Origin of the sequence: Rheinheimera sp. SA_1 (genome assembly GCF_001669775.1) — a bacterium.
Taxonomy (GTDB): Bacteria; Pseudomonadota; Gammaproteobacteria; order Enterobacterales; family Alteromonadaceae; genus Pararheinheimera.
The window spans coordinates 403,700-519,042 of sequence record NZ_LXWK01000016.1 but is presented as its reverse complement, the minus strand read 5'-3'; the positions used below and the strand labels follow the sequence as shown (position 1 = coordinate 519,042).

Below are 115,343 nucleotides of genomic sequence, written 5' to 3'. Positions count from 1 at the left end.
TAATCACGGCCGGATAATCATGACCATCACCATTAAACAAAATTATCGCATCGCCTGACTGCATCCGCAGTACGCGGCCAACATGATTGGCAGGCTCGTCAGCGAGTGACATGGATTGCTGTGGCGCGAGAGCGCCAGGTTGATAAATTCTCGGGATCCGCATCAACAAGTTTTCCGAAAAATAAAAGCGCTATGGTAGCAGGCGTTCCCGGACAAAGGTATAACATAAGGCATACAAATAAGCAGGTTGGTTCAGGAGTCTGGATGAGTACGGTATTGGATGTACGAGGTCTTACTAAAAAATACGCTGAGCTGGTGGCTGTCAATGGCATTAGTTTTAGTGTGAAACAGGGCAGCTGTTTTGGCTTGCTGGGTCCGAATGGCGCTGGTAAAACCACCACCATTGAAATGCTGGAAGGGCTGGTGCAACCGGATTCGGGCGAGATTTTTTACCACGGCAAACCAGCCAGCCGCAGCGATTTTCAGCAACTTGGGGTGCAATTTCAGCAAACGGCGTTGCAGGATTATTTAACCGTGCATGAAACGCTAAAGCTGTTTGCGGCGTTTTACCCAAAACCTGCGGACCTGGCCGAGCTGATCCAGCTTTGTGATCTGACTGAAATTTTGGACCGCGATCACCGTAAATTATCCGGCGGCCAGCGTCAGCGATTGTTGCTGGCACTAGCGTTGGTGAACGAGCCACAAATCATTTTCCTGGACGAGCCCACCACCGGTCTCGACCCGCATGCGCGACGTAATTTCTGGGCACTGATTGAACAGGTCAAAGCGCAAGGCCGCACCGTGATCCTCACCACTCATTATATGGATGAAGCCGAACAGCTCTGTGATCAAATTCTGATCATGGATAAAGGCAACATTATTGCGCTCGATTCGCCGGAAGCCTTACTGGCACAACATTTTAGCGGCGCGTTATTACGGCTACCGGATCAGGGGCAAGATCCAGAATTGCCGGATGATGCAAGCTGGAGCAGAGCCGGCGGTTATTTGCAGATTAACAGCCGTGATATTGAACAAACCATCCGCTTGTTGCAGGCACAGCAATTTTCGCTGGAAGGTTTGTTTATTAAATCGGCCAACCTGGATGATTTGTTTTTAAAACTGACCGGTCACAGCCTGTCGGCTTAAGGAAATAAGCAAATGAATTTAAAACGTTTTTTAGCGGTTTTTAAGGCGCGCAATTTAGAGTTCTGGCGCGATAAATCCTCCTTGGCCTGGAATTTTATTTTCCCGGTGTTGCTGGTGGCCGGTTTTGCGGTGGTGTTTGGCAACGGCAATAAAGCCGAGTTTAAAATAGGGGTGCTGCAAGAGGCTGCAACCATTGATATAACAACACATGCGTTTTTGCAAACCCGGTATCTGGAATTTGTGCCTTATGCGCAAAGCGAAACTGCGCTAAAAAAACTGCAACATCATCAGCTGGATTTACTGGTTGATTTAGCGGCGAAACAATATTGGTTGAATGACAGTTCGGCCAAAGGTTATCTGGCCGAAAAGTTGTTTTTGCAATTAGAACCAGATGCGGTGAAAGCTATCGTCACTGGCCGGCAAATCCGTTATGTCGATTGGGCACTGCCGGGCATTCTCGGAATGAACATGATGTTTTCGTGTTTGTTCGGCGTTGGCTATGTTTTGGTGCGTTATCGGAAAAACTCGGTGCTAAAACGGCTGCAAGCCACGCCTTTAACCGCACTGGAATTTATCAGCGCCCAGGTGTTGTCCCGTCTTGGCATTGTGCTGTTTATCGCTGGCAGTATTTATCTTGGCTGCGACTTATTATTTGATTTTGTAATGCTCGGCAGTTACTTCGATTTATTGCTGGTGACCATTCTTGGCGCCATGGCAATGATTTCGCTGGGGTTATTAATTGCTAGCCGTTCACGTTCAGAAGAGCTGACCGGTGGCTTACTGAATATGGCGAGCTGGCCGATGATGATTTTATCCGGTGTCTGGTTTAGCCTCGAAGGTGCACCCAAAGCGGTGCAATGGTTTGCCGATATTTTGCCATTGACCCATTTAGTCGCGGCAGCACGGGCCATAATGACCGATGGCGCCACGTTGTCGCAGCTGACTTATCCGCTGTCGGTGATGGTAGGAATGATTGTGGTGTTTTTGTCAGTGGCGGCGATGTTATTCCGTTGGCAGGGTGATGGACGATAGCCACTTGTTAGAAATGAAAAAGGCGCCGGTTTGGCGCCTTAGTCATTGCAGCGAACTGATTACGGCAGGGCTGGGAAGGTATAGCTTGAACCAATACCCAGTGGTAAACCCAATGACCAGTATAGCAGCAGGAAACAGGTCCAGACCACAATAAAGGACACTGAAAATGGCAACATCAGCGCAATCAAACTACCAATGCCGGTCGATTTCACATACTTCTGGCAGAACACTACAATCAGCGGAAAGTACGGCATCAAAGGGGTGATGATATTGGTGGATGAGTCACCAACCCGATAAGCTGCCTGAGTGAAATCAGGGGAAACACCCAGTTCCATCAGCATTGGCACCATCACAGCACCAATCAACGCCCATTTGGCTGAGGCCGAACCAACCAATAAATTGACCGAAGCAGTTAAAAAGATAATGCCAATCAGCGTGACGCCCATTGGCAACGCCATCTCTTTTAAGGCACCGGCGCCTTTAATCGCAAACAATGCGCCTAAATTTGATTGGCCAAAGGCATAAATAAACTGCGCGCAGAAAAACGCCATCACGATGTAATAACCCATGCCACTCATCGCTTTACTCATGCCTTGCACCACATCACGATGCGTTTTTACGGTACCTGCCGCATAGCCATAGACCACACCAGGGATTAAAAACAGGATAAAAATCAGCCCAACAATAGACTGCATCAAATTGGCGGTGCTGTGGGTCAGACTACCGTCGGTACCGCGCCAGGCCGACGTTTCCGGGTAGGCGGTTGCCACCAACGCCGCAACGCTGATCAGAATCGACAGCATGGCAAACCGTAAACCACGGCGTTCTTCAGGTTTAAGCGCGTCCATGGTCGGTAATGTTGCCGGATCGCCATCGACCTGAGTTTGCTTTAAGCGCGGCTCAATTACTTTGTCGGTTAAAAACCAGCCGACCAGAATAATCACGATGGCTGATGCCGAAGTAAAATAGAAGTTATTCAGCGGGTTAATCAACATTTCAGCGGCTGCAGGGTGCGAAGATAAACGGGCCGAAGCCTGAGTTAATCCGGCCAGCATTGGATCCAGACTGCTTGGAATAAACAAAGAGCAGGAAAAACCACCCGAAACACCAGCAAACGCCGCAGCGATACCGGCCAGTGGATGACGGCCAGCAGCATAGAAAATAACAGCACCCAGCGGGATCACCAGCACATAACCGGCATCAACCGCGACATGGCTTAAAATACCAACCGCAATCAATACAGGTGTCAGCAGAATTTTTGGTGTCACCGCTAAAATTGAACGTAAACCGGCATTGATAAAGCCGGTGTATTCGGCAACACCAAGGCCCAGCATGGCCACCAGCACCACACCCAGCGGTGGGAAAGTAACAAAAGTACTGACCATTTTCGCCATAAAGGCGGTAAACGAGCTGCCATCGAGTAAATTGACAATTTGAATGGGTTGGCCGGAACGTGGATCAATTTCGGTAAAAACCATGTCGGATAATGCCCAGGAAATAACCCAAACGGCGACCATAAACAGTGCGAATAATACCGCTGGATCAGGCAGTTTATTACCGACCCGTTCTATGGCGTTCAGGCTGCGATTGAGCCAGCCTTGTTTAACAGGCACGCCTGAGGTTGGAGTTGCTGCAGTCATATTTTTTCCTTGTTAGCGTTGCTGCATTGGAGGTATTGGAAGCTAGTTATAAAAACATCTGCTGTGGATAGCAATAAAAAACTACTAATTGTAAATGGATTGTATTTATCAACAGCCAAGAAAAAGGAGAGCCGAAGCTCTCCATCATTCAGTGCGAAATGACTTACAAACCAGCGTCAGCGCGCAGAATGTCGGCTTTGTTGGTTTGTTCCCAAGGGAACTCATTGCGGCCGAAGTGACCATAAGCAGCAGTTGCGCGGTAAATTGGGCGTTCCAGATCCAGCATTTCAATCAGGCCGTATGGGCGCAGGTCAAAATGACGGCGGATTAAAGCGATTAATTGATCTTCAGTCAGTTTGCTGGTGCCAAAAGTTTCAACGCTGATAGAAGTAGGCTCGGCCACGCCAATAGCGTAAGACACCTGAATTTCACAGCGCGCAGCCAGGCCCGCAGCAACGATGTTTTTCGCGACATAACGAGCGGCGTAAGCGGCTGAACGGTCAACTTTTGATGGGTCTTTACCAGAGAAAGCACCACCACCGTGCCGCGCCATACCGCCGTAACTATCGACGATTATTTTGCGGCCAGTCAGACCACAGTCGCCCATTGGACCACCGATCACAAAACGACCGGTCGGGTTAATAAAGAACTTCGTATTGTTAGTTAACCATTCGGCTGGCAGCACTGGCTTAATGATGTGTTCCATCACGGCTTCGCGCAGGTCGGGCGTTGAAATGGTATCGCAGTGCTGGGTTGATAACACCACGGCATCAATACCAACTGGCTTACCATCAACATAAATAAAAGATAATTGCGATTTAGCGTCCGGGCGTAACCACGGCAGGGTGCCGTCTTTGCGGACTTTTGCTTGTTGTTGTACCAGACGGTGTGAATAGGTAATTGGGGCTGGCATTAATACGTCAGTTTCATTGCTGGCGTAACCAAACATTAATCCCTGATCGCCGGCGCCTTGGTCGCGTGGATCTTTTTTATCAACACCTTGATTAATATCAGGGGATTGTTTACCGATGGCGCTTAATACGGCACATGAATTGGCATCAAAACCCATATCAGAATGGACATAACCAATTTCACGGATGGTAGCGCGGGTTAATTCTTCAATGTCGACCCAGGCAGAAGTGGTGATTTCACCGCCGACCAGCACCATACCGGTTTTTACGAAAGTTTCGCAGGCGACACGGGCTTTTGGATCTTGTTCCAAAATTGCATCCAATACCGCATCAGAGATTTGGTCAGCGATTTTATCCGGATGTCCTTCAGAAACAGATTCAGAGGTAAAAATGTGTTGGGCCATGTAACGAGTTCCACAAGTTGGTTGTTGATGCGCCAGGCGCTGGAATTTTGGGCTGTGTATTCTATTGAAAGCGTTTTGCCTTGGCTAGTTTTTTCTGCCGCCCGGACGTCTTTCATTCCATCACTATACGCGCTATCGGCAAGTTAGATCAAAAATTTGACATTATTAAACTAAGGAAAGGTTTCTTTTTTAGCAGAAAAAACGCGTCTGCTAAAAAAAGGTGAGTCGCTTTTGAATATTATAATTTGCCATTGTGCCAACGCTCTGGGAAAATGCCCGCGAACTTATGCCACCATGTAAAAAATTCAGACGCGTCAATGAGCCGTTAGAGCTGCACCGCGTTTACTTCCCAAAATCATTGAAGATGCGGGTAGGCGGCAACTGAATGAAGCCCCAGGAGCATAGCTGTCTATGTGACTGGGGTGAGTGAAGGCGGCCAACAACCCCGCATTTTCAAGGATGAAGGGACAACATAATCTTTGGATAAAGATCTGACAGTAGCAGGAGTGATAATGCCATCTCGTAAACAACTCGCCAACGCCGTCCGTGCCCTGAGCATGGATGCAGTACAAAAAGCCAAATCAGGTCACCCTGGTGCACCAATGGGCATGGCGGACATCGCCGAAGTACTGTGGCGGGATTATCTGCAGCACAACCCGCAAGACCCGTCCTGGCCAAATCGTGACCGGTTTATTCTCTCCAATGGCCATGGCTCGATGCTGCTGTACTCCTTGTTGCATTTAACAGGTTACGACTTATCCATCGACGATTTAAAACAATTCCGTCAATTGCATTCAAGAACGCCAGGCCACCCTGAGTATGGTTATGCACCAGGTGTTGAAACCACCACTGGCCCGTTAGGTCAGGGCATTACTAATGCTGTGGGTATGGCGATTGCTGAAAAAGCCTTAGCTGCGCAATTTAACCGTCCTGGTCACGCTATCGTCGATCACCACACTTATACCTTTTTAGGCGATGGTTGCCTGATGGAAGGTATTTCCCACGAAGCTTGTTCTCTGGCCGGTACTTTGGGTCTTGGCAAACTAATCGCATTCTGGGATGACAACGGTATTTCGATTGACGGTCATGTCGAAGGCTGGTTTACCGACAATACGCCGATGCGTTTTGAAGCGTACGGCTGGCATGTGGTGGCTAATGTTGATGGTCATGACGCTCAAGCGGTGCGTGCGGCCATTGACGAAGCACGTTCTGTAACCGACAAGCCAACGTTGATTTGCTGTAAAACTATTATTGGTTATGGCTCACCGAACAAATCCGGCAGCCACGACTGCCATGGCGCGCCTTTGGGTGACGCTGAAATTGCTGCTAGCCGCGAATTTTTGCAATGGGAATCAGCTCCTTTTGAAATCCCGGCTGATATCTATCAGGAATGGGATGGCAAAACCAAAGGCACTGCCGCGCAACAAGCCTGGCAACAACAATTTGCTGCTTATGCTGCTGCATACCCGGAACTGGCTGCTGAATTAGCCCGTCGGGTTGCGGGTGACTTACCTGCTGACTGGCGTGAAAAATCTGATGCTTATGTAGCTCAGTTACAAGCAACACCAGCCACCATTGCCAGCCGCAAAGCATCGCAAAATGCCTTAAACGCTTTTGGTCCATTGTTACCAGAGTTTTTAGGCGGTTCTGCTGACCTGGCAGGTTCCAACCTTACGATTTGGTCTGGCAGTAAAGGCGTCAGCAATGAAGATGCTGCCGGCAATTACCTGTATTATGGCGTGCGTGAATTTGGCATGTCGGCCATTATGAATGGTATCGCCTTGCACGGTGGTTTTATTCCTTACGGCGCCACTTTCCTGATGTTTATGGAATACGCCCGTAATGCGGTGCGGATGGCTGCACTAATGAAACAACGGGTTATTTTTGTTTATACCCACGATTCAATTGGACTGGGCGAAGATGGCCCAACGCACCAGCCAGTGGAACAACTTGCATCCCTGCGGGTAACGCCAAATCTGATGAACTGGCGTCCTTGCGACCAGGTGGAATCGGCAGTGTCATGGCAAGCCGCTATTGAACGCACTGACGGCCCAACCACGTTAATCTTCACCCGGCAGAACCTGGTACAACAACCGAGAACAGCTGAGCAAGTTGCGAACATCCGTCGTGGTGGTTATGTGCTGGTGGATTGCGCTGGTACGCCAGAACTGATTTTTATCGCCACCGGTTCAGAAGTAGAACTTGCAGTGCAGGCTGCGGCGCAACTGACAGCTAAAGGTAAAAAAGTTCGGGTTGTGTCAATACCTTCAACGGATGTATTTGAAGCACAAGATGCGGCCTATCGCGAAGCGGTATTACCAGCGGCTGTCACTAAACGTGTTGCGGTAGAAGCCGGTATTGTTGATTGCTGGTATAAGTATGTTGGTCTGACAGGCAAAATTATCGGCATGACCAGCTTTGGCGAATCGGCACCTGCCGAGCAGTTGTTTGAATACTTCGGTATTACCACCGCCAAAGTGTTGGCAGCGGCCGAAGAATTGCTTGGCTAACAGCTGGATAAGAAAAGGGGCTTAGTGCCCCTTTTGCTTAGCTGCCTACACAACCAATTGCTTGAAACATGGATAACATAAAACCCGTATGACCATTCGAGTTGCTATAAACGGTTTTGGCCGGATCGGCCGCAATATTTTGCGGGCTATATTTGAAAATCAATTACAACAGCAGATCCAGGTGGTGGCGATTAACGAACTGGCCGACGCAGCAGGTATTGCGCATCTTTTAAAGTACGACAGCTCGCACGGCCGTTTTGGATTTGATGTGCAACTGGACGGCGAACAGCTGACGGTCTCCGGTCAACCGATCGTCTTATTTCACCAGGAGAATGCCGCTACTTTGCCCTGGCAACAGCTGCAGGTCGACATTGTGATGGAGTGTACCGGCGTCTACAGTTCACGTGCCGATGCCATGTTACATCTGCAAGCCGGCGCAAAAAAAGTACTTTTTTCGCACCCGGCGGGGCAGGATATTGATGCGACCGTTATTTACGGTATTAACCACCAACAACTGACGCCAACGATGCGGGTCGTTTCGGCCGGTTCCTGTACCACCAACTGCATCATTCCGGTGCTGAGTGTGCTCGACCAAAACTTTGGTGTTGAAAGCGGCACCATCACCACCATTCACGCATCGATGAATGATCAGCAGGTGATAGACGCATATCATCCGGATTTACGCCGCACCCGCGCCGCCAGTCATTCGATTATTCCGGTCGATACCAAACTTGCACTCGGCATTGAGCGGATCATGCCGCATCTGGCTGGACGGTTTGAAGCTATTGCAGTGCGGGTGCCGACTTTAAATGTGACGGCGATGGATTTAAGTGTCACCTTGCATCAGGACGTCACGGTCGCAGATATTAATGCGGCGCTGAAACAGGCAGGTCAGCAATTACTGCCACAAATTCTCGATTACACTGAAGAGCCTTTAGTGTCGGTCGACTTTAACCATGATCCACATTCCTGCATTGTGGACGGCTCACAGACACGCGTTAGTCATAAAAGACTGGTAAAATGTCTGGTTTGGTGTGACAACGAATGGGGTTTCGCCAATCGGATGATCGATACCGCCCGCGCCATGATGCAATCAGATTCATCTACATTCTCAGAAGGAGCTTGTCATGTCGGTAATTAAAATGGCTGATCTGGATTTGGCCGGAAAACGGGTACTCATCCGTGAAGATTTAAATGTGCCGGTAAAAAACGGCAAAGTCACTTCAGATGCACGGTTACGCGCAGCGTTACCAACCATCGAACTTGCGCTCGCCAAAGGCGCTAAAGTGATGGTGTGTTCACATTTAGGCCGGCCGGAAGAGGGCGTTTATGCTGAAGAGTTTTCAATGCAACCGGTCGTCGCTTATTTGCAAACTGCATTAAAAGCACCGGTGCGCCTGGCCAAAGAATACCTTGCGGGTATTGAAGTGGCGCAGGGTGAAGTGGTGGTGTTTGAGAACGTACGTTTTAACAAAGGTGAAGGTAAAAACGACGAAGCCTTATCCCGACAGTTGGCCGCACTTTGTGATGTGTTCGTGATGGATGCTTTTGGTACCGCGCATCGCGCTCAGGCCACCACCCATGGTGTTGCGAAATTTGCACCAGTTGCCTGTGCAGGCCCATTGCTGGCAGCTGAGTTAGAAGCTTTGGCAGCAGCACTGAAAAATCCAAAACGGCCGTTGGTAGCTATTGTTGGTGGTTCAAAAGTTTCCACTAAACTAACAGTACTCGAATCATTGTCTTCAATCGTCGACCAGTTGGTCGTCGGTGGCGGTATTGCTAATACTTTTATCGCCGCAACCGGTCATGGTGTAGGTAAATCCTTGTGTGAAGTGGATTTAATTCCTGAAGCACAGCGCTTAATCGCCGCCGCCAAGGCTAACGGTGGCAACATTCCGGTACCAACTGATGTGGTCACAGGTAAAGCCTTTAGCGAAGATACAGTGGCAGAATTAAAACAAGTCGCTGATATTTCCACTGATGATATGGTTTTTGATATTGGACCAGCCAGCACTGCTGAATTGGTTAGTATTCTGAAAAATGCCGGTACTATTGTCTGGAATGGTCCGGTTGGTGTATTTGAATTTGAGCAGTTTGCCGCAGGTACCAAAGCAATTGCCGAGGCAATCGCCCAAAGTAACGCGTTTTCTATTGCCGGTGGTGGTGATACTTTAGCTGCCATTGATAAATACGGCGTTGCTGATCAGATTTCTTATATTTCTACCGGTGGTGGCGCTTTCCTTGAATTTCTGGAAGGTAAGACTTTACCAGCAGTTGAAATTCTGGAACAACGTGCGCTGGGCAACTGAATCGCTTTTTAACATTGTTTATTGTAGGTGTGTGCACCGACCATAATGACCAGAACAACTGGCAATATTGTTGAATAACAGCAAGGCGCTGCGCGCACTTTAAAATCTGAGACCCTACAGAAAAGAGAGAAACTTATGGCTTTAATTTCGTTACGTCAGATGCTGGACCATGCAGCCGAATTTGGTTATGCCGTTCCGGCATTTAACGTCAACAACTTAGAACAAATGCGTGCCATTATGTTGGCTGCTGACGCAACTGACAGTCCAGTCATCGTTCAGGCTTCAGCTGGCGCCCGTAAATATGCCGGTGCACCGTTTTTACGTCACTTAATTCTGGCGGCAGTGGAAGAGTTTCCACATATTCCGGTGGTGATGCATCAGGATCACGGAACCTCTCCAGCCATATGTCTGCAAGCCATTCAGTTAGGTTTTTCATCAGTCATGATGGATGGCTCACTGGGAACTGACGGCAAAACGCCAATGGACTACAACTATAACGTTCAGGTCACCCGCCAGGTTGTTGAAATGGCGCATGCTGGTGGTGTTTCGGTTGAAGGCGAATTAGGGTGTCTGGGTAGCCTGGAAACCGGTACTGCCGGTGAAGAAGATGGTGTTGGCGCTGAAGGTGTGCTGAGTCACGACCAGATGCTGACGGATCCGGAAGAGGCTGCACAATTTGTGAAAGCGACCCAGGTTGATGCATTAGCGATTGCTGTTGGTACTTCGCATGGCGCATACAAGTTCAGCCGTCCGCCAACAGGCGATATTCTGGCGATTGACCGGATTAAAGCCATTCACGCACGCATTCCGGACACTCATTTAGTGATGCATGGCTCAAGTTCAGTGCCACAAGACTGGCTACAAATTATTAATGAACATGGCGGCGCTATTTCGGAAACTTATGGCGTGCCGGTGGAACAAATACAAGAAGGGATCAAACATGGCGTGCGTAAAATCAATATCGATACCGATTTGCGTTTAGCTTCAACCGGTGCTATTCGCCGTTTTATGGCACAGCATCCGGCTGAATTTGATCCTCGCAAGTATTTACAGGCATCTGTCGTTGCAATGATGGATATTTGTAAAGATCGTTACCAGGCGTTTGGCGCTGCTGGTCAGGGATCAAAAATAAAAGCCATTTCGTTAGAAAAAATGGTGAAGCTTTATGAGTCGGGAAAACTAACGCCGAACATTAAATAAGCGAAAAAATGAATGGTGCATTAAAATTTAAAAACTAAAATTTTAATGCAGCCAAAAGGGCAAATTTGCAAGCAAAAAATTGTAGCAAAACAACTGCTGCAGGGGGTCTCCGTTATATTGACAACCTGCAGATTTGCTGCAATGATGCGGACGGTTTACCCTCTAACCAGGTCATATTTTTTTACAAATTTGGCCTTCACTATACAGGTTACGTTAATCAGCAATTATTGGTTGGGAACTATGTCTAACAATAACATCCGTAAAAGCCTGATCGCATCAGCATTCGTTGGTGCCTTCACTTTGGTAAGTGGAGTTGCGTCAGCAACTACGTTGGCAGATCTGCAAAAAGCATCGGCTCAAACAACCCGTGCTTCAGTTCAGTCACAAGAAAAAATCAACAACATCTATGATCAGTCACAAGAATTGCTGGCTGAATACCGTACTCTGGTCGAACAGACCGAAAACCTGAAAGTGTATAACGATCACGTTGCACGTCTGGTTGCTGACCAAAATGCTGGTTTAGCTTCGCTGGACAAGCAGATCGGTACAATTGAAGGAACCAAACAAGGTATCGTGCCATTAATGTACAAAATGGTTGATACTCTGGAAGCCTTCATCAAGGCAGATATGCCAATCGACGTCACCAAACGTCTGGAACGTGTAGAACGTTTACGCGGCTATTTAGCCAGCGCATCTGTGAACACTTCTGAACAGTACCGCACGGTGATCGAAGCTTACCAAATTGAAAAAGATCTGGGCACAGCAATCACAACTTACACTGATAAGTTAAATGTTGGCGGCCAGGAAATCACTGTGAACTACGTTTACGTAGGTCGTATTGCGCTGTTAGCTCAGTCACTGGACGAGAAACAAGCCTGGATGTTCAGCCGTGCATCAGGCCAGTGGGAAGCTCTGGGTCAAGAGTACCTGGAATCAACCAAGTTAGCGATTCGTGTTGCGGGTAAACAAGCTGCCCCTGAATTGTTGAAACTTCCAGTGTTAGCAGCGGAGTAAGAATAAATGAAGAAAGTGTTTAAAGGTTTAGTGATCGCAGCTGCTGTAACCCTGTCTGCCGGTGTGTGCTTAACTGCCGCTGCTGACACAGCAAAACTGGATCAACTGTTAGAGCAAGTTAAAAAAGACCGCATTTCTGAAGGCAAAATCGACCAGGCCCGTGAACAAGAGTTCCTGTCTGATCGTGCTGACAAGCAAGCTTTACTGAACAAAGCAAAAGCTGCTTTCAGTGCAGAAGAATCGCGTGGTCGTTCTTTAACTCAACAATTTGCTGACAACGAAGGCAAACTGGCAGCGAAAGAACAAGAACTGCAAACTGCTCAAGGTACATTAGGTGAAATGTTCGGTATCGTTCGTGGTTCTGCCACAGAAACTATCGGTGCAATCGCCACTTCAAACATCAGTGCTCAGTACAAAGGCCGTGAAGACCTGCTGAAGAAACTGTCAACTGCAAAAGAGTTACCAACAATTTCTGAACTTGAAGAGCTGTGGATCGCCCTGCAAACAGAAATGACTGAATCAGCTAAAGTGTCTAAATTTGAAGGCACAGTGGTTGGTTTAGACGGTACTTCATCAACTGGCAGCGTTACTCGTATTGGTGCATTCAACCTGATTTCTGACAACGGTTACCTGGTTTACAATGCGGACACCCGTGAAATGCAACCTCTGGCAAAACAGCCTGAAGGTCACATTCTGGATGACGCAGCAGCATTCAAATCAGCTTCTGCCGGTGAACTGAAAGCAGTGTACGTTGACCCGACTGGTGGTGCGATTCTGCGTTTGAAAACTCAGGAAGCTACATTAGAAGAGCAGTTCCACTCAGGTGGTACACCAGGTTATGTAATCACAGTATTACTGATTATTGGTTTATTAATCAGCGCCGTGCGTTATGTTGCTCTGACTGCAGCTCAATCAAAAATCAATGCTCAGCTGAAAAACCTGTCTAACCCAAGCACGAACAATGCACTGGGCCGGATCCTGAAAGTTTACCACGACAACAAGTCTGTTGACGTTGAAAACCTGGAACTGAAACTGGACGAAGCTATCATGCGTGAAACTCCGGATATCGAAAAAGGTATCGGCATTCTGAAACTGATCGCAGCGGTAGGTCCTCTGCTGGGTCTGTTAGGTACAGTAATCGGTATGATCGGTGCTTTCCAGATGATTACTCTGCACGGTACTGGCGACCCGAAAATCATGGCTGGCCAGATTTCAATGGCGTTGGTAACAACTGTTCAAGGTCTGTTATGTGCTCTGCCATTACTGTTTATCCATTCAATGTTACAAACGAAGTCAAACTCAATTCTGCACATCCTGGATGAGCAAAGCGCTGGTATCATCGCTGCTCATGCGGAGAAGGAGAAAGCATAATGCATAGCCTGATAGAGCTTTGGGAATCTGTCAGGGATTTTATCGCTACCGGCGGCGATGTACTTTATATTGTCGCCTTTGTGCTCTTCATGATGTGGGTTCTGATCATTGAGCGCTTATGGTTTATCTCCCGTGAGTATCCGGTATTGCGTAATCGTATTATCGCAGACTGGCACGCACGGGCCGATACAACCTCCTGGTATGCGCATAAAATTCGTGATGCGTGGGTGTCTGAGGCATCTACCAAATTGAATGAGCGGATTTTAGTTATCAAGACGTTAGTGGCCGTGTGTCCGATGATTGGTCTGTTAGGTACTGTAACAGGCATGATCGCGGTGTTCGAAATCATGGCATTACAAGGCACTGGTAACCCAAGACTGATGGCGGCTGGTATTTCAATGGCAACAATCCCGACGATGGCCGGTATGGTTGCATGTTTATCAGGCGTATTTGTAACGTCCAAACTGGAAGATAAGGTAAAGTCAGCAGTGCATGAATTAGCTGACAACATGCCTCATCATTGATAGAGAGTAATTTATGGCACGTAAAATTAGACGTGGGGAAGAAGAAGCAGCAATTGACTTAACGCCAATGCTTGACGTTGTTTTCATCATGCTGATCTTCTTTATCGTTACGACCTCGTTCGTGAAAGAAGCTGGTATTGACGTAAACAAACCAAAAGCAGCGAAAGCACAGACTAAACCTTCAGCAACTATTTTCGTGGCAATCCGCGCAAATGGCGAAATTTGGTTAGATAAACGTGCTGTTGACCCTGAGCGTGTGGGCGCAACAATCGAAAAGCTGTTAGCTGAATCTCCAACTGACACAGTTATCGTACAAGCGGATAAAGAAGCGAAGCACGGTGTCGTAGTTCAGGTGATGGATCAGATTAAAATTGCTGGTTCAGATCTGAAGATTTCGATCGCGGCGGAGACTAAGTAATTATGGTTAGGTTATTACTATCACTCATCGTCGGTGCGGTAATAACGTTTTTCCTGTACGTGTTGATGGCATTCCTGGTAGGTGGGGATGATACGTTCACCAACGCGAAGAAGGAACAAATCGTTATTGAATTAAACTCGCCTCCGCCTGAGTCAAAAGCTCAGACCCGGACACGGGTTCCGCCACCGCCACCACCGCCGCCTCCGGAGCCTCCGAAGCAGCAAGTGGTGTCTGAAAGCAACAACAACGACGCTAGTGCGATTGGTTTTAATGTGCCAACGATCGATTTGGGTGGTGCAAGTGCTGGTCTTGGTGATCCTTCAGGCGCTTTAATGCGTGATGGTGACGCAACACCAATCGTGCGGATTGAACCTAAGTATCCGGTTCAGGCGGCACGTGATGGTATCAACGGTTGGGTACAATTACGGTTTTCTATCATGGAAGACGGTAGTGTCGACGAAGTTGAAGTGATCAATGCTGAACCAAAACGCGTATTCGACCGTGAAGCAATCCGTGCGCTAAAGCGCTGGAAATATTCACCGAAGATTGAAAATGGCAAAGCTTTGAAGCAAACAGGCCAAAAAGTTCAGCTTGACTTCAATCTTGATGCAGCCGGAGGTTAACTATGAAGTTGAATAAATTAACATCAGCTCTTGTAGTATTTGCCACCATTGGTGTGATGGCGTTACCAGTCAGTACTGCTTATGCAGCGCCTGACGCCGCTAAAATTGCTGAACGCAAAGCAAGAAAATCGCAAGCGGTTGGTGAGAAGGTTGGTAAAGCAATCGTTAAAGCCTATGAACTGTATGGTCAAGAAAAAATTAGTGAAGCAATAGCGGCTTTGGCTGGTGTTGAACCGACAGCCCCGTTTGACAAAGCTTATTTATATAGCTTTCTGGGCCGACTCTACATCGAAAGAGATGCAGTAAAAGCCCGGCAATACCTGATGGATGCTGTAAAGCTGGATGTTCTTAGTTTTACTGATCAAGCGGGTTTGCTTCGTAATATTGCTGACTTAAGTCTTCAGGACAAAAAGTTTCAACAAGCGCTTGATTATTATACAAAATGGATGGATTTCACCGGTGAAACTCATTCAGATGTATATATTCGGATGGCAAACTGCTATTACGAAATGAAGCAATTCAATAAAGTGATTTCTCCGGCAGACCTGGCTATTGCAGGTTACAAAACGCCGAAGAAAGAAGCTTATATGATGAAACTTGGTGCTTATTATGAGCTCAAGAATTTCAAAAAAGCTGTTGAAGTACTGGAATCTGCGGTTGTTATCTTCCCTGAAGATAAAAGCTTATGGGTTCAGTTAGGTCAGTTCTATAGTATAAATGAACGGTACGGTGAGGCGCTGGCTGCATTTGAGCTTGCTTATAAGCAAGGTTTTATGAAGACAGATAACGAAATTAAAATGTTGGCTAATATGTACAACAATAATAACGTTCCTTACCGTGCAGCAGCTTTGCTTGAGAAGCATATGAAAGCTGGTGTGCTGAAAAAAGATCGCAGCACACTGTCGAGTATCGCAGGTTCTTACAACTCAGCACGTGAATTTGACAAAGCAGCAGTTTACTACGGTGAACTTGCCAAGCTTGAAAACGATGGGGAAGCCTATCGTCGTCAAGGCACTGCATTGCTGATGGCCGGCAAAGAATCTGCCGCCGTCCCAGCACTGCAAAAAGCGCTGGAAGTTGGTGTCAAAGACAAAGGCCGGGTACACATTGCACTGATGGAAGCTTATTTCTATCAAGCTAAGCTTAAAGATGCATATCGCCATAACCAGTTAGCTCGCGACAACGGCCAAGCCAAAGCCGCAAGCAGCTGGACAGGCTATATCAGAGAACGTGCTGAGAAAAAAGGCATTTCCCTGTAAGTCATCGCTTGTAAAAAACCCGCTTCGGCGGGTTTTTTTATACCCACTACTTTGTGCCTATCACGAAACAACTGGCAACTTGAATGCGGAAGCAGGCGGCGAGTTATTGCGTCATAAATGGTATGCAAAAGGCTATGTGGTGAATTGTTGGGCAGATTGTGGGGCAGTGCTGGGTGTAGAGTATTTCGCTAGTTTTTGTTTACACTATTGAGGATCGGTAAAAGTAGAGAGGCAGAAAAGGCAAACGTCGACCCAGAGTTTATACCAGTCTTCCTTGAAGTAGCGCAGCGCTCGCTAGGGTGCAATACTCGTTCGCATGCCGCTGCTCTACCGTCGCCATTGCGTATTTGGGGATTTATCGAGGGGCTGATAGCAGCTGGTGTTGTTGCAAAAAGCACAAAAACACCAGCGTCTGCTGGAGTAGAACCAATACTTAAGCTAATTGATCCGGTGAAACCTGGTTCTGATTGTCAGAATCAGGGGCCCGCAAATCGAGCATTTTATACTTGTCGATCAGTGCATACAGCGTTGGTCGGGTCACACCAAGCACATCCGCTGTTTTCGACAAATTGCCGTTTGACAGGTTATAAGCATGTCTTATTGCCTGTGTTTCCGCTTGCTCCCGGACTTTTCGTAAAGTAAGGAGCGGCGAACTGGCATTGTGATCGACGATTAAACCCAAATCTTCGGCACTGATAAATTTGTTATCCGCCATGATGACAGCAGATTTCAATTTGTTCTGTAGTTCACGGATGTTGCCGGGCCAACGATGGCCGAGCATGGCATTGATAGCGTCTTCGGTAAACCCTTGAATATTGGTATTAAATTCTTGATTGAATTTTTGCAACAGCGATTTGGCAATCACCACAATATCCTGACCGCGGTTGCGAAGTGGTGGAATATTTAAAGTGATTTCGCTGACACGATAAAACAAATCCTCACGGAATGATTGCTCTGCCACCATCTCCGCCAGATTGCGGTGAGTTGCACAGACCACCCGGACATCAACTTCAATTTCGTTACGACCGCCAACCCGTTCAATGACCCGTTCTTGCAGAAAACGCAGCATTTTTGCCTGCAATGCCAATGGCATATCGCCAATTTCATCAAGCATCAGCGTACCACCGTTGGCGGTTTCAATCTTTCCTAAAGTGGTTTTATGGGCGCCGGTAAAAGCACCTTTTTCATAACCGAATAATTCACTTTCCAGTAAATTATCCGGGATCGATGCGCAGTTGATGGCGACAAAAGGTTTGGTTGCTCTTGGGCTTTGTTTGTGGATAGAGCGGGCGAATACTTCTTTACCGGTCCCACTTTCGCCAAGCAATAACGTGGTAATTTCAGTCGGAGCGATTTTCTCCACCATGCGGCAGGCTTTCAGAATGGACTCGCTGTTTCCGATGATATCCTGGCTTTTGTAGTTCGCCGATTTCAGTACCCGGTTTTCCGCTTCCAGTTCGCTGAGTTTAAAAGCCCTGGCGACAATCACATTCAGCACGTCAACATCAATCGGTTTCTGGTAATAGTCATATGCGCCAAGTGCCACGGCTTGCAGTGCATGCTCTGTGTCGGTGCTGCCAGTAATGACGATGACTTTAGTGTCAGGGTTGTGCTGCAGAATTTCGGTCAGACATGCCATACCTTCAGAGGCATTGGTCGGATCTGGCGGTAAACCAAGGTCTAGCGTCACGACAGCAGGTTCATACCGGCGCACTTGCTGTAAGGCTGAATTACGGTCTTCTGCGAAAACGACTTCGTAATCCGTTAAACTCCATTTTAACTGTTTCTGGATGCCCAAATCGTCGTCTATTGCGAGTAAAGTTTTCATATCACGTTCCGTGTAAAGGTTTCTATTAGTGTAAAGGAAGCTGAATAGTAAAGGTAGATCCAATATTCACTTCACTGAATACCGAAAGTTGTCCCTGATTTTGTTGAATAAAATTTTGGGCATCATAGGCGCCAATACCCATACCAGCGTTACCTTTGGTGGTATCAAATGGTTTAAACAAACGTTCTTTAATAAATTCCGCGCTCATGCCACAGCCGGTATCAATAATTTTCAGGATCATGCTGTCATTCTGCACATCTAGTTCTACCGTTACTGACCCATCAGCTGCTGTCGCTTGTTGCGCATTATCAATCAGATGGAACAGGATATTGCACAGCCGCTCATGGTCGATATACAGTTCGCAGTCCTGAATAATCTGCAGTTTCGGCAACGGCTCATGCTCGGCACAACGTTCAGTAATTAACTGTTGTAACAACCGCGCCATCACCACAGTTTTTTTATGCTCGATACCACTTTGTTTTTGGGTCAGCTGCGACAACATATTTTGCAGCCTGCTTTGCATAGCTTCGATGGTTTCAAAAGCATCGTCGACAAATTCCGGGTTATGGCGATGACGTTTGGCATTTTTTAGCAACATATCGATTTGTGCTTTCACATTTTTTAAATCGTGAACGACAAAGGCGGACATTCGACTAAATGCCATAAATTGGGCGTTTTCAGACAGTTCTTTACTGGCTTCACTCATAAACAGATAACTGGAAATTTGTTCTGATACCGCATTCAGATAATCACGCAATTCCCAGTTCAGTTTTAAATGCTCGGTCGCCAATGGTTTTAACAGGCAACAGCCCCATAATTGGTTGTTTTGATAGAAGGGCACTAATAATGCAAAAGTTTCGGTCATCCCGTTCAGCTCGTGATGAATTGCTTTGACGTCGTGGTCATTCAGGTCACTGAAATCCAGCAACCAATTTTTATTGCCGAATTTTTGCTGATAAATGGCGGCAATTTGTAAATCGGCAGCGCTCAGTTGATAGTTCGGTGTCGTCGCCAGTACTTCCGGCTCAGCTGCTGCCGGGAGTTTAACTAAAGCTCCATCACTATAACCAATTGCTTTGCACCAGGCTGTCAGGCACACCGCAGGTGCATTGTGGTTGGCAATTTCGACTTTTTTCAGCTCTCGGGTTAATTCAACCCATTTTTCCCGATAATCAAAAGTATTGGCAAAAAAGTGCTTTTCAATGAAGACTTTATACTTACGGCGAATAGCATCAGAAAATACCAGCGTACAAAACAATGCGGTGCCTACCACTACAAACACCACTTGCAGTAGCGTGGTCCAATTGCCGCCGATGTAGCTCAGGTAATAACCGACAATCGCTAATAAACACAAATATACGCCGGCTGCGAGCACCAAGGAACTTTGCAACACGATATCGCGGGAGACATAAACATTGATGCCCCAGGATTTAATCCGTTTTACTGCAACCACTAAAAACGGCAACATCATCACATGCACAAAACCACGTGCCTGCCAGGTTTGTTGATTGACTTTACCTAACAAGGCAGCTTCGGCCAAGAGATAAAAATCTAATAGTAAACATATGCTTAAGGCAATAATCATTGGCTTGAACTGCCATTTTTGACTGCCGGACTGCCGATAAATTGCTTCAATCAACGCCAACATCACCACCGTCAGCAGCAAAGTTCCCATTAGCCTTGCGCCGAGATCGGCGTATATCCAGCCACCAAACACCAGCCAACTGACAAATATCAGGCAAACAATTCTGATTTTTGCGGTGGAAAAAAGTTGGCTGATTGTTACGTCGGTACGATTAAGTGCCGCCAGCAAAAAAAGCGCCAGTAGCATTTTGTGCGTGCTTTCAATCAGGAACGAACTGAGTTCGACAAAAGGCAGTTCGTTACCGCGAAAATTATCAAAAGCCCACAACACACTGAGGATGGTGTAGGTGCTTAATAAATGTTTGTGCGCAGTTTGGGTTTTTACGGTCAGCTGCAAAGTCCAAAACAATGCGTAGCCCAAAGCTGCAAGGGCAAAACCAAAATGACCAGGCTGGAAGTTTTCAAACATGGGTAAGTCAGACCTTAAGGTTGAGCAAGTAGTTGATGCAGATGTACGACCGGAATGGCATAAGCAATACCACTAGGGTCGCTGAGCACCGCTTCACGACTGCCTTTGACCAGTACCATATTAATGACCGCCACCACGACGCCATCTTCCTGACGATACAAAGCGCTGCCGCTATTGCCAGGATAGGCAGTGCCGTCCAGCTGATACACCATAAAAGGTTGCTGAAGTTGCCGCAGTGTTTTTGGATTCAGCGTCTTAGAGTTGTCTTGTGGAATAGCAATAGGCGTAACAGCGCTTAATGTCGACTGATGTGTTGCCGGATACAGCCCCAACACGCCGGTGATCGGATACCCGGTAAATGCCAATGCGGTTCCTTCAGGCGTGTACTCACTGTCGGCGAGTTTCAGCGCCGGCAAAGTTGCAGTAATTTTTAGCACTGCTAAGTCGTGGATCGGGTCATTTTTTCTGGAAAGAATAGGGTGCACAACCGGAACCTGTCCATGTCCGGATAACACAACGTAACGTTCGTTTTTGCTTTCGTCGGGTAATTTTGAAACCACATGATGGTTGGTAACGATTTGATTGCCCGGGGCGACTACAAAACCACTGCCTATGAGTTTTAACCTGGGCGAACCGGTTGGGTTATACAAAGCGATGGCAACAACTGCTGGCTTTATTTGGGGAATGAGTTGCGGCAGATTATTGGCCGTTGCAGCAACGCTGAAAATTCCGAGGCACGTTATCCAAAACAGTTTCATTGCACACTTCATCCTTGTATCAGGTAAACGAGGTTTTAGTGTAAACCAGTCGGTGGCTTGGGCGAAACTGAATTAGCATCTTTAGCAAATTGGTACATACTGAAAGTTATTATGCAACCAGGTTGCATTCCCGGAGTGGTTATGACGGCTGTGCCAGAACAAAAACCTCAGAAAATTCAGGAAATTGTGCCAATTTTTTCCGGCGGCGGCACCAGATTACCCTGCTATGTGGGTATTTTGATGGCGCTGGAGGATTTGGAATTATCCTATGCGCATGTTGTCGGCGTCTCTGGCGGCAGTATAGTCGCGGCGATGCTGGCTGCCGGAAAGTCGATAGAAGAAATGCAAAAATTGGCCTTACATACTGATTTTAAACAGTTTAAAGGGTTTTCATTACTCAATCTGATCCGAACCGGTGGTTTGTCCAGTGGGGATACGTTTGAGAACTGGATGGATAAAGAACTGGATGGAGTGTTGTTTCGTGATTTGAAACTCGATTTGCACGTGTTAGCCACCGATATCAATGGCGGTGGGCCGGTTATTTTTAATAAAGAACGGACGCCGGATATGAAAGTGTCGCAGGCTGTACGTTTTTCGATGTCGATCCCATTGCTGTTCTCGTTTAAAACTTTTGAAAATCACGTGATGGCTGATGGTGTCATTCTGGCAGAAGATGCATTACACCAAGATTGGTCGGGACGGGCGGTGCCGGTGGTGTGTTTCCGGTTGAAAAGCGATAACGAAGATCGGCCCATTTTAAAGCACCGTTATTTTCCTCTGGTGTCGTATATCCTGATGCTGATCCAAACTTTTATGACCGCAATGTCCCGGGAATATGTCCATGCGCAATACTGGCACAATACGGTACTTATCAACACCGGCTCGGTTTCTTCGGTCGATTTTGCGTTACCTATTGAGAAAAAACTGATTTTGTTACGCCAGGGATACGACACTGCGATGACGGTTATTCCGCAAAAATTAAACTGGTTAAAGCATGATTTAGTGATCCATCAACGTGAGAAACAGTTTGAATTGCTTTAAGTTAGCGCATGTCTCTATACTGGAAATGAATATTGCTATAAGTTTGAGATGGCTTTGTCAGAAATGTGCCGGTGACTGAGTCCATTACAAAGGCTTAGAATAAAATTTAATCAAAACAAAAGTTTGTAGTACTAGCCAGGGGCGGTTGACCTTTCAGGTTCTGAAAAATGAATGGTACTTTTGCGGTAGGTTTGTTCGGTCCTGCCAGCAAAGCATTTCACCTCGATACACGAAATTATTGACGATGCAGGTAGAAGACAAGTGAGCGAGACTGGAACACCAGCCCGGCCCGGAGCATAGTTGTCTTATGTGACTGGTTTGGACTGACGCTCAGGTGAGCAAACGAAGTCGACCTCTGCAGCTTCAAGGATGACGGGTATAAATTGATCAGGTCGGTTATGAAACATTTAAACAAATTGCAGAAAATTCCAGTGATTGGTGGCTTGGTCCGAAAAGTAATTGGCATGCTGGCCAGTAATAACGCGAATAATATTTCGAAGCACTTTTCGCAGTTCTTGCAACCGCATATTGCCAATACTGAAGAATTAAAAGAGCAGGTGTTCCGACTACGTCACAAAGTCTATTGTGAAGAACTGAAATTCGAAGAAGAAAAGCCCAACCAGCTGGAACTCGACGATTTTGATGCTCATTCAATTCACTGTTATGTCAAACATATGACCAGTGGCAATATGGCGGGCACTGTACGACTCATTACGTCTACCTGTAACGAAGAACAATTACCAATCGAAAAATACTGTTTGCATTCTATTACTGACCATGAGTTTTCCCCACAAGCATTTCCAAGAGAGAAAATCTGTGAGATTTCCAGACTCGCGGTGCTGGAGCATTTCCGTCGCCGGGAACAAGATAAGTTTAAAGGCGCTGCAACCGGTGCTATTAACGTTGATACTTATTCGGGCACTGAGCTGCGTTGTTTTCCATATATAGCACTTTGTCTCTATTTTTCAGCAGCTTCGACCGCATTTCATGCCAAAAAAGAACACGCTTTTGTGATGATGGAGCCGCGGCTTGCCAGAAGTCTGGCCTTTGTCGGGATTAAGTTTCATCAAATTGGACCGGTGATTGATTATCATGGTCGTCGCGCACCTTTTTACATTAACAAACCAATGTTGTTTGACGGTCTGTCGCCAGGTTTTAAAAAATTACTATTTGAAATTGAAAAATCGTTGGCCAACACAGTGCAGTCTGGCTCAAACGGAACACCTCCTTCCGGTGCTGGTTTTCAACCTTTAGAATCCGGAATTCTGACCCGGTAACGATTTGCTGCAAACAACAATGGTGTTTGCTGCTGATTTGCAAGGACTTCGCATGGCTCAAACAGATAATTTTGCCGCTGCTTTACAGCAGTGGCAACACCTGCTCGGTGCTGAGCAGGTGATTACACACAATGAGCAAACCCGCTTAGCTGCTACAGCAACCTTCCTGACGACTTCACAAGTACTGGCCATTTTACGACCGAATAAATCGGAACTCGCCGCCTGTCTTCAGATCGCCACTGACTTTGGTATCGCGGTTTATCCGGTTAGTTCGGGTAAAAACTGGGGCTATGGCTCCCGTGTTCCGAGCTGCCGGCAAGCTGTTTTGATTGATTTGATCCGGTTAAAGCAAATCAGCGACTATCAACCACAACAGCATGTGATCCGGGTCGAAGCCGGTGTAACCCAGCAGGAACTGGCGGAATATCTGCAGCGTGCCGGTGGTACCGACTGGATGGATTGCACCGGTTCCCATCCGGATTGCAGTATCGTTGGCAACACCGTTGAGCGTGGATTTGGGCATACACCGTATGGCGAACACGCAAATTTTATTGCCGGACTTGAAGTGATGCTGGCCGATGGCAGCATCATTCAAACCGGTTTCCATCGCTTTGACAATGCCCGGGCAGCTGGTTTGTATAAGTGGGGATTAGGGCCGGGTCTGGATCAGCTGTTTCTGCAATCCAATCTCGGCATCGTGTTAAGCATGACCTTGTGGCTGATGCCAAAGCCCGAAAAATTTATCGCATTTTATTTGTCAGCTAAAACCGACGCAGCATTGGAAGCGATTGTTTCCGCACTCACGCCCTTAAAACAGCAAGGTATTATTACCAGTCTGCCGCACATTGCTAATGAATTCAGAGTGCTGGGTGGGATGCAGCAATATCCGTGGCAACGAGCCCAAGAATTAAAACAGACCGGTTTTCCTCTGCCTGCAGCGTTGAAGGCAGAATTGCAGCAAAAATGGCAGGTCGGCAATTGGAATGTTTCTGGCGCTTTATATGGCACCAGAGAGCAAGTTGCCAATGCCAAACGCCAGGTACGGCGGGCTTTATCGAAGGTGCCGGCAGCCAGGCTAAATTTTATCAGCGACGAGCTTTTGTGTTTTATTGAACGGTACCAGAAGTTAATTGCGTGGATCACCCGGATGGATATTCCGGGCATGCTCAAAGTGTTGCGGCCTGTTCATAATATGATGAAAGGTTTGCCCAGCAGCCAGTTTTTAAGCAGCGCTTATTGGCGCAAGCAGCATAAAGCTTCTGCTGATTTTGATTTAGATCGCGACGGCGTCGGATTGATCTGGTGTGCTTTTGTCGGACCTGCAACAGCCGCAACGGCACGAGAACTGATGAATATCATCAGTGAGGTACTGACGCGGCATGGTTTTGAGCCAGGAGTCACTTTTACTCTGTTAAATGAGCGTTGTCTTGATGCGGTGATTAGCTTGTTGTTTGATCGGCAAGCGATTGCACTAGACGGTCAAAGCTGGGATGACAAAGCGCTGGCGTGTCGGCAAGAGCTGTATCAGCAGATGTTCCGGTACGGTTTTTATCCGTATCGGGTTGATGTCGATATGATGAAACTTCTCAATACTACCGGCGATGCATCATACCTGGAGTTATTGCAACGCTTAAAAAGCTGCCTTGATCCGGCAAGTATTCTGGCGCCTGGACGATATATCGCTGAATCTATGCAAGAACTGTCAGAATAATTTACGAAGCAAAAAATAGGAACATGTAATTTTATGTAATGCGTTGATTTTAATGGAGAAATAAAGTTGGCATGCCACGTGCATTATTCTGTTAGTCCTAACGCAGCCGTACGAAAGTCAGGCGCAGTTTAAATTAAATGGTGGTAGTAAAATGAAGTTAAAATCAATTGTTACAGCTGGCGCACTGACGTTAGCTACTTTAGTAAGCACTCAAGCCTCTGCAGTTTTGATGTCTGTAGATTTCGCAACTGAAAGCGGTTGGTTAGCTGACGGTCTGAACTCAGGTACACGTATCAACTCAACTGCTACAAATCTGGATTGTGCCGCTGGTGCTACCAACGCAGCAAATGGTTGTGGTTTGACCTTTAGCAGCGCAGTTGGCGCAATCGCTGGTGCATACAGTACTGTAAACTGGGGTTCATCTTCAGCGAAAAGCGGTTTAGATATCCTTTCAAAAAGCGGTACCTTAGTTACTAACGGTGACTGGGTACAAACTGGCCTGGTGACTCACCGTAATCAGACTATCCCAGCAGGCAGCGCTTCTCTGGCTTCTTTAGAGTTAGCTACGTTGTTCGCAATCGTGAATCCAGCACTGTTCGTAATTCCAGCTAAAGTTGGTATTCAGTTCAAAGAAACACCAAACAACACTGACCCTACTAAATGCCCAACACCACAGTTATCAGCTGTTGGTTGTGATGACACTTTCTCTGTGAATCTGCAACTGCCAGCAATCAAGTTTAAAGATTTAGAAGGTCAAATGTACCAAATCAGCTTCAAGCTGAACCCATTAAGCGGCGTGACTTCAATCACTAACCCAGATGGTACAGTAACTCTGGTTACTGCTGAATCTTCAAACAACCAAATCGAATTCTTAGCTCGTCTGGAAACTATTCCAGAACCAGCAACAGTAGGCATCCTTGGTTTATCTTTAGTGATGTTGTCGCTGCGCCGCAATAAAAAAGCTGCAGTTTAAACAGCACTGATGTAAAAAAAGACCCGGATTATTCCGGGTTTTTTTTGCTTTAATATCCTGATTTTAATATAAATTCTGATTTGTGATACTCGTGTAGAGACGTTTCTTTACACACCGCTTCATGCCTTGATCCGGCACCTTAATCCAGAAATTAGCACCTTCGGCAGCCAGTTGAAATAAGTCATGTCCCGGTTTTCATTGTGTTTGCAAGCAATTTTCGTAGAAACACACCCCGTCAGCAACGTCAAATTTATTTACACCCACCTTTTAGTTCCCCAAGTAAGTTGATGAAAATATAGGCAAATTAAGTTTGGCCTATATTATGCTTTATTAAATTAAGACATTAACGCAGTACTCCTATGTCGCGGTTGAACAACTTATGGATCTAATGGAGAACGTTATGAAAACACTATTAAAAAGTACAATTGTTGCTTGTGCATTAATACTCCCGCAAATCGCGCAAGCTGCTTTAGTAACAGACTGGGAGTATGAAGTTTTTTCAGAATGGACTGGTGCATCTTTTGATGCAGGTGTCGGTACTCAGATTCAGGATGCAACTGAAATCAGCTGGGGCGGTACTGCCGCTTACACCAACCAAGCCGCTGGTATCGGTACTGCTCGTAGTGCGTTAATTCTGACTGACAGTTTTTCTTCAGGTACTGATTTGGTGACAGGCAGTATTATTCCTGCTTTAACTAACATCATCACGCACTGGAACAACACCTTGCAAGGGTCTTTTAGTACGCTGGTTGGTGCGCAGTTAAAAACCACGCTGAAACTGAAACCATTTTTACCGGTCGAAGCAGATGACTTTTTTCCGCCAAAAGTATTAAATTTCACTATTAACTTCACCGAAACGCCAAATGACAATGATTGTGGTTTTGACAGTATGTCTGCTTGTGATGACATTTTCGTAATTTCAATTGGTAATCTGTCTGATTCGTTTGATTACGATGGTTACACCTACACCACCAATATCGTTGAAACAACCTTGTCACTGACTGCACTGTCAGATGAGGCTTGTGCTGCTGCTGATAATGCTCCAGGCTGTCTGGGTTTTCAGACTAAAGAAAAAGAAGCAACTTCAGCTCAATTCGGTTTGTTAATTGACGCTAAATTAATTCCTGAAGTTCCGGAGCCAGCAGGTCTGGCAGTGTTTGGTCTGAGTCTGATGGGTTTTGTGATGTATGGCCGTCGTCGCTTAGCACGTAAATAATGTCGATTTGAATGTAAACATTTGAATTGATAATTAAAAAAAAAAGCCAGATGCAAAGTCTGGCTTTTTCTATTCTGGCACTCAGCTCGGTTATCGCGAAGTTTCTATTCGGTCCGACGCTATCTGCAAAGATATCGAGGATTAAAGCCCAATTAAAAAAATCAGGCCTCAATTGAGGCCTGATAAAATTCATTTACTAGGTAACACCATTCACTGAAGAACGAATTACAAAAGAGCCTTTAATGCATTCAATTTTTCTTCGCTTGGTTTGTCGGTCGGTTTTACCTTATCGAGCATCGTTTTAGCGGTGTTTTTATCACCGGTTTTGAGTAATGCATCGATGTAGTTGAGCTGTACCGCGACATTGTCCGGTCTGATCCGTAACGACTTTTCAAACTGCTCCAGGGCTTTTGCCTGTTGGCCGGTGGCTAACAACACCGTGGCGTAGGTGTCCAGGACATCCGGGTTTTCCGGTGCCAGTTTGATGGCTTTTTCGATATGCGGTAATGCCTCAGAGGTTTTTTGTTGTTCCAGTAAGCTCCAGGCCAGGTTATTCAGGGCCGCTACATTCTCCGGCTGCGTATCCAGCACCTTGGCAAAAGCGCTGGTCGACTTTTGCTTGTCAGTGCCAAGCAGCAGATTGCCGTAGTAGATTTGCAGGGCTGAATCATTTGGCTTGTAGTTAAAGTGTTGTTCTATAAATGTTTTTGCTTTTTGTTCTGACACCGTTTTGGCGTAGATGTCGGCAATCATCAGTGCAGTCACGCTGGCCTGATTTTGCTGATAACTGCCAGTTAACGCTACTAAAGCTTGTTCCGGTTGTTTATCAGCCAACAATAATCGACCTTTCATAAACAAGGCGTCGGCTTTGGCGGCTTCTTCGGCCGATAATTTTTCAAGCTCTTTCAGTGCTTCTTTATACTGACCCAGTTCGCCCAGCAATTGCACTCGGGTGCCATACAGCACTTTGTTGTCCGGTGCTTTGGCCAGTTCGTCGCTGGTCAGCTTCAGCGCTTTGTCCAGCTGTTTGTCCAGAATAAGCATGCGTAAATAGGTATACAGCGAGTTTTGATCCGCTGAATTTTGCCCAAACCATTTTGCTGCTGATTCTACGGCCGCCTTGCTGTCTTTTAACACAGCGCGCTGATGTTCAATAAACAGTGCCCAATGGAACGAATGACGTTCTGTTTCTACCTTGCCGGTGGCATTTAGCAAATCCAGACCTTGTTGATGTTTACCTTGATCCGCCAACATCCGTGCATATAACAAAGCTGCCTGGTAATCGGTTGGTTTGTCTTTGTTCAGAGCTTCAGCTTTGGTGAGGGCAGCTGTCGCATTATCGTTTCTGGTCAGTGCGTATAGTTGTTCAAGTGCCGGCAGATAAGTTGGGTGTTTTTCCAATAAACCGGACAAGATTTTAATCGCATCGTCTACTTTGTTGGCGGCTTGCGCCAAAGTTGCCTGCAATAGCTGGCTGAACGGATGTGATGCATCCATTTTCAGTGCAGCATCAACATGTTGTTGTGCCAACAGGTTATTACCTTGCAGGAAGGCAATATAGGCCTGCATATTCAGACTGGAATGTTTCAGCTTGTCGTCATTTTCCCAGCTCTTCGCCAATTCCAATGCTTTGTCGTACTGGCGTTGTTGTAAATAAGCCGTCACTAACACCATCTGGGTCTGTTCCACCTGCGGAGCTAGTTTTGCGGCTTCTTCCAGAGCTGCCAGACCTTGTTGTTCCATACCCGGAATACTGAGTTTCAGACTCCCTAACGTCATCAGATCATCGGCGGTGGCTTTACCGCTTTTTTCATATTTATCAACTAATTCTTGCGCTGCACTGTCAGAGCGCTGTTTCACCAGCTGAAAGGCTGTCGCTGAGACTAATTGTAAATCGGTGGCTGCATTCTCATCGCTGAGCAGTTGTTGCTGTGCGGCTGCGGTGTCACCGAATTTCAGTTTTAAGGCCACATATAGCTTTTGCGCGGGCGGGTAAGTGCCAAGCTGACTGTGTACGGCTTGCAGGTGGTTTAATGCTTGTTGCTCCAAACCCAGTTGGGTTGAAGAAATCGCGGCCAGAACCCGGCTGCTGACGGAGTTTAAGCCGTTATCAATCGCTATTTCGCTGGTTTCTTTGGCTTTTTGGAAATCTTTGCGTTCAAATTCAACCACCGCCTTCAGATAGTTAGCGAGTGGTTGTTTAGGGAATATTTTTAATAACTTAACGATTTCTTTATCGGCTTCATCGTTTTTATTGGTGGCAATATAACTTTGCGCCAGAATCAACCGCGCCAGGTGCGCACCAGGGTTAACTTTTAAATAGGCATTAAAACTTTCAATCGAAGCATCGTATTGCTTCAGCACATTTTGCAGTTTTGCTCTGAGTAATAATGCATCGTTATAAATGGCATGTGGCGCACTGATGCTGCTCAGCGCTTGCAGTGCAGCTTCATGTTGACCTGACATCACCTGCGTTTGAGCTTCAACCATGGCTTTAATTGCCGGATCGGCAGAATTAGCAAGATCGGCAAAAATTGCTTTGGCACCATCGGTATCCGAAGCTTCAATTAACGATAAGGCGTGATACAACTTCAGGGTTTCCTGGACGTCAGCCGGTAATTCCGGATGTGCCGTCAGGTAAGATCCAACTTTTTGATGTTGGCCTTGCAGGAAATAACTTTGGGTCAAGGGAATGGCGATGGTCTTACTGTCGAGTTTAAATTCAGCGGCCCGTTCCAGTTCTTTTGCGGCTGAAGCAGCATCACCGGCTTTTAAGTAAATCATCCCGAGTTCAAAGCGTAACCGGCCATCTTCCGGTTGCTGCTGAATGGCAGACTTTAATTCGATAATCGCCGCCGGAATTTCATTATTGGCGGCAAACTTCAGCGCATCCTGCAGATGCTGCTCGCTGTCTTTTTTACCACAACCCTGCAGCAGCAATGCTGCTGTGATACAGGTAACAAGGAGTGTTTTTTTCATGATTCTGTTCCATCGATTTACGAAAATAAAAGAAGACTTCAGGCCAACGTTCTGCGTTAGCAGGTAGCGTGATGTTTGTTCTGTACAAATTGGCATAAGCTGCCAAAGGTTGCAAAAATTTCTGCACTTAACTCGTCGTCGTCAAACTGAAAACCATAATGATCTTCCAGCATCGTCAAAATGGTCATAATACTAGCCGAATCGAATTCCGGCAGCGCGCCAAGTAACGGCGAAGAGGGTGTAAATTGGGTGTCAAGTGCGAGGGCAGTTTGCAGGATCTGCTGCACCAGCGATTGAATTGTTTTTGGTTGGTCCATTACCCGGAACTCCAATAGACATTTGGTGTTAACACATTGTACTCTACCACATTATTAACTTAAGCAAAGCCCCGAACCTGGCCGGTGCCAGCGCATTATCTGCGGGATTTGTGTCAAGTATGGATGAGTGGGTCAATTGCCGGTAAATTTTATCAGTCAGTTCAGCGAACATGCGGCGGCTCGCTGGCCGGAGCGCACCGCATTAATTGCTGGCAGTCAGCAGTTAACCTTTGCGGCGTTACACCAACAAGTGTTGGCATGTAGTCTGTTGTTAAGTCAGCGCGGGTTAAAAGCCGGTGAGCGGGTGGTGCTGGCATCACCGAAACAGTTGGAACTGGTGGTGATGATCCTGGCGGTTGCACGATTAGGCGCGGTGGTGGTACCGGTGCATGCGCAGTTAAAGCCAACCCAGTTGGCGCATGTGCTGCAGGATTGTCAGGCTTCGATGCTGATGACCAATCAACACCGACTGGCGCAACTGACCGCGCTTCAGCTGCCACTGCCAGATGTTCAGCTACTGATGACGGAGCAGTTGCCGCAGGCCATTAACGATCTGCTGGTCGTATTATCCGGAGCTAATCCTGGCCAACTGCCTGCTGTCGATTTAACCATTGCCACACCTGCCATTCCGGCATTAGTCGCCAGCGATGTGGCCGCCATTATGTATACCTCGGGCAGTACCGGTTTACCCAAAGGGGTGGTGCTGTCACAGCAGAACTTGATGCTCGGCACCTTAAGCGTGTGTCAGTACCTACAGTTAACGAATGACGATGTATTGCTGGCGCTGCTGCCTTTTAGTTTTGATTATGGTTTTAATCAACTGCTGACTGCACTTTATTGTGGTGCCAGCCTGGTGTTACTGGAATACCTGCTGCCGCAGGATGTAGTCAAAGCGGTGGTGCAACATCAGGTGACTGGTTTAGCAGCGGTACCGCCATTATGGTCGGCCCTTGCCAGAGCAAACTGGGGGGAGCAAGGCGGGTCCTCGCTGCGGTTTATTACCAATTCCGGTGGTTCGATGCCGCAACCGCTACTGACGACTTTGCAGCAGATTTTCCCTTATGCCAAACCCTATCTGATGTATGGGCTGACCGAAGCTTTTCGGTCCAGTTATTTAGACCCTTCAATGCTGCGTGCAAAACCCGGTTCAATTGGCAAAGCCATTCCTTTTGCCGATTTATTGGTGTTGCGACCCGATGGCAGCGAGTGCGCCGTGGATGAACCGGGCGAATTAGTACATCGCGGGCCACTGGTTAGTTTGGGGTACTGGAACGACCAAAAACGTACCAATGAACGGTTCCGGCCTGATCCGGTGCAGCCGGCAGCCGTCATCAACAAAGCGCTTGCAGTCTGGTCGGGTGATGAAGTACGCCGCGATGCCGATGGTTATTTGTATTATCTGGGGCGACTGGACGAAATGCTCAAATGTTCCGGCTTTCGCATTAGCCCAGCTGAAGTTGAGCAACTGGTGTACCAATGTGCACCACAGCTTTATGATGTCGCGGCGATTGGCGTGCCATTTGGTGATGCCGACAGTGCAGTGTTATTGCTGTATTGTTGTGATGCACCGGTTGATGAAAAAGCACTGCTGGCGTTGTTACGCCAGCAATTGCCACATTATATGTGTCCCAAAGCGCTGCTTAAGCTGGCAGAGCTGCCCAAAACCGCCAATGGAAAATTAGATCGTAAATCTTTGCGTCTGACTTATAAGGATTTTTTTAATGAAAACGCCTGAGCCGGCAGATAGCCAGTTCGCACCATCCATACCAGATCCGCTATCGCCGTTGTTCGCAACACAGCCACAGCTCGCAGTGCCATTAAGCTATTTACGGACAGTGGATGGCGTGCTGCAAATCGGTGGTAAGTCGATGCAACAAATTGCTGATTTGCTTAGCCAACAGCGTTTTTATGCCTATGACCGCCAAGCAATATCCATGAAAATTCACCAGTTACGCAGCAAAATGCCTGCGCAATTAAAGTTGCATTATGCCATTAAAGCCAACCCATATTTGCCGGTGGTGCAGCACGTTGGCACGCTGGTGGATGGTTTTGATGTAGCCTCGCAAGGTGAGTTATTACTGGCGCTGCAAACAGGCATGCAGGCGTTGCAGATTAGTTTTGCCGGGCCTGGTAAAACTGACACAGAGCTGCTTGCGGCAATGACTGCCGGTTGTTGTGTGCATGTTGAATCGGCGGGGGAACTGCAACGGCTTTGTGGTATTGCAACTCAGTCCGGACAAACCGCCACTATTGCACTACGGGTGAATCCGGAATTTGAACTAAAAGCCGCCGGTATGAAAATGGCCGGTGGGGCTAAGGCATTTGGCATTGATCAGCAACAGGTATTTGAGCTGTTACCAAAGCTGGCTGCTATGCCGGTCAAGTTGGTTGGTTTTCATTTGTACTGCGGTTCACAAAACCTGCAGGCGGAAGCCATTTTGCAGACGCAGCAGCAAATTATTCATTTATTGCAGCAATTGTTGCCGCTTTGCCCGGCATCGCTGCAATTTGTCAATTTGGGTGGTGGTTTAGGCGTACCATATTACACCAGCGATCGAGCGGTGGATTTGGAACTACTGGCCGCAGGCTGGACACAGCTGTTTGAGCAGTTGCCTGCAGACTTACAACATCTTGAATTTATATTGGAATTGGGTCGTTATCTGGTCGCAGAAGCCGGGGTCTATGCTTGCAAAGTGGTGGATATCAAACAATCACATGCTCAGACATTTGTGGTGTGTAATGGTGGCATGCATCATCACCTGGCGAATTCAGGTAATTTTGGTCAGGTGATCCGGCGTAATTATCCGGTGGCGTTCGCCGACAAACTGGATCAGCCTTTAGTTGCGCCGGTGCAGGTGGCCGGACCGCTCTGCACGCCGTTGGATGTGTTAGCCGATAAAATCCAGCTACCGCAAGCTGCGGTCGGCGACTGGTTTGTGGTGTTTCAATCCGGTGCCTATGGCGCCACGGCCAGCCCGCAAGCGTTTTTGGGGCATGGCGCAGTAGCGGAAATTTTGCTGTAAAGCGCATCAACCGCTGCAGCACAGTGAATCGGTAAAACAAACAATCAGCACAAAAGGTCAATCGGTAGTACGGCTGATTTTCTGACACTGCAATCTTAGCCAACTTCTGTGTCAACTTTGACAGGATAATTATCATGCGCAAGTATCTTTTTTGGTCCGGTGTGATCGCGAACCTGTTGTTAATATTTGGGTTTTTATTATGGGCGCGCAGTATTTATTGGTTGGGTTTACCACTGCCGTTGTATAGCCAAAAAGTGGCAAATGATATTCGAGTCAATTATCCGAGCGTGGCCTTTGTGACGCCAATTCTGCATTTTTTTGCCGGTTTTGAGCACAAAAACTTCCTGTACCGGCCACTGGATCCGAAAAAATGGCATGGCGCTGGTGCTCATCCAGAGTATCAGCCGCTTGCAGGTGCCAATATTGTCACAGTCACAAATATTAGCGAACTTAAAAAAGCCCTGCGTGAAGCTTTACCTGGTCAACAAATTGATGTGCTGCCGGGACGTTATGAATTTGACCGCACCATGGAGATCCGCCAAAGCGGGACCGAAAATAGCCCCATCCGATTAACCGGCCGCAGCCTGCATCAGGTCGAGTTTTCGATGAAAGGCGAAGGGCTGTTAATTTTGCAACCTTACTGGCAGATTGAAAACATTAGTTTTATCGGTGACTGCGATATTCATGACCGCTGTCAGCATGCGTTGCATGTAGTCGGACGCGCCAGCAATATCGTAATTCAAAACAATGTGTTCCGGGATTTTAACTCTGCGTTAAAAGTTAACGGTAACAAAGGGCATTATCCGGACTTCGGACTGGTCAACAACAATACCTTTTATAACACTGTGCCACGGATCACCAAAGGCCCGGCAACACCGGTTGATATCGTTGCAGTGAATGACTGGCGGGTTAGTGGTAATTTTATTTTTGATATTCAAAAGTCAGCCGGTGATGAAGTCAGTTATGCCGGATTTATTAAAGGTAACGCACATCGTGGCGTGTTTGAACGCAATTTAGTGATGTGTGAAGCCAATCTTAAAGGGCTGGGTCATACCAGTCTGGGGTTGTCTTTTGGCGGTGGCGGCACTGGCAAGCAATATAGCCGGGATGAAATCAGCCGGGAAAGCACCAAAGGCGTGATGCGCAATAACATCATAATGCACTGCCCGAATGATGTTGGTATTTACCTCAACGAGGCGCACGATACCTTGCTGGAGAACAACATCGTTTATAACACTGTGGGCGTCGATGTGCGTTATGAAGACAGTACCGCGGTACTTCGCAATAATATCATCAGCGGTCGGGTGATTAACCGGGCCGGTGGTTCACATCAGTTGCAACAAAATCTGATCCAGAGCCGTAGCTTTTTCACTGGACGGGATCATTTAAAAGATTTGTTTAAATCGGCTGATCTGGGAGATTTCAGTTATCTGGAGCCTTTGGAATTAGCACCCGACCCAAACCATGCCGGCGATGGTGTGCTGACTGATTATTGCGGCAAACTGGTGCAGGCGCCGTATATTGGCGCTTTTGCCGATCCACAGTTTTGTGTACAGGCCGTCGACTAATGCAGCCTGGGTTCAGCTTGGAAATTTTTGCCTGAGCCAATCCAACAGCAAATGTTGTAATTGCAGCAAATGTTTTGCATCGCTGCAAGTGTGGTTCGCGCCTGAAATGGATTCGGTTGTGGTATGAGCATCAATCTTCTGACGTTGCCGTTTCGGCAAATCAGCCAGTAACGACGCACATTCCTGTGCGGTCAGGTCATTGTCACTGAGGGCCAGTAACACCGGTTTTTGATACTGACTCCAATTGTGGATGAGCGCTGGTAAAAACTGTTCTGTGGTCAGTTGCGATGTGTCAGCCTTCGCTTGCTGTGCGTTACTTTTTCGGTGGTCAGTGATGCGCGCTTGCCGCCAGAACTGGAAAAACTGCTGCAGACTATGCAGGGGCTTGCTGTGGCCACGCAGCAATTTCAGCCAAAACTCGCTTGAGCATAAACGTTGCCAGTAATAAAACCGTACCATAGTTCTGGCATGGTTGTGCGCAGCCCGGCACCATGGGTTTAGTAATATCAGACCAGCGGCTTGAGACAACACCTGCTGATTGAGCAAGATGGCGCTGGCACCATCACAAAGACCAAACAATACCCACTGTTTAATCTGCGGTTGTGCTTGTTGCGCTGTCGCCACCACTTCCGATAGCCACTTCGCATGCTGAATAAAATCTGTGGGTTGCCCCTCTGCATCGCCATAACCCGGAAAATCAAAACGCAGGCTGCTTATTTGTTGCTGCAGTAAAAAGCTCGCAAGCTGTTGTTGCATGCGGTGGCTGCCCGGGCGGGTTTGTGCACCACCACTGACCATTAAAATGGCGACCTCACTTGACCCGGCAACATATATTCCAAGGCTATGCAGACCGCTCAGTTGGATTGGCAGCACCTGCGGTTTTGGTTGTGGCAGGTTAGTCATTCAAACCACCCATTAAAAAGCTCAAACTGTGTTCGATTAAAGCCGCGGCAGGCAGCGGTTCCTGCTGCAGCCAGAATGCAGGTAACGCTAATAACTGTTGACTGCTGGTGGCTGGATCTGCCGCTAGTTGTTGCCAGACTTTCGCGACCGGAAGTGGCAATTGCGGCAAGGTTGAGAGTTCCAGCCAACACAGACTGCGGTGCTGCAATTGACTTAGATCCGGCTTGAGGGCACTGATCTGGCGATAAAAATTCGGTGTGATGCAATAACCGGCAATTTCGACCGTTAAGTCATTGTCCAACAGCTGTGAGGCAGAAGGCGCTTTATCGGCCAGCAGTAAATTACTGGCTTGATGTTGCCGGAACAGCTGTTGTAAAAATTTCTGACTATCAAGTTGCGGCTGCCAAAACAATAGTTTTCCTGGCTGCAGCTGCTGCAATAACGCCGGCCACATCGCCAGCAATTGTAATGCGCCAAACCGACAAGCCAGCAGATGCACCGGCTGTTGCAGTTTGGCGCGGGCGAGCCACTGACATAAATCTTGTTGCCACAGGTTGAGGTCAATATCGGTGAAGTCGCCCTGGCTATCACCGGTACCATAAAAGTCCGGCAAATAGCAGCTCCAGCCGTTGGCCGCAAGTTGTTGGCACAGTTCACTAAACAAGCGTCTGCTACGATTCGCTTCTTCGGCGAACGGCGGTAAAATCAGTAAGGTCTGGCCGGACGGTGCTGCGCTTTGCCAACGGGTCATTAACCACCAACCCAGTTGTCCTTGTTGATATTCGGCGTTAATCATTTTGCTGCTCAGGTGATTGGCGGCGCAAATATTTTTGCTGAAGTAGTTGTAGCCGTTGTTGCCACTGGCGTAGCTGCCAGCGGCATTGTTGCTGCAGATAATGCAGCCGCCCGCTGCCACTTTGGCAATTAAACAAGTTCAGCTGCAGCAGCGGCAAACATCGATCCATCCACTGCGCTTTGTAGTCATCGTTACCGGTTAAAAAATCGATGTTGGTGACGCCATCCTGCGTCATCACCTCGTCAATCATCGCCGCCATCAGTACAGTGCCAGGGGAGAGTGAATCAAACGCCTGATCCTGCGACAGTTTTACGATCGCAGCTTGTTGTTGTTGCACCAACCAGAACTGAAACGCCACCGGCGCGTCATTGATCAACAACAGCCCCAGCCGTAATTGGCCGTGCTGACTACTGAATGCCAGCAACCAGTTAATAAAATCCGGGCTCGGCTCTGGTTGTTTCCAGCTGCGCTGATAAATGTGCCAATAGGCGGCCAGTAAGTCAGGGGTAAGCTGGCGGTGAATTTGAATGGTAGCACCTTGCTGCAGCAGTTTTTTCTTCTTGCGCCGAATGGTGTTCACCAGCTGCGACTGGCGTTGTTGCCAATAGTCGGTATTGTTTTTTGCTGCTGCTTGCCAGTTGTGACCAAAAGGTGAGACCAAGGTTTTCACGGTGGCCGGGCACTGCTGCTGAATCTGTGTTGCTGTGGCCTGTGAAAGCGGTTGTAACCGCAGTAGCCGCCACTGTGGCCAGATCTCTGATAGGGCCGCTTGTAGCAGTGGCCATAGATTACGCTGCTGCTGCGCAACGTTGGACGCAGCATTGGGCGCAACATCGATGGATAGCGGAGCAAATTCCGGACTGTAATAATTGCTGAGCGCCAGCAAGGTGCGGTTATCGTCGCTTGTGCGAAGCGGCAGCATTACCAGCAGTTGCTGATCTTGATAAATCCGCAACAGCAAATAACGGCTGCCTTGGTTAATGCCGTTTTGTTGTTCAAACTGTTTGAGCTGAGAAAACCAGGGGAGTTGTTGCAACCAGGGCCAGCCGGTTGCTGTAGCCGGTTCGAGACGCTCGAGCTCCAAAACGTTTGGCCAGTCGCCTACGCAGCGGTATCTGATGCCAGCAAGGCTAAAAACGACAACTGGCGGATCACTGCGCGCCGGGATTTCAGCGTGTAGTGTCATGGCCCCGCAACCACTGATCAACTTTTTTAAGTGGTAAATCAATCCGAGCGCAGCCGATTTGATCTGGCTTCACGTTCAGTTCAATCATCTTGGGGCCATCGACCGCGATGGCCACATCAACGCCAGCGACATTTACATGGGGGAATGCTTGCAACGCTCTGCCGGCCAATGCCAGACATTCCGGCCAAAAGGGCAGTTGTATCCCACTGATCTGGCCGCCGGTATCGGGGTGACAGCTTGATTGCAGTAATGGGTTTTTCGCATTCGCAGCATACTGCAAAATACCGCTGGTGATATCAACCGGGCAAATCATACCGCCGCTGCTGGTGTTATCGACCAGGCTGCCTTTGCGGCCGACGCGCAAAAAGGCGCCACCAATTTTCACTTCACCGCGTGCTTGGTACAGCCAAATGCGCAGAGTGTTCACCGAATGCGGGTTAATGTCGGACAACACCGGATGTTGTTGTAAATAATGCTCAACGATATAACCATCCGGATTTTGTGCCGCGAGCTGCCACCAATCACTGATTTCGGTGATTGCTTTGCTAAATGGGTGCGTGAACAGCAGCCGGTCATGAAATTCGATGTTAAAAGCCGCAAAACCGGCCCCGCCGTAGCCTTCAACTGGTTTTAAACAGATGCGATGGCCGACAAGCTGTTGGCAAAGCAGAATAAAATCTTCGAGGGTACATAGTGGTTGTCCGGACTTCTGTACACCAGCACGACAGTGTAAAAACCCGATAAATTCAGGTGTCGGCACTGCCAACAACTGTAAAACGGCTTTCTCCACCACTTTATGCTGCGAGGTCTTTTGATAAGGCCGACTGTTCCAGCGGTCAATGAAGTTGTTATATTCCTTTTTATTGGTATGTAACCACTTGTCTTTAAATGGAATTTCCGGACGCCACCAACGTGCTTGCAAATAATAGCCAGGGCCAATATTGCGGATAAAAAACAACAGCATCATTTCCAGCAATTGTCTCCATCTTGGTAAGGATGGAAACCGTTGCGAATTTTCTTGTAGAAATTTCCAGGCATTTTTTACGTCAGTTAATACTTGCATAAGACATCCGGTTCAAGTCGCTGACACCTTGCACTAAGGTGTTTAAAAACAGCAAGTTTTGGCTGTGGGGCTGCGAAGAAACAGCCTGTGGCAAGATTAAAGAGTTTTCAGCATGCTGTAAAGAATTGCGCTAATTGCGGATTCAACCCGAACTAAAGCCAGATGTGGCATACTAAGGCACTACAGCAGTAAATTCTGTTTTGCTAATTGAAGGGGTTGCAACATGATTCGGGGAATTTTTATAGCCATGTTGGGCTTATTCAGTCTAAGTGGTTGCGGCGGTGGTGAAACCACAGCCGAAACACCAACACCACCAACACCAGTTAGCGTAAAAACCGTACAGCTGGCCATCAACGGATCCGGTGCAGTTCAAAGTTCCAGCGGTCAAACCTGTCGCGTAAACTGCACCATCGAAACTCAAAGTACCAGTTTGCAATTAGAACCCAAAGCAGATGACGGCGCACAATTTGCCGGCTGGTTAAACGATTGCAATGGCACCGCCGCCTGTACTCTTAACCTCAGTACGGTAAATAAAGCCAGCGCAACTGCAGTATTTCAACCACTACCCGTTAACTTCAAAGTCATGGTTATGGGGGCTGGTCAAGTCCAGGTCAGCGGCCAGCCGTCACCCTGCCGCGATCAGTGCACTTATCAAATTCCGTTTGGAACTACGCTGACGTTTACTGCCAGCCCGCTAAATGGTGCTACTTTTGGCAGTTGGAGCAGCCTCTGTGGCAATGCGCAGGGCCAAACCTGTATCGCCACCGTTAATCAACCCCAGACGTTAACAGTCACTTTTGACCCACCTGTCGCGCAGCAAGCAGTCACGCTGAATGTTATAGGGCTCGGCCAAATTACCTCAACAGCATTAAGCACCCCATGTACCGGCAGTTGCAGCGTGAATGTGACCGCTGGCACAGTGTTGGCATTTAATGCCGTACCGGATGCAGCGCAGCAGTTTGTTGGCTGGAGTGATCCTTGTCAGGCTCTGCCTGCATGTTCGCTGACAGTCACGGCGCCTGTCACACTGACCGCGCGTTTTGCGCCGTTAGCGACATCACAGGTGGATGACAGTAACTTTGTTACCGTAACCAATCCACAAAGCACGGTGCTCCTGAATTACCCGTTGCAGTTTGCTAGGCCTTTTGTCGCAGGCGAAATTGCTCAGTTTCCACAGTTGATGCTCAACGGTCAGCCGCTACCGACTCAGGCGGATGTAAAACAACGTCACCCGGATGGCTCAGTGCGACACGCTATCATCAGTGCTGTGGTTCCTGCCATTGCAGCCGGGGCGTCGCTGAAACTTAATTTTGTCAATCAGACCACAGGCCGGCAGCAAGGCGCGCCAGACAAAACCGCCATGCTAGCGGCAAATTATAACTTTGACGCAACTATTGAAGCCAAGTTTGCCGATCTGCCGCTACATACCGTTTCGGCCAGAGCTATGCTGCAGCAGGATAAATTCAGTTACTGGACGCAAGGCGAAATCGCCACCACCATTTTGCTAGTTGATCATAGCGTCGATCGCAGCTTCGATTTTGGCGCCGATCCACACCGTTCAGTGCGGCCGGCGTTTTACGCCACCTTCTGGCCAGCATTGAATAAAGTGCAGGTGCGATATGTCGGTGAAATCACCAATTCATTGGCACTACAGGATCAACTGTACGATTTAAAGCTCAAGGGCGGTCAGCAAAATCCGGCAGTGCTTTATCAGCAAGCGGCATTACCCCATCAGGCAATGACCCGCTGGACCCGTCAGTTCTGGCTGGGCGAACAGCTGCCAGTTGTATCGTTAAATCATCAGTTGGCCTATTTGAGTAAAACGCGGCTGATCCCCAATTTTGATAGTAGCCGCGAAATCAGCGATGCCACCATTCAAACCCAATATCAAAGCTGGCAAAGTAAAGACAGCACTCTTTATGAAGCTGGCTTGTGGGCAAAACCAATGGCGAATGCCGGCGGGCGGCCTGATCTTGGTTTATACCCGGCCTGGACAGTTCGCTGGTTCTATTCCGGAGACTGGCGTTTGGCTGAAATTGCGTTACGCCAGGCTGAATTGAGCGGTTCCTGGCCGTTTCATGTGCGCGAAGGCGATGCCAGCCGTACTTTTGACGAAGCAAAAACAGTCAGTGGTTTAGGTAAAATTCTGTCGATTAATCAAGGTGGTCGACCTACAGGCTGGATCCCAAGACTGAACTGGCATGAAACTGCCGCCAATGACAAAATTCATCCGATTGTGCCGTTGGTCAATTCTGGCTGGCGGCCAGATGTAGCGCATCATCCAGATCTGGCATCTGGTCAATATTTACTGACTGGTGATTATTACTTCCTGGAACAAAGCTTGTTTTCAGCGGCTTACACCACGATGGATAATAACGCCGCTGCAAAAAGTTCAACTTTAGGCCGTGGACCAACCGGTAGTGAAGGTGCGTTATATTCTGGCGAAACCAGAGGTCAGGGTTGGGCGCTACGTACCAGAGTTCACACTGCTTCCATTACACCTGATGTGATGCCGGAACAGCAGTATTTTGTCACCCTGACCAACAAAGCGTTAGCGATTTGGGAGGGCATGTACAACGTTACCAATACGCCGAATAAAGACAATGCACTGTGGACTTTCGGCCGTAACACTATAGCGCCAAAAGAGTTTGTTTATTCTGCTGGCGCAGCTTCACCACTAGGCCAGTGGGTGCATGGCGACAAATTTGCTACCAGCTATGTCAGTGAATATTACGATATGACCAAAACTGCCAATGGCGCCTCGCCATGGATGACTCACATTGTGGTGTTGGCACTGGGTCGCGCTGAAGAGTTAGGTTTTGCCGCTGGTCCAATGAAACGTTTTGTGGGGCGGGTGCTGGCTGGACCTGCGCTGGAAACCGGTTTTGCCCTGGAATTACTGTCTGCTTACCGGCAACCAAGTATCACCCAGCCGAATGGTGGCTGGTATCAAAGTTGGCTGGCGGTACAGGATGGATATTTGCCTGCCTACCGGTTAGAGACATTTAATCGTTATCAATTAGGTGGTTATATCGACGCAGAATTTGGTTACGATGTGATGGTGTGGGGCACTGCTTCTTATGTCACCGATCTGCCTGGCGGTGAAATAGTCTGGCAGTTTTATCATAACCGCTTAAAAGACCGGATCAGTTTTAATAACAACCCAAAATGGGCGATTTTACCGCGGCGTGATTAATACCGATTACCGCACAAACTGACCAGAACGGATAATGCAGTAGAAAAAAAGGACCTGATGTTGGCGCGAAATGATGTGGTAAATGAGCTGGCCGTGGCAAAAAAAAACGTGGTCGACCAAGGCATGGTCGTGCATTGGTCTGATCAACACAGCTGTTTATGTAGCAAAGATTTGTCCATTTATCGTTTTGACTATCAAAGCAAGCAGCTCAAGCTTTTATGCCGGCTACCGGCCAAAGACCAAAGCCTGAAAGGCAAACTAAAGGACAGGCTTGCCCGCAGCACTTTGGTACAGCTGTTACGACCAACGGCTGGTATCGGCCATCTGCTGCAACTCGGCAATGGTGATATTCTGGTGGTGTTTGATCGGATTTATCTATGCCAAAACCTGCCGCAAGGCTATCAGGTGAAGGTGCTGCCGCCGGCAGAGTTTGGGCGTTTTGCCACACCGTTACGTGGTGGTTTGGCCGTACATGAGCACAGTCAGCAGGTTTATTTCGGTGAATATTTGAACGGGCATAGCCGGGACATTCGGATTATCCGGGTTGACCCGCAGGCTGGCACGACTACCTGCTGCTGGCAGTTTAGCCGCGCCGACATTAAGCACGTGCATGCCATTCATTACGATCGATATCGGAACCGGCTTTGGGTGCTGACCGGTGACACCGACGAAGAGTCCGCCTTTTATTATTCCGACGATGAATTTCAAACATTACATAAATTTGCCGGCGGCAGTCAGCAATGGCGGGCTATTGCGCTGCTGATTTATCCGGATGCTATTGAATGGGGCATGGACGCGGGGCAGGATGCTGCTGCCGATTGTATTAACAAAATTTATCGTTATCATTTTGCAACTGCTGCAGTCACTGAACAGGCCGTTGTCGGAAATCCAGTTTATGCAGCAGTGGCGTTGGCAGATGGTGCTGCGGTGATGGCGACCACCTTTGAACCTAAACGGTTGCAGGCGACGCTCCCTTGTGCTGAATTATGGTATCGGTCTGATGGTGGGCCTTGGCAAAGTATTGCAAAATTCGATTACGTAAAACGTCAGCGCAGTGGTGTCAGTTTGTATGGCATGGTGTATTTACCCAGAGGTGAATTACCGCCGAATCAAATCATGGCGACACCGGTGAATAGCCAGACCGACGATTATTGCGCCATATTGTTGCAAGGTGCGTTTCCAACCAGCTAAAGCCGTGGAAGCGCAATATTCGTGAGTACTTATTCGTGAGTACTTATTCGTGAGTACTACGATGACACCAGCTGCTGATCAAGCAAACGCAGCTGATTGAGCAGTGTGGTAAGTTCTGCCGGTTGCAACCCTTGCCACGGAAGTTCCAGTAACCCGGAAGTCATGCTGCCATCAAAGCTTTGGCTGCTATTGCCATAGGCGGTTTTGGTTTTGATGCCGAGTTTCAAACAGGTTTTGGCAAGTTTGGCCGGTGCGACCTTGGGTGATCGTACAATCAGTCTGGTCAGATAGCGGCCAGCCTGTAACTGTGGAAACTGCAACTGCTCTAAACCGGCCAGAGCATCTGCGGCAATTGTGGCTTGTTGTTGTAAGTGTTTGACACGACTTGGTAAAGTTTCAAACTGTTTCAGTGCAACCGCAGCATCCGGTGCTGCTATGGCATAACCATCGGCATAAGGTGTCGTTGAATTCCGGCTCAACTTTTTGCGCAGCAGCCGGGTCAGTCGCTGCACGTAATAGTCGATGGTACTGGCGATACCATCCTGCTGATAACTGGCCCAAAAATGCCACAATGGCCAAAGCCGGCTCCAGCCTGACGTTGGTTTTAACGGCACGTCGATGTCAATTTCGGCTGGAAACAACAGCACACCGCCTGAGCCTTGCACGCCACTGACAATGGTTTTCGCCTGAGCGAAACTAATCACTCCAAAATCACCAAAAGTTCCCAGTAATTTGCCGTTAGTTTCGATGCCGGCGACTTGTGCTGCATCGTCAATTAACAGCACCTGATGATTGCGGCACATGGTTTCGATGTCAGAAATAGCTGCAGCGACCCCGTACATATGTGGCAGGATCACCGCCAGTGGCTGACGCTCAAGCAAAGCCGACAGGGCCAGCGGACACATATTCAGCTCGTGATTGACGGCAACTGCCATCCCGGTAAAACCGGCCTCTTGAATGGCTTGCGGTACGCTGGTACAGATATACTCAGGGTAAAGTACCAGCTGGCGGGTGGGTTGCCGGTTCGCAGCATAACGCAAGGCGATACGAATACCGGCGCGGGCTGAATTGAGCAACAGCACCCGGCGCTGATATTGTTGTTCCAGCTGTTGTTGCAGTTGCGGCAATGCCTGTTGGCTAAACAAACCTTTGAAAAAGGCTGCAAGTTCGCCGTTGGACCATAGCGCTACTCTAAATTGGATCATGACAACTTTCTTTTCAGACGGCGCCACAGCGACATCAATCCTGGTGTTGGATCAGACCAACGCCAGACTGCCGCGACCCGTTGATAATCCAGGAAAAGCACATTGGAGCCACCATTGGCGAGTGCATTGGCATCGGCGATTTCATCATACCAGACGACTTTTTTGGAAAAAGTGTTTTGGGGGGCAGCCGCATGTACCAAGGGCTTGCCTGCCAGGCTATCCACCATCGCTGCCAGCACATTATTACCGGCCAAAGTGGCTATTTCATGTTGATAGTCCGTACGACCGACCGTTGGCTCAATCATATAAAAACCACCACGATGAGCATCGTATTTAAATTCCATGCCCATTTGGCCAATGTAACCAATGGCCTGACAAAATTTCACTGTTTTTTCAGTGAGTTCAGCGGCAGCTTCCGGCGCCGCGGTACAACTGGCGGTGCCTCCAACCTGCAACGGCCAGGAGCGTATTTTGCGACCGGTAAAGCTGCTGACCAGCTTGCCCTGTGCATCGAAATACGCCAGGCAGAAATATATGTCGCTGTCGGCGCCTTCCAGCCATTCCTGCACAATCATCTGCGGCATCACCGCGGCAATTGCAGGATACAGACTGGCGACTTCAGCCGCAGAGCCCACTTTATAGGCTTTTTTAAACCGTCGGCCATAAGCTTCATTTTGCTCTAACGGTTTGAAGACACAGGGATAATTGAGGTCTTCAATCAAAGCTAAATCGCCTAACTTCGTCAAAATCCGTCCCTGCGGAATTGCCGCTCCGACCTGATTCGCCAGTTGCTGAAAACCGGATTTTGACTGTAATGCCAGCAACATTGCCGGATCACAAAATACAAAATGATAAAAAGGTGCCAGACGCTCGCGGGCGGCGCTCACCTGAACCACGGTCTTTTCTTCGGTCAGTAGCAGCACCGGTTTGCCGCCGGAAACACGGGAAGCCAACTGCATTAATTCATCAACTACAGTGGGAGCTTTGGTGTCGGTTGAACGATGCTTCTGTCCCCAGCGACTGTGCCAGGCCGGGGCTTGTTCGCTGTCACAGAGCAAATGTAGATCACAATGGGGTAGTGAACGTAACACGCCTAACGCATTGGCACTACCGCCAACCACTACGACCGGAATTTTTGTGATCATGATTGTTGCTCCTTCAACCGGTTAAAAGGCCAGCGCTGTAATTTGTGTTTCGAAACGCCAAGCTCCTGCAATACTTCATAACAATCCCGCAGACCACTTTGACGGATATACACCAAAAACAGCAGATAACCCATTAAGCCGACAAAGGTTTTGCCCAGCAACAGCCATAACAGGTGGTCAAAGCCAAAATGTACCGAGGCATAGTGGAAACTCAGCACCAGCACTGCCATCCAGATACAGGCTTCAACCGGCGTTTGCAGTGCTTTCAGATAACGGCGCATTGAGAAATCGAGGTGAATTCTCGCGGCGTAAAACAAGTAAATGGACGATAAAGGGTAAGAAATGACCAAGCCAATAGCGACACCTACCAGACCACCATACACAGCGCCGAAATACACGCTGATCGGAATCACGACCGCACATAAAGAGGTATATCGCGCGGTGATATTGGCTTTGCCAATGGAGATAAACGCTTGGGTGATTAATGGATCTACGGATTTAAACAAGCCGAGAATACATAAAATCTGCAGTGGGAAAATCGCTTCCAGCCAATTTGGACCTAATAACACCGGCACCAGCTCGGAAGCCGTTAATGCCATGCCGGCCATCACCGGAAAGCCAATCAGCGCAATACCTGAAGTTAGTCGGCGCAAAGCGTTATCGAGCCGGGTTAAATCTTGCTGCATTTTTGAAAACAACGGCGAGGCAATCTGAATCACCATACTGGTAATGTGTGACGTTGGTAATGCTGCCAAAGTCGCTGCCATTGAATAGACCCCTAATTGTTGCGGGTTCAGCACTTTACCGATGATCAGGGTTTTAGCATTGTTGTAGAAATACCAGGTCAGGCGCGAGTAGGTGACAGTTGCACCGAATTTCATCAGATCGGTGGCGGCACCAATGTTGCCAAAGCGACTTGGCCGCCAGTTGCTGAAATACAAAATACAGATAGTTTTAAACAGCTGTGACGCCACAAAACCCCAGGCCAGCGCCCACACCTGATAGCCAAACCAGGCCAGTACCAGGGTAATAGCGCATTGCAGCAAGATCATCACAAATTCGATGCCGGCATAAATTTTAAAGCGCATTTCGCGGGCGATCAGTGCGTCAGGTACGGTGGCGATAGCACCAATAATAAAGGTCAACGCGATAAACCGCAGCACGTCAGTCAGCACTTCATGTTCGTAATAACTGGCGATGGCCGGACTGGCGAAATACAGGGCCAGATACAAGGCCGAGCTAATCAGCAGTGCCAAAGTAAAACAGCCATTTAACTGGGTTTGGTTAATATCAAGTCGCTGTTTGATGGCGCTGCCTAAACCAATTTCATTAAAAAAGCCGATAAAGCCGACAATCACCATCACGATGGCCATCAGGCCATAGTCTTCCGGCGTCAGCAACCTGGCGAGTAGCAGTGTATTGACAAAAGAAATCAGTTTTCCGGCGCCTTTTCCGACGCCGAGGTACATCAGACCTTGTAGTGTTTTGTTTTTAAGTTGGTCCACAATAATTCCAGATTATACCCGTCATCCTTGAAGATTCGGGGGTGTTGCCTTCGTTCATTCGCTGAAGCGTCAGTCCGACCCAGTCACATAGAACAGCTATGCTCCGGGCCGGGCTGGCGCTCCAGTCTCACTCTCTCGTCGCCTACCCGAATCTTCAATGATTTTGGGTATATTCTAAGAGCAGGCTTTGCATCAGCGAGGCTAATTGCACGGTGCGGGCACGACGGCTATAGCTGTTGGCGGTTGCTGTATCCAGTGGCTCCCTAAAGTGCCCGGCTAATAATGCACTGATGGCAGTCGCCAGTTCAGCGTCTTGCCAGACTCGCCAGCAATTAGGCAAGGTGCGACAGACATTGGCGGTCGCGCTGCCATCCGGACAAATTGCCAATAACGGTTTTTGGCTCTGAATGTAATCGTATAGTTTACCGGGAATTTGATACTTAAAAATCTCGTCCTGGATCAGCATATTGGCCGAACATTGTTGCATTTCGGCAACCGCCTGTTCAAAAGCAATGGCCGGCGCGAATTCGACTAAATCGGCAATATCGTGAGCCGCCAGCTCTTTGGCGTAGCGCTCCGGTTTAGCACTGCCACGAAAACGCAGCACAAAGTTTTGCTGATGTATCAAATGCTGTTGCTTCAGTTGCTGCAACACGCGAAAAATGCCGTTGATATCGCGGCCATTGCCGTACAAGGCACCACTATATAACAAGGTGATTTTATCCGGTACCGCAGCGGTAGCGACGGGCAGGGGAACAAAGCCATTTTCAATGACGCAGAATTTGTCGCTGGCTTGTTCCGGATAAATGCTGCGATATAACTGTGCAGCTTCATTGCTGGTGGTGCAGACCTTGCTGGCGCTTTGCACGATTTTGCGCTCAAGATAACGATTCACGGTATTAAAATGCTGATAAGCCGGATTGTAGTGGCATTGAATTGGATCCCGAAAGTCGGCAATCCACGGCAAGTTGTTGGTTTTAGATAGTTTTCGGCCAATCAGATGTGCGGTTAATACCGGATAGGTTGACCAGATACAGCCAATATCAAACTGCTGGATCAACTGCTGTCCTAATTTGGTCGCATGCAAGTACCAGGGCCAATAACGATCCGGTAACGCCAACCAGTCCGGTGAACGGCCGGCTATCGAAAACAGTCGGCTGGCATCATAAGCCTTGGCGCGGTATATCCGGCCAGCTAAAGCGGTTGGGATTTGCAGTTCGTGATCAAAACGCTGATAAATATCGCTGCTGGCGGTCAGCACTATTGGGTTCCAGCCTAGTTCCAGCAAATATTCAGCAAAACGATAAGGGCGTTGGACACCGGCACTCCGAGCCGGCGGCATTTCCAGAGCGATTAACAGCACATTTCGATTACCGGAAAATGGCGCAGGCGAAATGTTTGTCGGCTCCGGTTGCAACATGTCGTGCTGAGGTACTGCATCGGGGTGAAAGTCGCGCTGCATCAGCCGTTCACCCGCAATACCTGCCGTACAAGGGTCATAAAACCACAAAGTTCAGCTTCCAGTTCCAGAATATGTACGTCTTCGCCATCCAGAATGCGTGGAATTTGCAGTACGTCCATGCCATGAGCAAACAGTCCGGTTTTGGTGGTCGTGGCCGTTTTTACCTGATATTGCGCTAACCAAGGCAAATGTTTGGCATCGTATTCACCGCTTGGGTAGCAAAAATGGCTCAGCTTTGCCGGATCCTGAAATTGTGCCAACCACTGCCGGTTGTCTTCCAGTTCCCGACCAAATAATTCTGGCTGTAACGGGCTGCAATGGCGATGGGTATGCAGTTGTAAATCCACATGATGTTGTTGCAGAGCGCGCAATTCCTCAATATTGAGTAACCGAAACAGTTGTTGCCCGTTGTTTTGCAACTGTACACCAAGCTGATCAGCCAGTTGCTGCAGGATCTGGGCGCGGTCAGCGGGCTCTTCCAGTTGGTCGATCAGTGCACAAACCTGTTTCACCAATTCGGCAGACGGCAAACTGGCAATTGACCAGCTTGTTTCAACCGACAGTTGTGGGATAGTCAATTGCAAGGTGGTGCTATTGGTTTTCCACAACAGATACGACAGCGCGACATTGAGCACCGGAATTTGTTTGTCGGCATAATAACTGGTGACATACAGCATCAGCGGAAAATGGTGGTGCGCCAGTTCCGGTTGCACCAGCTCAAAAGTACCTGACCAGCCATCATCCATGGTTAAAACCACTTGCAATGGCTGCGGATTGGCTAATGCCTGTTGTAGTGAAACTACCTGATAGGGGCTATTCGCCAGATAATTCAGCCGCTCGCCAAAGGTCTGTTTGGTCATAAACAATTTTGGCCGGAACAAATGTTCATCGTTAAAAGAAAATCCGTGGTAACAAAGTACCCGCACCCGGTCGCGGAACCACCAGCGGCATAACGCAAAGATGCCAAGCACCCTCGCGACAGATAATAAACTTAACTTAATTTGTTTAGGCATGATCGTATCAGTTCCATCATAAAAGCTTTGGTGTTGAGCCAGGCCAGTTTGCGATCACCGGGATAATTCAAATCGGAATAAATGCCAGGGTGTAGAAAATACAGGAAAAAACCGAGCAGGCTTTTCAGCTTGGCCGGCGTCGCAACTTGTGGATCGCGTAGTTTTGACAACATATAACCAAAATCGGCCGGTAAGGCATGCCGGGCGCGAATAATCCGGGTTAGCCGAATTGCTTGTGCCGGTTTGGTTTTATTAAAAAAGTAATCAAGATGAATGGCCGGAAAATGCAAACCAGCCAGGATATCCAGATTCAGCGCTGCCCAGTATCTGGAATTGAGCTCGATAAAATCGAAGCTCTGAGTCGCCGCATCCCATTTGTATTCGACCATGGCCGGACCATTCCAACCCAGTGCACGCATTCGCAGCACGGCGTCGTCATACATCGGCTGATGCCACCAGCTTTGGCGCAGCGCCGTTAAGCCACCGGTATGTGGGTTTTCATGACTGGCAACCGCCATTGATTCGGCCAGAATATGGCCATCCTGCATCACCAGATTCACCGTTGCTTTTACGCCATGACTGCAATCCTGCAGCAGAACTTTGTCAAAATCGGCCAGTGCGGCGACGACTTTTTGCCGCGCAGCATCCCAATCGCGGGCTTTTGCCACCAAGGCTGTATCACCTTGTTTACTGTAAAATCCGTCCCCTTTGACAAAAAATGGCGCTGTCCAGTTGCTGGTATCCAGTTCGTCGAGTTGGGCAGCTTCGGTGATAATGGCGGTTTGTGAGATATGCTGCTTTAGGCGCTCATCTGCGCTTTTCATAAATAAATCAAAAACATAAACTTTTGATAAACAGCCGTACACCAGTTGTTCGTCCTGAGGAATCGGCATCAGCGGCGCAAATTCGGCAAAATGATGTTTAATTGCCAGCAAAAAACCTTCACTTGGGATAATGGCCGCAATTTGATAGGTGCGGATAGTTGCGCGAAGCCATGGCAAATAATCCGCACTATCATAAGCCGGACATTGGTGACCCTTGGTGGCAAAAGATGATAGGCAGCCCAAAGCATCGGCTTTGACCGATGCAGCGTGTACCTGATAACCGTGTTGGCCCAACGAGCGCACGACCGCTATCGCGCCCATTGAATCAGCTTGAGGCACCAGTACCGCTTGCTTCCATGCTGTAGCAGACATATTCATCATCAACACTCACTTAGTGCCGGTTCAGCTGACATGCTGACGAACCCGGCTTTTGAAAAATTTAAAATGGTAGCGCTCGGCTAAGGTATTAATCGCCAGGCGCAAACAAAATTTACCCGGACTACGATCCCAGGGGGTAAAACGTTTTAACTTATACACACAATCGGTTTCCGGTTGCGCCACGCCCCATTCGGTAGAAAAAGCGGCTTTAAACCCCAAATCACGAACGATAGCCACATGATCGTCAGTAAAATCCTGTTGGTATTTACCATTGGGGTAGGCAAAAAACTCAATCGGGCTGTCGATGATTTGTTCCAGTAACAGTTTGCTGTCCGATATTTCCTGCTGCGCTGTTGCCAATGTTTCCAACGCCAGAATAGGGTGGTGCACGGTATGGGCGCCAATGGTCATGCCGTTTTGATGCATGATGCTGACTTGCTCGCGGGTTAAAAACTGATGCAGATGCGCCGGACAATTACACTGCGCCAGAATGTCGTTAATCATCAACTGGCGTTGTTGCAGGGTTTGATATTTGGTGAGTTCAGTAATGGCAGCAATACTGGCACGACGCTGGGCAGTGGTGCCTATCAAAAAGGTGCTTTGTTGCAATTGCAGCCGCATCAGATCTTGTGGCGCATGACAGATGGCATAGGAAATCTGATTCTCCCACAAATAACCTTGCTCGAGGCCGGCGGTGCTGATGAAAAAAGTGGCAGTCAGCTGATGTTTTTTCAAAAGTGGGTACACATAAGCAAAACAATCATAAAAACCATCATCAATGGTAATCACGACCGCATTGCGCGGCAGTTGCTTCGCTTGCGCCAGCGCAAAGGCCTCTGGCAGCGGCAGTACTTTAAAATGCCGTTTTAACCAAATCAGCTGCTGCTCAAATAATTCTGGCGTTAAGGCCTGCTCTGACGACAAATCAGCGTTAGGCATCACCCGGTGGTAATTCAGTACCGAGAAGCTTTTAGTGCCGGCAAACAAATTCAGCACCTTAATTCCGAGATTAAGTAACGGGGTAAAAATCATCCTGAGCCTTCCCTTGCAAACTGCGAGTTCGCGTTTGATGCCAGCGCTTGTTGGGCTGTCACCTCGCGTTTAATTATATTACTCATTACATGGCTGATTGCGAATAACGCAAATAACAAATCAAAATAGGCCAGACTGACCGCGGCACCGGCAACCACATAAGCCACCAGTGAAACCCGGATCATGGAGCTGAGTTTTACCATCGATGGGCTGACCGGGTTTGTTTTTAGCATCTTGGCGGTTTGTTTCGCCTGACTGAAAGCGAGGTAAATAATCAGTAAAAATAAGAACAAACCCATAAAACCATGATCACCAAGCACTTGGAAGTAAATACTGTGGGCGGCTTTGGCGCCATCAAAATAGACGGTTGAGGTATCAAATAACCAATTTAGATTGTGCTGTGGATCGTATTGAAACCAAATAGCATTCATCTGACCGGCTTTAAATCCGCCGCCGGTTATATTGTCCATCGCCATCAAAATGGCTTGTTTCCATGCCATGATCCGACCCAAAAATGACATATCCTGGTCGGCGTTTTCGATGGTCGACATCCGCTCGTGCCAGCTGGCCGGCATATATTCCAGACCCACATAAGCAATCAGCGGCACCACCAGCAGGTAGATTAATTTGTGTTTACTATGGAACCAGAAATATCCGGCAACGATGGTGATACCGATAAAACCGCCACGGGAGCCTGAACCCAGTACACAAACTACCGCCATGATCAGAACCAAAATTAATCCGGCTTTCAGTACTTTATGCCGGGTGACACTGAGCAAATAAACCACCAGTGGGATCATCACGATAATACCGACCGCTAAGTCGTTGCGATCTCCCAGCACATGGCTTGGCATACCGGCAAGAACGTGGCCACCGCCGGAACTGATGTATTTCAGGCCTTCGACGACCGAATAGAAACCAAGTGAAAACACCACCGCCCAAATCATGGTGTTGATATGCGTTTCAGTGCGCAAAATGGCAACTGCAAAAAAGTACAATAAGCAGATTTTGAAGAACTCGACCCATTCAGTCCAGACTACTTCCGGAATTGAAATGGTAAACAGGCTGGTAAAAAAGGTCCAGACTAAAAAACAAACCACCGCCCAGCTCAGGCTATCCCACTGATTTTTCTGCTTTTCTTTCATTACCAAATAGGAAATGATCGCAGCGCCAACAATAATCAGATTATAACGAATACCACTGGCGAAACCGTAGACCCAAGCCTTTGGAAAAAACAATGCCACCCACAGCCACATCGAAATACCGATAAATGGCTTTTTAAAGCAAAAATACAAAATCATCGGAAAAATCAGCAGAAAAAACACATCACGCATCGCGCTTCTCCTGCTCGTCTGCTTTTGCGCGCTCCGCATCATCCTGTTTGGCGGCGAAATGGCAAAGTGCCACCACGGCGATTAAATCCAGAGCAAACAAAATACTTTCCATCAGCGGGTCACCTTGCTGATCACATAACGATATTTACCGGAAGCTTCGGCCGCGATCTCGTCGCGAAGCTCGAACTGGATTTGTACTTGCTGGCCAAGGCGGGCCTTTAAACCCTGTTCAATGGTTGCCAACAACGGCGTGCTGTCGACGCCTTGATCCAGCACCAGCTGCACCGAGGTTAACAATAGTGATTCCTGCACAATTTTAAAATTGCTGATACCAGCAAGCTCCCGGATCACATAAATCAGCGCCAAACCATGCATCATGGTGCCATCGGCGGCAATTACAAAATCGGTGCTGCGACCTTCAATCTGCTCAAGTACTGGTAATCCACGGCCACAAGGACAGGGCTGGCCTGACTTGGTTGCGATATCACCGGTGCGATAACGGATAAACGGGAAATCGCTGGTTGCAAGATGGGTGACGACGATTTCGCCGCTTTGCCCGTCAGGTACACAATTGCCATCGTTATCGATGATTTCAACAATAATATCTTCTGCCGAAATATGCATATTGCCAGATGGGCATTGATGCGCAATAAAGCCGGCATCGCGGCCGCCATAACCGTTGGCCACCGGCGCGTTAAATACCTGTTCAATCAGCTCACGCTGGTAGGGATATAACCGCTCTGAAGTCACGAACACCACTTTGAGGCCAAGCTTGGTTAGGTCGATCTGATGTTGTTGCGCCGTTTTTGCAATCAGATGAAACACCGATGGATAACCAAATAACATCGCTGGCTTGGTGGTTTGAATTTGCTCGATAAATTTAAGTAAGGTCGTTTCAGTCAGGTCAAAAGCCGGAATGAGGGTCGAGCGGAACAACCGGTCGCGCCAGATTTTGATTTTATCTTGTTTATTCAGTTCAATCGGCGAGCCCCAGGCGACAATTTCTTTGTCACCAATATCAACACCCCACCAACGGGTAGCACGCCATTTTTCTGCGACGTCGTGGCTGATCCGCTCATTACCCAGTAAAAAGGTCAGCGGTGTACCACTGGAACCGCCTGTGGTAAAGGGGCGGACGATGCCAGCATGGGCATGCTTTAATTCGGCAAAATGACCACGAATAGCGGTTTTGTCTAAAAACGGCAGTTTGGCTAAATCGGCGGTGGTTTGAATGTCCGAAGCCGACAACCGCAGTTCGTGCATCAATCGCTGATAGTAGGGCACGTTCTGGCAAACATCACGGATAAACCCTTGCAACCTTAATTGCTGCGCCTGCAGAATTTGCGCCTGGCTCAACCACTGCGATTGTTCCAGCTGCTGTTTAATCTGCACAGTGCGGTGTTTTTTCAACAGCTCATGCAGCGGAAATAAACAACCGGCAACAAAACTAGTGTAAAGACGATCGAGCATCGGCTTAAGCATTGCTTTTCCCTCCTGGCAGCAGTTGCAAATACTGTTGTTGCAGCAGCGCCCAGACCCGTGGCCAACTAAACCGGGCGACATTGGCAAGCCCAGCCTGTGAGAGTTCGCTGGCAAATTCCGGCTGTTGTAACAGTTTCAGCATTTGCGCGGCCATTTGCTCCGGTTGCTGTGGCTCGACCAACAACGCATCAATACCATCGGTTACCAACTGCGGTATACCACCACTGTTGGTTGATACAATTGGCACTGCGCTCGCCATCGCTTCGATCAGTGAATTTGGGGTATTGTCGACCAGACTGCCGTTCAGCATCACATCCGCACTCTGATACAAAGCGGCCATTTGTGGCGGGGTTAACCGACCGCAAAATTCGACCTGATTTAAATTGAGCTCAAACACCAGGTTTTGCAGCGCGGAAAGTTCCGGTCCGGTGCCTGCGATAGTCAGGCGGGCTTGTGGCACTTGTTGCTGCACTTGGGCAAAAGCACGGATCACGGTCGCCACGTCATAAATCTGTTCCAGATTTCGCGTCACAATAAAATGCGGTGCATCCGGACGCAGCTGTTTATTCACTTGTGGCACAAATAAGCTGGTATCCAGCACATTTGGTACTATGACTGCTTCCATACCATAACGATTAAACACTTGTTGTAAGAAGGTGGAAGGCACCACAATCACTGCACATTTACGTAGTGCCCAGCTGACTTTAGTCCAGGATTTGGCAAAAAAACTGTCGGCGTAGCCACCCCGGTAATTCAGCACGACCGGGATATTGCGCTGCCGGGCAATCAGAATTGCCGGTACCGCGAATAAATGCCAGGACCAGCCGGAGTTCGCCATAATATGCAGCAGCTGCATTTCCGGTGTCAGTTCACGGCGTAGGGTTGCAAAGTAACTCAGCAGTCGAAAGACCGCGCGCAGCACCGGAATACCACCAACCCAGTCCGGTTGATAAGGCGCATTGGTCTGAATAATGCGTACGGTAATACCTTCGCTTTGCAGCAATTCTGCCAGTTTTTCTGTTTGATTGGCCATACCACCGGCTGGCGGCGGTAAGGGGCCGGCAATACAGAGTTGGCGCAACATCAGCGGTTTCCTGCCAATAACTGGTTATAAAGTGGTAAATAATGACTGACACTGACCCGCCAGTTGCGCACCTGCTCGACAAAATTGCGGCCCTGCACAATCACTTGTGGCCACTCTGCGCTTTGCTGCGTCAAGCGGATAATGGTATCGCTGAACGCCTGGACGTTATCAGCCGGAAACAAAAAGCCATTTTCACCATCACGAATCAGTTCTTTATGGCCACCGACGTCAGACGCCAATACCAGCTTGCCTTGCGCCATAGCTTCAAGTGGTTTTAGTGGTGTGACTAAGTCTGTTAAGCGCATCGATTTACGTGGGTAAATCAGTAGGTCAACCAGACTGTAATAGCGGTCAACAGCACCATGCGGCACCCGGCCAGTGAAAATCACATAATCGGACAGACCAAGCTCTTTGGTGAGGTGTTCTAAATGCTGTTGCTGTGGGCCACCGCCCACCAGCAACAACCGCACATTCGGCTGCGCAGCAATCACCGCCGGTAAGGCTCGGATCGCCAAATCTAAACCTTCGTAGGCGTAAAAAGAGCCCAGAAAACCTAGCACTAAACAATCTTGTAAGCCTAATAACTGTTCAAGTTCGCGGTCGCGACCAGCCGAGATTTGGAATTGTTCGATATTGACCGCGTTTGGGATCACGGTGAATTTGTCGGCGGCAAAACCACGACCGACTAAATCCAGCCGCAAGCCTTCACAAATGGTGGTTACGGCCGAAGCACGTTTTACCACATAGTTTTCCATTTGCCGGGTTAGTTGATAGCGTAAATCACCTTCTTTACAGGTACCGTGATCGACCGCCGCATCTTCCCAGAAGGCTCGGATTTCATAGACCACTGGCAAGCCACAAATTTTGGCAGCGCGAAGGGCGGCCAATCCATTTAATGCCGGGGAGTGTGCATGCAATACATCGGGTTTTTCAATGGCGACCGCTTGCAAAATGCGTTCGGTGAGCGGCTGAATAAGAGCCAGCTGGTTTAAGCCCGGAACTTTGGTCATCCAACCTTGTGGCTGGGCCGAGCGATAAAACTTGAGGCCGTCAACCAGCTCTTCGCCTGCATCAGCGTTGCCATGTTTTGGACTGGTGACATGGCAGGTTTCAATGCCCAGTGCACGTTGTTGCTGCAAAATCGCTCTGCTGCGAAAAGTGTATCCGCTGTGCAGTGGAATTGAATGATCAAGAATATGTAAAACCTTCACTAAGCCTGTCCTTTAAGCCGCCTGGCTTAGAAAATTTTCAAACATTAACAAAGTCCAGAGTGCGGTACTGTGGTCGCTCTGGCCAGACTGATGCTCTTTCAGCCAGCGTGCGATGGTTTGCATATTAAACAAGCCACTTTTTTGCATCAGCTCGCTTTGCAACCGGGTATTGACCTGCTGCTTTAACTCGCCACGGAACCATTCAGCCAACGGTACGCGGAAACCCATTTTCGGCCGGTATAAAATATCGCTTGGCAGGTAAGGTTCCATTGCTTTTTTCAGCACGTATTTACCTTCACCGGCGCGAAGTTTTTGCGAAGTTGGCACCTTGGCACACCATTCGACAAATTTATGGTCCAAAAACGGCACCCGCACTTCCAGGCTGTTGGCCATACTGGCGCGGTCGACTTTGGTTAAGATATCGCCGACCAGGTAAGTTTTCAAATCAATATATTGCAACAAGGCTAATGGCTCATCACCATCAAATTCTGCTTCGTATCGGCGAAACAGTTCCAGGCTGTTGTAACCGCCTAGCTGTAGTTTAAAATCATCCGAAAACAGCGCATCCCGCTGATGTTGTTTCAGCAAAGAAATGCCATGCAGGTAGCCTTCAACTAAATCCATCGCCAGCGATTGAAAAGTAGTTTTAGCCCGCAGCACCCGAGGCGCCCAGTCCAGTTTTGGATAAAGCTTGCCAAGCGGCTTAAACACTGTTTGGCGTAACCAGGCCGGAACACGGTCACGGACTTGCTGTTCGGCCATCAGCAATTTATAACGACGATAACCACCCAACAGCTCGTCGGCGCCATCGCCCGACATACAAACCGTTACTTTGCTCCGCGCCAGTTCACAAACCCGGTAGGTGGCGAGCGCTGAACTGTCGGCATAAGGCTCATCATAAAAATGTGCCAGTTTTGGGATCAGCTCATAGTCGTCAGCTTTAACGATGCGGCTATCGTGCTGCGTGTGATAACGATCCGCCACTTGCTGGGCATAGGCCGTTTCATCATAAGCTGCGACATCAAAGCCAATGGAACAGGTTTTTACCGGTTGATCAGACATGCCGGCAATCAAGGCCACCACGGCGCTCGAATCAACACCGCCCGACAAAAACGAACCCAGCGGCACTTCGGTCACCAAATGGCTGGCGATGGCGCTATTGAGCTCACTCACTAACTGCTGCTGAAATTGCTCATCGGTAAGTGTTAACTGCTGTTTAAAGCTCAGGCGCCAGTAGGTGGCAAGTTGCAATGCCGGTGACTTCACAGAAAGCACCAGTGTTTGTGCCGGCGGTAATTTGGCCACCGAATGGAAAATGGTATCCGGCTCAGCGATGTAACCCAGTGTAAAATATTGCTCAATCGCTTTGGGCGACATGGTTTTATCCAAACCTGGCAATAGTTTTAAGCTTTTAAGTTCAGAGGCAAAATAAAAGGTGTCGCCGATGGTGGTATAAAACAGCGGTTTGATACCAAGCCGATCCCGCGCCAGAAACAGTCGTTGCTCCTGTGCGTCCCACAGCGCATAAGCGAACATGCCTTGCAGTCGTTCGACACAAGCGTCACCCCATTGCATATGACCGCGTAAAATAACTTCGGTATCGCAACGGGTGTGAAAATGATGGCCAAGCGCTTGTAGTTCTTCGCGCAGGGCAGGGAAATTGTAGATTTCACCATTAAAAATCAATACAAAGCGGCCGGACTCGTCTTTCATCGGCTGTTGGCCGGCGGCTAAATCGATGATCGATAACCGGCGATGACCTAAGCCGATTCGCTCATCAATAAACTGATCACCTTCGTCCGGGCCACGGTGGAACTGCGCCTGATTCATCGCCGCCAGTAATTGCTGATCCACCGGTTGACCTGCTGTTAACCGGAACATGCCGACTATTCCACACATACTTGTTCCCTAAAAGTTGTTTCTTAAAAGCAGAGTTGCGTTCTACAGGCGAACTGCCCGATACAGACTTAAATATTGTGCCACCATCGCAGGTTCGCTGAATTTTTCACAGACCCGCAGCCGGCAAAGCTGACCTTGGCTGGCGGCAAGTTCAGGTTGTTCCAGATAGAGCTGCATGGCATTGGCGAGTGCAGCCGGTGATTTGGCTGCGACCAAAGTGCCATGATTGGCCTGAATCAGCTCCGGGATACCGCCAACCGCTGTGGCCACAATCGGCAAGCTACAAGCCATGGCTTCAAGAATCGTCATCGGGATGCCTTCGGACAGGGATGACATCACAAAAACCTGACTTTGTTGCATCAAAGCGGCAATATCCTGACGTTCGCCCAGAAATTCGATGTGCTCGCCAATGCCTGAATCCATCGCTTGCTGCTGCAATGTCTGACGAAGTGGTCCATCGCCAACCAACAACAACCGGCACGGCAAGGTCGATTGCTGCCGTAATAACACAAATGCGGCTATTAATGTTGCCTGATCTTTAATCGGGGCTAATCTCGCCACATGAATAAAGTTAAAGCCAGCACTTTTTGCAGCAGTCGGATTAAAATTGTCGGTATTGATGCCGTTGTAAATCAGCTGCACTTTGCTTTTTGGTAAACGAACTTGCTGCAATAACCACTGGTTTAAATCGTCACTGACGGCAATATAACGCTGCACAAAAGGGCTGATGAGCCGCCGCAACCACTGATATTTTTTGTTGTTACCTTTTGGATCAGATACATCGCGGCCATGTTCAGCGTGAAAATGGCCACGCACTCCGGCCAACCAGCTGACAGGGTGGTACTCAAGTGTTGCGAGGTTATAACTGTGCAAAATCGCTGGGCGTAAATCGCGTAATAATCGCCATAATTTCAGATGCACAGATAAATCAGCACCAGGTTTTTTCCCCAGGCAATACACCGGCACATCAGCTGGCAGCTGATTGGCAAAACTGGTGGCGTGAGTCAGGCTGACAACTGCATGCCGAAACCCCTGATTGGCCATGCCGCGAATGCAGTTGAGCATCACCCGCTCCAGGCCACCGGTGTCCAGGCAGTAAATTAAATGCACCACCAAGGGTGGTTGTTTTGCTGCAGTTGAACTCACGACGATGGGCTACTTTGCGGTTGCATCTGTAATACCAACTGTTCGAGCTTGGCTAAATCCAGCTGTTCAATGCTGACCGGAACCGAAATCGCCCGCACGCCGGATACCGATGAGTCGCCTTGCAACAGGCTGAATACCTGATACAACTTGGCCCATTTGGTATCAACCGTTTGCCGTTGACCAATCTGATACCAGAACAAAATACTGCGATACTGACCGAGGTGATTTTTCAGCTCGATTAAGCGATACGGTTTTTGTGCAAAGTGAATGTCGCGCTGTTTCAGCACCGTCCATTGTTTCGAGGAATACAGCCAGTTGGCCCAGGTAATCATTTCACCTTGTTGCTGTTTATGGCCGTAATCGGCGCTAAACACTTGCCACTTCTCGGCGTTCTCGCCCTGGTTTCGGGTTAGCCCATCGCGAAAGCTGACCTGCCAATCTGATTTATCCAATGCGGTAAAACCTGCAGGTAATACCGCAGCAGCCGGCGTTGCCGGTGCTATGGTCAGTTGAACTTGTTGGCTCAGGATAAAGGTCAGTGCGAGCAAACCAAAAAAACCGGCCAACGGCAGTAAATTCATCGGTGTAGCTGTGGTATCCGCATTCTCTGGTTTTGCAGCTGGCTCGGCATCGGCAAACCGACCGCCCAGCCAAAACATCACAAACATCACCACGCCAAAAAACAACCAGCCGTAAATATAGTGATCAGCGCCAAAACCGTATTCCATATTGGATACTTCCGCTATCCAAATCAGGAAGAAAGCCCGAAAGCCATTGGCCAGAACAGAAAATGCCAATAATGACAGCATAAATAACAGGTGTTTGTACCATTTCCGGTAAGTCAGATAACAAAACAAGGTTCCTATTGCTACGGACGCGATTAAAAACCGCAGGCCAGAACAGGCAACCGCAACTTCAAACTGGCCAATGGGCGTTGCCAGATACAAACCTTCGCGAAAGACCGGCACACCGGCCCATTGCAACATCGCTACACTTAAACTGGCAGTAATGTCTTGTAGCGGCGGGTTTAGCGCTTCGCCAAAAGGCACCATAAAAATCAGGTAAAACAGCGGAAACAGCAGTTGTTTTGACAAGGCAAAACCGAGCAAGGTGGCGAGGCCAAGCTGCAGCAGGATCACGGCACTAAAGTGAGATAACGCATTGGTATCTGAGGCGAAACCAACCAGCCATACCAGCAGCACCGGCAACATCAGCAGCAATGGCCAGGCATTGGGTTTCGGGTTAAAGTCGATGCGTTGACGCTGGTCGTAACATAACCACAACGCAATCAATGGGATCAGATAACAGTGCATGTAGGTGTCGGAGCCGCGCCATACCTGTTCCATATTTTGCAGCGTTGGCCAGAACACCACAGCCCAGCCCGCAACCAGCAACAGCAACCATGCGCTAAATTTAATCTGCTGCTGTTGCATCAGTTCCTCCGCATCCACTGTTTCAGTGGTTCCAGCGTGGCTGCCCAGGTAAAGTTTTCGATAATCCACTGCCGGGCGCCGATAGTTGCAACCGGTTCTGCCAGCACGTCCAGGCAATGTCCGGTAAATTCGGCGGCGGCGTCTGTTTGGCATAACCAAGCAGATTGTGGGGCATTAATGCCTTCCATTGCCATCGCCGTTGCGACCACAACTTTATTCATTGCCATTGCTTCCAGCACTTTATTCTGGATGCCACGCGCGATCCGCAGCGGAGCGACTACGAGCAGCGCATGTTGAATATAGGGGCGAACGTCTTCAACCCGGCCTGTCACTACAATACCAGCTAGTTTCGCTAACTCTTTCACTTCTGCCGATGGATTGCCGCCAACAATCATAAAATGCAGCTGCGGGTGTTGTTGCAAAATACCTGGCCAGACTTGCTCGGCAAACCAGCGCACGGCGTCAACATTGGCCCAATAATCCATGGCGCCGGTAAACACAATATAAGGCTTATCCAGTTCAAATTCGGCAGCCGCAGCAGGTAATGCCGGATCAAAAAACTGCACATCAACGCCATTCAATAGCGGCTGAATTTTTGGTGTCAGCGCTGCTGGCATTAAGGTGCGGAACAATGCGGCTTCATCGGGCGACACGAACAAGCTATGGTCAAATCGCTCACAATACTGTTGTTCCACTTTTTGCAGCAGCTGATGTTCGCGTTGATAAACCCAGCGCATCAGTCCACCATGATTGTCAGCATATTGCCGCCATTTGTCGGAATCAACATCAACAAAATCAATCACCCGGTGTAGCTTGCTGTACTGTGGTTTATCGACAAACTGTGCCATTGATGAGGAGAACACGACCACAGTTTCAATCTGGTAGTTTTCCAGTGTGTGGTCAACCCAACGTTGCAATTGCACATCGGAATAATAGGGAATAGTGATCGGCTGCCCGGTCAGAAAGGCGGTTAAGCCTTTCAGTTTGGCGCGCCATTTTTTTTGTGGCCGGCATTTATATTCAACACACCACTGTGCCAGTTTATCGACATATTGATAATCAAAATCGTCATCGACAAAACAACCTAGATGCACTTCATACTGCTCAGACAATGCCTTGAGCAGGTTAAATGAGCGGATTTTATCGCCTTTATTCGGCGGATAAGGGATGCGGTGGCACAGATACAAAATTTTTGACTTTGCCATAATTTAACCCAGAAAGTGCGCTAGTTTCGGACCCAGCCAACGACTGATAGCTAGTGGAAGCTTCTGCCACATTTTTATAAATAGCTGATACTTAGGGTTATTCGGGCTCAAGTTAGACAGTTGTTCAGCTTTGATCAACTTAAATTGGTAATGCAACAGCTGGTTTTGCATGCCCCAATGTTTCTTATAGCTGTAGGCGCCGGAATCCAGTTTACTGCGGCCAAAATCAAAGAAATGACATTCTTTATTGGCTTTGGCGTGGCACATCAGCTGATAGTACATGAAGTCGTTACTTTTCAGCTCACGCGCAATCGGCTTGCCGCCGCCGTAATAGGGCAGTACCTGACCTTGATAATAAAAATTAAACACTGACGAAACCGCAGTACCTTGCTGACGAATGGTCAGAATTTCGGTGTCAGCCGGGAAGGCTTGTTGCAGCGCATCAATCAGTTTTTTCGAAAACACCGGCGTGCCGAGATTACGTAAACTCTCGGAGTAAATCTGATAAAAATCGGCGTTATCGGTTTCGATGTGGGTGGTTAAATCGCTTTGCTGCGCGCGGCGGATCAAAGCGCGTTGATTTTTTTTGATCGCAGCAAGAATTGCGGCGTCGTCAGCGGCGAGTTCACAGCCAAAAGTTGCATGCTGGCTGCGGGTGATCCAGTCGTTGTCCTGCGCGTCTTTATAGCGCAGTTCGACATGATCAACACCGAGCTCAGTGCCGATTTCAATGGCTTTTTGCTCCAATGCCCGCCGCACGGCTGGTTCGCCTAAAGCACCACCGTAAACACAAAAGGGGGTTGAAACCAGCGCATTGCCGAATAAACGGCTGTTAACCCAAGCCAGCGGTAAAACACCGACGATCTGCTGATTTTCAGTGGCATACAAATAATAAGTTGGGTGATTCAGGGCTTTATTCAGCACTCGCTGCCAGCCCGCCAAATGGAAAAATGAACCATCGGCTTGCGCACGGACGAACTGATCCCAGGCCTGTTGTTGCGGATCATCCAAGGCTAAGGTTGCAATTTGATACATCTAAATCCCTTAGTTGTGTTTGCTTTTTATACCCTTCATCCTTGAAGATTCGTCGGTGTTGGCTGCTTTCTCTCACCCTAATCGCATAGTTCACTATGCTCATAGGGATTCGCTCAATTGCCGCCTACCCGAATCTGCAATGATTTTGGTTAATTTATAAGTTTTTTAGTGTCTGCTGATACACCTGGCCGAGACTACCCCAATTAAACTGGGTCAAAAGCCGGTCCAGTTTGTGCTCCATTTTGTCCAGATTAACATAGTGCCGGAATTTAGATTTCTGACCGGCACCTTCGACACGAGGCTGCTCCGGATCTACTTCCCAAGGATGGAAGTAAAACATGTAGGGCATGCGGTCTTCGCTCAGAAATTTACTGATTAACTTACTGCTAAGCCAATAAGGCATCAACCGGAAGTAACCGCCACCGGCGATCGGTAACTGGCGGCCTAACATGGTCAAGGTTGGCATTGGGATTTCCCAGATACCTTCCGGACGCATATAAGGTTGTTGCGGCCAGTCCGGTACACCGTATAAATCGTGTTTAATCGGGTAGGTGCTGGAACTGTAAACATGACCAATGTCTTTGAGAATTTCAAAGGCCCATTCACTTTGTTTATTAATCGAAAAACTCGGTGCACGATAGCCAATCACGGCTTCGCCGGTCAGTTGTTCCAGGATGTCTTTGGCTTTTACCACATCATCCCTAAACTCGGCCTGAGTTTGCTGATGAACCCGGGTGTGTGAAAAACCATGGCTAGCCACTTCATGACCGCGGCGCTGCACTTCTTTCACCAGATCAGGAAAACGTTCGGCAACCCAACCCAGAAAGAAAAATGTGGCTTTGGCATTGTTACGGTCAAACTGGTCTAATAATACCCGGGTATTCCGATCAACCCTTGGTGTCATATGCTGCCAGTCGGCCGGCGTAATTTGTTGCTCAAAAGCTGCGACGTGGAAGTAATCTTCAACGTCAACTGTTAGAGCATTAAGTTTGTTTATCGACAACGTCATCTGAATTAGCGGCCTTTACCAAACAAAACAATTTCAACGGTTCTGATCAGAATGACCAAATCCAGCAGGAGAGTGCGGTGTTTGATGTAATACAGATCAAACTTCAACTTTTCCTGCGCATCTTCAGTGGTAGAGCCATAAGGGTATTTCAGCTGTGCCCAACCAGTTAAACCTGGTTTCACGTTATGACGCTGATTGTAATATGGAATTTCTTTAACCAACTTCTCAACAAACTCTGGACGTTCTGGTCTTGGGCCGACAAAACCCATGTCACCCATAATGATGTTGAACAGCTGTGGTAATTCGTCGATGCGGTACTTACGGATGAAGCCGCCAATTTTGGTTACACGATCATCATTAACCGATGCCCATTTCGCACCGTTTTTCTCGGCATCAGGGCGCATGCTGCGAAACTTCAGGATCGGGAAGGGTTTACCATCAATGCCAATCCGGATTTGCTTGTAAAAGACCGATGTGCCGGTACGACGACCATCATCTAAATAAATGGCGAGCGCGGTGATCAGCATCAAAGGCCACAACAGGCAAAGTACCACAATTGCTAATAGAGCATTCAGACGGTGGTCAAGACTGGTTTTGAAACGATGATTCATTTCAAATCCGTTGGAATAAATAACCCAGCTTGGGTAAATCAGGTTCACCGCAATCTGGCCGGTTTCCTGTTCAATAAAGTCGAGAATTTCGATAACATCGACACCACGCGTTTTACATTTAAACAAATGCTCAACCGGCAGCATATTTCGACGCTCATCACAAGCGATGACCAGCTGTTCAATATCATTCTCAACAGCGTATTCATACAAATCAGTTTTGTAATCAAAATGTATTGTTTTTGATTCTGGGATGTGACCAAGCTGATCGCCATCAATAAAAACAAAACCATGAACTTCAAAGTTTCTTTTGTCTACATTCCGACGCATCCGACGTTCAATAATAGAAGCGCGTTCACCAGAACCTAAAATTAAAACTTTACGCCGACTGATTTTAGTGACGTCGTGGTAGTGAAATAACATCCGGAACGCCGTCAGAGTTAGCATCGACAAAAACGCTGCAATTAAGCTGTAGCTAAGACCGAGATGCAAAGAGGGGACAATGCTGAAAATGACCAGTTCTAATAAAATACCGGACAATAACAAGGTGATAACAACCCGTTTCAGCACACCGCCGGTGTCTTCTCGCAATTTTTGGTCGTATAGACCAACGGATAATGCGCATAACATAACGCAACCAGTAAACAGCACAGCATTAATCGCGGCCATTTCCTGATCAACAGGTTGGTATAAAGAATAAAGATAGGAAGCTGCAAAACTCGAGACGAGCAGTAATAACGTCTCCCCGAGTAAGAACAACTTGTCAGCCAGTGTATTTTTTCCGAATCGAACAGCCTTATTCATTGATACTTCTTCCTGGAAATGCAACAACTATTTCAGTTTTCAACTTTGCCTACTTGACTAAGTTATTGTCGTGGAGAAGTATACGCTTGAGAAAATAAAACTGAAATTAATTTTTTATGTCTGTCGCCCAATAACGGTAAAATTCGGTTATATTACAAACGCATCAGCAATAAGGACGCAAGATATGAATGCAAAGTCAGGCCAATTTACAATTCTCGCCATCGCCGCAGCACTTACTCTGCAAGCGTGTAGCACCAGTCAGTTGCCACCAGCAACAGTTCAAAACTCTTTAACAACAGCAGTTACCGATTATAAGTACTTGATCGGTCCGAATGATACTGTGACTATTTTTGTCTGGCGTAACCCGGAATTATCAGGCTCATTTATCGTACGTCCGGATGGTCAAATTACGACATCTTTGGTTGAAGACATTCCGGTAGCTGGTAAAACACCAACACAGTTAGCCCGCGAAATGGAAAAAATCCTGGCGAAGTTTATTCGTGATCCGGTAGTGACTGTTTCAGTCAACGGTTTTGTAGGTCCATTCAGCGAACAGGTTCGGGTGATTGGCGCTGCGTCAAAACCTCAGGCCTATCCGTACCGTCAATATATGACTTTGCTTGATCTGATGATCGCTTCCGGCGGTTTGACAGAATTTGCCAGTGGCAACAGCGCGAAGTTAGTCCGCACAAAAAATGGAAAACAAGTGAGTTATGAAATCAAATTGGATGATTTGATTCGTGAAGGTGATATTTCCGCCAATGTCGATATGTTGCCCGGTGATATCGTAATTATTCCGGAAGCCTGGTTCTGATTGTTGTAGTGTCTGGAGTGGTTCGATGAAGGAATTAAACCTTGCGATTGAGATGTTGCTCATCTATCTACAGGGAGTATGGTTAAGACGCAGATATATTGTTATCACCGCTTGGCTGGTATGTCCAATTGGCTGGATTTTGGTATTTAATATGCCACCGACTTTTGAAGCTAACGCCAAAATTTACGTGGAAACAAGGTCTGTGCTTGACCCGGTGTTACAAGGTTTAACAATTCGGGACAATCCGGAGCGGGAAATTCAGTTGATGGCCAGGACCTTATTGAGCCGGCCTAATTTAGAGAAAATCGCACGGGCAACTGATCTGGATATTTCAGCATCTGACAGCCAGTCATATGAAAATCTCATCAACTCATTGCAAAACAGCATCAAACTCAGCGCTGCTGGCCGTGAAAATATTTATGTTATTTCTTACGCGAATTCATCGCCTCAACTTGCCAAACGGCTGGTGCAGGAAACACTTAATATTTTTGTGGAAAGCCGTGTTGGTAACGCCGTTGCCGATAAGCGTAAAGCGTCTGAATTCATTGATAGTCAAATTACCGAATATGAAACACGGTTAGCAGAAGCGGAAACGCGGCTTTCTGAATTTAAAAAGTCACAAATTGCCATGGGACCAATGTCAGACCAAGGTTTTTATAGCCGGATCGAGTCTGAAAAAGCCCGCTTGGAAGAAGCTCAGTTGCGCCAACGAGAACTGGAAGGGCAGCTTGAGTCGGCTCGCCGTCAGTTACAAGGCGAAGCTTCCGGTTTCAGTGACAGCACATCGGGTGCAAATTCTGGCTTCACAACTCAGTATGACGATCGGATTAAAACCTTGCAGACCCAATTGGATGGCTTACTTATTCGGTATACCGATGTCCATCCGGATGTCATTGAAGTGGGGCGTTTGATTGAGTCGCTGAAAAAGATGCGTGCTGAAGAAATTTCGAACCTGGAAAAAGCCATTGCCGGAGCGCCGCAAAGCAGCGCTGGTTTTAGTCAAAATCAGGTGTATCAGGAATTAAAACTGAATGTTTCCCGCCTGGAAAACGAAATAGCTTCGGTGAATGTGCGGGTACGCAATTATGGTCAAAAACTGGAAGAGCTGGAACGTCAGCGCAATATTGTACCTGATATCGAAGCAAAATTTGCTGGCTTAAACCGGGACTACGAAATTACCAAAAGTAAATATGAAGAATTGTTGAGTCGCCGTGAACAGATGGATTTATCCAGCCGCGCGGATGAATCACAACAAGACGTGCAATTTAAGATCATCGAACCACCGCATGTGCCGATTAAACCTTCAGGTCCGCCACGACTGGCGTTTTACACTTTGGTGTTGTTCGGTGGTATTGCAGCTGGTTTGTTTATGGCATTTGCCCGTAGCCAAATTTCGCCGGTGGTCACCAGTGCATTACAGTTAAAAACCATTGCCGATTTCCCGGTGTTTGGTTTGGTCTCTCATACCCAAAAAGATGCAATGCTGAAACAGAACAAAAAGCATTTACTGTACTTTCTCATTCTGAGTGCAATGCTGATGTTATGTTATTGTGCCTTGGTGGCAAATGAAATGGTGTTCGGATTGACCGCCAAGCAATTATTAGGGCGTCTGTTATGAGTACTATCGAAAAGGCCTTAGACAAACTGGGTGCCGCAGCTACTGCATCACCCGCTGCAGAGCCGGTGATTGAAAAGGCGATGTCGGCAGCCGATGAAGCCATCAATGCGCCGGCGGTGCAGGTCACTACGGCTGCAGCGCAAGCTACCGCAACTCCACCGGTGATTGCTGAAGCAGTTGAGGCATCGCCGCGCAATTTTATTGAAATTGACCTGCAAAGCCTCAGTAACCGCAATTTTGTATCCATGGCTACCGAACGGCGACTGATTTACGAAGAGTATCGGGTAATTAAGCGTAAGCTCATCAACAACGCCTTTGGTGGGTTAAGTTCAACTTTAAAGCATCCGAATCTGATTTTAGTCAGCAGCAGTCGGCCGGGCGAAGGCAAAACCTTCACCTCGGTCAATCTGGCGCTCAGTATCGCACTCGAACAAGACAAAACTGTGCTGTTGGTTGATGCCGACGTGTTAAGACCTAACGTGTCGCGCACGCTAGAAATCAGCACACCATTAGGTCTGACAGACTATCTGAGTTCAACTGACATTGATGTTGCAGACATTATTTACAGTACCAACGTCGAACGGCTGAAGTTGATTACCGCCGGCAAACCGCATCACTTGTCGACTGAGTTGCTGGCCAGCGACAAGATGATTGAATTGGTGAACGAGTTTGCATCGCGTTATCCGGATCGGATTGTTATTTTTGACGCACCTCCTCTGCTGGGCGTCAATGAAACTGCGGTGCTGGCTGCCATGTGTGGTCAAGCCGTGGTGGTGTTGGAAGAGAATAAAACCAAACTGAATGAGCTGGATAAAGCGCTGAGTTTGTTGCCAAAAGAGTTGGCTGTTGGTTTTGTAATCAACAAGGCTTATTACAGTCGTGATAAAGGATATGGCTACGGTTATGGATACTATGCGGAATAGCAATGCATTGCGAAAAAGCACACCAAAGCACACTGGGAAGGCTAAATTAGCCGGAAACAGCGTGGGTGCGGTTGTACTAAAACTCTCTGCAATTTCACTGGCATTTCCGGTGGTAGCCGATGTCAAAATTACCCCATCGTTATCAACCAGTACCTATGCTTATCAGGTTGAGGTTGGCGACGCCGGTACTGATGAAGGTTTAGCCCAGTCTGTGACGCCCGGCATCATCCTGTCGTACAGTACACCTTGGTTGAAATCGAGTTTCAGTATCGACCAGATGGCGTTATTTTATAAAGACGCTCAGCGCGAAAACAGTACTTATACCAATTATCGGCTGAACAACACTGCCAGTTTTTTGAACAATAGACTGGCATTTCAGGTCGGTTCAAACCAGTCCTATCGTTCAACCGGTGGGCAGTTTTCTAACTATATCGATGAAGTAACAAATAGCGGCAATATGGCGAAGGTCATTAATAACAGCGCCGGCATGAGTTACAGCAATGATACGGTGGAGTGGCTGAACACCAGTGTGAAGTTAAATGCGTCGGAGTCGCGTAGTGATCAGGTATCAGAACCGATATTTGATGATCAGGATCCTTTTAACCAGGATCTGAATGTGCAACGCATGACCGGTGCCGTTGAATTGAAGTCGGCAGACCGCAACCGTAAGTTTTTCTGGGGTTTTGATGCCGACGCCTCAAAAACCGGTCGTAAACAAAGCGAAGATTTGTACAACCGTCGTGGTTACGGCGTGATTGGTGTGCCGTTTTTCTGGCGGGTTTCGATGATTGGCCAGGGGAGTTACGAAAGCAACAGCCGACTGACCAACGTAAATAGTTTGTTTGGTGGGTATCGGAACTATCACAGTATCGGTGGTGGTTTGGAATGGAAAATAACTGATCGTTCCTGGTGGAACGTTACCTTTAATAAAGTTAATGAGAATGAAGGACGCCGCGAGTATATTGGCACCCAGTTCAGCATTCAGCCATCACGTCGCACCAAGTTGACCGGCAGTCTGGATCGGCGGTTTTTTGGACGCAGTGCTGAAGTGAGCGGTAGTTACAATTTACAGCATTTGACTATGCAACTAACGGTGTCTGATTCAGTAAATTCATTGCTTAGCTTGAATGGTGACAACGCCGAGTACGGTTTGTTTTTGTGTCCACCGGGGCAGGCGCCAGGTCTTTCAAACTGTTATCAACCACCGACAGCGCAGTATCGGCCACAACCAGGTGAGTCTTACTACAATATTTTGTTACCAGGCCAAGAGTTAAGCGAGCAAATTGTAGTTCGCCGTAATGTCAATTACACCCTTGGTTATGGTTTTAGCCGGTTAAAATTACAACTGCAAGTTGGTCAACGGCGTGATATTTATCTCGAGCGGGATGCACAAGTTGAAGATCGGTATATTAACGCCAGCAGCAACTGGCAGTTGTCGCAGCGCAATAGCTTGTCGCTGAGTTCGTCTTACTCCAGGATCGATTATCAGTTGGATGAAAGTTTACCCGGTGCTGGTCGTCGCGAAGGAACACAAGCAACTAATACCTTAGCTTTTAATCGCAAGATTAATCCGGATCTTAGCGGAGCGTTGTCAGTACGTCGTGTTGACGTGAATTTTGCCGGTGAATCGCAGGATTACAAAGAAAATCGTATTCATTTTGATCTGGATTTTAAATTCTGACGACTTACATTGCCGTTCACTTTAGGCCAGAACAGGCTGAGGTTTGGTAAAAGTATTGAAGTCATCGGTAAAACAAAGGCAGCTTAGCTGCCTTTGTCGTCTTCCAGCTTACGCATAACTTGTTGATGTTGTTGATTCAACAACGTATCCAGTTCTTTCGCCATCTTAATTTTATGCTCCAATGAGCTGTCCAATAAACCGGAAAGCTCTGCCAGCATGGCGTGATATGGATTTGCTGGCGTTGCGTTGAGCGCAGGCTCCGCCGGCGATACTGTTGGCGGTGCTGGTGTTACTGAAACCGGTGCTGTATGGACTGGCAACGATTGTGTTGGTTGGCGCTGAGCCACTTCACCACTGATTTCGGTAATGACTTCTTCAACATCCGCCTGCTGTAATAGCGTTTTATCTTCGAGATATCCAAACAACAAAATGCGGTCCAGCAAATTATTGATTTTACGTGGAATTCCATTAGTGAATCGATAAATGCTGCCAAAGCAACTTTGATCCAATAGTGGACGACTGACGCCAGCTTGTTTAATCCGATACTCGATGTAGGCTTGACAATCTTCTTCTGACAACGACGATAAATTTGACGAAGCAATAATACGCTGCCGGAATTGTTCCATATGCGGTGACTGAATAATAGCATTCAGTTCGTTTTGACCCAGCAGAAAGCTTTGCAGTAGTGGTTTTCCGGCGATTTGAAAATTAGACAACATCCGCAGTTCTTCAATCGATTCCAAGGGTAAGTTTTGCGCTTCGTCGACTAATAGCAATGCGCGTTTGTTTTGACTATGCAATAGCGTCAGATAGTGAGAAATTGCTTCGATGTAAGCTGTTTTATTATTGTCTTTTACGCTGAGACTGAATACCGAAGCGATCATTCGTAATAAATCATCGGGGCCCAGTCTGGAAGTAACAATTTGCCGGGCGACAATTTGTTGATCTAAACGCGCCAACAGCTGATTGGCGATGGTGGTTTTACCGGTGCCGACATCGCCGGTGATCACAATAAAACCTTCGCCCTGGCTTAAACCATACTGCAAATAGGCGAGGGCACGTTTGTGCAGTTTACTGGCAAAAAACCACTGAGGATTAGGGGTCAGTTGAAAAGGCCGCTCGTGAAATCCGTAATACGATTCGTACATCAATGACTATCCTAAATTAGCAGTTGTCTATTCTGTCTGCTGTTATAACCGATCCGGCAGACTTCAATCCGGACGAAATCATAGCACAGCGACTGCTAAAACTGACAATCTTCTGTTGGAGAAAGGCCGATTACAGCCATTGAAAAACAAGACAATACCGCTGTTTTTGCGTGGAATTTCAGCATCGTGTTTAAAAAATATCCTAACGAGTAAGGTGTTGGAAAAAACTATTGACACATATTAGCGTGCCCCATAGAATGCGCCTCGTCTTGTGACGAAGCCGCTTCAGCAATGGAGTTGTAACGTCCATACGGTGTGGGGCTATAGCTCAGCTGGGAGAGCGCTTGCATGGCATGCAAGAGGTCAGCGGTTCGATCCCGCTTAGCTCCACCAAAGTTTACAATGTGTCCCTTTCGTCTAGAGGCCTAGGACACCGCCCTTTCACGGCGGTAACAGGGGTTCGAATCCCCTAAGGGACGCCAAGTAAACACAAGACAAGAATGTATCCGCGGGTCCCTTTCGTCTAGAGGCCTAGGACACCGCCCTTTCACGGCGGTAACAGGGGTTCGAATCCCCTAAGGGACGCCAATACATTCACCCGATAACAGCACTGTGTCCCTTTCGTCTAGAGGCCTAGGACACCGCCCTTTCACGGCGGTAACAGGGGTTCGAATCCCCTAAGGGACGCCACGCTGCTATCAAATCCTGGGATGTCCCTTTCGTCTAGAGGCCTAGGACACCGCCCTTTCACGGCGGTAACAGGGGTTCGAATCCCCTAAGGGACGCCACTTAGGAAATTCAGATGTACCATCATGTTGCCTCAATCCAGTTGGCAGCAGTCACGATGGGGCTATAGCTCAGCTGGGAGAGCGCTTGCATGGCATGCAAGAGGTCAGCGGTTCGATCCCGCTTAGCTCCACCAAATTCCAGCTGCAACAAATTCCACCTCCATCAAAACCAGCTATGCCTATCTTTCTCCTGCAAATTCATAAGCTTACTAACCATTCAGGCGCTCATTTTTCTTTTGATGCATGCGAAGCTTAGCTTTAAACCCGTTACTTCCTGCCAATTGTTCAATTTCACCACTCACGTATTAAAAATATTCAGAGCAGGCTGCTTGGTTCTGCCCTGACACCTCAGCTTACAATTTCTGCAGCAACGGCGCGATAAAATCGCGGATAATCGGCTGCGCTGTGACATTTGGATGAATACCGTCTGGCAACATTAATTCCGGTTTGACGGCAATGGCATCCATAAAAAATGGCCAATAGACGGCTTGATGCTTTTCGGCTAGTGCCGGATATAACGCGACAAACTGCCGGGTGTAACGTGGGCCGTAGTTCGGTGGAATACGTATCTGCATCAGGATTGGTTTGGCCTGGTGATTTTTCACTTCGGTAATCAGCAGTTGCAGATTTTTTTCAATTTGCGCGGCTGGGAAGCCCCTTAAACCATCGTTGCCGCCCAATTCTATCAATACGGCCTGCGGTTGATGTTTAGTCAGTAATTCAGGTAATCTGGCTAAACCACCGGCCGTGGTTTCCCCGCTGATGCTGGCGTTGATAATTGTCCAAGAGGACTGATTTTTCTCAAGTTGTTGTTGCAACAGATGCACCCAGCCTTGCTGTTGTTGCATTCCGTAACCGGCGCTTAAACTGTCGCCGAGAATTAATAACTTTTGTGTTGCCGCCTGTAGTGACAGGCTGAAAACCAAAACCAAAATGGTGAAGCAAAATCTCATGTCATTTACACCAGAAATTTATATCCAGGCCAAAGCGCTGACCAAACAAGTACAGTTGACCGATTCAACTCTGACTATCCTGCAGCATATCGATTTGACAATCAACCGCGGGGACAGTGTGGCGATCGTTGGCGCATCAGGCTCCGGCAAGTCAACGCTGTTAGGTATTTTGGCCGGGCTCGACACGGCCACCAGTGGGGAAGTTTATTTGGCAGGTCAACCGTTGCACAAGTTAGATGATGATGCGCGCGCTGAGCTGCGTGCCCGTCAGGTTGGGTTTGTATTTCAGTCGTTTTTGTTGCTGCCAAGCTTATCAGCGCTGGAAAACGTTACTTTACCTGCCGAGTTGGCAGGTATCAAAAATGCGACTGAACGTGGCAGGGAATTGTTGGCGCTGGTCGGATTAACCGAACGCGCTGATTTTTATCCAAGCCAGATGTCCGGTGGAGAGCAACAACGTGTGGCAATCGCACGCGCTTTTATCACCAAACCAGCCATTTTATTTGCCGACGAGCCTTCAGCTAATCTGGATGAAACCACCGGTGCCAAAATAGAAGATTTGTTGTTTGAACTGAATGCGCAGCAAGGCACAACGCTGGTGCTGGTGACGCACAACCCGGCCTTAGCCAAGCGTTGTGCCAAACAAGCCACCATGCAGGCTGGACACTTAAAGATGGCTGTAGCGGAGGTGACCAGTGTGGCCTGAAGTTGCCTGGCGCCTGTTCTGGCGTGAATTAAGACGCGGCGAGTTATGGGTGATCGCTTTTGCCTTATGCCTGGCGGTGTTCACTGTGGTCAGTTTAAGCGGGATCACTGAAAGTGTCCGTTCTGCTTTGGCGCAGCGTAGCGCCAACTTTATTGCTGCTGACAAAATATTGCGCTCCAGCCTGCCGTTTAATGAAGCAATTTTCGAAAAAGCGGCCACGCTGCAGGTAAAATCAGCCAAACAAATGCAATTTAGCACCATGGTGTTTGCCGGTACTGAAATGCAGCTGGTGAGCGTGAAAGCAGTTTCCGCCAGTTATCCGCTGCGTGGCAAATTAACGTTACGTCAAAATGAAGCCGCTGATGCGCCACTTGTGCCGACTTTTGCGCAAGGCGAAGTGTTTCTGGAGCCGCGTTTATTGCAGCTGCTGCAAATTAAAGCCGGCGATATGATTGAAGTGGGTATTAGTCAGCTTAAAGTTGCCGGGGTGATAGCAGAAGAGCCTGATGCGCCGCTGAGTGTGTTTGGTAATGCGCCAAGGCTGCTAATGCATGTTGATGATGTCGCTGCGACTGAAGTGGTGCAACCCGGCAGCCGGATTGGTTATCGGTATCAATTTTCCGGCTCAGATGCCGTCCTTTCACAACTTGAAACTGACGTGAAACCTTTATTAACTTTGCACGACCGTTGGCAAAAACTCGACCGGGAATCAGCGGTGGGTTCGGCCTTAGATCGGGCTGAGAAATTCTTACTATTGGCAGGTTTACTTGGCATTGTGTTAGCAGCATGCGCGGCTGCCGTTGCAGCCAGTCAATATAGTCAACGGCATGCCATGTCTGTTGCCGTGATTAAAGCGCTTGGCGTGACTACGGCAACTGCCCGAAAAATTTATGTCAGTCATCTGAGCTTAGTGACATTGCTGAGCGTCAGTATTGGCCTGGCTCTGGGGCAACTTGCCAGCAGCAGTGCGCAGTGGGCAATTGTGAAATGGCTCGGCGATTATCAGGCCGAATTCAGTAGCCGGCCGTTATGGCTGGGTCTGTTGACCGCCGTGATTTGTGCTGGTTTGTTCTCGGCACGTCCGATTTGGCGTTTAGCCGCAGTGCCGGCACTTAACGTACTGCGTCAGCGCCAACAAGAATGGCAATTTGATATCTGGCATCTGGCCGCAGGTGCCATCGCAGTTTGGTTGTTAATGTGGTTATTTAGTGGTGATCTGTGGTTGTCTGCCTGGTTGTTTTTACTTTGTGTGGCGTTTGCCGCCTTATTGCTGGGTATGGCAGCCATCATCGTAAAAGTGGCAAAACCAATGAGCGCTGGCCAAAGCAGTGCATTAAGGCTGGCTTTGGCCAATTTACGCCGCCGCTTGTGGCCAAACAGTTTTCAGCTGATTACTTTTACCCTGGCGCTATTTTTAACGTTGCTGTTGTACTTTTTGCGCGCTGAGCTCATTGGCCAGTGGCAACAACAAGTACCGCAAGGAGCGGCAAATCAATTTCTGGTGAACATCACTGAAGCGGAAAAACCGCAGATAAGCAGTTTGCTCGCTCAAAACCAGCTGAGCGTCGGTAACTATTATCCGATGATTTCTGGTCGCGTGCTGAGTGTGAATGACGAAATGTTGACTGAGCCAGACGCAGAAACGCCCAGTGATGCACAAAGTGAAAACCGCGACAGTGCGGAGCGGAAAAAAGGCGAGCAACAGTCTGATCAAGTGGCGACTAAGGCGTCAGGTGCGACTACCGAAAATGCCGCAACAGAGCGGCGACGTGGCATTGGTCGCGAGCTGAATCTGACCTGGCTAAGCCAGATGCCCGCCAATAACGAAGTGGTCAAAGGTCAGTGGTTTGTGAATGGTGGCAAAGCTGAAGTGTCAGTCGAAGTCGAGTTAGCCGAGCGGCTGGATTTAGTCATCGGCGATAATATCGGTTTTTCGGTCGGCGGCCAGCAATTCAGTGCCAAAGTCAGTAGTTTTCGAAAAGTGGATTGGAATAGTCTGCAGCCAAATTTCTTTATGATTTTGTCTCCGGATCTGATGGCAACTTTCCCTGCTACTTACTTAACAGCCTTCTACTTACCGCCGGCACAGCAGCCTTTGCTGAATCAGCTAGCGCGACAGTTTCCAACCATTTCAGTGTTGTCAGTAGATAATATCTTAAAGCAAATCAACGATATTATTGCGCAGGTGTCGCTGGCGCTCACCGTTATTCTGGCGCTGGTGTTTGCCGCAGCGGTATTGGTACTGGTGGCGCAAGTGCAGGCAACCTTAGAGCAACGACAGCAGGAACTGGCAATCTTACGTACTTTAGGCGCCAAAACGGTATTTTTAAGGCGCGCCGTTCTGGCGGAGTTTGCAGCACTTGGCCTGATGGCCGGGGTGTTTGCCACTGTGCTTGCTGAAATATTGCTTGCTGTGTTGCAAGTGCGGCTGTTTGAATTGCCGTTTTCGTTACACTGGAATTTATGGTGGATTGGACCTGGCCTTGGCATGTTGTTGATTACCGGGCTCGGTTTTCTGCTGCTACGAAAGTTGTTGATCCTGGATGCGCCGACGTTGTTGCGTCGGGCATTGCAGTAGCTTTCTGCATCGATGGACTGACTCAATGCACTGGTTTGAAAGGAAAAACCAGTGCATTTGGGGATATTAGAGTGTTAAATCTTGCAAAGCTGCCCGGAATTGACTGAATTTAAAAGTAAAACCATGATCAAGTAATCGTTGTGGATACACATTTTGGCCGAACAGTAATAAATCAGACATTTCACCAAACAACAGCTTTACCGCAAAAGCCGGCATTGGCAACAACGCCGGTTTCCCCAGCCGCTCCGCCAGGATTTTCGTCCATTGCTTATTGCTGACTGCCATCGGCGCCGTGGCATTAAACACTCCATGTAGCGCAGGATGTTGCAGTAAAAACTCGAAAATGGCGATTAAGTCGTCCAGATGGATCCACGACATATACTGCTCGCCGTTGCCAATGACACCACCTAACCCCAATTTAAACGGCGGCAGCATTTTCTTCAAAGCCCCGCCATTGGCGGCAAGCACAATACCAATGCGTAAGATACAAACCCGGGTCTGCTCTGAGCGGGCACGATTTGCCAGATTTTCCCAGCGGGCGCAAATATCGTGGCTGAATTCGGGGTAGTACGACTGATAGTTTTCATCAATAGCATCGCCAGACTGGCGGCCATAAAAACCGACTGCAGAGGCGTTAATCAGCGTATGGGGTGGGGTGGTCGCTTGCTGGATCAAAGCCACCAGTTGTTCCGTTAACTGCCAGCGACTTTGACAAATCCGGTCTTTTTGCGTCGAGGTCCAGCGGCTGTTGGCAATCGGCTCACCAGCAAGATTTACTACCATATCCAGCTGATTGAAATCGACTTCGCTAAATGATTCAACGGCTTGCACCGTATTGCCAAATTGCTGCTGCACCTTTTTTACCGATCGACTCAGGACAATCAGTTGATGCTGATTTTGCCATAATCTGACCAGTGCAGAACCAATCAAACCACTGGCACCGGTAATTAATATTCGCATGCACTGACTCCAAAATATGGCCGTGCCGTGATGCCGACACTTACACTATTGATTCAAGGTTTAAACACTTGTTTGTGCAAGTATATAGCCAAAATCATTGAAGATTCGGGTAGGTAACAACACCGAATCTTTAAGGATGCAGGGTATAGTTACTTTGTGCTTTTATTGACGGATAAGCTCAGCGACACTGAATCGGCAAAACGTAATGCGTAAGGTTTGTCGATTTCTACCGCGGCAAATTGCACTGAAGGGTGGGCCGCTGCAATGGCCAGCACATCGGCAGTTAATTTCTCTAACAACGAGAAACGGTTATTTTCAACCAGGGTAATAATATCTTTGGTGATGGTGCGGTAATTCAGCGCTTTGCTCATATCATCGCTGTCGGCGGCCTGCGTAGCACTGTATTCAATGGTCGCGTTGATAATGACATCTTGCTTGTTATTAATTTCTTCATCTTTGATACCAATAAAGGTACGTAAACGAAGGTTTTTGATCCGGATCACTGCATTATTTAAGGTCATAACTTATCCTGAGTCGAATTGGCCTCAAGGCCATTAGAGTAAACATAGCGTCTGTGCCAATTACGCGCTCATTGCGCGATAAGATCAAATCTTCTAATACTTTGCTTTACTGAGTAATTCTGTCTGAAATTTTATTTGTTCAATGGTGCATTCTTTGTAAACGCTGGCGCCGGCCTGACTGTCTGGAATTAATGCCAGATATTGCCAGCGACAGTGATCAGTGCGGAATTGCTTAAAATTAATACGGGATCTTTTGAACACTTTCAGCGGATCGTCACGACCGGTTTTTTCGGCCATTTCCTGTAACTTAAATAAGTGATTGTTTTCCCAGGTTTGCAATTCTCGTTCTGCTTGTTCAAGTTGTGCATCAAGGCATCTGGAATAGTCAATTTGTTGTTGGCTGTTACGGTCACAAGTCGTTTCAGCCGCAAGTTGAAAACTGCCCAGCAGGGCACACAAATATATAACTGATTTCATAGAGTTCCGCTGTTCGGTAACACGCTGATTAATTTGGGGATCGGCTAATTCTAATATTGATGATCGGGAAATCGCAAACGAAAACATGCGCCGCCGAGCGGACTTTGTTCAATATCAATTTCTCCGGAGTATGACAGACAAAGTTCATGCACAATAGATAAACCTACGCCATGTCCTTCTTTATACGTATCAAGCCGGGTACCGCGACTTAGTAGTTCAGTGGTTTTATTGGGTGGCACACCAGGACCATCATCTTCGACACTGATCGTCAGTGGCCGCAACGTCACGGTCAGAGCAACATGTTGCTGGCAGGCTTTAAAAGCGTTATCCAGTAAATTGCCTAACATTTCCATCAAATCAGTTTCATCGCCACGGAACATCGCGTTAGCTGGGCAGTCCAGTGCCAATTGCACCTGTTTACCACGATAAATTTTTTGGAGCGCACTTTGCAGCTGGCCAATAATCGGCGGAATAGCAATTTGTTTCTGCCAGACATCCTGACCGGAACTGCTGGCACGTTTTAGCTGATGTTCAATCATGGCGGTGATGCGATCAATTTGTTCCCGCAGTTCCGGCTGCTGTGCCAGTGGTGAAGTATTCAGCACCGCGACCGGCGTTTTCAGTGCATGAGCCAAGTCGCTTAAATGATGCCGGTAGCGTTGTTTTTGGCGATTTTGACTAGCGAGTAATAAATTAACGTCTTCTTTGAGCGTGGTAAGTTCAGCGGGATAACTGCCATTGAGCTGTTGCTGTTCACCACTTTCCACCTGGCGGATTTCATGGTCAAGTGCCGACAGTGGCTGGGTGGTCCAATAATAGGCCAGCAGCATCACCAGCATCAGCACCGCGGCAATGCCGATAAACCAGCGCATCAGTGTATTACGAAAAGCTTTGACCGGAGCGTCCAGCAGCTGCTCGTCCTGCACAATGTGAATGGTCAGCGGCATGCTGCGCTCGCCCATATCAAATAACAATGCAAATGACAAAGTCCAGTACACCCGGCCATCTTGTTCTTGTGAAATAAATTCATGTTTGCCGGGCAGCATTTCATGCTGTGGCGGAATAAAGGTTTGATTTAAAGAGGAATCTGACTGCCACATCAGTTTGTCGCCACTGACAATGAATGCACTGGTGCCAGAATCAGGGCGTAAAAAATCAGCGGGTAAAATACTGTTATTAATTTCAACGATGTCGTTTTTAGAGGTCAGTTCGGACAAAAACGAATATAAATGCACTTCTAGTTTTTGTTCGGTGCTGGTCAGAAGCTGTGCGAAAAAAGCCCGTTCGATGGCGAGAAAACACACGGGTAACAGAAACAACATCAGCACCAGGCTGATCACAGCCTGGCGGACCTTCAGCGACAACATCATCAGTTAACGGCCAGGTTAAACCGATAACCACGTCCTCGCAGCGTTTCGATTGGTTTCAGTTCGCCATCCGGGTCGAGTTTTTTACGCAGCCTGAGCACAAAAACTTCAATCACGTTGCTATCGAGGTCGAAGTCCTGATCGTAGATATGTTCGGTTAATTCGGTTTTTGAAATGACCTTGGTTGGGTTGAGCATAAAATATTCCAGAACTTTATACTCGTACGCGGTCAGCGGGACTTCGGTTTCACCACACCACACCTGTTGGGTACGGCTGTTTAAACTAACTGGTCCTGCCACCAGTGTTGGATCTGGTTGACCTGCGGCACGGCGAATTAATGCATTACAACGCGCCATCAGTTCTTCGACGTGAAAGGGTTTGGTCAGGTAATCATCTGCCCCAGCGTCTAAACCCTGGACTTTTTCTTGCCAGCTGCCACGCGCCGTCAGAATAATAATGGGAGTTTTTAAATCCTGTTGCCGGGCTTTGCGGATCAGCGATAAACCGTCGAGTTTTGGCAAGCCGATATCAATAATTGCCAAGTCGTACGGATATTCACTGATTTTGAAAAAACCATCGGACCCGTCGTGCGACAGATCAACACTAAACTGTTGCTGTAAAAGATGATTTTTAATTTGTTCCGCTAATAACACTTCATCTTCAACCACCAATACCCGCATGTGCATTCCTTATGACGTTCGCCGCTGCAGACGGCGTGAAAATTATGACCAGGAAGCGGCGTTATCGCAGCTGCACTGGCGATCAGATTTTGTTAGCGTTTGTTGACCGGTTCAACATAGACCGGCATTTGTGGGCCAGGATCCCGATCCATCAGCGTGGTGTATTCACGACCTTGCAACTGATAGGTTACCTGATAACCGTCAACCACGCTTTGATATTCCACATCGGTTCCCGATTCATAACATACTGTTTCATGATGCATGACATCGGTACCATTCTTTTGGCCAACGTCATTACCGATGGCACCACCAATCACTGCACCCGCGGCTGTGCCGATGCCACGATTGGAACTGTTACGCGCAATGGTATTGCCCAACACACCACCAACAATAGCACCGACGATGGTTGGTGCTGCGGAATCAGCATGGCGTTTAATTTGTTGACGTTCTTCACACACACGTCTGGGTTTATGAATCTCGATGGTGCGGTAGACCGGTTGGGCCTGGGTGACGGTCGCCATTTGGTAATTCTGGCGATTGTGCTGCGAATAGCTGGTGCAGGCGGTCATTAAAGGTAATAACAAAACCAGATATTTCATGGCAAATACTCCTGACAGATGTTCCTGTAACCATAACGGCCAGATACTTAATTGCAGCTGAATCTAAAAACACATCGGAAATAGAATAAAAAAGTATATAAAAAGTTAAATAAATATTAATTAACAGGCTAGATTAAATACAAGTTTGCAGAACAATGGTGTTCACCAGTTCCAAACTAGCAAGTGCCGGGCTCCCGGCGCATATTTTACTCATGAAAAACCAAACAAGGAAAGTCAGATGAAGATGAAATCGTTATGGAGGGCGGTGGCACTGGTGGTCCCGGCGCTGTTATTAAATCCGGTGATCGCAGAAACAGTGCCGGTTGCAGCGAAAGTAACACCTGCAGCAGCCAAACAACCAGGCAAGCAACAAGGTGCAAAGTTGAGTATCAATAAAGCCAGCCCGGAACAATTAACCGCTATTCCGGGTATCGGTCAGAAAAAAGCGCAAGCTATTCTCGACTACATCAAAGCAAATGGACCGATTAAGGATCCGAAGCAATTGACGGAGGTCAAAGGGATCGGCGACAAACTGGCGGCAAAAATTGCGGAGTTTGTCAGCTTTTAAGCAGATCACTGCTGCTACTTGCTCAACCTGTGGGGGGCCGGGCTTTTGGCAGCAGTGTCGTCGTTGTCCGAGACCAGGGAATTGAGTGACAGCCTGCACTGTCACTTCAGCGAGCGAAGGCAACAACACCGAATCTTCAAAGATGACTGGTATCTTAATTGTCACCCAGAGCGCGCATTTGTTCATTCGCCCATTGCACCGCTTCGTGGTAGGCATCAGGTAGTAATTTAGCGTCAAGTCCAAGTTTTTCAATCGCAACATTCGCTGATTGCCACATGGCTTGTTCATAACATTTAACCAGCCCAAGATACTCTGCAAGCAGGCCTTCGTTGTCGATTAAAGCGTCTTTGATGTCTTTGGATAATGGCAATTTACTCATGACGGAGGTCATGGGTTCATCCAGAATCGCATCCATCAATGACATCATGCCAGTCAGGAAAGCTTTGGCGATGTCGGTTTTACGATGCAGGGTGGCAATACCTTCGGCAAATTTTGCTCTGGTCATGGCTAAACGCATCAGCTCTGCAGGTTTTTCGCTACTGACCTGAGCGGTAAACAGCACCGATAAAAACTTTTTCAGTTCCAGCTGCCCGAGCACCACTAATGCCTGTTTAATAGTTTCAATTTCTGATCGACGTTTAAACACCGCTGAATTTGAATAACGTAACAGTTTATAAGATAGGTTAACGTCACGTTCGAAGATGGTGGTAATTTTTGCCAGATCCATCTCGGCTTTGGACGTTTCGTACAGCAATTCGGCGAGTGTCATCTGAGCTGGTGACAAGGCTTTACTTTGTAACATTTCCGGTTTTGAGAAAAAATAGCCCTGGAAATAGCTGAAACCCATGCCCATTGCCAGTTGAAACTCTTCAATGGTTTCGACCTTTTCGGCCAGCAGTTTAATATTTGGAAAACCGGCGGTGGCTTTAATGACCTCTTGAATCACGTCATTGCTGGTATTGCGAAAATCGATTTTGATAATATCGACAAAAGGATAGAAGTGACGCCATACCGGTTGGTGAATGTAATCATCCAGTGCAATCAAATAACCTTGTTCTTTTAACGCCTGGCATTCGGCAAGCAGGCGTTTGCCGGGTTGGACCGTTTCAAGAATTTCCACCACCACCTGTTCTTTTGGCAGCATTGAAGGGAATTTTTTCAGCAGGGTATCGAGGGTGAAATTGATAAAGCCCAGTTTGTCGCCCAGAAAATCGTCCAAACCAAAATTAAATTGGCTGCCGGCAATCATCCGCGACGTTGCTTCGTCACCATCAATATCCGGAAACACATTTTCCAGGCCATCTCGAAACAGCAATTCATAAGCAAAAAGATTTTTGTCTCGATCCAGGATGGGCTGACGGGCGGCATAAAAATACATACAGACTACAATTCCTTTGACGGCACTCTGGCAAGCAATGTAGCAAAGAAAATGTCAGGGTGGGAACAAAAATTTCGCGATGGGGACAATTAACCTGAGGGCTGCCGTGATCAGAAGATCTGACCACGGCGTCTAACGGTTTATTGCGCTTGTTTCATCTGTTTGCACATTTGATCAAATTGTTCGGCGATCGCAACTTTCGGCGCTGCCGTTAGCTTGCTGACGACCACGATGGCCAATACAGAAGCAATCACGCCAGGAACCATCGCATACAACCATTGATCAAGCGTCTGACCATCGACGGTGAAAGGACCATAGATCCACACCAACACCGTTACCGCACCAACAATCATGCCTGCTAATGCACCCCATTGATTCATTCGGCGCCAGTACAGACTAATCAACACCAACGGACCAAAAGCAGCACCAAAGCCAGCCCAAGCGTTGCTGACAAGGCCAAGAATCGAACTGCTGCGATCCAGCGCTATCACTATCGCCACCAACGCTACCAGAAATACTGAAACCCGGCCCATCAGCACCAAATGGCTGTCCGATGCGGTTTTATTAAAAAAGGTCTTATAAAAATCCTGCACCAGAGCACTGGACGTCACCAGTAACTGACTGGAAATGGTACTCATCACTGCCGCCAGCAACGCCGCCAGTAAAAAACCAGTAATAAATGGGTGGAATAACGCTTGTGACATCACAATAAAAATGGTTTCCGGGTCTTTTAACTCCCCACCGGTTTGTTTGATGTAAGCGATGCCGATAAAGCCCGTCGCGACGGCGCCCAGCAAGGATACAATCATCCAGGACATACCAATGCGGCGTGCCACCGGGAAATCTTTGACCGAACGAATCGCCATAAACCGCACAATAATATGCGGCTGACCAAAATAACCTAAGCCCCAGGCCATCAGTGACACAATGCCAAGGGCACTGGTGCCGGTAAATATATCCAGATGATTTGGATTAAGTTCGGCGACGATATTGAGTACTGGCGTCACACCGCCAACCATATCAAGCGCGACAACAGGCACCAGCACTAGTGCCAGGAACATGATAATACCCTGCACAAAGTCGGTCATGCTGACGGCCAAAAAACCACCAAGCAGGGTATAGGCAATGACCACGCCAGCGGTCAGCACTAAGCCGAACATGTAATCCATACCAAACACTGATTCAAACAGTTTACCGCCGGCGACTACGCCAGATGCGGTGTACAAAGTGAAAAACACCACAATCACCAGTGCAGAAATCAATCGTAGCATCCGGGTGTGGTCGTCAAAACGGTTTTCCAGATAGTCCGGTAGGGTGATGGAATCTTTGGCAAGTTCAGTAAAGACCCGGAACCTGGGCGCCAGGAGCAGATAGTTCAACCAGGCGCCAATGACCAGACCTACCGCCATCCAGATTTGCGAAATTCCCATCAGATATAAAGCACCGGGCAAGCCCATCAACAACCAGCCGCTCATATCAGAAGCGCCTGCAGATAATGCCGTCACGGCCGGGCCGAGTTTGCGGCCACCTAACATATATTCAGATAAATTACTGCTCGATTGGCGATAGGCATAAAGCCCGATTGCTAACATCGCAATGAAATAAATTACCAGCGCAAGAATAGTTCCCGTTTCCACGATACTGACCTCATAGGGTTATCAATCCCCTTTATCTGTGAAGTTGCAGCGATGTTACCGTTGTTTGCCAGAAGGCCTGCATCTTCAAAGATTTCGGGTGTAGTTATGGTTATTGTCATCAACAGGTCGCTGCTTGTTGCGTTGGTTGTCGCAGCAGGCAATTTGAGGGAGGTACGACTTGAAATGGCGGGACATGCTAACAAGCACTGGCAAACAGAGCCAGTGCTTTTCTATGGTTACCCCAACAGATGCTACCAGTTGCAGTTAAATCTGAAACTGTAATTGTTGCTGCAACGTGGTGGCGATGCCGGATAATGACTGATTTTTACCGGCAACCAGCACTAAATCTGCTTTTGCCAATTGCATATTGTGCCCATGAAATTGCGCGTCGTAAAAGTCGCCGCCAGGCTGCAAACCATGGTTTTTGGGCAGCACAAATACGGTGACCGGACCCTGCGCGGTATTAAAAATCAAATGTAATGAGCGGGTACCCTGAAAGTGACAAAAACTGGCATACCGAATGGTGCCAGGCCAGGACCTGAGCTGGCCGCCTAAATCGGCCAGGAGCAGATTAACCCGGTCCAGATCAATCAGGCTGTCGTTGTTGTCCAGTTGCTTCGCTTCGTGATACACATGAGCCAGCGCGTGTCCGGCAACATCGTCCGGCCACGGATACAAATGGTCGCGCTGCTGCACCAGACCGGCCACCAACACCAGACTGGCAGCCATCCCCAACCACCAGCGGCGTTGACGGATTTTTTTATGCTGTAACAGGCCTTGGCTTAGCAATAAGCGGTCAGCGAGATCGGCTGGCACCGGCACGGCCAGACTGGCCTTAATTTGTTGATCGAGGATCATCAACTCATGCTGTAAGCGCTGTTTATCCGGATCTGCAGCAAGTTGTTGGACGACTGCTTCGTCACTGGTCGTCGGGTTGCTAAGCAAGCGACGGCGAAATTCTAACTCATCCATGCTGGCTGGCTCCTGTGGCTGGGGACTGCAGTAACAGTTCCCGAAGTTGCTGACGTGCCCGAAACAAGCGGGTGTTTACCGTATTCAGATTTAATTCAAGTGTTTGTGCTATTTCATCGCCGGTCATGCCAAGTAACACCTGCAGCACCAAGGGTTCGCGATACTCCTCAGCAAGCCTGGCGATATATTGGTGTAACTGCTGATTTTCGGCGGTTTGTTCTGGCCCTTCACTTTGTTCATCTTCGAGCCAATCCTGGTCAACGTCTTGATAATCAAATTGTTTACGTTCAAAACGACGGGCATTTTCGCGGCGTAAAATGGTAATAAGCCAACCTTTGGCAGCAGCGGCTTCTTGCAGACTGTCGAGACTTTTCCAGGCGCGTAAAAAGGTTTCCTGGACTAAATCTTCGGCGACAGTGCGCTGATGGCACAACCAGAATGCATATCGAAATAAGTCGGCATGAAAGGCCCGCACCAACGCTTCGTATCGTATTTGTTTATTGCTCATGGTGTTCCAGAATTGGCTATCCAAAATTGACATGATTGGTATCACTGACTCTAAAGACCGGTCAATTTCGATAATGTGTGCAGCAATCGAAAAGAAATCCAGAATATCGCATATTTACGAAGATGACGAGATGGGTTGAATTGACAGCGATGTCTGTCATTTCAACCCTTGCTCAACTGACCAGAGGCGGGGAGAGGTTATTTCGGATAAAACGGCTTTAACAACGCCGGACTTTCAACTTGCTGCAGATGTTTGTACTTGGCCCATGCTTCAAATAACGCCGTGCCAAGCCATGGCGTTTGTTGCGCCTGATAAGCCTGATATGCCAGTTTTTCGGTTTCCTGACGTAGTGCACTTTGCGGCAATGCTTTGATTAATTGGGGTAATTGCTGAATATCTGCGTCAAGCTGCTGAGATGCCCAACGTAATAGCTGCTGGCTCGCCACAATGTGGTCATTGGCAAGACACGCCGCTTTAAATCTTCGGGCATTAAATTTAACTTCTGATGCCTGTGGGGCGCTGGTGGCCGGGGTATGCATCCGGGAGCGGGGCAGCAGCCAGCCCCACACAGCAACCGCGGCGGTCAATAACCACATCAGCAATAATAAGCCTGACAAGTAATTCCACTGCCACCGATTATCGGAAATGACTTGTGGTGTAGCCGCTGTTTCGCTAACTGGTGTTTCCACCGCGGCAACCGCTGGTGGTGCTTGGCTGGTCTGATTTGGATTCACCGTCACGGTTAATGTGCGTTCTGGTAATTCTGCATAAGCAAGCTGGTTGGTTTTGCTATTCCACCAGGGGACTCGCACCGCCGGCAGTTTTAATTCGCCACTTTGGGTGGCTATCACTGCCGACGTAAATACTTTTTGCGCCACGATACGGCCGTTACGCTCGGCCTTTTTCGCTTGCGGCTGCTCCGCATAATTTTTAATGCCGGCTGGTAAGTTAATTTGTAAGTCAGGCAGCTGGTGATCGGCTAAATCCATCGCCGTCAACGTGATAGTTCGGGTTACGGGCTCACCCTGCACCAAAGTGGTGGAAAGCGGTGTCCATTCTTCCGTCAAGGCAACCAGCTCAGACACCAGCCAATCACCTTTAAAATCAACTGGCATTGCTTTTACTTGAAATTCAACGGCTTGCCCTTGCGCTGAGATAGTCTGGGTCTTGGCGAAATAGTCATAACGCGAACTGTTACGGTCAATCATTTCACCGTTAAAAAACGGGGCATCCAGGGTGAAACTACCACTTTGCTGTGGGATCAGACTGTAGCGGCGGGTGATGGTCTGATACCGAATACCATTGACCAATTCAGTGCCTTCGACATCTTTACCCACTTGCTCGATGGTGGTGTCCGGCAATTCTGGCTGGCTGAGGCTGCCACGTTGTAAGTCGCCACTAAAGAAAATTTTGACGTCGTAATACACCATTTGCTGCACGTATAAGTCGGTTTGGCTTAGGCTACTTTCGATAAATAACACTTGTTTGTCAGTGGTTTGTTGGCTGGCAGGGATCACTTCAATGCTGATTGGGGAGCTGCTGATCCCACGCACGTTAAAAGCCGGTATTTCAAAGTTGCCGGTAGTTTTGGCGAATAAACTCAGTTGCCAGATGGTGCTTTGGCTTGATTGGCCATTGATAATTTGCATACTTTGGCTAACTGAAGGGGGACCGAGCCGAAAATTCTTTTCTAACACGCTAAAATCGATGGCACTGCTGCTGACTTTTTCATCCACCTGTACCGATAGTTGTAATTCTTCCCCCAGCATCACCGGGTTTTTATCCACCCGCACATTCAGACTGGTCGCGGCTTGTGCGACCGAAGTTAACGTCAGCAGACTAAGCAGTAACAGGCTTTGCCATAATGGGCGCTTCATGTTTTTGCACTGCACCATAGTGCGCGGCGAATTGCACCAATGAGACCTGCTGTTGCTGAAAGTTACCATTCTTCCTGTGCTCCTTTGGGTAAACGTTGCTGCCGGCGTTTCTGGTATTCCTGCAGCATTTTATTACGCAGCAATAACGAGGGGTCGTCCTGCACTTTACGCATTAAACCGTCTAATTGCTGACTTTGCTCTGGTGTGGCATTTGGCCAGGCTTCAGTGATGGCTTTTTGTTGTTCTGGGCTTTTGGACTGATCTGCTTGCTGTTGCTCAGCTTCGGTTAGTTGTTGCTGTTTTTCAGCGGCGGCTTTTTCAGTGTCTTCAGCATTTTTCTGCTCGCTATCGCTTTGTTGCTCACTATTTTGTGGATCGCTATTTTGTTGATCGCCATTTTGTTGATCTGAGTTCTGCGCGTCACTGCCTTGTTGACCGTCTTTGTTTTCACCTTCACCTTCTTGTTGTTCAGATGATTGACTGTCGTTATCTTTTGACTGTTGGTCAGATTGCTGTTGTTGGTCGCCGTCTTGCTGCTGGTCATCCTGACCTTGTTGCTTTTCTTGTTCCTGCTGCTGTTTGAGTAACTTTTCGGCAAGTTCAGTATTTTGCTGTAATCCGGACAGATCGGACTGCTTGCTGGCTGCTTGTTTGTATGCATCCAGGGCTTCCTGATATTTCTGCTGTTGGATCAAACTGTTACCAAGGTTGTATAAACCGTTGGCAGTTGGGTCTTGTCGGTACAATTGTTCGGCGCCCGCATAATCACCAGCACGGTAGGCCGCGTTGCCTTGCCAAAGTGGTTGTTCAAATTTTTCGATGGCTTTTTGATAGTCTTGTTGTTGATACGCCTGTTGTGCCTGCTGTTGGCGGCTTTTAAATAAATCCTGCCATTCAAAGGCCTGTGTTGGCGGCGGTAACAGTAATAATGCCGGGATCACCATGATTGCCGTGCGTTTGCCAAGCCAAAGCGCCAGTGGCAATAACAACCAGCAGAGATAAACACCAGCATCCTGCCATTCATCACCGGTCATTTTACTGTCAGTGCTCGTTTGGCCGGCCAGATCCAGTGGTGACAGTGCTAACAAACTTTGTACATCGGCCAGATCAAAGCTGTTCTGGACAAAAACACCACCGGTCAGCGAAGCCAGTTCTTTTAGCTGGGTAAAAGGCACTTTCGGGATCACAATACTGCCTTGTTGATCTTTAAGCAGTTCACCCGAGCTTAATTTGATAGGAGCACCATCTGCTGTGCCAACTGCCAACACCGAAATGCGATGGGGGAAGTTATCGAGCATCGGTCGTAACTGCATAAAGTGCGTTGTTGAAAAACCGTCAGTCATTAAAATTATGTCACCTTTTGGGTAACCGGCCTGGGTCAGCAACTGTGCAGCGAGCGTCAATGCGCTTTGTACATCTGAGCCTTGCACCGGCATAATTTCCGGTTTCAAGTCCGGCAATAACAACTTGATATTGTTGTGATCCGGTGTCAGCGGTGAAATAACATACGCATCACCAGCAAAGGTCAGCAAAGCCAGTTCGCCTTCGCCTAGTTGGGTGGCAAAATCCAGTGCTTTAAAACGTGCCTGCGTGACGCGATCAGGTTTTACGTCGGTCGCCAGCATCGATAATGACATGTCCAGCACTAGTACTGTAGCGCGTTGCAGCTGAAATGCGGGTTGCGGTAACTTCGTAATACTAGGGCCAGCTGCTGCAATAGCCAGCAATAGCAGCGTCAGCCACGCGATGATAAAAGGCTTGCGTTGACTGCTTTGCTGTCGAGTTGCGATCAAAGTTTGTTGCAAATGGGGGGCGAGAAGTTGTTGCCACGGACTTTGTTCGCGCCGAAATCGCCATGCCATTAAACACAGTAAAGTGACCAGCGGTATTAACAACAGCCACAGTGGTCTTAACCAATGAAAATCAGTCAGCATCAGGATGTCCTCCCGCGACGCCACAACGACCATGGCATTTGCCACAGCCACATCAGACTTGTTAACAGCAAGGCAGCAGCTAACGGCCAATGCAACAAACTTTGTTGTGGCCGGTAAGTCAGCTGATCCCGTTCAATCGGTTCTAACTGATCCAGCAACTGATAAATTTGCGCTAATTCTTTTAAATCACGGGCGCGGAAATAGCGACCGCCAGTTTCCGAAGCAAGTTCAGTCAGCAGTTTTTCATCCAGATCATCTGATGGATTGATGATTTGCGGGCCAAAAATACCTTGTTGCACCATTTGTTCAGCACCAACACCCACCGTATAAATTTTCACCCCAGCGGCTTTGGCCAGTTTCAACGCTTCTCGTGGCTGAATGTTACCAGCGGTGTTAGCGCCATCACTGAGTAAAATCAGCACTTTATTCGAACTCTGGTAGGTGTTAAATCGTTTGACCGCCAAACCTATTGCTTCACCGATGGCAGTACGCTGACCGACCAGACCAAGGACCGCTTCTTCCAGCATTTGCTGCACAGTTTTGCGATCAAAAGTCAGTGGTGTTTGCTGATAAGCGGCATCGGCGAAAAGTACTAAACCAAGCCGGTCGCCCTGACGTTTTTCAATAAACTGATTCAGTACATATTTGACCGCGTCCAGCCGGTTAAAAGCCTGACCATCAATCACCATATCGCTGATATTCATCGAGCCGGATAAATCGACGGCCAGCATCATATCGCGGCCTTGTTGAGGCATGCTGACCGGCTCACCTAACCATTTTGGTTGTGCTGCTGCGACGACCAATAAGGTCCAAATTAGCCACATCAACCATTGTTTTGGTTTTTGCTGACGTGCTATGCCAAAACTATGCTGCTGCGCCATTTTCGCCAGTGGCGGTAACAGCAAACCAGCGGCAGCTACATTTTGTTGCCGGCTTTTGACCAACCAGGGCAGTGGCAGTAATAACAACAACCAGGGCCAGCTTAATTCAAGCATCAGTTGCTCCGGCATTGGTTAACTTTAGGTGTTTCAGCCAAAGCGCAGCAAAAGCTGCATATCGGCGAATGTCATCAATAGCAGGCGCGCTTTGGTAATGCAGCGCCAGTAAATCGGGCAGGGGTTCGCCAAGCTTCACCTTTGCGGGCAAGCTCGATAGCAAATATTGCTGCCAGGCGACACCACTTAACGTTAGGGCCTGATGTGCGGGTGATCGGGTCATCAGCAGCCTTTTTAGCAGCGTTGTGATCATTTCAGCAGCATTAGGTGCGGTTAAATCCAGTTTTTCAAGTTCGGCCAACGCGTATTTTAATGGTTTTTGTTGTTGATAATGCCGCCACCACCGATAGCCGCCATAGCTAAGAACCGCCAGCAGGATCAAAAACAATACTGACCAGCCCGGTGCCAGATACCAGTCATTAGCGAGTACCGGCTCCTGAATGTCGGCTAGTCCCGGCATTGACGCCTGTGGCGGCGCAACATTAGCGGCGTTCGAATTCGCCATGTGGCCTCCCGCTGAATTGATCCAGTAATGGCTCGCTGGCATTGAATTGCCAGTGGCGGCAGCCGAGCTGGGTCCAGTGTTGATGTAACTGCTGATTAAATGCCTGTTGTTGCGCCTGATAATCGCGTTTTAAATTCATCCCAGAAAGTTCCATAGTCACTTCTTGATTACCGTCTGACACTTTGGCGATGCCTGACGCATGGGCTGGTAGCTGTTGCTCCAGCGGATCGCTGATTTGACAGATGCGGATTTCATTGTGTAAGCGCAGTGCCTGCAAATGTCGCAGGCAGGTCGCATCTAGTTGTTGGAAATCTGAAATGATAAAGAGCAGACTACCGGGGCGGGCTAACCGGCGTAACTGACCAAGTGCGGTTGCTAAGTCGATGGATTTACTTTCAGGCAACCTTGCAGTCGGTTGTTGCATTTGCTGTTGCACCCAAAGCAAAGATTGTTGTTGTAATTCAATCAATTGGTGTAAGTAGCGCAATACCGCCACACTTCGTCCGGCTGGTTTTAATTCACGAATTTGTTGTTGATGAAACAATAAACCACCGAGTTTATCGCCACTTTTTTTGACGTGCCAGGCAATTAATGCCGCTAAGTGAGCAGCCTGCACCGACTTTAATAACAGCGTCGATCCAAACTGCATCGAATGATTGAGATCGGTAAGGATAAACACCGGCCGTTCTTTTTCCTCGCGAAATAATTTAGTGTGCACTTTGCCGGTACGGGCGGTGACGCGCCAGTCGATGGTGCGCACATCATCACCGGTCTGGTAATGCCGTACTTCATCAAACTCCATGCCACGACCTTTGCTTTTGGCAAGATAACTGCCAGCAAGCTTGCTTTGAATAGTCTGGGCAGGCGTTAAATCAAATAGCTGGGTATGCCGCTGATAACGCAGTAGTTGTTTGAGTTCGACATTGCTGCCATCGCAGTGTAACTGTGCCAGCCACTGCCGGATTTGCGCTTGCTGTTCCATGTTTGCTCGATTCACATTGTTCAGGCAACAGGGACCAGACGCAGAATTTCATCGAGCACCGCATCGGTACTGATCCCTTCGGCTTCGGCTTCATAGGTCAGTAATAATCGATGGCGAACCACATTATGGAACACGCCCTGCACATCGTCTGGGGTGACAAAGTCACGACCAGCCAACCAGGCTTTAGCGCGGGCACAACGTTCCAGTGCAATAGTGGCGCGCGGGCTGGCGCCATAGGCGATCCAGCGCGCTAATTGCGGGCTGTAATTGGCAGCTTTACGGGTGGCCATAATCAGCTGTACCACATATTGCTCCAGACTTGGGGCAAAATGCAGCTGTAAAATTGCTTTGCGTGCAGCAAAAATATCAGCTTGGGTCATTCGCTCTGGCTGCTCAGTGGCTTGTTCCAGTGCTTCGCCGCGGGTCAGCTTTAAAATGGCCAGTTCAGTGGCTGCATCCGGATAATCGACTTTCAGATGCAGTAAAAACCGGTCTAGCTGAGCTTCAGGCAATGGATAAGTACCTTCTTGCTCCAGCGGGTTTTGCGTGGCCATCACCAGAAATAACTCCGGTAACTTGTAACTCTGCCGGCCAACGGTAATTTGTTTTTCCGCCATCGCTTCTAACAGCGCCGACTGTACTTTGGCCGGAGCCCGGTTAATTTCGTCCGCTAAGATAATGTGGTGAAATAACGGGCCGCTTTGAAATTCAAACTTGCCGGTTTCCGGACGGTAGATATCGGTGCCGGTTAAATCGGCTGGCAGCAAGTCTGGAGTGAACTGAATACGGTGGAAGCTGCCTTCGACGCCATGCGCTAACGCATTGACTGCACGGGTTTTGGCGAGACCAGGTGGGCCTTCGACCAGTAAATGACCATTGGCCAGTAACGCCAGCAAAATGCCTTCCGTCAGGGCCGGCTGACCCAGAACTTGCGAATCTAAATATGTTTTTAACCGGTTAAAAGCGTTCACAGCAGCACTCTTCTAAAGTTATTCGTTTGAAATTATTGGCTATTTATCAAGCGTTTCGACGCAAAAACAACTAGGCTATGACCTGAGTCCATATATAAGGTTCAGACTTCATTAAAACAAGTGTTTTAATTTCTCAGATCTCTCGTTACAATCAAAAAAAATACAGGTCAGACCTGTATTGCACTTTACCAAAATTGGACTTGGACAAGCGTCCACATAAAGAGGATCAACATGAGCAGCCAGATTAAATTAACCACCCGTCAAGGGGACCGGATTGCGATAGTCCGCGGTTTACGCACGCCATTTGCCAAACAAGCGACAGAATTTCACGGTGTGTCAGCGCTGGAACTCGGCAAACTGGTGGTCAATGAATTGTTGATCCGTAGCGAGCTCGATGCCAAATTAATTGATCAGGTGGTTTACGGTCAAGTTGTACTGATGCCGGAAGCGCCGAATATTGCACGGGAAATTGTTTTAGGCACTGGTATGAATGTACATACCGATGGATTTAGCGTCACCCGCGCTTGTGCCACCAGCTTTCAATCAGTGGTCAGCGTTACCGAAGCGATGATGGCCGGCGTCAGTAAAGTGGCCATTGCCGGTGGTTCAGATTCCAGCTCAGTATTACCGGTTGGCGTGAGCAAAGCGCTGGCCCGGGCGCTGGTTGATTTAACCAAAGCCAAAACCTTTGGTCAGAAACTGGCGATTTTCCGCCGCTTAGGTTTAAAAGATTTATTACCGGTACCGCCAGCTGTAGCCGAATACACCACCGGTTTATCGATGGGCGATACCGCCGAGCAGATGGCGAAGTCGCATGGCATCAGCCGTGCCGATCAAGATGCCTTAGCACATCGCTCTCATACACTCGCTGCCCACGCCTGGGCGCAGGGCTGGTTAAAAGACGAAGTAATGGCCGCCCATGTTGAGCCGTACAATAAATTCCTGGAGATGGATAACAATATCCGCAAAGACTCCAAGCTAGACTCTTATAGTAAATTAAAGCCAGTGTTCGACCGTCAGTACGGTACTGTCACTGCAGCGACCAGTACGCCATTAACCGACGGTGCTTCAGCGGTGCTGATGATGCCGGAAAGCCACGCTAAAGCGCTTGGCTACAAGCCGTTAGGTTATGTCAGAAGTTACGCTTTTGCCGCTATTGATGTGTGGGAAGATATGCTGATGGGCCCTTCTTACGCCACGCCAATCGCACTGGAGCGCGCAGGTTTGACGCTCAACGATTTGACCTTAATTGAAATGCACGAAGCTTTTGCCGCGCAGGCGCTGGCCAATGTGAAAATGTTTGGCAGCAAAAAATTCGCCGAAGAAAAACTCGGCCGTTCGCATGCCATCGGCGACATTGATATGGATAAATTTAACGTCAATGGTGGTTCGCTGGCTTATGGGCATCCATTTGCGGCAACCGGCACCCGGTTGATTACCCAGACTTTAAATGAATTAAACCGCCGTGGTGGTGGTATTGGTTTAACCACCGCTTGTGCTGCCGGTGGCCTGGGCGCTGCAATGATTGTGGAGACTGAATAATGACGGACGCAACAATGACAACCGTTACTGAAGTAGCTGTAGTAGCAAAAACTTTTACCCTGGCGCTGCGCGACGATGGTGTGGGTGTTATTACCATGGACGTGGCCGGCGAAAGCATGAATGTGCTGAAAGCCGCTTTTGCAGACGAAATCAAAGCTTTACTGGATGAAATTCGCAGCAATAAAAATATTAAAGGTTTGGTGATCATTTCCGGTAAAGCAGATTCGTTTATCGCTGGCGCCGACATCAGCATGCTGGACAGTTGTCAAACCGCGCAAGAAGCCACCGCTATTGCAGCGATGGGTCAAACGATGTTTGGTCAGCTTGAAGCTCTTAATATCCCGTTAATTGCCGCTATTCATGGCCCATGTTTAGGCGGTGGACTGGAACTGGCGATGGCTTGTCATGGCCGGGTCGCCACTGATGATGGCAAAACCGTACTTGGCTTACCGGAAGTGCAGCTTGGTTTGTTGCCAGGCAGTGGGGGTACTCAGCGCCTGCCGCATTTGGTTGGTCTGCAAAAAGCGCTGGATATGATGTTAACTGGCAAGCAATTGCGCGCAGTGCAGGCCAAGAAGGCTGGTCTGGTCGATGTGGTGGTGCCTAAAAGCATTCTGCTGGAAGCTGCGGTGAAAATGGCGCTGGCCGGTAAACCACAACGTAAAACGGTTAAATTGCCATTAGTTGGTCAGCTGCTGGAATTTACGTCGATTGGTCGTGGCATTTTATTTTCGCAAGCACAAAAGCAAACGTTAAGCAAAACCGGTGGTCATTATCCGGCGCCGTTGAAAATCATTGAAGCGATCAGAGCTGGTGTTGATAGTGGCATGGCTCGGGGTCTGCAAGTTGAAGCCAATGCCTTTGGCGAGTTGTGCATGACCAGCGTTTCAAAATCTCTACGTGGTTTGTTCTTTGCAACCACCCAGATGAAAAAAGAATCTGGCGCTGGTGATGTCAAAGGCGGCAAAGTCAAAAAGGCTGCGGTGCTTGGTGGTGGCTTGATGGGCGGCGGCATTGCCAACGTCACGGCGGGCAAAGCCGGCATTGCAGTCCGGATTAAAGACATCAATCAGCAGGGCATTGGTAACGCGCTGAAATACAGTTACAGCCTGCTGCAGAAAAAGTTTAAACGCCGTTACATCACGCGCACTGAAATGCAAAAACAGATGGCGTTGCTCACCGGCACAACGGACTACAGCGGTTTTCACGATGTCGATATCGTGGTAGAAGCGGTATTTGAAGATTTAGCGCTGAAGCAACAAATGGTGCGTGACATTGAAACTAATTGTCATGAAGGCACTATTTTTGCGTCAAATACCAGTTCATTGCCAATAGCGCAAATTGCCGCACAAGCTGCGCGTCCGGAAAATGTGATTGGTCTGCATTATTTCTCACCAGTCGACAAAATGCCGCTGGTTGAAGTGATAGCGCATGCTAAAACTTCACCGCAAACCATCGCGACCACTGTGGCCTTTGCCCGTAAACAAGGCAAAACGCCGATTGTAGTGAAAGATGGTGCTGGCTTTTACGTGAATCGGATTTTAGCTTTATATATGAATGAAGCGGCGAATTTGCTGCTCGAAGGCGAACCGGTTGAGAAACTTGATAAAGCCTTGACTAAATTTGGCTTCCCGGTAGGTCCAATTACTTTATTGGATGAAGTTGGCATCGATGTTGGCGCGAAAATTTCGCCTATTTTAGAGCGGGAGCTTGGAGAGCGGTTTAAAGCGCCGGCCGCTTTTGACAAGTTAATTGCCGATGGCCGCAAAGGTAAAAAAGTTGAAAAAGGCTTTTACCTCTATGGCGCCAGTGTCAAAAAGGGTAAAAAAGAAGTTGATGCGTCTGTTTACAGCCTATTGGGCGTGCAGCCAGCCGGTCGGTTAAGTCTGGAGCAAATCAGTAATCGCTGTTTAGTGCAGATGCTGAATGAAGCGGTACGTTGTCTGGAAGAAGGCATTATTGCTTCAGCGCGCGACGGTGACATCGGTGCAATTTTTGGTATTGGTTTCCCGCCTTTTATTGGTGGCCCGTTCCGGTATATTGATGCGATGACTGCGTCTAGCTTAGTTGCCGATTTGCGTCGTTATGAAGCACAACATGGTAGTCGTTTTGCGCCAAGTGCGTTATTACTGCAGATGGCTGAAGCAGGGAAAAGCTTCTATTAACTTGCCAGGATCTTCAGCAGCAATTGCTGAATGCCGGAAAAAGAGCTGCTATAATGCGGCTCTTTTTTTTGCCGGCAGATCAGGGTTTGGCCTGAAGCTGTATCGATGTTCAGTAAAAATACGCTTTATGCTGATGCAGTCAGCAGTGACCAAAAGGGGCCACAGCATGTTGTTGTTATTGTTATCACCGTTGTTTAGCGGTTGGTTTTATGTGTTGGCAAAAAGATCTGGACTAAAATCTACGCCTTGGGTGTTGGCTGGCGCTATCGTTGGACCTTTGGCATTACCTCTATTTCAAAACCACAAGCGATTGGCGCTGCGTAAAGCACTCGGCCATGGCTTTGTGTGGTTCCGACCTTAACCGGCTCCCAGCAGCATTGTGCTGCGTTGTAGCGTAGTTCGCCACAGTATTGGCCAACTGGCATCGTTCTGACTATAAGCCCACACCGGAATTCGTAGTTCCGGCAACGCCAGTCGTTGTAATTGTTTTTGTGCAACAGCATCCTGAACCATCAACAGCGGTAAATAAGCACAGGCTTGATTTGCCAGCAGCCATTGCAGTAATACAGCGGGCTCAGCGCAGCTAAATTGAATCGCGTTTTGCTGAATGCGGGGCACCTGCAGCAGTCCTAATGATCCTTCCTGTGTCTGCTCCTGGTTGATTGAACCAACCGCTACCAGTTCCAGGTAACCAAGACACAAAGCCTGCCATGGCTGTGGATCGGGCAATTGCGAGCCTAATATGACCATGCCATCTTGTACCAACTGGGATTGTCGGGCCATTAAAGCGGTTGGAATGAATTGCAGCTGGCTTTGCTGTGCACTACTGATCATCTGATTAAAATCAGCATCATGAAACAGCACGCTCAATTCAGAGCTCAGACAAAGCTGTAATGGTTTATCCGGATAGTAATTTAAAGCGAGCTGCTGTTTCGCTGACGCTATTGCGCTGAGCACGGCCTGAGCATGCGGTAATAACATTTCACCGGCGGTGGTCAATTGGATGTTGTTTCGAAAGCGATTAAATAAGGTGACACCAAGGCTTTGTTCTAATTGGCGGATCCGAAAGCTGACGGCCGACTGTGTCAGGTACAGATTGTCAGCAGCTTTACCAAAGTGACGGGTTTTTTGGACTTCCAGAAAGGTTTTTAACAGCTCAGTATCCAAAGCGGATCCTTATATATTTCATCGTAACCATAAAAAATATTTGTTTTACGATCGGAATTTTGTTTACCATACTCCGCACAGTTTAATTGGGATAGCTTTAGATTCAACGAGATCAGGGGAAAAAAGTGATGCAGCAAAGTTTTGTGGCTAAACGTCGCTTTTTTGATGACCGTAATTTCCCTAAAGGGTTTACGCGGTCAGGGCGGTTTACGCTGGCAGAGGGCAATCTGCTGGAGAAACATGGTGCAGCGATGCTTGAGCTGGAAGAGGGTACCCGCCAGCCGGAAACCGCTGAAGAGCAACGTTTTCTATTGGTTTGCCGCGGTGAAGCGGAAGCCGAATCCAGCTATGAAAAAGTCTGGAGCAAGTATAAAAAGAATGTCCAGGAGAAGAAGAAGTTTCACACCGTTTTTGGTAAAAAACGGATTGCCGATGGCAGCGATGACTTTTCTTTTGTTGAGACTGACAACGATTAAGCGGCATGCTTAAGGCATTGACTGATAAAGAAGGAGTTGAGGTTGGACGAATTTTTTACAAAATTATTAAATCCAGGTGTGCTGGTATTTTTAATTCCATTAGCTGGGATTGGCATTGGCGCACTGAAGATGTGGCTGAACCATCAGGAACGGATGGAAAAAATTCGGCAGGGTATTGACCCGGATCGCAATTCTTAATTGTCAGTCAATCAATGAATAACAACTGTTGCAGCACATTAAGTGCAGTCAGGTTGCAATAAAAAAGGAGCTCAGGCTCCTTTTTTATATGCTTCGAAATGCGGTGTTTAATTGATGGCAGTCCGTTGATAAGTGCCTGGCAGGTAACAAGGTTGTCGGCAGTGATGCTAGAGCGCTGCCGGTACCGCCGCCAGTTTCGGCTTGTGCTGCTTCTGATCTTTCAGGAATTGCGTGAAATCAGCTGCTGACAACGGTTTACTGTAGAAATAGCCTTGAATAATTTCACAGCGCAGTTGTTTCAGTTGCTGTAATTGTTCTGCATATTCAACGCCTTCCGCCACCACAGTCAGACTTAAGTTGTGGGCGATGGTGACAATGGTATCGACCATATTACGGCCACGGGCGGTATTCATATCGTCGATAAAAGCTTTATCAATCTTTAGTGTATTCAGCGGAAACTGCTTCAGGTACGCCAGCGAAGAATAGCCGGTGCCGAAGTCATCCATGGCCAGGTGAATGCCGCGGGCGCGTAATTTTTTCATGGTATCAATCGCCATTTTCGGCGATTGCATAACGGTGCCTTCAGTGATTTCGAGCTCAAGATGGTAAGAAGGCAGTTCACTTTGCTGCAGCACGTCATCAATTTGTTCGCATAAATACGGCAGCATAAATTGTTTCACTGACAAGTTTACCGCGACCCGACCATGAAATAACCCCTGATCAATCCAGCGTTTCACATCCATACAGGCTTTACGCAGTACCACTTCACCAATTTCAACAATTTGGCCGGTTTCTTCAGACACCGGAATAAAGGAGGCCGGGCTAATCAGGCCACGTTTTGGGGTGATAAAACGGACCAATGCTTCCATCCCAACCAGTTGACCACTCAAGATGTCCATTTTCGGCTGGTAGTAGACGGTAAAATAATCTTCTTTTAAGCCATGCCGGATCAGGTTTTCCAGTTGCAGTCGTTTTACCGCCAGTTTGTTCATTGAATCGTTAAAGAACAAGTAACGGTTGGCGCCATCACTTTTGGCGTGGTACATCGCGGTGTCGGCGTTACGTAGCAGGGCTTCTGGATCGGTGCCGTCTTCCGGGTACAATACAATACCGATACTACTGGTAATGGCCAGTTCGTGCTGATTAATAAAAAATGGCAGATTAATCTGTTTAATCAGCTCTTTCGCCATCGAAGTGATGGTATGAATATCGTTGGTATTTTCCAGTAAAATTGCAAATTCGTCACCACCGAGCCGGTATAAACGTTCTTTTTGCCGGGTCAGAATAGTCAGGCGTTCCGCCAATTTAACCAGTAACGAATCACCCAGTTGGTGGCCAAGCGAGTCATTGATTTTCTTGAAATTGTCTAAATCGAATACCAACAACGCATGTTTCACTTCACGTTCTACTAAGCGGCTTAATTCGGCGGAAAACAACGCCCGGTTTGGCAAGCCGGTTAACGTATCGGAATTGGCAAGCCGGCTGAGTTCCGCTTCTTTACGCTTACGCTCGGAAATATCGGAAAACACCGCCACATACTGAGTAATGTGTTGATGATCGTCTTTGACCACGTCAAAGTTCAGTTCTGCCTGATAAATCTCACCGCCAATGCGCTGATCCTGAATTTCACCTTGCCAGACCCCTTGTGTTTGCAGCACCAGGCCAATTTCCTGCAAAAAGCGGTTAGGATACATCGCCAGATCAAATGGCTTTTTAATCACTTGTTCGCGGCTTTTACCGGTGATGGTGGTAAAAGAGTGGTTGACTTCAATCACCACAAAGTTGGTATCGCAAATAACGACGGCGTCTGAAATGTTTTCCAGGCACCGGGCAAACAATTCGAGCCGTTCTTCAGTGTGTTTTAACAGTTGAATATTTTTCAAGGTACCGGTCATCCGGGTGGCTACACCGTCGGAGTCGGTACTAACAACTTTGCCGCGGTCAAGCACCCAAACCCAGCCACCATCTGAAGCGCGTAATCGATAGGCTGCTTCGAAATATGGGGATGTACCGGCCAGATGCTGATAAAGATGTTCAGTAACCCGTTCTAAATCATTGGGATGGATCTGGTCACGGTTAGGCGGGAATTGATTGGTTTCAGGTTTCAGTTCAACCGGATGTTGCCAGGAGCTGGAACGATACAAGGTGCCAGAGCCGATATTCCAATCCCACAGTTCATCACCGCTGCCCCATAAACTCAGGCGTAACCGCTCTTCACTTTGCTCAAGGCGGTTTTGGTAACGACGCATTTTCAGAATAGATAGGTGTGCGAGTAATAAAGCGCCGAATGAAAACAACAAGATACATGACAGCACATAGGGCATGGTCTTTTGCCAGTCAAGGGCAAAGCATGGCAAAGATACTAAACTCAGGCTGCTGACGACTAGGTAAATGCCTGTTTTCTTTTTATTATTCACACATCTACACATCGGGCTGGTTGTTATAAACAAATTATATAAATTTACTATCGCTGTCAAAGCCAATCTGCTATGACGACCCCGTTAGGGGAACGAATAAGCATAGTGCTGGTTTAATGATCATCATCTTGGTGCAACTTGAGCTTGCTGCTCAGTTCTTTAACCGACAATTGTTGCATGTGACTGTGCTCCGGTGCCGGCCCTGTCGCCAAAAATATCGCGTCGTAGTCCGGTGCGAGCAGGGTGTAACAGAAGTCAATAAACTGCGTCAAAGTCAGTTGTTCAAGCTGCTGCTGGATTAGGCTGGCTAACTGACATTCAGGGTCGCACTGACCTATTGCTAACCAGACTCTTTTTGCTCTGCTGCTCAGGCTATTATCCCGCTCTTTAATTTGTCCTTGCAGGCTTTGTTTTAACTCAGCAAATTCTTCAATAGTTAATTCAGGAAGTTCTTCGAGAAATTTGCGGTAAAAAATCAAGGTGGCGTAGTACAAATCGGCGGGTGCAACTTTAGGCGATTGCACGTAAAACGCAATGCCGGGCTTTAAATTCATCGGCACATAACCGGTGCCGACCAAGTATCCCAGTTGCTGTTCAGTACGAAGCGCATGAAAATATTCGGGTGACACCAGATGATTCATCAGCATAAACAGCGCCATGCTTTGCGGCGAGCGTTGTTGCGCCGGCAGGTAAATCACCAGTGCGTTGTCGTCTTGACTGATTGGTAAATCCAGCCACACCGGTCCTAAATCTGCGGTGCTGTAGCTTTGTTTTGGCAGTTTTGCGCAAATGGCTGGCACCTGCTGTAGCCATTGGAGTAATTGTTGTTGTAGTGATTGCACATTTGGCTCGGTCCAGTTGCCAAGCATCATCGCTTCCAGATGTAATTGCGCAAACATCTGCGCGCTGAAACGTTCAAAGTCGGCAACGCTGGTGGCTGCCAGAATCGCAGCCAGTCGATCGGCTTCGGGGTTCAGTGGCTGTAACAGCGCCGACAACTTACTGAATAACTGACTAATGGGTTTGCTGCGGGCAGCGTTTTGCCAATGCTGGACTAATTGGCGTTGCATTTCGATAAAACGATCCGGCTGAAATTGTTGCCGGGGCAATTGTTCCAGTAAATCTTTCACCAACGCAATCTGATTACCGGACAAACCGCTGGTATGCAACGTCAGGCCATGTTGTTGCACGTAAAGGTTGTAATGCAGACCGGCGGTGGTAGCAGGGTAAAATTGCTCGTTGACCTGATCTAAAAACAACTCCAGCCATAATTTTGTCAGCGCCAGCTGGGTTAAATCCTGTACCGTATTAGGCAGGGTCAGCTGCACAAAAATATGGCCTTTGGGTGATTGAAACTCGGCATCCGGTTTAAACCACAGGGTCATAGCGTCATTTTCGAAATACCGGATGGGTTGTTCGGCGGTGGCATCGCTTGCCAGTAACTCCAGTTTTGCTACCAGATAAGGGTTGTGTATCGGCAAACGATATTCAGCTTTTACTGGCGCTTGTGTGAGGCGTGCCAGCAATTCAGGGGTTACGGTAATTTGGCTATAGGGCGTGTGATACCAGCGAGCCTGGCGGTCGACTGCGGCTTCCGGTGCTATCAGCATCAACCGCAGATTATCGGCGCTGAAATAGTTCAACAACTGATGATAAAGCTCCGGCGGCGGCAATTCCATCCGATAATCGCCGAACACATAATCTTCAATCGGATAGTGTTGCAGATTGACTGCGAGGTCGCTGGCTAGCTGCAGCGGTGCTTTAACTTCCTGATAAATAAAGCTCCATTGCACCAACTGCTGCCGTTCACTGAACAAGTTCTGCGGGAAGGGGTGTTGTTTCAGCATCGCCAGATAACTGAAACTTTCGAGCAGAATTTGCTCTTGCTGCAACATGCCTTCAGGCATTAGCTCAAATGACAGCGTGAAATCTTTGTAGTTACTGCCGTCAATGCCGCCACCGGCACTCATCGCATTGACCCAGCCTTTGGCTTTCAGGCCGCTCAGTAACGAACCGGGGCCTTCATCGCCCAGTAAATGCGCCAGGAAACTGACCAGTTTAAAACGATACCAGGGCTGAATATCCGGCAAGGCAAAGCTCAGCACAAAACGTTGGGTTGGTTTATGCGGCTGTATATTTAATTGAATGCCCAGATGCTCAGCCAGGTAAAGCGGCTGACTTAACGACGATTTTGCCGGCAGATGGCTTGGCAACCTGGAAAAAAACTCCATTGCCCATTGTTGCTGTTCGGCAAGTGACACAGCCGACACCAGCACCAGTGTCATCCGGCTGGCGCTATATTGTTGCTGATAAAAATCGCGCACAGCCTGTTGAGCGGTTTGGCCGGGTCTATCGTCCAATGTCGACAAATTACCAACTGAAAACTTCGCAAAGGGGTGTAATGGATTAATGCTTTCTTTATGCGCCTGATAAATGCGCCGCCCATCATCTTTGAGTTTCATTGAAAATTCGGCTTCAATTGCCTGCCGTTCTTTGTCGACCGCTTCGTCGCTAAACAGCGGTGCCCCCAGCATATCGGCGAAACGATGCAAGCCTTGGGGGAAATGGCGGTGCTCAATATCGAAGTAAAAACAACTATGTTCGGTACCGGTCCAGGCATTGTGACTACCGCCGTGACTGGCGATAAATTGCTGATAACTGCCGGCGTCCGGGAATTCGCCGGAACCTAAAAACACTAAATGCTCGAGGAAGTGTGCCAGACCTTCGCGGTCGGAGGGGTCGTCAAAATGACCGACATTAACAGCCATGGCCGCCGCACTTTTTTCGGCATCCGGTTGTTCAACCAATAACACCCGCAAACCGTTATCGAGAGTCAGCGGAAGATAGCAGCGATGGTCGTTAGGGCTTTGCACTACATGGCTTTTTTTCAATTCAGGCCTCGTGTTATGGCAAATCTGGACGAGTAAAACCGCTTCTCATCATATCGAATAGGAATATAAAGCTGAAATTTTATGCTTTATTAACAGTTACTGTGACAGCAATCTTTCATTATCATAGCGCACTCTTTTCGCGTTGGGCGCGAAGTTGTCAACGGTGTACACAATGGTCAATCTGGTTATCATGCGGCACGGCGAAGCCGAGCCACTCAGCAGTCAGGATAGTCAACGGCAATTAACCGCCAAAGGCAGAACCGAAGTCAGTCAGATGGCCCATTGGCTGTCACAACATTATCAAAGCCTGGATTGGATTGTCTGCAGTCCATTTGTCCGGACCCGGCAAACCGCCGAGCTGATGTTGACACAACAAAACAACAGCCCGCAAATTGAAATTCTGCCGGAACTGGTCCCTGAAGGCGATTGCCATCAAGTTCAACTCTACATTAACGCCAGAATGGAACAGAATCCAGAGGCCCGGTTTTTATTGGTGTCGCATATGCCGCTGGTCAGTTTCTTGGTCGAAACCTTTACTAAAAACGGTTGTACACCGGTATTTGAAACTTCTGGTTTGGTGTGTATCGATTATCAGCCGCCGGCTGCCGGCAAACTGCTGGAACGGATGGCACCTTCTGACTTAAAACTTATTACTGCCAGTTAGGACTATTGGTTCACTGCTGAGCTGCCAAGTATAGGGCTGGCTGTTAACGCATGTCCGGCGTTTTATCCGGTGTTTTCAACAACACCAATAATGCGCCATCGCGGCCCCAATGGGTCGGCGCGGTGTGAAAAGCCCGCACATTCGGATGTTGAATGAGCCAGTTCGGCACTTTGCGCGCCAGAATGCCAGTGCCTTTGCCATGCACAATACAGGCGCAGTTAAAATGTTGCTGCTGACAGTAGGCCAGTAAACCCGCCAGTTCGGATTTGGCCTCTAATTGAGTTAGACCATGTAAATCCAATACCACTGCGGGCTGAAACTCACCGCGTTTAAGGTTTTTTGCCAGATGGGGATCTTCACCGGGTTGTACATAACTGATGGTGTTGCCGTCTGCCTGATAACCTTCAAATTCATCAGAAAAATAGAACAAATGGCGAGTTTCGGGCTCTGCAGACGTCTTTACGGATGTTTTTTTGTTGCGGGGCGGACGGGCAGGCGGTATCTTGTCCTGCGCCAATGGCCGGGCGTCAGCAATGGCGTCGCGAAACTGCTGGATTTCTTCTTCGTTAGGTAACTTAGGCTTGTTCATAGCGCGCAAGTCTACCCAAAGAGCAAAGTTAAATAAATGACTGAACACGAACCTTTTGCACTCAGCGCTGAAATCATTGACGAAGCCGTCGCAGATTTGCATTCTATTCACGACTGGTTACGTTTTGCGGTCAGCCAGTTTAATGCTGCTGACCTGTATTTTGGCCATGGCACTGATAACCCATGGGATGACGCCGGGGTGCTGATGGCATTTACGTTGCATTTAACCCATCTGGCTGAACCTTCGTTATTGCAGGCCCGACTGACCCGCAGCGAAAAGCGTCAGTTTGCTGCCTTAGTACAACAACGGATCAGTTTACGGGTGCCCTCGGCGTATTTAACCCATCAAGCTTATTTTGCCGGGCTGCCATTTTATGTTGATGAACGGGTGTTAGTACCACGTTCGCCGATTGGCGAATTGATTACGCAACAATTTGCCCAGTGGTTTCCGGTTAACGCACCACAACGAATTCTTGATTTATGTACCGGTTCAGGCTGTATCGCTATCGCCTGTGCCCATTATCTGCCGGATGCTGAAGTTGATGCGGTGGATATCAGCGAAGATGCGCTGCAAGTGGCGGATTTAAATATCAGTCAGCATGATCTTGAGCATCGGGTGTTTCCAATTCAGTCGGATTGTTTTAGTGCCTTACCGGGTCAGCAGTACGATTTGATTGTCACCAATCCGCCGTACGTGGATGCCGATGATATGGCCGATTTACCGCAGGAATATCATCATGAACCGGAACTTGGGCTGGCTTCTGGTGTGGATGGCCTGGAACTTACCCGGCAAATTCTACGCGAAGCCGCAGCGCATCTGACCGATAATGGAGTATTGATTTGTGAAGTGGGCAATTCAATGGTGGCGCTGGCCGAACAAATGCCGGACGTGCCATTTCACTGGATTGAATTCAGCAAAGGCGGCATTGGTGTGTTTGCACTGACCAAAGCGCAACTTTTAGCCCATCAGCAATATTTCGGGGAGTAACCCATGGCTGGCAACAGTATTGGCGATTTGTTTCGATTAACGACTTTTGGTGAAAGCCACGGCCCGGCGATTGGCGGTATTGTTGACGGTTGTCCACCAGGTTTAGTACTTGATTTAGAAGCTATTCAGCATGATTTAGACCGGCGTAAACCAGGTACTTCCCGTTACACCACGCAGCGACGGGAAGATGACGTGGTCAAAATTTTATCCGGTGTGTTTGAAGGCGTGACCACTGGTTGCTCCATCGGATTATTGATTGAAAACACTGATCAACGCTCGCAGGATTATTCGGCGATTAAAGACGTGTTCCGGCCTGGCCATGCTGATTATACTTACTGGCACAAACATGGTATCCGCGATTATCGTGGTGGTGGTCGCTCATCGGCGCGGGAAACTGCAGTCAGAGTTGCTGCTGGCGCAATTGCCAAACAGTATTTAAAACAACGCTTTGGCGTCGAAGTGCGGGCTTATCTTGCGCAGCTCGGGCCAGTCACTGCCGAAAAGCTGGACTGGGACCAAGTCGAACAAAATGATTTTTTCTGTCCTGATGTCGACAAGCTTGAAGAGCTTGATGCATTTATGCGAGAGCTGAAAAAAGCCGGTGATTCAGTAGGCGCCCGCATTAATGTGGTGGCCAGCAATGTGCCGGTCGGCTGGGGCGAGCCGGTGTTTGACCGCCTCGACGCCGATATTGCTCATGCCATGATGAGCATCAATGCAGTAAAAGCAGTGGAAATTGGTGATGGTTTTGCCGTCGTCGCGCAGCAGGGGTCTACCCATCGTGATGCTCTGACGCCAACCGGTTTTACCGCCAATCACGCCGGTGGCATCTTGGGCGGGATTTCCTCCGGCCAGGATATCCGCGTTAGTATTGCGCTGAAACCGACGTCCAGCATCAGTATTCCGGGCGCCAGTATTAACACCAGCGGTGAGCCGGTGGAGATGATCACCAAAGGCCGCCATGATCCTTGTGTTGGTATTCGGGCGGTGCCGATTGCCGAAGCGATGCTGGCGATTGTGCTGATGGATCATTTTTTACGACATCAAGCGCAGAATCATCAGGTTGTGGTGACCACGCCGGATATTGCCAGGATTGGTCGCGGCTAGAGCGTGCTGACCATTGATGTATGAATTTTGTTCAATCGAGAGCCGCCTTCTCACCAATGAAGTCGCCAACTACGCGGCTCCCGATCGAACCCTACGGGCAGCGCTTGGCTGGCCTTTCTGCGGCATGCTCTTTTAATGGATGAGCCGCCCGCTCATGTAGAATAACTACAGATCGCGGGCGATGCCTTGCATAAAAACCAGCCAAACTGCTGCAAAACCAACCACCAAAGGTCAACACGCTCTAATTTTCCAGCACCGGAGTTTTTGTGAAATTATCTTCAGCATCCACCCTGAGTCTGGCGTATTTTGCTTATTTCGCCGTGCTCGGGGTGTTTGTGCCCTATATCGGGTTGTTCCTCGATGGCCGTGGCCTAAATTCGCATGATATTGGCGTGTTGCTGGCGATTGTTACCGGCATGCGGATTGCGGGCCCTAGTTTGTGGGCGGCGCTCGCGGTACGTCGGCGTGATCCGATTGGCGTGATGCGTTTTGGTGCCGTGCTTGCGACTTTAGGTTGGCTCTGCAGTTTTTATCAGGGTGGTTATTGGCCATTGGTTGCTGGACTTGCGCTTTATAGTCTGTGCTGGACGGCCATTTTACCGCAGCTGGAAAGCGCAGCCTTTCATTATCTGGATAACGACACCTCACGCTACAGCAAAGTCCGTACGGCCGGATCGGTTGGTTACATTGTGCTGGTGATGCTGGGAGGCTGGTGGTTTCAGCACACCGGACCACAGATGTTGCCGCACAGCGCCTTATTGTTTTTAATGCTGATGCTCGCCACTTTATGGCTGCTGCCGAAATATCGGCTTGAACCGCAGACAGATGCACAGCCGCTGCGCTTCCGGACCTTGTGGACCCATAGTTCCTTCGTGAAGTTTATGCTCGGTGCGTTTTTTATGCAGATGAGCTTCGCGCCTTTTTACGGTTTTTTCACCCTCTACACCCGCGATTTAGGCTACAGCGGCAGTGATGCCGGTTTACTGATTGCGTTGGCGGTGGCAGCTGAAATCGTCGCATTCTTTTATGCCGGTCGAATTTTAAAAGGCCGCAGTTATCAGAAGCTGTTGGGGCTGTGTTATGGCTTAACGGCAGTGCGCTGGTTGATGGTAGCTTTTGTTGCGGATTCGGGCTGGTTGCTGGCGGCCAGTATGTTATTGCACGCTTTTAGTTTTGCCATTGCCCACAGCTGCGCGATGCAATTTATTCAACAGTTTTTCCCGCAGCACCAACGCAGTCGCGGTCAGGCACTGTATGCCGGATTGATTTATGGCGGCGGCGGCGCTGTTGGTGCTTATGTCGCAGGCGTTGCCTGGCAGGATGGAGCGGGTTCGACTTTCACTTTTGTGCTGGGTGCTGGTTGTGCCTTGTTATCGATGGTACTGGCGCTTAGTTTACCAAAGAAAATTCAACCGGCCGGTTAACAGGTGGCAGCGCAGCGCTGCCACGGATATTTCCAACTTGATCAAGCTCTTAGTAGAAACTTCATCACTTTATTTAGTAACTTCGCCCTATGTTGCGGGTAGGCGAGTTGGGTACTGTTGATACGGCCTTTTTGATGCACCGCTTTGGCATGGCTAAAAGTTAAAAAACCTTCGCGGCCATGATAATGCCCCATACCGGAAGGCCCGATACCGCCAAATGGCAGATCTTCCTGGCCAACATGCAATAAAGTTTCGTTCACGCAGACGCCACCAGCGTGAGTTTGCTGCAGTACCTGTTGCTGTAGCTTACTATCGTGGCTAAACAGATAAAGTGCCAGTGGACGCGGGCGCTGCCGCACAAACTCCAGTGCTTCATTAAAATTGTCATAAGGCAGGATCGGTAACACCGGTCCGAAAATCTCCTGTTGCCAGAGATCGCAGTCCAGCGGTGCGTCCAGCACCAATTGCAGCGGTAACAGCCGTTTGCTACTTTGCAAATGTTGTTGCCAGTCGTTGCCATCGCAACTGATAACAGTGGCACCTTTTTCATTGGCCTGGGTTAAATAACCACAAAGCCTGGAAAAATGCCGCTGATTAATGACGCTGGTGTATTGGCTTTTTTTTTGGCTGGTATGTTGATCTGAGCTGGCATCGGTCGGGTAAAACTGTTGAAACTGCAGCTTTAATGCATCAATGGTTGCGGTTAACTGCGCACGTGGCACCAGCAGATAATCGGGGGCGACACAAGTTTGGCCGGCATTCGCCGTTTTTCCGAACATAATGCGGTCGGCGATACTGTTGACGTCGATATCAGGTGCAATCAACAGTGGTGATTTACCGCCAAGTTCCAAAGTGACTGGGGTTAAATTGTTACAGGCGGCGCGCATCACGTGCTGACCGACTGCGGTAGAGCCGGTGTATAGCAGATGGTCAAATGGCAACTGGCTAAAAGAGGCTGCGATGTCGGCATCACCTTCAATCACCAACGCGCTACCCGGTAACGCCTGTTCAATAATGCTTTTAAGTACCTGGTTGGTGTGTGGGGTAAATTCAGACAGTTTAACCATCACTTTATTGCCAGCGCTAATAGCGGTAACAAGCGGCCCCAAACTTAAAAAAATCGGATAGTTCCAGGGCACTATCACCCCAACGACACCAAGCGGCTGATAACAAACATAGTTTTTAGCCGGTAAAAACAACCAACTGACGTGACGGCTGGCCGGTTTTAACCAACTGCGTAGCTTTTTCAGACTGTAATCAATACTGCTGATGCTTGGCATAACTTCCAGTAAGCTGGTTTCGCTATCATCACGTTGGCCAAAGTCGGCCCGTGCAGCCGCCAGTAAGGCTGGTTGCTGTTGCAACAGCTGCTGACGCAGCGCAGTGAGTTGTGCTTTACGGGTTGCGAGCTCCGGGTAAGGTTGTGCGTTAAAAGCCTGACGCAGCGCAGTAAAATTTTCCAGCAAAGACGACATCATAAGGTCCGACCAATCAACAGATCCTTCTAATCTAAAGCAGCATTGCTTTTGATGCAATGAGCCCGAAACAAACCGTGCGGGATATATACCGGAATAAAATTAAAACCGGGCGGAGATAGTAGGGCGTGGTGCTGGGAAAACTGCAGCGCAATGGTTACAATGCCGCCCGATATTTTCGAAGGGTGCTGTAGGAAGCAATTCGATCAGCAGTCCGGTGATAAAACCAGTAATAAATGATGCAGGATGTTCTGGTATGTCTGAAATTCTCCCCGCAGCGCAGCCACAGCTTTTCAGATTGGGACTGATCATCAACCCCTGGGCTGGTATTGGCGGCAGTGTTGCATTAAAAGGCAGTGACGGTGTCGCCGCAGAAGCCTTAGCGCTCGGCGCCGTGCCACTGGCGCAGCAAAGAGCCAGAACAGCACTTACCGAATTATTACCTTATCAATCACAAGTTCATATTTTGACCGTCGCTGGTTTAATGGGCGAAGATTTGGCCCGTGAGTTAGGTTTTACAGTGACTGTGGTCTATCAAGGCGTCAGCGAGCCATCAACTGCTGCCGACACTGAAGCTGCGGCGACTTGTTTATCCAAAGCCGGCATTGATTTACTGCTGTTTGCTGGCGGCGACGGCACTGCCCGCAACATCTGTGCCGTGGTTGATGCCCATACCACAGTGCTTGGCATTCCGGCTGGCTGTAAAATTCACTCTGGCGTTTACGCTATTACGCCATCTGCGGCGGGTAAAGTTGTAGCGCAAATGATTAAAGGCGAACTGGTCACGGTGCAGGACGCGCAGGTGATGGACATCGACGAAGCCGCATTTCGCCAGGGGACAGTGCGCGCCAAACGTTTTGGTGAAATGCAGATCCCAACCGAACTACGTTATGTGCAAAGTGTAAAATCGTCCGGTAAAGAATCCGAAGAGCTGGTGCTGGATGATTTAGCCGCTTTTGTGGCGGCGCAAATGGAGCCCGATGTACGTTATGTGATGGGTTCCGGTAGCACTATTGCTGCGGTAATGGCTGAACTCGGCCTGCCGAACACTTTGCTCGGGGTCGATGTAGTGGAAAATGGCGAGCTGATTGCGTCAGATGTAACCGCCAGTCAATTACAGACTTTCATCAAGCCCGATGCGACTAAATTGCTCATCACCTTAATCGGTGGTCAGGGGCACATTTTTGGCCGCGGTAATCAGCAATTATCGCCGTCAGTGATCCGCACTATTGGCCGTGACAATATTCAGCTGGTCGCGACCAAAACCAAACTACAACAATTAAACGGGCGGCCGCTGATCAGCGACAGTGGTGATGCGGCTCTGGATCACGAGCTACAAGGCATGATGAAAGTGCTGTGTGGTTACAACGATTATGTGATGTACCGTCTTGGATACGAGGATTAACCATGCAACAGACTGATATTTATATTAATGCGATGGCTGATTATTTTGATCAGAGCGTGGCTACGGCCAGTGACGACCAGTTATTTGCCGCCGGTTATTTACGCGGCCATATCGACCTGGCGGTGGGTACTTTACAGTTACAAGAGCAAGCTTTTAGCGTAGATACGCTGCAGCAGCAAGTCGCGCTGAGTCTGCAACAGGCGATTAGTGCCGGTGAACTGAATGATGCCGACCAGGCATTGGTCGTTGATATTTGGCAGCATCTTCAACAGTTGCCCTGCTGAAACGGCTGCTATGGCAAGACAAATTCGTCTATTTCGGCTAGCATGCATTTTTAGGTTTTTTGGTCATTAATTTTTACGGGACTTTTGTTCGATACCCACCATTTTTTAAGGATGACGGGTAGTAAAGGTCTTATTTTAAACTGCGCCTGATGGCGCATCACCAGAAGTGATTATTTATGTCGACATTTACCACGCTCGAACAACACGCCAGTTATGGCATCGGTCTGCAAATGGGTCAGCAACTGGCTGATAACCCGTTTGATGGTTTAGATATCGCTGCCGTTGCAGCTGGTTTGGCTGCTGCATTTTATGGTGATGAGCCGGAAGTGTCTGAAGACCAAATCCGCGCCGCTTTTGAAGTGATTGGCGCCCGGATGCAGGAAGCTCAGGCTTCCCAGGCAAAATTAGCTGCAGGCGAAGGTGAAGCTTTCCTGGCTGAAAATGCCAACAAAGCTGGTGTAGTTGTGACCGCTTCTGGTCTGCAATATGAAGTGTTAGTGCAGGGTGACGGCGAAAAGCCAACGCGTGCTTCGACTGTGCGCACGCATTATCACGGTACTTTGATTGACGGTACTGTGTTTGACAGTTCGTACAATCGTGGTCAGCCAGCCGAGTTTCCGGTGGGTGGCGTGATTGCTGGCTGGACTGAAGCGTTACAGCTGATGCCAGTCGGTTCTAAATATCGTTTATACATTCCACATCAGTTGGCCTACGGTGAGCGTGGCGCCGGTGCGTCAATTGCGCCATTCAGCGCACTGGTGTTTGATGTTGAATTGTTGGCTATCGTTAGCTAAGTTCGAACATTCAGCAAATAAAAAAAGCGCAATCGCGCTTTTTTTATTTCTGTTCATTCAGGCTTTATTCGAAACCTGACAGCAAACAACAGCTAATCGTAAGGATTATATTTGTGTTTTTTCAGCTGACTGGCCATCACTACCAAAACCGCTAATAAGTAAACTGCAAAAACGATACGCATCCAAAATGGCATTGAGTAACCCAGGAACTGCCAGGCAACATCACCACAAACGCCGGTTGGATTAAAAATGAACGGGATCCAGCTATCAAGAGGCAACCAGCTTGGAAATTCGGCAAAAACGGCACAAGTGGAGAAACCACCGTTTTTAACCAGTTCTTCAACCAGCACCTGATCATGGGCAATTTTTAAACCCCAACTTGCAGCGACGGCCCAACCGATATATGCGCTCCAGCGCAGTAATGCAGACTCGCGTCCCCACATTCCAACCAAACCCGCCAATAAAATACCGACGATGGCAAAACGCTGATAAACACATTTGGTGCAAGGGCCTAGCGACATGCCATATTGGAAATACAATGCGACTAACAATAATGTCAGTGCGCTGAATGATAAAAGTACCCAAGGCCAGCGTTGTTTTGGCCAACGAGCCACTGCTGCAAACATCTGATTTCCCTTGTTGGATCACTTAGAAATTTCCCAAGCGACAATCTAAGCGAAAATGCGAGCTAAAACAACCTTTGCGATCAATAGCAAAGCGCAATTTTTGCGCCATGGCTTGTTAACTCAATCTGCTCTGGTACAATCAGTGCCAATCATGGTGAGACCTACAACTAAAACGGACAAATCCGGATGACCAACCTCATAAAAGCACAAAGCCCGGCGGGTTTTGCCGAAGAATACATTGTTGAATCCATTTGGAACGGTAAATTTGCACCTGGTTCTATTTTACCGGCAGAACGTGAACTCTCTGAGTTAATCGGCGTGACCCGTACTACCCTTCGTGAAGTGTTGCAGCGGCTGGCCCGTGATGGTTGGTTAACCATTCAGCATGGCAAACCAACTAAAGTGAATAATTTCTGGGAAACTTCAGGTCTGAATATTCTGGAAACTCTCGCAAGATTGGATCAAGACCGGATGCCGGAGTTGGTTGACGAATTGTTGTCTGCCCGCACCAATATCAGCGCTATTTACATTCGCGGCGCCATTAAAACCCACCGTGAAGAAGTGATCGCCGTATTTGCCGGTGCTGAATCGCTGGAAGATACACCAGAAGCTTTTGCTGACTTTGACTATAACCTCAATCATGAACTGGCCTTACATTCATCAAACCGGATTTACGTGCTGATCCTGAACGGCTTTCGTGGTTTGTATCGCCGAATCGCCCGGTTTTACTTCTCGCAT

At 48.3% G+C, this 115,343-nt stretch carries 96 protein-coding genes, 6 tRNA genes and 1 pseudogene (2 of these 103 running past the window's edge); 48 read left to right on the top strand and 55 right to left on the bottom strand.

Translation table 11 applies throughout. From position 1 onward, the window contains the following. A protein-coding gene (gene rsmE, locus A5320_RS14275; protein WP_068066006.1) for a 16S rRNA (uracil(1498)-N(3))-methyltransferase crosses the window boundary here: on the bottom strand, positions 1-163 show its 5' portion. 566 nt of this gene lie to the left of the window's left edge; the window shows 163 of its 729 coding nt (coding positions 1-163); its start codon is at positions 161-163; its stop codon lies off the left edge, out of view. Between the two features lie 101 nt (positions 164-264). Here rsmE and A5320_RS14270 point away from each other — a divergent pair, with 101 nt between their 5' ends. Both A5320_RS14270 and A5320_RS14265 read left to right on the top strand, forming a co-directional pair. Continuing rightward, positions 265-1,146, top strand: coding sequence for an ABC transporter ATP-binding protein (locus A5320_RS14270; RefSeq protein ID WP_068066005.1), 882 nt, complete (start codon positions 265-267; stop codon positions 1,144-1,146). Positions 1,147-1,158: 12 nt separating this feature from the next. After that, complete coding sequence (locus A5320_RS14265) at positions 1,159-2,178, top strand: ABC transporter permease (RefSeq protein WP_068066003.1); 1,020 nt, start codon at positions 1,159-1,161, stop codon at positions 2,176-2,178. 59 nt (positions 2,179-2,237) lie between these two features. Here the strand turns inward: A5320_RS14265 and A5320_RS14260 are convergent, their stop codons facing one another. Continuing rightward, positions 2,238-3,818 (bottom strand): AbgT family transporter, encoded by a 1,581-nt coding sequence (locus A5320_RS14260; protein ID WP_068066001.1) that lies wholly within the window; start codon positions 3,816-3,818, stop codon positions 2,238-2,240. 163 nt (positions 3,819-3,981) lie between these two features. Further along, positions 3,982-5,133 carry a methionine adenosyltransferase gene (gene metK, locus A5320_RS14255; protein WP_068065999.1) on the bottom strand — a complete coding sequence of 384 codons (1,152 nt, stop codon included), beginning with the start codon at positions 5,131-5,133 and terminating at the stop codon, positions 3,982-3,984. 512 nt (positions 5,134-5,645) lie between these two features. Here metK and tkt point away from each other — a divergent pair. The 10 genes from tkt to A5320_RS14205 all read left to right on the top strand — a co-directional run bounded on the left by tkt (position 5,646) and on the right by A5320_RS14205 (position 16,361). Continuing rightward, positions 5,646-7,643, top strand: coding sequence for a transketolase (gene tkt, locus A5320_RS14250; protein ID WP_068065997.1), 1,998 nt, complete (start codon positions 5,646-5,648; stop codon positions 7,641-7,643). A gap of 88 nt (positions 7,644-7,731) precedes the next feature. Continuing rightward, on the top strand, positions 7,732-8,784 hold the full coding sequence (gene epd, locus A5320_RS14245; RefSeq protein ID WP_068065994.1) for an erythrose-4-phosphate dehydrogenase: 1,053 nt from the start codon (positions 7,732-7,734) through the stop codon (positions 8,782-8,784). Beyond that, positions 8,771-9,952 (top strand): phosphoglycerate kinase, encoded by a 1,182-nt coding sequence (locus tag A5320_RS14240; protein ID WP_068065991.1) that lies wholly within the window; start codon positions 8,771-8,773, stop codon positions 9,950-9,952. Before epd ends, A5320_RS14240 begins: the two co-directional genes overlap by 14 nt. A 135-nt stretch (positions 9,953-10,087) precedes the next feature. After that, positions 10,088-11,152, top strand: coding sequence for a class II fructose-bisphosphate aldolase (fba, locus tag A5320_RS14235; RefSeq protein ID WP_068065990.1), 1,065 nt, complete (start codon positions 10,088-10,090; stop codon positions 11,150-11,152). Positions 11,153-11,392: 240 nt separating this feature from the next. After that, positions 11,393-12,166: a DUF3450 domain-containing protein gene (locus A5320_RS14230; protein WP_068065988.1), complete on the top strand. Its 774-nt coding sequence runs from the start codon at positions 11,393-11,395 to the stop codon at positions 12,164-12,166. A 6-nt stretch (positions 12,167-12,172) separates the two neighbouring features. Beyond that, positions 12,173-13,537, top strand: coding sequence for a MotA/TolQ/ExbB proton channel family protein (locus A5320_RS14225; RefSeq protein ID WP_068065986.1), 1,365 nt, complete (start codon positions 12,173-12,175; stop codon positions 13,535-13,537). Continuing rightward, positions 13,537-14,061, top strand: coding sequence for a MotA/TolQ/ExbB proton channel family protein (locus A5320_RS14220; protein WP_068065984.1), 525 nt, complete (start codon positions 13,537-13,539; stop codon positions 14,059-14,061). The genes A5320_RS14225 and A5320_RS14220 overlap by 1 nt, the downstream gene beginning before the upstream one ends. A gap of 13 nt (positions 14,062-14,074) precedes the next feature. Beyond that, positions 14,075-14,479, top strand: coding sequence for an ExbD/TolR family protein (locus A5320_RS14215; RefSeq protein WP_068065981.1), 405 nt, complete (start codon positions 14,075-14,077; stop codon positions 14,477-14,479). A 2-nt stretch (positions 14,480-14,481) separates the two neighbouring features. Then, positions 14,482-15,102 (top strand): energy transducer TonB, encoded by a 621-nt coding sequence (locus tag A5320_RS14210; protein ID WP_068065978.1) that lies wholly within the window; start codon positions 14,482-14,484, stop codon positions 15,100-15,102. Between the two features lie 2 nt (positions 15,103-15,104). Beyond that, the gene (locus A5320_RS14205; RefSeq protein WP_068065975.1) at positions 15,105-16,361 is read left to right on the top strand and encodes a tetratricopeptide repeat protein; all 1,257 of its coding nucleotides are present in this window, start codon (positions 15,105-15,107) and stop codon (positions 16,359-16,361) included. A gap of 433 nt (positions 16,362-16,794) precedes the next feature. On the opposite strand, the gene prsR is transcribed toward A5320_RS14205, so the two are convergent. The 3 genes from prsR to A5320_RS14190 are packed head-to-tail and all read right to left on the bottom strand — an operon-like array spanning position 16,795 to position 21,000. Further along, a complete protein-coding gene (prsR, locus tag A5320_RS14200; RefSeq protein WP_068065974.1) occupies positions 16,795-18,189 on the bottom strand; it encodes a PEP-CTERM-box response regulator transcription factor in 1,395 nt (464 codons plus the stop codon). Between the two features lie 25 nt (positions 18,190-18,214). Next, positions 18,215-20,242, bottom strand: a complete 2,028-nt coding sequence (prsK, locus tag A5320_RS14195) for an XrtA/PEP-CTERM system histidine kinase PrsK (RefSeq protein WP_068065973.1) — start codon at positions 20,240-20,242, stop codon at positions 18,215-18,217. Positions 20,243-20,256: 14 nt separating this feature from the next. Next, the gene (locus A5320_RS14190) at positions 20,257-21,000 is read right to left on the bottom strand and encodes a S1 family peptidase (protein WP_068065972.1); all 744 of its coding nucleotides are present in this window, start codon (positions 20,998-21,000) and stop codon (positions 20,257-20,259) included. 141 nt (positions 21,001-21,141) lie between these two features. Here A5320_RS14190 and A5320_RS14185 point away from each other — a divergent pair, with 141 nt between their 5' ends. From A5320_RS14185 to A5320_RS14165, 5 genes are all read left to right on the top strand, one after another. Beyond that, positions 21,142-22,041 carry a patatin-like phospholipase family protein gene (locus A5320_RS14185; protein ID WP_082971781.1) on the top strand — a complete coding sequence of 300 codons (900 nt, stop codon included), beginning with the start codon at positions 21,142-21,144 and terminating at the stop codon, positions 22,039-22,041. A gap of 398 nt (positions 22,042-22,439) precedes the next feature. Then, complete coding sequence (locus A5320_RS14180) at positions 22,440-23,318, top strand: PEP-CTERM/exosortase system-associated acyltransferase (RefSeq protein WP_068065971.1); 879 nt, start codon at positions 22,440-22,442, stop codon at positions 23,316-23,318. Between the two features lie 52 nt (positions 23,319-23,370). Beyond that, positions 23,371-25,029, top strand: coding sequence for an FAD-binding oxidoreductase (locus A5320_RS14175; RefSeq protein WP_068066807.1), 1,659 nt, complete (start codon positions 23,371-23,373; stop codon positions 25,027-25,029). Between the two features lie 151 nt (positions 25,030-25,180). Next, positions 25,181-26,002, top strand: coding sequence for a THxN family PEP-CTERM protein (locus A5320_RS14170; RefSeq protein WP_068065962.1), 822 nt, complete (start codon positions 25,181-25,183; stop codon positions 26,000-26,002). Positions 26,003-26,402: 400 nt separating this feature from the next. After that, a complete protein-coding gene (locus tag A5320_RS14165; RefSeq protein ID WP_068065961.1) occupies positions 26,403-27,218 on the top strand; it encodes a THxN family PEP-CTERM protein in 816 nt (271 codons plus the stop codon). 225 nt (positions 27,219-27,443) lie between these two features. On the opposite strand, the gene prsT is transcribed toward A5320_RS14165, so the two are convergent. Next, a complete protein-coding gene (gene prsT, locus A5320_RS14160) occupies positions 27,444-30,197 on the bottom strand; it encodes an XrtA/PEP-CTERM system TPR-repeat protein PrsT (protein WP_068065960.1) in 2,754 nt (917 codons plus the stop codon). Positions 30,198-30,253: 56 nt separating this feature from the next. Then, positions 30,254-30,514 (bottom strand): acyl carrier protein, encoded by a 261-nt coding sequence (locus A5320_RS14155; protein ID WP_068065958.1) that lies wholly within the window; start codon positions 30,512-30,514, stop codon positions 30,254-30,256. 136 nt (positions 30,515-30,650) lie between these two features. Here A5320_RS14155 and A5320_RS14150 point away from each other — a divergent pair, with 136 nt between their 5' ends. From A5320_RS14150 to A5320_RS14140, 3 genes are all read left to right on the top strand, one after another. Further along, positions 30,651-32,249, top strand: a complete 1,599-nt coding sequence (locus A5320_RS14150) for an acyl-CoA ligase (AMP-forming), exosortase A system-associated (RefSeq protein WP_068066805.1) — start codon at positions 30,651-30,653, stop codon at positions 32,247-32,249. Further along, positions 32,236-33,537, top strand: a complete 1,302-nt coding sequence (locus tag A5320_RS14145) for a pyridoxal-dependent decarboxylase, exosortase A system-associated (protein ID WP_082971778.1) — start codon at positions 32,236-32,238, stop codon at positions 33,535-33,537. The genes A5320_RS14150 and A5320_RS14145 overlap by 14 nt, the downstream gene beginning before the upstream one ends. Positions 33,538-33,671: 134 nt before the next feature. Beyond that, positions 33,672-35,105 carry a NosD domain-containing protein gene (locus A5320_RS14140; RefSeq protein WP_068065955.1) on the top strand — a complete coding sequence of 478 codons (1,434 nt, stop codon included), beginning with the start codon at positions 33,672-33,674 and terminating at the stop codon, positions 35,103-35,105. A 12-nt stretch (positions 35,106-35,117) separates the two neighbouring features. On the opposite strand, the gene A5320_RS14135 is transcribed toward A5320_RS14140, so the two are convergent. Genes A5320_RS14135 through A5320_RS14120 form a run of 4 tightly spaced genes read right to left on the bottom strand, consistent with a single transcriptional unit; the run spans position 35,118 to position 39,053 of the window. Continuing rightward, complete coding sequence (locus A5320_RS14135; RefSeq protein ID WP_068065950.1) at positions 35,118-36,008, bottom strand: hydrolase 1, exosortase A system-associated; 891 nt, start codon at positions 36,006-36,008, stop codon at positions 35,118-35,120. Continuing rightward, positions 36,001-36,804: a hypothetical protein gene (locus A5320_RS14130; protein ID WP_068065946.1), complete on the bottom strand. Its 804-nt coding sequence runs from the start codon at positions 36,802-36,804 to the stop codon at positions 36,001-36,003. The genes A5320_RS14135 and A5320_RS14130 overlap by 8 nt, the downstream gene beginning before the upstream one ends. Beyond that, entirely contained in the window at positions 36,797-37,990 is a 1,194-nt protein-coding gene (locus tag A5320_RS14125; protein ID WP_068065942.1) for a GNAT family N-acetyltransferase, read from the bottom strand. The genes A5320_RS14130 and A5320_RS14125 overlap by 8 nt, the downstream gene beginning before the upstream one ends. Continuing rightward, positions 37,974-39,053: a sugar-transfer associated ATP-grasp domain-containing protein gene (locus A5320_RS14120; protein WP_068065939.1), complete on the bottom strand. Its 1,080-nt coding sequence runs from the start codon at positions 39,051-39,053 to the stop codon at positions 37,974-37,976. The genes A5320_RS14125 and A5320_RS14120 overlap by 17 nt, the downstream gene beginning before the upstream one ends. A 223-nt stretch (positions 39,054-39,276) precedes the next feature. Between A5320_RS14120 and A5320_RS14115 the strand changes: the two genes are divergently transcribed. Together A5320_RS14115 and A5320_RS14110 are read left to right on the top strand one after the other, a co-directional pair. Beyond that, positions 39,277-42,249 (top strand): InlB B-repeat-containing protein, encoded by a 2,973-nt coding sequence (locus tag A5320_RS14115; RefSeq protein ID WP_157605863.1) that lies wholly within the window; start codon positions 39,277-39,279, stop codon positions 42,247-42,249. A gap of 93 nt (positions 42,250-42,342) precedes the next feature. Then, positions 42,343-43,440, top strand: a complete 1,098-nt coding sequence (locus A5320_RS14110; protein ID WP_157605860.1) for a hypothetical protein — start codon at positions 42,343-42,345, stop codon at positions 43,438-43,440. Positions 43,441-43,496: 56 nt separating this feature from the next. Here the strand turns inward: A5320_RS14110 and A5320_RS14105 are convergent, their stop codons facing one another. The 18 genes from A5320_RS14105 to A5320_RS14020 form a co-directional block, all read right to left on the bottom strand. Further along, on the bottom strand, positions 43,497-44,645 hold the full coding sequence (locus A5320_RS14105; RefSeq protein WP_068065933.1) for a DegT/DnrJ/EryC1/StrS family aminotransferase: 1,149 nt from the start codon (positions 44,643-44,645) through the stop codon (positions 43,497-43,499). After that, the gene (locus tag A5320_RS14100; RefSeq protein ID WP_068065930.1) at positions 44,642-45,790 is read right to left on the bottom strand and encodes a carboxylate--amine ligase; all 1,149 of its coding nucleotides are present in this window, start codon (positions 45,788-45,790) and stop codon (positions 44,642-44,644) included. The genes A5320_RS14105 and A5320_RS14100 overlap by 4 nt, the downstream gene beginning before the upstream one ends. Continuing rightward, positions 45,787-47,295 (bottom strand): lipopolysaccharide biosynthesis protein, encoded by a 1,509-nt coding sequence (locus tag A5320_RS14095; protein ID WP_068065929.1) that lies wholly within the window; start codon positions 47,293-47,295, stop codon positions 45,787-45,789. Before A5320_RS14095 ends, A5320_RS14100 begins: the two co-directional genes overlap by 4 nt. A gap of 154 nt (positions 47,296-47,449) precedes the next feature. Continuing rightward, a complete protein-coding gene (locus tag A5320_RS14090) occupies positions 47,450-48,805 on the bottom strand; it encodes a glycosyltransferase (RefSeq protein WP_157605857.1) in 1,356 nt (451 codons plus the stop codon). Further along, positions 48,757-49,770: a polysaccharide deacetylase family protein gene (locus A5320_RS14085; RefSeq protein WP_068065924.1), complete on the bottom strand. Its 1,014-nt coding sequence runs from the start codon at positions 49,768-49,770 to the stop codon at positions 48,757-48,759. Before A5320_RS14085 ends, A5320_RS14090 begins: the two co-directional genes overlap by 49 nt. Continuing rightward, positions 49,749-50,975: a hypothetical protein gene (locus tag A5320_RS14080; RefSeq protein WP_157605854.1), complete on the bottom strand. Its 1,227-nt coding sequence runs from the start codon at positions 50,973-50,975 to the stop codon at positions 49,749-49,751. The genes A5320_RS14085 and A5320_RS14080 overlap by 22 nt, the downstream gene beginning before the upstream one ends. 21 nt (positions 50,976-50,996) lie before the next feature. Then, on the bottom strand, positions 50,997-52,004 hold the full coding sequence (locus A5320_RS14075; protein ID WP_082971777.1) for a polysaccharide deacetylase family protein: 1,008 nt from the start codon (positions 52,002-52,004) through the stop codon (positions 50,997-50,999). Beyond that, on the bottom strand, positions 52,001-53,338 hold the full coding sequence (locus A5320_RS14070) for a putative O-glycosylation ligase, exosortase A system-associated (protein WP_068065918.1): 1,338 nt from the start codon (positions 53,336-53,338) through the stop codon (positions 52,001-52,003). Before A5320_RS14070 ends, A5320_RS14075 begins: the two co-directional genes overlap by 4 nt. A gap of 111 nt (positions 53,339-53,449) precedes the next feature. Next, entirely contained in the window at positions 53,450-54,820 is a 1,371-nt protein-coding gene (locus A5320_RS14065) for a phenylacetate--CoA ligase family protein (RefSeq protein WP_068065915.1), read from the bottom strand. Beyond that, positions 54,813-55,904 carry a glycosyltransferase family 4 protein gene (locus tag A5320_RS14060; RefSeq protein ID WP_068065912.1) on the bottom strand — a complete coding sequence of 364 codons (1,092 nt, stop codon included), beginning with the start codon at positions 55,902-55,904 and terminating at the stop codon, positions 54,813-54,815. Before A5320_RS14060 ends, A5320_RS14065 begins: the two co-directional genes overlap by 8 nt. Beyond that, positions 55,904-57,115, bottom strand: a complete 1,212-nt coding sequence (locus A5320_RS14055) for a TIGR04063 family PEP-CTERM/XrtA system glycosyltransferase (protein WP_068065911.1) — start codon at positions 57,113-57,115, stop codon at positions 55,904-55,906. Before A5320_RS14055 ends, A5320_RS14060 begins: the two co-directional genes overlap by 1 nt. A gap of 12 nt (positions 57,116-57,127) precedes the next feature. Beyond that, entirely contained in the window at positions 57,128-59,014 is a 1,887-nt protein-coding gene (locus A5320_RS14050; RefSeq protein ID WP_068065908.1) for an XrtA/PEP-CTERM system amidotransferase, read from the bottom strand. Positions 59,015-59,056: 42 nt separating this feature from the next. Continuing rightward, positions 59,057-60,160, bottom strand: a complete 1,104-nt coding sequence (locus tag A5320_RS14045; protein WP_197490120.1) for a TIGR03088 family PEP-CTERM/XrtA system glycosyltransferase — start codon at positions 60,158-60,160, stop codon at positions 59,057-59,059. Next, a complete protein-coding gene (gene xrtA / locus A5320_RS14040) occupies positions 60,157-61,593 on the bottom strand; it encodes an exosortase A (RefSeq protein ID WP_068065903.1) in 1,437 nt (478 codons plus the stop codon). The genes A5320_RS14045 and xrtA overlap by 4 nt, the downstream gene beginning before the upstream one ends. After that, complete coding sequence (locus tag A5320_RS14035) at positions 61,593-62,798, bottom strand: TIGR03087 family PEP-CTERM/XrtA system glycosyltransferase (protein WP_068065900.1); 1,206 nt, start codon at positions 62,796-62,798, stop codon at positions 61,593-61,595. The genes xrtA and A5320_RS14035 overlap by 1 nt, the downstream gene beginning before the upstream one ends. 3 nt (positions 62,799-62,801) lie before the next feature. Further along, positions 62,802-63,833, bottom strand: a complete 1,032-nt coding sequence (locus A5320_RS14030; RefSeq protein ID WP_068065899.1) for a FemAB family XrtA/PEP-CTERM system-associated protein — start codon at positions 63,831-63,833, stop codon at positions 62,802-62,804. Positions 63,834-63,987: 154 nt separating this feature from the next. Continuing rightward, complete coding sequence (locus A5320_RS14025) at positions 63,988-64,842, bottom strand: XrtA system polysaccharide deacetylase (protein WP_197490119.1); 855 nt, start codon at positions 64,840-64,842, stop codon at positions 63,988-63,990. A 5-nt stretch (positions 64,843-64,847) separates the two neighbouring features. Beyond that, positions 64,848-66,254, bottom strand: a complete 1,407-nt coding sequence (locus A5320_RS14020; protein ID WP_068065896.1) for a TIGR03013 family XrtA/PEP-CTERM system glycosyltransferase — start codon at positions 66,252-66,254, stop codon at positions 64,848-64,850. A gap of 184 nt (positions 66,255-66,438) precedes the next feature. Here A5320_RS14020 and A5320_RS14015 point away from each other — a divergent pair, with 184 nt between their 5' ends. From A5320_RS14015 to A5320_RS14000, 4 genes are all read left to right on the top strand, one after another. Further along, positions 66,439-67,068, top strand: a complete 630-nt coding sequence (locus tag A5320_RS14015; RefSeq protein WP_068065893.1) for an XrtA/PEP-CTERM system exopolysaccharide export protein — start codon at positions 66,439-66,441, stop codon at positions 67,066-67,068. A gap of 25 nt (positions 67,069-67,093) precedes the next feature. After that, on the top strand, positions 67,094-68,686 hold the full coding sequence (locus A5320_RS14010) for an XrtA system polysaccharide chain length determinant (protein WP_068065890.1): 1,593 nt from the start codon (positions 67,094-67,096) through the stop codon (positions 68,684-68,686). After that, positions 68,683-69,609, top strand: coding sequence for an XrtA-associated tyrosine autokinase (locus A5320_RS14005; protein WP_082971775.1), 927 nt, complete (start codon positions 68,683-68,685; stop codon positions 69,607-69,609). Before A5320_RS14010 ends, A5320_RS14005 begins: the two co-directional genes overlap by 4 nt. A 61-nt stretch (positions 69,610-69,670) precedes the next feature. Beyond that, positions 69,671-71,290: a hypothetical protein gene (locus tag A5320_RS14000; protein WP_068065885.1), complete on the top strand. Its 1,620-nt coding sequence runs from the start codon at positions 69,671-69,673 to the stop codon at positions 71,288-71,290. Positions 71,291-71,373: 83 nt separating this feature from the next. On the opposite strand, the gene A5320_RS13995 is transcribed toward A5320_RS14000, so the two are convergent. After that, complete coding sequence (locus A5320_RS13995; protein ID WP_068065884.1) at positions 71,374-72,438, bottom strand: XrtA/PEP-CTERM system-associated ATPase; 1,065 nt, start codon at positions 72,436-72,438, stop codon at positions 71,374-71,376. Between the two features lie 317 nt (positions 72,439-72,755). Here A5320_RS13995 and A5320_RS13990 point away from each other — a divergent pair. The 6 genes from A5320_RS13990 to A5320_RS13965 all read left to right on the top strand — a co-directional run bounded on the left by A5320_RS13990 (position 72,756) and on the right by A5320_RS13965 (position 73,360). Further along, positions 72,756-72,831, top strand: a tRNA-Ala gene (locus tag A5320_RS13990). A 13-nt stretch (positions 72,832-72,844) separates the two neighbouring features. Continuing rightward, a tRNA-Glu gene (locus A5320_RS13985) sits at positions 72,845-72,920 on the top strand. 30 nt (positions 72,921-72,950) lie between these two features. Further along, positions 72,951-73,026, top strand: a tRNA-Glu gene (locus A5320_RS13980). Between the two features lie 26 nt (positions 73,027-73,052). Further along, a tRNA-Glu gene (locus A5320_RS13975) sits at positions 73,053-73,128 on the top strand. A 22-nt stretch (positions 73,129-73,150) separates the two neighbouring features. Beyond that, positions 73,151-73,226 (top strand) — tRNA-Glu (locus A5320_RS13970). A 58-nt stretch (positions 73,227-73,284) separates the two neighbouring features. Further along, positions 73,285-73,360 (top strand) — tRNA-Ala (locus A5320_RS13965). 219 nt (positions 73,361-73,579) lie between these two features. On the opposite strand, the gene A5320_RS13960 is transcribed toward A5320_RS13965, so the two are convergent. Further along, entirely contained in the window at positions 73,580-74,179 is a 600-nt protein-coding gene (locus A5320_RS13960) for an arylesterase (protein ID WP_068065882.1), read from the bottom strand. Here A5320_RS13960 and A5320_RS13955 point away from each other — a divergent pair. Together A5320_RS13955 and A5320_RS13950 are read left to right on the top strand one after the other, a co-directional pair. Further along, the gene (locus tag A5320_RS13955; protein WP_068065880.1) at positions 74,178-74,885 is read left to right on the top strand and encodes an ABC transporter ATP-binding protein; all 708 of its coding nucleotides are present in this window, start codon (positions 74,178-74,180) and stop codon (positions 74,883-74,885) included. The two genes, A5320_RS13960 and A5320_RS13955, sit on opposite strands and share 2 nt — an antisense overlap. Further along, positions 74,875-77,463: an ABC transporter permease gene (locus tag A5320_RS13950; protein WP_068065876.1), complete on the top strand. Its 2,589-nt coding sequence runs from the start codon at positions 74,875-74,877 to the stop codon at positions 77,461-77,463. The genes A5320_RS13955 and A5320_RS13950 overlap by 11 nt, the downstream gene beginning before the upstream one ends. 66 nt (positions 77,464-77,529) lie before the next feature. On the opposite strand, the gene A5320_RS13945 is transcribed toward A5320_RS13950, so the two are convergent. The 6 genes from A5320_RS13945 to A5320_RS13920 form a co-directional block, all read right to left on the bottom strand. Further along, the gene (locus A5320_RS13945) at positions 77,530-78,423 is read right to left on the bottom strand and encodes a TIGR01777 family oxidoreductase (RefSeq protein ID WP_068065873.1); all 894 of its coding nucleotides are present in this window, start codon (positions 78,421-78,423) and stop codon (positions 77,530-77,532) included. A 149-nt stretch (positions 78,424-78,572) separates the two neighbouring features. Further along, positions 78,573-78,944 carry a dihydroneopterin triphosphate 2'-epimerase gene (gene folX / locus A5320_RS13940; RefSeq protein WP_068065871.1) on the bottom strand — a complete coding sequence of 124 codons (372 nt, stop codon included), beginning with the start codon at positions 78,942-78,944 and terminating at the stop codon, positions 78,573-78,575. A gap of 93 nt (positions 78,945-79,037) precedes the next feature. Next, on the bottom strand, positions 79,038-79,421 hold the full coding sequence (locus A5320_RS13935) for a lysozyme inhibitor LprI family protein (RefSeq protein WP_068065868.1): 384 nt from the start codon (positions 79,419-79,421) through the stop codon (positions 79,038-79,040). Between the two features lie 50 nt (positions 79,422-79,471). Beyond that, positions 79,472-80,791, bottom strand: a complete 1,320-nt coding sequence (locus A5320_RS13930; RefSeq protein WP_068065860.1) for an ATP-binding protein — start codon at positions 80,789-80,791, stop codon at positions 79,472-79,474. Then, the gene (locus A5320_RS13925) at positions 80,791-81,468 is read right to left on the bottom strand and encodes a response regulator transcription factor (protein WP_068065857.1); all 678 of its coding nucleotides are present in this window, start codon (positions 81,466-81,468) and stop codon (positions 80,791-80,793) included. Before A5320_RS13925 ends, A5320_RS13930 begins: the two co-directional genes overlap by 1 nt. 92 nt (positions 81,469-81,560) lie before the next feature. After that, entirely contained in the window at positions 81,561-82,067 is a 507-nt protein-coding gene (locus tag A5320_RS13920; RefSeq protein ID WP_068065854.1) for a glycine zipper 2TM domain-containing protein, read from the bottom strand. A gap of 244 nt (positions 82,068-82,311) precedes the next feature. Between A5320_RS13920 and A5320_RS13915 the strand changes: the two genes are divergently transcribed. Further along, the gene (locus A5320_RS13915; protein WP_068066787.1) at positions 82,312-82,635 is read left to right on the top strand and encodes a ComEA family DNA-binding protein; all 324 of its coding nucleotides are present in this window, start codon (positions 82,312-82,314) and stop codon (positions 82,633-82,635) included. 154 nt (positions 82,636-82,789) lie between these two features. On the opposite strand, the gene A5320_RS13910 is transcribed toward A5320_RS13915, so the two are convergent. From A5320_RS13910 to A5320_RS13865, 10 genes are all read right to left on the bottom strand, one after another. Then, the gene (locus A5320_RS13910; protein ID WP_068065851.1) at positions 82,790-84,013 is read right to left on the bottom strand and encodes an EAL and HDOD domain-containing protein; all 1,224 of its coding nucleotides are present in this window, start codon (positions 84,011-84,013) and stop codon (positions 82,790-82,792) included. A gap of 140 nt (positions 84,014-84,153) precedes the next feature. After that, the gene (gene putP, locus A5320_RS13905) at positions 84,154-85,650 is read right to left on the bottom strand and encodes a sodium/proline symporter PutP (RefSeq protein WP_068065848.1); all 1,497 of its coding nucleotides are present in this window, start codon (positions 85,648-85,650) and stop codon (positions 84,154-84,156) included. Between the two features lie 264 nt (positions 85,651-85,914). Continuing rightward, the gene (locus A5320_RS13900) at positions 85,915-86,622 is read right to left on the bottom strand and encodes a DUF3379 family protein (RefSeq protein ID WP_068065841.1); all 708 of its coding nucleotides are present in this window, start codon (positions 86,620-86,622) and stop codon (positions 85,915-85,917) included. Beyond that, entirely contained in the window at positions 86,615-87,163 is a 549-nt protein-coding gene (locus tag A5320_RS13895; protein WP_068065839.1) for a sigma-70 family RNA polymerase sigma factor, read from the bottom strand. The genes A5320_RS13900 and A5320_RS13895 overlap by 8 nt, the downstream gene beginning before the upstream one ends. Before the next feature lie 164 nt (positions 87,164-87,327). Then, entirely contained in the window at positions 87,328-89,007 is a 1,680-nt protein-coding gene (locus tag A5320_RS13890) for a BatD family protein (protein ID WP_197490118.1), read from the bottom strand. 62 nt (positions 89,008-89,069) lie between these two features. Further along, positions 89,070-90,941, bottom strand: coding sequence for a vWA domain-containing protein (locus tag A5320_RS13885; protein ID WP_068065828.1), 1,872 nt, complete (start codon positions 90,939-90,941; stop codon positions 89,070-89,072). Then, entirely contained in the window at positions 90,941-91,936 is a 996-nt protein-coding gene (locus tag A5320_RS13880) for a vWA domain-containing protein (protein ID WP_068065825.1), read from the bottom strand. Before A5320_RS13880 ends, A5320_RS13885 begins: the two co-directional genes overlap by 1 nt. Beyond that, positions 91,929-92,441, bottom strand: a complete 513-nt coding sequence (locus A5320_RS13875) for a DUF4381 domain-containing protein (protein ID WP_068065822.1) — start codon at positions 92,439-92,441, stop codon at positions 91,929-91,931. The genes A5320_RS13880 and A5320_RS13875 overlap by 8 nt, the downstream gene beginning before the upstream one ends. Further along, entirely contained in the window at positions 92,419-93,423 is a 1,005-nt protein-coding gene (locus A5320_RS13870; RefSeq protein WP_068065819.1) for a DUF58 domain-containing protein, read from the bottom strand. Before A5320_RS13870 ends, A5320_RS13875 begins: the two co-directional genes overlap by 23 nt. 20 nt (positions 93,424-93,443) lie before the next feature. Next, on the bottom strand, positions 93,444-94,394 hold the full coding sequence (locus A5320_RS13865; protein ID WP_068065816.1) for an AAA family ATPase: 951 nt from the start codon (positions 94,392-94,394) through the stop codon (positions 93,444-93,446). 231 nt (positions 94,395-94,625) lie between these two features. On the opposite strand from A5320_RS13865, the gene fadI reads away from it, so the two are divergent. The 3 genes from fadI to A5320_RS13850 all read left to right on the top strand — a co-directional run bounded on the left by fadI (position 94,626) and on the right by A5320_RS13850 (position 98,462). Beyond that, positions 94,626-95,936, top strand: coding sequence for an acetyl-CoA C-acyltransferase FadI (fadI, locus tag A5320_RS13860; protein ID WP_068065813.1), 1,311 nt, complete (start codon positions 94,626-94,628; stop codon positions 95,934-95,936). Positions 95,937-95,950: 14 nt separating this feature from the next. Continuing rightward, positions 95,951-98,101, top strand: coding sequence for a fatty acid oxidation complex subunit alpha FadJ (gene fadJ, locus A5320_RS13855; RefSeq protein WP_068066784.1), 2,151 nt, complete (start codon positions 95,951-95,953; stop codon positions 98,099-98,101). 166 nt (positions 98,102-98,267) lie between these two features. Next, complete coding sequence (locus A5320_RS13850; protein ID WP_068066781.1) at positions 98,268-98,462, top strand: hypothetical protein; 195 nt, start codon at positions 98,268-98,270, stop codon at positions 98,460-98,462. Here the strand turns inward: A5320_RS13850 and A5320_RS22405 are convergent. Beyond that, positions 98,459-99,268: a LysR family transcriptional regulator gene (locus A5320_RS22405; RefSeq protein WP_082971771.1), complete on the bottom strand. Its 810-nt coding sequence runs from the start codon at positions 99,266-99,268 to the stop codon at positions 98,459-98,461. The two genes, A5320_RS13850 and A5320_RS22405, sit on opposite strands and share 4 nt — an antisense overlap. A 128-nt stretch (positions 99,269-99,396) precedes the next feature. Between A5320_RS22405 and maoP the strand changes: the two genes are divergently transcribed. After that, the gene (maoP, locus tag A5320_RS13840) at positions 99,397-99,744 is read left to right on the top strand and encodes a DUF413 domain-containing protein (RefSeq protein WP_068065811.1); all 348 of its coding nucleotides are present in this window, start codon (positions 99,397-99,399) and stop codon (positions 99,742-99,744) included. A gap of 42 nt (positions 99,745-99,786) precedes the next feature. Further along, positions 99,787-99,942: a hypothetical protein gene (locus A5320_RS21970; RefSeq protein WP_157605851.1), complete on the top strand. Its 156-nt coding sequence runs from the start codon at positions 99,787-99,789 to the stop codon at positions 99,940-99,942. Between the two features lie 167 nt (positions 99,943-100,109). On the opposite strand, the gene A5320_RS13835 is transcribed toward A5320_RS21970, so the two are convergent. From A5320_RS13835 to A5320_RS22450, 3 genes and pseudogenes are all read right to left on the bottom strand, one after another. Then, the gene (locus A5320_RS13835) at positions 100,110-102,266 is read right to left on the bottom strand and encodes a putative bifunctional diguanylate cyclase/phosphodiesterase (protein WP_157605848.1); all 2,157 of its coding nucleotides are present in this window, start codon (positions 102,264-102,266) and stop codon (positions 100,110-100,112) included. A gap of 206 nt (positions 102,267-102,472) precedes the next feature. Continuing rightward, positions 102,473-103,228: an insulinase family protein gene (locus A5320_RS22455; protein WP_442966058.1), complete on the bottom strand. Its 756-nt coding sequence runs from the start codon at positions 103,226-103,228 to the stop codon at positions 102,473-102,475. 147 nt (positions 103,229-103,375) lie between these two features. Then, positions 103,376-105,172, bottom strand: a pseudogene (locus A5320_RS22450) (insulinase family protein); the annotation flags it as partial. A 250-nt stretch (positions 105,173-105,422) separates the two neighbouring features. Between A5320_RS22450 and sixA the strand changes: the two are divergent. Further along, complete coding sequence (sixA, locus tag A5320_RS13825; protein ID WP_068065807.1) at positions 105,423-105,914, top strand: phosphohistidine phosphatase SixA; 492 nt, start codon at positions 105,423-105,425, stop codon at positions 105,912-105,914. A 43-nt stretch (positions 105,915-105,957) separates the two neighbouring features. On the opposite strand, the gene smrB is transcribed toward sixA, so the two are convergent. After that, positions 105,958-106,503 (bottom strand): endonuclease SmrB, encoded by a 546-nt coding sequence (smrB, locus tag A5320_RS13820; RefSeq protein ID WP_068066775.1) that lies wholly within the window; start codon positions 106,501-106,503, stop codon positions 105,958-105,960. A 36-nt stretch (positions 106,504-106,539) separates the two neighbouring features. Here smrB and prmB point away from each other — a divergent pair, with 36 nt between their 5' ends. From prmB to A5320_RS13805, 3 genes are all read left to right on the top strand, one after another. Then, positions 106,540-107,490: a 50S ribosomal protein L3 N(5)-glutamine methyltransferase gene (gene prmB, locus A5320_RS13815; protein WP_068065800.1), complete on the top strand. Its 951-nt coding sequence runs from the start codon at positions 106,540-106,542 to the stop codon at positions 107,488-107,490. Between the two features lie 3 nt (positions 107,491-107,493). Beyond that, positions 107,494-108,597, top strand: coding sequence for a chorismate synthase (aroC, locus tag A5320_RS13810; protein WP_068065796.1), 1,104 nt, complete (start codon positions 107,494-107,496; stop codon positions 108,595-108,597). A gap of 266 nt (positions 108,598-108,863) precedes the next feature. Next, on the top strand, positions 108,864-110,021 hold the full coding sequence (locus A5320_RS13805) for an MFS transporter (RefSeq protein WP_068065793.1): 1,158 nt from the start codon (positions 108,864-108,866) through the stop codon (positions 110,019-110,021). 41 nt (positions 110,022-110,062) lie between these two features. Here the strand turns inward: A5320_RS13805 and A5320_RS13800 are convergent, their stop codons facing one another. Continuing rightward, positions 110,063-111,496 carry a coniferyl aldehyde dehydrogenase gene (locus A5320_RS13800; RefSeq protein ID WP_068065790.1) on the bottom strand — a complete coding sequence of 478 codons (1,434 nt, stop codon included), beginning with the start codon at positions 111,494-111,496 and terminating at the stop codon, positions 110,063-110,065. Between the two features lie 256 nt (positions 111,497-111,752). Between A5320_RS13800 and A5320_RS13795 the strand changes: the two genes are divergently transcribed. From A5320_RS13795 to A5320_RS13785, 3 genes are all read left to right on the top strand, one after another. Further along, entirely contained in the window at positions 111,753-112,901 is a 1,149-nt protein-coding gene (locus A5320_RS13795; RefSeq protein ID WP_068065787.1) for an ATP-NAD kinase family protein, read from the top strand. Between the two features lie 2 nt (positions 112,902-112,903). Continuing rightward, entirely contained in the window at positions 112,904-113,185 is a 282-nt protein-coding gene (locus A5320_RS13790; RefSeq protein WP_068065785.1) for a YfcL family protein, read from the top strand. Between the two features lie 176 nt (positions 113,186-113,361). Beyond that, positions 113,362-113,979 carry an FKBP-type peptidyl-prolyl cis-trans isomerase gene (locus tag A5320_RS13785; RefSeq protein WP_068065782.1) on the top strand — a complete coding sequence of 206 codons (618 nt, stop codon included), beginning with the start codon at positions 113,362-113,364 and terminating at the stop codon, positions 113,977-113,979. A gap of 92 nt (positions 113,980-114,071) precedes the next feature. On the opposite strand, the gene dsbB is transcribed toward A5320_RS13785, so the two are convergent. Continuing rightward, positions 114,072-114,605: a disulfide bond formation protein DsbB gene (dsbB, locus tag A5320_RS13780; RefSeq protein WP_068065779.1), complete on the bottom strand. Its 534-nt coding sequence runs from the start codon at positions 114,603-114,605 to the stop codon at positions 114,072-114,074. A gap of 186 nt (positions 114,606-114,791) precedes the next feature. Here dsbB and fadR point away from each other — a divergent pair, with 186 nt between their 5' ends. Next, positions 114,792-115,343: the 5' portion of a fatty acid metabolism transcriptional regulator FadR gene (fadR, locus tag A5320_RS13775; protein WP_068065776.1), read on the top strand. 165 nt of this gene lie beyond the right edge of the window; 552 of the gene's 717 nt are visible here — the first part of the coding sequence; its start codon is at positions 114,792-114,794; the stop codon falls past the right edge of the window.

What these genes read in the sequence shown, in the direction of transcription:
- A5320_RS14270 (WP_068066005.1), top strand. Translation starts at nt 265, where the DNA reads ATGAGTACGGTATTGGATGTACGAGGTCTTACTAAAAAATACGCTGAG.
- A5320_RS14265 (WP_068066003.1), top strand. Translation starts at nt 1,159, where the DNA reads ATGAATTTAAAACGTTTTTTAGCGGTTTTTAAGGCGCGCAATTTAGAG.
- A5320_RS14260 (WP_068066001.1), bottom strand. Translation starts at nt 3,818, where the DNA reads ATGACTGCAGCAACTCCAACCTCAGGCGTGCCTGTTAAACAAGGCTGG.
- metK (WP_068065999.1), bottom strand. Translation starts at nt 5,133, where the DNA reads ATGGCCCAACACATTTTTACCTCTGAATCTGTTTCTGAAGGACATCCG.
- tkt (WP_068065997.1), top strand. Translation starts at nt 5,646, where the DNA reads ATGCCATCTCGTAAACAACTCGCCAACGCCGTCCGTGCCCTGAGCATG.
- epd (WP_068065994.1), top strand. Translation starts at nt 7,732, where the DNA reads ATGACCATTCGAGTTGCTATAAACGGTTTTGGCCGGATCGGCCGCAAT.
- A5320_RS14240 (WP_068065991.1), top strand. Translation starts at nt 8,771, where the DNA reads ATGTCGGTAATTAAAATGGCTGATCTGGATTTGGCCGGAAAACGGGTA.
- fba (WP_068065990.1), top strand. Translation starts at nt 10,088, where the DNA reads ATGGCTTTAATTTCGTTACGTCAGATGCTGGACCATGCAGCCGAATTT.
- A5320_RS14230 (WP_068065988.1), top strand. Translation starts at nt 11,393, where the DNA reads ATGTCTAACAATAACATCCGTAAAAGCCTGATCGCATCAGCATTCGTT.
- A5320_RS14225 (WP_068065986.1), top strand. Translation starts at nt 12,173, where the DNA reads ATGAAGAAAGTGTTTAAAGGTTTAGTGATCGCAGCTGCTGTAACCCTG.
- A5320_RS14220 (WP_068065984.1), top strand. Translation starts at nt 13,537, where the DNA reads ATGCATAGCCTGATAGAGCTTTGGGAATCTGTCAGGGATTTTATCGCT.
- A5320_RS14215 (WP_068065981.1), top strand. Translation starts at nt 14,075, where the DNA reads ATGGCACGTAAAATTAGACGTGGGGAAGAAGAAGCAGCAATTGACTTA.
- A5320_RS14210 (WP_068065978.1), top strand. Translation starts at nt 14,482, where the DNA reads ATGGTTAGGTTATTACTATCACTCATCGTCGGTGCGGTAATAACGTTT.
- A5320_RS14205 (WP_068065975.1), top strand. Translation starts at nt 15,105, where the DNA reads ATGAAGTTGAATAAATTAACATCAGCTCTTGTAGTATTTGCCACCATT.
- prsR (WP_068065974.1), bottom strand. Translation starts at nt 18,189, where the DNA reads ATGAAAACTTTACTCGCAATAGACGACGATTTGGGCATCCAGAAACAG.
- prsK (WP_068065973.1), bottom strand. Translation starts at nt 20,242, where the DNA reads ATGTTTGAAAACTTCCAGCCTGGTCATTTTGGTTTTGCCCTTGCAGCT.
- A5320_RS14190 (WP_068065972.1), bottom strand. Translation starts at nt 21,000, where the DNA reads ATGAAACTGTTTTGGATAACGTGCCTCGGAATTTTCAGCGTTGCTGCA.
- A5320_RS14185 (WP_082971781.1), top strand. Translation starts at nt 21,142, where the DNA reads ATGACGGCTGTGCCAGAACAAAAACCTCAGAAAATTCAGGAAATTGTG.
- A5320_RS14180 (WP_068065971.1), top strand. Translation starts at nt 22,440, where the DNA reads ATGAAACATTTAAACAAATTGCAGAAAATTCCAGTGATTGGTGGCTTG.
- A5320_RS14175 (WP_068066807.1), top strand. Translation starts at nt 23,371, where the DNA reads ATGGCTCAAACAGATAATTTTGCCGCTGCTTTACAGCAGTGGCAACAC.
- A5320_RS14170 (WP_068065962.1), top strand. Translation starts at nt 25,181, where the DNA reads ATGAAGTTAAAATCAATTGTTACAGCTGGCGCACTGACGTTAGCTACT.
- A5320_RS14165 (WP_068065961.1), top strand. Translation starts at nt 26,403, where the DNA reads ATGAAAACACTATTAAAAAGTACAATTGTTGCTTGTGCATTAATACTC.
- prsT (WP_068065960.1), bottom strand. Translation starts at nt 30,197, where the DNA reads ATGAAAAAAACACTCCTTGTTACCTGTATCACAGCAGCATTGCTGCTG.
- A5320_RS14155 (WP_068065958.1), bottom strand. Translation starts at nt 30,514, where the DNA reads ATGGACCAACCAAAAACAATTCAATCGCTGGTGCAGCAGATCCTGCAA.
- A5320_RS14145 (WP_082971778.1), top strand. Translation starts at nt 32,236, where the DNA reads ATGAAAACGCCTGAGCCGGCAGATAGCCAGTTCGCACCATCCATACCA.
- A5320_RS14140 (WP_068065955.1), top strand. Translation starts at nt 33,672, where the DNA reads ATGCGCAAGTATCTTTTTTGGTCCGGTGTGATCGCGAACCTGTTGTTA.
- A5320_RS14135 (WP_068065950.1), bottom strand. Translation starts at nt 36,008, where the DNA reads ATGACTAACCTGCCACAACCAAAACCGCAGGTGCTGCCAATCCAACTG.
- A5320_RS14130 (WP_068065946.1), bottom strand. Translation starts at nt 36,804, where the DNA reads ATGATTAACGCCGAATATCAACAAGGACAACTGGGTTGGTGGTTAATG.
- A5320_RS14125 (WP_068065942.1), bottom strand. Translation starts at nt 37,990, where the DNA reads ATGACACTACACGCTGAAATCCCGGCGCGCAGTGATCCGCCAGTTGTC.
- A5320_RS14120 (WP_068065939.1), bottom strand. Translation starts at nt 39,053, where the DNA reads ATGCAAGTATTAACTGACGTAAAAAATGCCTGGAAATTTCTACAAGAA.
- A5320_RS14115 (WP_157605863.1), top strand. Translation starts at nt 39,277, where the DNA reads ATGATTCGGGGAATTTTTATAGCCATGTTGGGCTTATTCAGTCTAAGT.
- A5320_RS14105 (WP_068065933.1), bottom strand. Translation starts at nt 44,645, where the DNA reads ATGATCCAATTTAGAGTAGCGCTATGGTCCAACGGCGAACTTGCAGCC.
- A5320_RS14100 (WP_068065930.1), bottom strand. Translation starts at nt 45,790, where the DNA reads ATGATCACAAAAATTCCGGTCGTAGTGGTTGGCGGTAGTGCCAATGCG.
- A5320_RS14085 (WP_068065924.1), bottom strand. Translation starts at nt 49,770, where the DNA reads ATGCCTAAACAAATTAAGTTAAGTTTATTATCTGTCGCGAGGGTGCTT.
- A5320_RS14080 (WP_157605854.1), bottom strand. Translation starts at nt 50,975, where the DNA reads ATGATGAATATGTCTGCTACAGCATGGAAGCAAGCGGTACTGGTGCCT.
- A5320_RS14075 (WP_082971777.1), bottom strand. Translation starts at nt 52,004, where the DNA reads ATGATTTTTACCCCGTTACTTAATCTCGGAATTAAGGTGCTGAATTTG.
- A5320_RS14070 (WP_068065918.1), bottom strand. Translation starts at nt 53,338, where the DNA reads ATGCGTGATGTGTTTTTTCTGCTGATTTTTCCGATGATTTTGTATTTT.
- A5320_RS14065 (WP_068065915.1), bottom strand. Translation starts at nt 54,820, where the DNA reads ATGCTTAAGCCGATGCTCGATCGTCTTTACACTAGTTTTGTTGCCGGT.
- A5320_RS14060 (WP_068065912.1), bottom strand. Translation starts at nt 55,904, where the DNA reads ATGTTGCGCCAACTCTGTATTGCCGGCCCCTTACCGCCGCCAGCCGGT.
- A5320_RS14050 (WP_068065908.1), bottom strand. Translation starts at nt 59,014, where the DNA reads ATGTGTGGAATAGTCGGCATGTTCCGGTTAACAGCAGGTCAACCGGTG.
- xrtA (WP_068065903.1), bottom strand. Translation starts at nt 61,593, where the DNA reads ATGCAACAGCAGCAGATTAAATTTAGCGCATGGTTGCTGTTGCTGGTT.
- A5320_RS14035 (WP_068065900.1), bottom strand. Translation starts at nt 62,798, where the DNA reads ATGGCAAAGTCAAAAATTTTGTATCTGTGCCACCGCATCCCTTATCCG.
- A5320_RS14030 (WP_068065899.1), bottom strand. Translation starts at nt 63,833, where the DNA reads ATGTATCAAATTGCAACCTTAGCCTTGGATGATCCGCAACAACAGGCC.
- A5320_RS14025 (WP_197490119.1), bottom strand. Translation starts at nt 64,842, where the DNA reads ATGACGTTGTCGATAAACAAACTTAATGCTCTAACAGTTGACGTTGAA.
- A5320_RS14020 (WP_068065896.1), bottom strand. Translation starts at nt 66,254, where the DNA reads ATGAATAAGGCTGTTCGATTCGGAAAAAATACACTGGCTGACAAGTTG.
- A5320_RS14015 (WP_068065893.1), top strand. Translation starts at nt 66,439, where the DNA reads ATGAATGCAAAGTCAGGCCAATTTACAATTCTCGCCATCGCCGCAGCA.
- A5320_RS14010 (WP_068065890.1), top strand. Translation starts at nt 67,094, where the DNA reads ATGAAGGAATTAAACCTTGCGATTGAGATGTTGCTCATCTATCTACAG.
- A5320_RS14005 (WP_082971775.1), top strand. Translation starts at nt 68,683, where the DNA reads ATGAGTACTATCGAAAAGGCCTTAGACAAACTGGGTGCCGCAGCTACT.
- A5320_RS13995 (WP_068065884.1), bottom strand. Translation starts at nt 72,438, where the DNA reads ATGTACGAATCGTATTACGGATTTCACGAGCGGCCTTTTCAACTGACC.
- A5320_RS13955 (WP_068065880.1), top strand. Translation starts at nt 74,178, where the DNA reads ATGTCATTTACACCAGAAATTTATATCCAGGCCAAAGCGCTGACCAAA.
- A5320_RS13960 (WP_068065882.1), bottom strand. Translation starts at nt 74,179, where the DNA reads ATGAGATTTTGCTTCACCATTTTGGTTTTGGTTTTCAGCCTGTCACTA.
- A5320_RS13945 (WP_068065873.1), bottom strand. Translation starts at nt 78,423, where the DNA reads ATGCGAATATTAATTACCGGTGCCAGTGGTTTGATTGGTTCTGCACTG.
- folX (WP_068065871.1), bottom strand. Translation starts at nt 78,944, where the DNA reads ATGACCTTAAATAATGCAGTGATCCGGATCAAAAACCTTCGTTTACGT.
- A5320_RS13935 (WP_068065868.1), bottom strand. Translation starts at nt 79,421, where the DNA reads ATGAAATCAGTTATATATTTGTGTGCCCTGCTGGGCAGTTTTCAACTT.
- A5320_RS13930 (WP_068065860.1), bottom strand. Translation starts at nt 80,791, where the DNA reads ATGATGTTGTCGCTGAAGGTCCGCCAGGCTGTGATCAGCCTGGTGCTG.
- A5320_RS13925 (WP_068065857.1), bottom strand. Translation starts at nt 81,468, where the DNA reads ATGCGGGTATTGGTGGTTGAAGATGAAGTGTTATTAGCGGAACAAATT.
- A5320_RS13920 (WP_068065854.1), bottom strand. Translation starts at nt 82,067, where the DNA reads ATGAAATATCTGGTTTTGTTATTACCTTTAATGACCGCCTGCACCAGC.
- A5320_RS13915 (WP_068066787.1), top strand. Translation starts at nt 82,312, where the DNA reads ATGAAATCGTTATGGAGGGCGGTGGCACTGGTGGTCCCGGCGCTGTTA.
- A5320_RS13910 (WP_068065851.1), bottom strand. Translation starts at nt 84,013, where the DNA reads ATGTATTTTTATGCCGCCCGTCAGCCCATCCTGGATCGAGACAAAAAT.
- A5320_RS13900 (WP_068065841.1), bottom strand. Translation starts at nt 86,622, where the DNA reads ATGGATGAGTTAGAATTTCGCCGTCGCTTGCTTAGCAACCCGACGACC.
- A5320_RS13895 (WP_068065839.1), bottom strand. Translation starts at nt 87,163, where the DNA reads ATGTCAATTTTGGATAGCCAATTCTGGAACACCATGAGCAATAAACAA.
- A5320_RS13890 (WP_197490118.1), bottom strand. Translation starts at nt 89,007, where the DNA reads ATGAAGCGCCCATTATGGCAAAGCCTGTTACTGCTTAGTCTGCTGACG.
- A5320_RS13885 (WP_068065828.1), bottom strand. Translation starts at nt 90,941, where the DNA reads ATGCTGACTGATTTTCATTGGTTAAGACCACTGTGGCTGTTGTTAATA.
- A5320_RS13880 (WP_068065825.1), bottom strand. Translation starts at nt 91,936, where the DNA reads ATGCTTGAATTAAGCTGGCCCTGGTTGTTGTTATTACTGCCACTGCCC.
- A5320_RS13875 (WP_068065822.1), bottom strand. Translation starts at nt 92,441, where the DNA reads ATGGCGAATTCGAACGCCGCTAATGTTGCGCCGCCACAGGCGTCAATG.
- A5320_RS13870 (WP_068065819.1), bottom strand. Translation starts at nt 93,423, where the DNA reads ATGGAACAGCAAGCGCAAATCCGGCAGTGGCTGGCACAGTTACACTGC.
- fadI (WP_068065813.1), top strand. Translation starts at nt 94,626, where the DNA reads ATGAGCAGCCAGATTAAATTAACCACCCGTCAAGGGGACCGGATTGCG.
- fadJ (WP_068066784.1), top strand. Translation starts at nt 95,951, where the DNA reads ATGACAACCGTTACTGAAGTAGCTGTAGTAGCAAAAACTTTTACCCTG.
- A5320_RS13850 (WP_068066781.1), top strand. Translation starts at nt 98,268, where the DNA reads ATGTTGTTGTTATTGTTATCACCGTTGTTTAGCGGTTGGTTTTATGTG.
- maoP (WP_068065811.1), top strand. Translation starts at nt 99,397, where the DNA reads ATGCAGCAAAGTTTTGTGGCTAAACGTCGCTTTTTTGATGACCGTAAT.
- A5320_RS13835 (WP_157605848.1), bottom strand. Translation starts at nt 102,266, where the DNA reads ATGCCCTATGTGCTGTCATGTATCTTGTTGTTTTCATTCGGCGCTTTA.
- A5320_RS22455 (WP_442966058.1), bottom strand. Translation starts at nt 103,228, where the DNA reads ATGCTTGGCAACTGGACCGAGCCAAATGTGCAATCACTACAACAACAA.
- sixA (WP_068065807.1), top strand. Translation starts at nt 105,423, where the DNA reads ATGGTCAATCTGGTTATCATGCGGCACGGCGAAGCCGAGCCACTCAGC.
- smrB (WP_068066775.1), bottom strand. Translation starts at nt 106,503, where the DNA reads ATGAACAAGCCTAAGTTACCTAACGAAGAAGAAATCCAGCAGTTTCGC.
- prmB (WP_068065800.1), top strand. Translation starts at nt 106,540, where the DNA reads ATGACTGAACACGAACCTTTTGCACTCAGCGCTGAAATCATTGACGAA.
- aroC (WP_068065796.1), top strand. Translation starts at nt 107,494, where the DNA reads ATGGCTGGCAACAGTATTGGCGATTTGTTTCGATTAACGACTTTTGGT.
- A5320_RS13800 (WP_068065790.1), bottom strand. Translation starts at nt 111,496, where the DNA reads ATGTCGTCTTTGCTGGAAAATTTTACTGCGCTGCGTCAGGCTTTTAAC.
- A5320_RS13795 (WP_068065787.1), top strand. Translation starts at nt 111,753, where the DNA reads ATGTCTGAAATTCTCCCCGCAGCGCAGCCACAGCTTTTCAGATTGGGA.
- A5320_RS13790 (WP_068065785.1), top strand. Translation starts at nt 112,904, where the DNA reads ATGCAACAGACTGATATTTATATTAATGCGATGGCTGATTATTTTGAT.
- A5320_RS13785 (WP_068065782.1), top strand. Translation starts at nt 113,362, where the DNA reads ATGTCGACATTTACCACGCTCGAACAACACGCCAGTTATGGCATCGGT.
- dsbB (WP_068065779.1), bottom strand. Translation starts at nt 114,605, where the DNA reads ATGTTTGCAGCAGTGGCTCGTTGGCCAAAACAACGCTGGCCTTGGGTA.